The organism is Rhodoplanes tepidamans (assembly GCF_030813915.1).
GTDB classification, from domain to species: Bacteria; Pseudomonadota; Alphaproteobacteria; order Rhizobiales; family Xanthobacteraceae; genus Rhodoplanes; species Rhodoplanes tepidamans.
In genome coordinates this window covers 395,849-510,712 of record NZ_JAUSUJ010000001.1, presented here as the reverse complement: position 1 = coordinate 510,712, position 114,864 = coordinate 395,849, and the positions used below count along the sequence as shown (strand labels likewise).

The following is a 114,864-nucleotide window of genomic DNA, read 5'->3' as shown; positions in this document are numbered from 1 at the left end:
CGGTCGGTCTCGGTGGCGACGGCGCGGACGATGTCGCGCACCGGAATGGCGGGGCGCGCCGTGCGGTCGTCGCTGGCGGCGCCGCGCGTCACGGTGCCGCCGCCCGCCGTGCCGGCGTTCAGGCCGAGCAGCGGCAGCGCGCTCCAGTGCAGGACCAGGAGGCCGGCGATCAGGCACGCGCGCAGGCCGGCGCGCATCGGCGCACCGCCCGTCCCGTGCCGTGTGTCCCGCCGCCTCGTCACTCCGCCTCCGCTCGCGTCACCGCCGCGCGCAACCGATCCGCGCACCCTGATCCAGGCCCTGATCCGAGCACCTGATCCAGACACTGATCGGTCCGGTGCCGGCCCACCGCGCGCGCGATCGGTCGCATCCGTCACGTGCCGGATCGCTTGCCCGATCGTCTTCTAGCCCATCATAATGGCCGAAATCCATCATCCAGATTGCGTTCCGCCCGCGGGACCGCGAGAGGCCTCGTACTGCATGCCGCACGACACCCCGCTGATCGCCACCATCGTCGCCGGCCTCGGCCTCGCCTTCGTGTTCGGCGCGCTCGCGCACCGGCTGAGGATTCCGCCGCTGGTCGGCTATCTGGTCGCCGGCGTGCTGGTCGGTCCGCACACGCCGGGCTTCATCGCCGACCAGGCGCTCGCCCCCGAGCTCGCCGAGATGGGCGTGATCCTGCTGATGTTCGGCGTCGGCCTGCACTTCTCGCTCGACGACCTGCTGTCGGTGCGGGCGATCGCGGTGCCGGGCGCGATCGTGCAGATCGCGGTCGCGACCGCGATGGGCGCCGGCCTCGCCTGGGCCCTCGGCTGGCCGCTGCCGGCCGGGCTCGTGTTCGGGCTGGCGCTGTCGGTCGCCTCCACGGTGGTGCTGCTGCGTGCCCTGCAGGAGCGGCGTCTGGTCGAGACCGAGCGCGGCAAGATCGCGGTCGGCTGGCTGATCGTCGAGGACCTCGCGATGGTGCTGGCGCTGGTGCTGCTGCCGGCGCTCGCCGGCGTGCTCGGCGGCGGCGGCCCCGGCCCGGGCGCCTCGGCGGCGGCGGCCGATGCGCGCGCCGTCGGCGGGCTGTTCGGCTTCGCGATCGAGCTCGGCATCTGGGGCGTCCTCGCCGTCACGGTGGTCAAGGTCGCCGGCTTCGTGCTGTTCATGCTGGTGGTCGGCCGCCGGGTGATCCCGTGGACGCTGCACTGGGTGGCGCACACCGGCTCGCGCGAATTGTTCCGTCTCGCCGTGCTGGCGATCGCGCTCGGCGTCGCCTTCGGGGCGGCGAAGCTGTTCGGCGTGTCGTTCGCGCTCGGCGCCTTCTTCGCCGGCATGATCCTCTCCGAGTCCGAGCTGAGCCACCGCGCCGCCGAGGAGTCGCTGCCGCTGCGCGACGCCTTCGCGGTGCTGTTCTTCGTCTCGGTCGGCATGCTGTTCGATCCGACGAGCCTGTGGCGCGAGCCGTGGGCCGTGCTCGGCACGCTGTTCATCGTCGTCATCGGAAAGTCGGCCGCCGCCTTCCTGATCGTGCGCGCCTTCGGCCACCCGACCGGCACGGCGCTGACCATCGCGGCGAGCCTCGCGCAGATCGGCGAGTTCTCCTTCATCCTGGCCGAGCTCGGCGTCGGCATGGCGCTGCTGCCCGAGGCCGCACGCGACCTGATCCTGGCCGGCGCCATCCTGTCGATCCTGATCAACCCGCTCGCCTTCGCCGGCGTCGCCGCGCTCAAGCGCCGGCTCGCCGCGCGCGCCCCCGAGGCGGCGCCGGGCGTCGCCCCGGCGCCCGCCCCGGCCGCTCCGGCCGCGACCAAGCCGCCGAAGAAGCCCGAGGCCGAGCCGCTGGTGGCGACCGCCCTCACCGGCCACACCGTGCTGGTCGGCCACGGCCGGGTCGGCAGCCTGGTGGCCGAGGCGCTCGCCGCGCAGGGCCTGCCCTTCCTGGTGATCGAGGACGCCGACGCGCCGGTGGCGGTGCTGCACGCGCGCGGCACCGAGACGCTGGTCGGCAACGCCGCCGATCCCGAGGTGCTGGCCGCCGCCAACCTGCCGGCCGCCCGCCGCCTGGTGCTGGCGATCCCCAATGCCTTCGAGGCCGGCCAGGTGGTGTCGCAGGCCAGGGCCGCCAATCCGGCGATCGAGATCGTCGCCCGCGCCCATTCCGACGCCGAGGTCGAGCATCTCGAATCGCTCGGCGCCGCCATCGTGATCATGGGCGAGCGCGAGATCGCCCGCGGCATCGTCGAGCGCATCGTCGCGGCGACCGACGCGCCGACCGCGGCGCCGGCTGCGGCGCCGGCTGCGGCGCCGGCCCGCCAGAGCCTCACGACCGAGACCGCGTGATACTTTTTCCGGGTGATCAGCTCGCCGTCGTTCCGGGGCGCGGCGCAGCCGCGAACCCGGAATCCAGCGGCGAATACCGTGCCTGTGGCTGGAGTCCGGGTCCGGCGCTGCGCGCCGTCCCGGAATGACCCATTGAGCACAGCTCTCTCGCCGGCGCGAACGACGACCGTCGAGAGGCTGCGTTCGCCGGACCGGCTACGCGTGTCCGCCGCCGACCGAGGCGTGGCTGCGGCCGCTCGTGTCGTCGTCGACCGCCGGGGCGATCGCGTGGGACGCGACGCCGGCGGGCAGCGGGGCGTCGATGGTGCAGACCACCCCCCGCGGCGCATAGTCGAGATCGACGGCGGCGTTCAGGCCTTCCGCCAGCACCTGCGTCACCAGCCGGGTGCCGAAGCCCCGGCGGGCGGGCCGCTCGACCGGCGGCCCTCCCTCCTCCTCCCAGCGCAGCCACAGCCGCGGCGTCCCCTGGCCGTCGGCCTGCCGGACCGTCCAGCCGATGCGCACGCGCCCGGCCGTCGCCGACAGGGCGCCGTATTTGAGCGCGTTGGTGCAGAGCTCGTGCAGCCCCATCGACACCAGCACCGAGGCGTCGGGCGGCAGCCGCACGCCGGGGCCGTCCAGACGGAACCGCTCGGGCTCCGCGCCGACATGCAGGGCGACGATGCCGGACACGATGTCCTGCAGGTCGGCGCCGCCCCAGTTCTCGCCGGTCAGGATGTCGTTGGCGCTGGAGAGCGCCGCGAGCCGCGCATTGAAGGTCCGGATCGCCTCGGCGCTGAGCTGCCCGTCGCGGAACGTCTGATGGGCGATCGCCTGGACGGTCGCGAGCAGGTTCTTGATGCGATGGCTCAGCTCCCTGTTGAGGATGTGCTGGCGATCCTGCGCCTGCCGGCGCTCGGTGATGTCGCGCACCGTCTTGGCCGCGCCGACGATGGTCCCGGAGGCGTCCCGGATCGGCGAGATCGACAGCGCGACGTGCACGGGCTCGCCGGACTTCTTCAGGCGGACGGTCTCGTGCTGGTCGATGCGCTCGCCGGCCGCGATGCGCTCCATGATCCACGCCGCCTCGGACCGGCGATCGGGCGGGATCAGGACCGAGACCGGCCGGCCGACGATCTCGGCGGCCTCGTACCCGAACACCCGCTCGGCGGCGGCGTTCCAGGTCCGGATCACCCCGTCCAGATCCTTGCTGACGATCGGATCGTGCGAGGAGCCGACGATCGCCGCCAGCCGCGCGTCGGCCTCGCGCGATCGGCCCTCGGCGTCACGGATGCGCAGCAGCGAGCGGACCGTGGCGACCAGGACGCGCGGATCGGCCGGCTCGACGAGATATCCGTCGGCGCCCGAGTCCAGGCCCCTCACCCGGCCGGCGGCATCGGTGAAGAACGCCGACGTCAGCAGCACGAGCGTGTCGGGGCACTGCGCCTTGATGCGTTCGCACGCCTCGGTTCCCGATCCGTCCGGGAGCCTCACGTCGAGCACGACCAGATCGAACCCTCCGGACGCCCCCTGCGCGATCGCGTCGGACACCGACGCGCCCTCGGACACGGTCCACCCCGCCGCCCGCAACGCGCGGGCCTTGGCGTAGCGGGAGTGCTCGTCGTCGTCGACGACGAGCAACCGGATCTCGGCTGTCACATCCGACATCCCTGTGACACCATACGGCGACCGATGCTCCGTCATGAACCGAACATCGCTCGCCAACGACCGCATTGCCGCGCCGGCGACGTGATCTCGCCGGCTCCATGGCAGCTGGCCGACATGCTGATCGGATGAATCACAGGCTCGTCGGCGCCTCGTTCGACCGGGTCGTGCCGGATCATCCGCGCTCTGCGCGCACGCTGCGTCCGACCACGCGCATCCTGCGCGCCACCGCTCGGAACGTGGTCGCAATCTTTGCGGCCTGGTCAATAATTGTCAATCGCGCACGCGCCGCTCGCCCGTGCACCGCCCGTCGCAGTCCGCCGCGCCAGGGGATTATCATATGGTCGAATTTTCGCGCTCGTCACCCGCGAGCACGCAGACGTGAGACCGGAGCCGTTCGCATGACCCGTTTCCGCCGGATACGCCTCGCGTTCGACGAGCCGCCTCCGCCGGAGACGCTGCGGATGGCGCGCCGCTGGCGTGGGCTCGCCGCGGACCACGTGCGAATGAACAGCGGCCAGGCATTCGAGTTCCGCTGGACCGGCCGTCAGCACTACGTGGCGCTGCACGACGTCACACGGCGCGACGCGGAGACCTCGATAGAGGGTCTGCCGACGGTCAAGCAACGCGACATCCGCGACACCCTCACCTTCGTGCCGGGCGGGCGGCGGGTCTCCGGCTGGGCGGTGCCGAGCCGGCGCAGCAACGCGTTCACGGCGGTCTATCTCGATCCGGCCGAGCTGGCCCGCGCGCTGCCCGACCTCGCCGTCGCGGAACCGCCCGATCCCCGGCTCTACTTCAGGGACGAGGCGATCCGGTCGACCATTCTGAAGATCGAGCGGCTGCTGCGCACGCCGCCCGGCGGAGACGATCTCTATGCCGAGCAGCTCGCGCTCGTCCTGTGGATCGAGCTGCATCGCGCGCGCGGCCCGCACCCGGCCGACGATCGCAGCCCGGTCACGCTCTCGAAGGCGCACGAGACCCTGATCCGCGAGTTCGTCGCCGCGAACCTGGCGTCCCCGATCTCGCTGGCCGACCTCGCGGCCCTGACCGGCCTCGACCAGTTCAGGCTGGTGCGCGCGTTCCGCCGGGCCACCGGAACCACGCCCTATCAGTACGTGCTGTCGCGGCGGATCGAGCGCGCCAGGGAGCTGATCGGCGGGACCACGCTGCCGCTCGGCGAGATCGCGCGCGCGGTCGGCTTCGGCGATGCGACCCAGCTCACGCGCGCGTTCCGCAATCGCCTCGGCATCGCGCCGAGCCACCTGCGTCGAAGGCCCGGCGCCGGGCGCGATCCCGAAGACGGCTGACGCGGCGCGGCCGGTCCGGCGACGGTCCTGATCGTCAGGCGGTCCCGGCGTGGCGGCGACGAACGCCGGCGGCGCCTCCGGTCACAGGAAGATCAGCACGACCGAGCCGGCGTAGAGAACGAGCACGAGCGTGCTCTCGAACCCGATGTTGCCGAAGCCGGACTTCTCGCGGCGGACCATGCCGAGCAGCAGCACGGCGGTCATCAGCATCGCGATCAGGCCGGTCGTCCGGTGCTCCGCCGTCATCGCCTGGTAGATCGAGCCGTCGTGGACCATGTCGGCAGCGCTCAGGAACATGACCTCGAACGCATTGCCGCCGATCACGTCGCCGACCGCCAGGCTGACTGCGCCGATGCGCACCGCGGCGATCGCGGTGACCAGCTCCGGCAGCGAGTTCGCGACGGCGGAGAAGACGGTGCCGACGGCGGATTCCGACAGCGGCGTCTTGTCGACGATGCCGAGGCTCGCCTCGCCGATCGCCCAGCCGGCGGCGGCCGTGATGCCGGCATGGAGCAGGAACCGCAGCCAGAGAGACCGGTCGGAGGCGGCGCCGTCGCCGGTGTCCGGTGCCGAGAGCGCCTCGCGGGTCTCGTCGGTCTGCACCGGCTCCCACATCGGCTCCGCGCGGATCTGCGACAGCAGCCTCAGTCCGAAGCCGTAGGCGACCGGGATCAGGATCGAGACCGGGTGGATGCCCCAGATCGTCACCGGCGGCTGGGCGGCGGCGATCAGCGGCATCGACAGCAGCGCCACGAGGAGGATGCCCTGGGCGAGGCCGGACGCGCTCGCCGCGGCGTGCTCGAGGTTGGCGCGGCGGTAGAACAGATCGGCGACCGCGACGAACGCCGTCTGCGCCGTCAGTCCGCCGAGCGCGTTGCCGATCGCGAGCTGCGGGGCTCCCTGGGCCGCGGTCGTCACCGAGGTGATGGCGCCGGGCAGCGAGGTCGCGGCACCGACGAACAGCGCACCGGCCATCACCTCCCCCATGCCGGTGCGGTCGGCGAGCTTGTCGGCGACGCCGGAGAGCCGTGCGCCGGCGAACGCGATCGCCGCCGCGCTGGCGACGAACACGCCGATCGTCGCGGCGAGGGAGAGATCGGCGATGCCCGGCATGCTGACGCCCGGTCCGACGGTTGCTGGGGCCCGGTGCGGTGCCGGACGTGACGACCCGTCGACGGCGTGCTGCCGCCCGCGATGCCGCCGCGCCTCCACGGGCCGGTCACGCGGCAGGGGGGCGGCCCCGAGGCTTCCTCGTCGTCGGATGCCGGGTGAACGCCGGCCCGCAGGCGGCGTTCCGGCCGCCGGTCCGGTGGCGTGCCGAAACGATCCGCCGCGCGACGGATGCGTCCGGCCTTCGCGTCCGCTCCCGTCCCCGCCGGCGCGAACGGCGCGACGGGCGCTCGCGTTCAGGGTTGATGGTCTAGCCCGAATCTCATAACCTGAACACCGGGGCGTGGTGCGTCACCGTGCGGCGCACGTCTCCTGTCACGGCAGCTTTCTGATGATCAGGACCGATTCGTCGTCGGCGATGTCGCGAGGTCCGGGCGGAAGCTCACGCGGGCCGTCGCGCCGCGGTGGCGGCGCGCCGAACGGCCGCGGCTCGTCGAGCGCAGCCCTGTGGTCCTCGGCGTCGGCGTCGTCGTGCCATCCCGCCCGCTCGTATGGCGAGGCGATCGGTCGTCCCGGCCCGTTCGTCGCCTTCGGCGCGACGACCGCCGGTGCCACGCTGGCAGGTGCCACGCTGGCAGGTGCCACGCCGGCCGGCGCCGCGACGGTCGGCGCCACGACGACCGGCGTCGCCGCGGCCGGTGCCATGACGGCCGACCTCACGCCGGCCGCGCCGCCGGCGGGCCGCGCCCGCGTCATCCACCCTTCGGTCTCCAGCGCCCGCACCAGCGCGTCGGTCGCCAGCCGCACGTCGATGGTCGAGCCGGTGTCGGAGGCGATCAGCAGCAGGCGTGCCACCGCGGCCCAGTGCGGCCGCAGCCGGCAGCCGAACGGCAGGTCGTCGAGCAACGCCCGGTTCACGTCCACGAGCGTCCGCATCGGGCGCATCGGGCCGGACTTCGGCGTCACGAAGTATGCGAGCTCGGTGTTCCAAGTCATCGACTATGCCGGCGCCGGCGGCGCACGAGTCACGAAATCTGAGAAACGAAACGATTCAATACCGCATTCCGCGGAACCGCCGCGGTATTTGCCGCACCGCTCGACCGAAGCGGCACCACCGTGTCCCGACGGCCACGCGGCCGGCGGCGCGTGCAGACGCGAGGCCGATCGCCGCGAGTCGCCGCGTCGTCACGTGGCCGGATCGTCGACCACCCAGCCGACTTTGTCGAGCGGCGCCTCCATCCGGTACTTCAGGCCCTGCGGCGCGTACTCGATCTGATGCTTGCCGATCCGCCGCATCGTGTCCTCGATGATCTTGCGGCCGTAGCCGCTGCGGGTCGGCGGCGCGACGGCGGGGCCGCCGTCCTCCTGCCAGGACAGCACGAAGGACATCGGCCGCAGATCGCGCTCGACGCTCCAGCGCACCGCGATCGAACCCTCGGGCGCGGACAGCGCACCGTACTTCACGGCGTTGGTGGTGAGCTCGTGCAGCAGCAGCGCGAAGCTCTGCGCGGCGTTCTGCTTCACCATCACCTCGACGCCGTCGAGCGTCACCCGGTCGGCGAAGGCGGAGGTCTCGGAGGCGAGGATCTGGCGCAGCGGCGCGCCGCGCCACTCCTGCTCGGTCATCAGCGTGTAGGCGCGGCCGAGCGACTGCAGGCGGTCGATGAACACGTCGCGCGCCTCGCGCAGCGAGCGCTCGCCCGACAGGCTCGACAGCGCCACCGACTGGATGACGGCGAACAGGTTCTGGATGCGGTGGTTGAGCTCGCCGATCAGCAGGCGCTGGCGGTCCTCGGTGCGCTTGCGCTCGGTGATGTCGACCAGCACGGCGAGGACGTAGACCTGGCCGTCGATGGTCATCGGCTTGAGCGCGATCTCGACCGGGAACTCGGCGCCGTCCCGCCGGCGGGCCATCAGGTCGCGGCCGACCCCCATCGGCCGCTCGCGCGGTGCGAGATCGAAGACGCGGCGCAGCTCGGGATGGCCGTCGCGGAACCGGTCCGGCACCAGCATGTCGATCGGCTGGCCGAGCAGCTCGCCCGACGCGTAGCCGAGCATCTCCTCCGCGTGCTCGTTGGCGAAGACGATGCGCGCGCCGCCGTCCACCAGAATCAGACCGCTCGGCCCCGACTCGAGGATCATGTGAACGATGTCGCGTGGATCCCGCATTTCAACCCATCGTGCCGGTCAGGCTATGGCAGGACGCGAAATCCGGCAACCGGACGCGTTGTCCGTGTCGTCCGCCACCGGACCCGATCCGTTTCGGAGCACCGGCACCGTGCGACGGCCGCAGCCGCCACACTGTGAGGCGCGTCACGCAGGCGCGTGAACGCGCGCCGGACCCTGGACTCACGCGGGGGCCGGGTCGCGCGCGACCCGGGGGCGCGCGGCAGGACCGCGCGGAACCCGGACTCGCGCAGGCGCGTGCCCCCGCGCGGTCCTGCAGCCTGCGCGATCGCGATGCGTTGACGAACGTCAATCGGCCGGGACTCCCGCCTGCCGGCGGCGTCCCGTCGCCACGTCTCCTCCGGCCGCGCCCCATCCGCCGGTCTCCGGTGTGCCACGCACCATTCAGGGCGATCGGCGGCCGCGATGCAACTGTGGAAATCAGGGTGGACCGCGACAACCCAGGCGAGCATCATCGACGGTGCTGACGCACCGGCGCGGGGGCGCGCGGGCGGGCCCGCCGGGCCCGCCGGGCCGGGCGGACACGGCGACGACGAGGCGGACACGACGAGGGCGACGAGGGACGACGGCGGGACGACGAGACGAGGACGAGGACGAGGGTGGTGAGGGTGAGGGTGAGGGTGAGGTGAGGCGGCGGGCGCGGATCGACTCCGCGCCCGGCCGCCCGGGATTCGTCAGTCGACGAACTCGGCGCAGCGCTGGACGGCCGTGTCGTTCTGGCCCCACGGCATGATCGGCACCGTCGAGGTCGAGTTCTTCGGCGATCCTTCGATGATCCTGTCCGAATAGACCATGTAGACGAGGACGTTGCGTTTGGTGTCGCAGCCCCGCACGATCTGCATCTTCTTGAAGAACAGCGAGCGGCGCTGCCGGAACACGTCCTCGCCCTGCTCGAACTTCTTCTTGAACCTGATCGGACCGATCTGGCGGCAGGCCAGCGAGATGTCGGAGACCTCCTCGGCCAGACCGAGCCAGCCCTTGAAGCCGCCCTTCTCGGGCACCGTGAAGTGGCAGGCGACCCCCTCCACCTCCGGGTCGTCGAGCCCGTAGGTCGCGAGCTTGTCGTTTGGACTCAACCACTTGAACACGGTCGACCGGCGGAAGATGAGGTCCGGCTCCTCGGCCGCGGGGGCCGGGCCGGCGGCCGTGAGGCCGATCGCCAGGGCGACCGCGGCCAGCACCGCACGCCCCGGTCCGCGCCGGTGCGACCCGTTGAAAATTCGCAGCATGGGAAAGCTCCATTGAAAATCGGCCGCGGCGATCCGCTCGGATCGGCCGCGCCGGTGATGAGATGGGGGGTGAGCGGGTGAGCGAAAGTCCCGGATCGGAATTAGTTTCCGGGTCGACGGAGTCGCGCGGGCCGGCCGCTCGGATCAGTACGGGAAGAAGCCGCCGGACCGCTGGCCCTGGCGCCAGCCCTGCTGGCCCTGGCGCCAACCCTGCTGGCCCCAGCCCTGCTGGCCCCAGCCCGGCTGGCTCCAGCCGGAGCGCGCATAGGGGTCGCGCCGCGGTTCGCCCCACCCGGAGGCCGGGGCCGCCGTCTCGGTCCGCGGCTTTCGGCGTACCTTCTTCTTCGGCTTGGGTTTTTCGGTGACGGCCGGGGTCTCGTCGTCGGCCGCCACGATGGCCGTCCGGGGCGGCGCGGCGGGATCGGGCGTCGCCTCGTCGCGCCCCGCGGCCGGCGCCGGGGCGGCCGCCTTCGGCGACGGCAACTCCTTGGATTCGCTCGCGGTCTTGGTCGGCTCCGGGATCACGGGCGGACGGCCGTCGGGAACCCGGCGGCCGTCGGTCGGGCTCGCCGGTGCCGTCGCCCCGATCGGCGCCAGGCCGGTCGGCGAGGTCGCGGCGCGGCTGCGCGGGCGCGGATTTTCCGTTGTGGCGACGGCTTTTGCGGGCACCGGCGGAGCCACCGCCGCAGCCCCGGCCGGGGCCAGCCCGACCGTGCCGGCCGCGACCGCACCGGTCGCCGCATAGTCGTCCCAGCTCCGCCCGACCGGCGCCTGCAGGTCCGGCACCCGGGTCATCTCCGACACCACCGCATAGCCGGCGACCAGGCACACCATCCCGACCGCCGCCCCTCCGGCGATGCGCGACAGCGCGAAGCGCCGGCGGATCGGCCGGGCCCGTTCGGGCCACAGGGAGAAGTCGTTGCGATAGCGGGAAGTCATCGATCGATCCTGAGACGCGTACACGGCCGTCTCTCGATAACGCCGCAGCAACCTGGAAGTTCCCCCCGCCCCGGTCGGGACTCGCATTCTCCTGAGGGGGCCCGACCGTCCGGACGGGCCGCCGCGGCGCCTCGATCGGCTCGCGCTATCGCATTTCTCAGATGGTGACGCTCTTGCCCTTCTCCGGCACGATCACCCGGGTCGCGTGCCCCTTCATCTCGGCGACGAACCGGTCGGCGGTCGGGTCGACGATCGGGAACGAGCCGTAGTGGCAGGGGATCACGGCGTCGAGCTGGAAGAAGCGCTTCACCGCGAAGGCCGCGCTGCGCGCCCCCATCGTGAAGCGGTCGCCGATCGGCACCATGGCGATCTTCGGCGCGTGCAGCTCGGCGATCAGCCCCATGTCGGAGAAAACATCCGTGTCGCCCATGTGATAGACGGTCGGCTCGCCCGCCGCCTTGACGATCACGCCGTTGGGATTGCCGAGATAGATCGGCGTGCCGTCGACGATGTCGCCGGAGGAGTGGTCGGCCCGCACCAGCGTCACCGTGAAGGCGCCGAGGTCGGTGGTGCCGCCCGTGTTCATCGGGTTGAGGCTCTTCAGCCCCTTCGACACCAGCCACATGCCGAGATCGTAGTTGGTCGTCACCGTCGCGCCGGTCTCGGCGGCGATCGCCAGCGTGTCGCCGACATGGTCGCCGTGGCCGTGGGTGAGCAGGATGTGGCTGACGCCGCGGATCGCCGCCGCGCGGTCGCTGACGAAGGCCGGATTGCCGGTGAAGAACGGGTCGATCAGCACGGCCGTGCCGTTGATGTCGAGGCGGAAGGCGGAATGGCCGAACCAGGTGATCTGCATGACGAAACTCCCTCGCGAGCGGCGCCGGCGCGGAGCGCGCCGCGCACCGAAAGCCGCGGCAGGATAAGCCGCAGCGGAGCGGGAGCGTCAATCGCGCCGGACTCGCCCCGCCGTTGCCCGCGTGCTAGGCGGGCGCATGCCCTCACCCGTCCTTCCCCTCGCCGACCTCGGCCCGCTCCTGCCGGAGCGCGGCGCCCTTCTCGGCCTCGATCTCGGCGACAAGACGATCGGGGTCGCGGTCAGCGATCCCGACCGCCGGCTCGCCACCGGGGTCGAGACGATCGCCCGCAAACGGTTCACCGACGACGCGAATCGGCTCCTGGCGCTGGCCGCCGAGCGGCGCGTCGCCGGCTTGGTGCTCGGCCTGCCGCTCAACATGAACGGCAGCGAGGGCCCGCGCGCCCAGTCGACCCGCGCCTTCGCCCGCAACCTCGCCCGGATCACCGACATGCCGATCGGCCTGTGGGACGAGCGGCTGTCGACTGCCGCGGTCGAGCGCGAGCTGATCGCCGCCGACGCGAGCCGCAGGAGCCGCAAGGCCGTGATCGACCAGCACGCCGCCATCTTCATCCTGCAGGGCGCCCTCGACCGACTGCTGCGCGGACCGGCCTGACCCCGACGCGAAAAGGGCGGGTCCGAAGACCCGCCCTCCTCCACGCGGACGATCAGGCCGGACGGATCGCCGTCAGGCGGTCGCGTCGGACGATCGGCGATCGGTACGGCGATCAGTACAGCGGGTACGGCAGGACCGTGCCCTGGGTGCCCGGCTGGCCGGAGATCGACGCCACGCCGAAGTCGGCCCGGCGCGTGCCGCACGGCCCGTAGTAGCCGTAGCCGCGGTTGAGGTCGGTCGAGATCCAGCAGCCGCCGCCGCCCGGCGCCGCGGCGACCGGACCGGCCGACGCGTAGCCCTCGTAGCCCGGCTGCCAGCCGGCGTTGTAGCCGCCGGTGAGCGGGCTCAGCGCCGCCCCGGCGATGCCGGTCGCGAGGCCGACGCCGGCCCCGACCGCACCCGCCGCGAGGCCGACGCCGGTGCGGGCCGCCTCGCCGGCGACGCCGACACCCGCCGCGACCGGATTGCCGTAGTAGCCCGGCGCATAGGTCTGGGTGGCGACGCGATCCTGATGACGCATCTGCGCCCGGCGCGACTGCGCGTCGCTCGGGGTCACGGTCGCGAGGGCGAGCGCACCGGCGAGACCGGCCGCCACGGCATAATGAACCATCGTCTTCATCGTGTTCTGCTCCTTCTGGGACGAACCCGCCCCGACGACGCGATCACGCCGCGCAGGGCGCGAGGTCGCCACCCCGGTCGTTCGGGCCATGACGCTTCGGTGACGGGCTCTCGGTCCGTCAACCGGACGCCCGGCGATCGGTTCCGTTGCACTGCAACAAAGCCAACTGCTTGATCTGCCGGGACATCCGACCGGGATACGGCACCGAGGCACCGTCTGCCGCGATGTCACCTCGGGATCGCCACGAAACCGTCACGCGGCGCCATGGATCCCGTTCGGGGACGTCGGGCGGCCGCTTCGCCTCGCCGCTGCGGCCGCTGGCCTCACCCCGGCATCGCCCGCCCGAGCAGACGATCCATCTCGGCGGCCGAGAGGCCGCTGGTGCCGGCCGTCAGGCCGGTGCCGCCGACCAGGCGGACGCGCGCGAAGGTCTCGGCGACCGGCGAGCCGCAGGCCCTCAGGGCGGCGGCCGCCGCGAGCAGCGCCAGCTTCTCCACGGCGATGCGGGCGAGCCCTTCCGGGCTCGGGTCGTCGAAGGCGCTCTTCACGGCCGCCACCGTGGCCGCGGCGCCCGGCAGATCGCTGGCCTCCCGGGCGAGATCGCCGATCACGGCCCACACGGCGTCGCGCCGGCGGCCGAGGATACGCAGAACGTCGAGGCAGACGACGTTGCCGGCCCCCTCCCAGATCGCGTTGACGGGGGCCTCGCGATACAGGCGCGGCAGCGGCCCGTCCTCGACATAGCCGTTGCCGCCGAGGCACTCCATCGCCTCGGCGAGCAGCCCCGGCGCCGCCTTGCCGACCCGGTACTTCGCCGCCGGGGTGAGCAGCCGGGCGCGCATGTGCTCGGCCGGATCGGCACCGGCGAGATCGAAGGAGCGCGCGAGCCGGAACACCAGCGCGACCGCCGCCTCGGATTCGAGCGCGAGGTCGGCCAGCACGGCCCGCATCAGCGGCTGCTCCCACAGCCGGCGGCCGAACACGCCCCGGTGGCGGGCGTGGTGCACGGCATGGGAGAGCGCCGCACGCATCAGCCCGGCCGAGGAGACGGCACAGTCGGCGCGGGTGAGCTGCACCATGTCCATGACGGTGCGCACCCCCGCCCCCTCCTCGCCGAGCAGCCAGCCGAAGGCGTCGCGGAACTCGACCTCGGCAGTGGCGCCGGAGCGGCCGCCGAGCGTGTTCTTCAGCCGCTGGAACTCGATGGCGTTGATGCTGCCGTCCGGCCGGAAGCGCGGCACCAGCACGGCGGACGGCCCGCCCGGCGCCTGGGCCAGCACCACGAAGGCGTCGCTCATCGGGGCCGACATGAACCACTTGCGGCCCGTCACCGCGTAGCCGTCCGGCAGCGGGGCGGCCCGGGTGGCGACGCCGCGCACGTCGGTCCCGCCCTGCCGCTCGGTCACCCCCATGCCGAGCGTGAGGCCGAACTTCTCCTCCCATGGCCGGAAGCCCGGGTCGTAGTGGCGGTTGACCACCTTCCTGATGATCTCGGCGGCGAGCGGAGGCCCTGCCCCGAGGGGCGCCACCGCGGCCCGGGTGGTGATCATCGGGGCGAGGTGCCCGTTCTCCACCTGGGCGACCATGTAGAAGCGGGCCGCCCGCGCCACCTCGGCCGGCGCGTCGGCACGCGCCCCGTCCGGCGTCCAGGTCGAGCAGTGCAGGCTGGCGCCGATGCTCTCCTTCAGGAGGTGGTGATAGGACGGGTGGAACTCGACCGTGTCGCGGCGGTCGCCGCGCGCGTCGAAGGCCTGGAGCCGCGGCACGTTCTCGTTGGCGAGGCGGGCGTGCTCGGCCATCTCGGCCGCGCCCCAGCGCCGTCCGAAGGCGCCGAGGAGGCGGGCCTCGTCGACCGCGCCGTTGGCGGCCACGGCGTCCTTGAGGGCGCGATCGGTCTCGTAGAGATCGACGTCGGCGAAGGACGGAGACTGGTTGTTGCTCTCCTGCTCGGCCATCGTGCCCTTTCCCGCCCGCTGCTCGTCGTGTGGTCCGGCCGTGCCCGGATCATCCCCGGTCCGCTCCGCGGAACTGTCGGCTGGGGACAAGTCCGAAGCATAGCACGCCGTGCTTGCTGCCATCCTCGAACGGGCATATACGGCTGGCTTTGATGAATATCGCACCCAAACCTGCCTTCGTGCTCCGCCAGCGACATTTGTTGGGGATCGAGGGCCTTTCGCGCGAGGAGATCGTCGGTCTCCTCGACCTCGCCGAAGAATTCGTCGATCTCAACCGCCGCGTCGAGAAGAAGACCACCTCGCTGCGCGGGCGGACCCAGATCAACCTCTTCTTCGAAGCCTCAACCCGGACCCAGGCGTCCTTCGAGCTCGCCGGCAAGCGACTCGGTGCCGACGTGATGAACATGTCCGTCGCGTCCTCGTCCATCCGCAAGGGCGAGACGCTGATGGACACGGCCATCACGCTCAACGCGATGCACCCCGACATCCTGGTGGTGCGCCACAACGCGTCGGGCGCCGTCAAGCTGCTCGCCGACAAGGTCGACTGCTCGGTCGTCAACGCCGGCGACGGCGCTCACGAGCACCCGACCCAGGCGCTGCTCGACGCGCTGACGATCCGCCGCAACAAGGGCCGCCTCGAGGGGCTGACGGTGGCGATCTGCGGCGACATCCTGCATTCGCGGGTGGCGCGGTCCAACTTCATCCTGCTCAACGCGATGGATGCGCGGGTGCGGGTGATCGCGCCGTCGACCCTGCTGCCGCCCGGCATCGAGCGGTTCGGCGTCGAGGTCTATCGCGACATGCGCGAGGGCCTGAAGGACGCCGACATCGTGATGATGCTGCGCCTGCAGCGCGAGCGCATGAACGGCTCCTTCATCCCGTCCTCCACCGAGTACTTCGCCTATTACGGCCTCGACGAGCGGAAGCTCGGCTACGCCAAGCCGGACGCCCTGGTGATGCATCCGGGCCCGATGAACCGTGGCGTCGAGATCAACTCGACGGTCGCGGACGGCGCCCGCTCGCTGATCCGCGAGCAGGTCGAGATGGGCGTCGCGGTCCGCATGGCGATCCTCGAGGCGCTGTCGCGGAACCTGCCGAATGCGTGAGCCGGCTCTTCGCGTCGGCCGCGTCGTCTCTTTCTGTCATGGCCGGGCTCGTCCCGGCCATCCACGTGTGAACCACCGCGGGACGTCCAGAGCGTGGATGCCCGCGACAAGCGCGGGCATGACGGGCCGAACTCTCCGGCGACCGCGCCATTGCTCGCGCACGCCCGCTGCATTCCTGGTGTGATCATGCTCTCCGAACGCCGCCCCATCCTGCTCGCCAACGCCCGCGTCGTCGACCCGTCGCGCGATCTCGACCTCGTCGCCGACGTCCTGATCGCCGACGGCCTGGTGCGCGACATCAAGCGCGGCATCGGTGCCGCCGGCGTGCCCGAGGGCACCGAGGTGGTCGACTGCGCCGGCAAGGTGGTCGCGCCGGGCCTCGTCGACATGCGCGCCTTCATCGGCGAGCCGGGCGCCGAGTACCGCGAGACCTTCGCCTCGGCGAGCCAGGCGGCCGCCGCCGGGGGCGTGACGACGATCGTGTGCCAGCCCGATACCCACCCGCCGATCGACGATCCCGCCACCGTCGACTTCGTGATGCGCCGCGCCCGCGACACCGCCATCGTCAAGGTGGTGCCCATGGCGGCCCTCACCAAGGGCCTCAAGGGCGAGGAGATGACCGAGTTCGGTCTCCTGAAGGCCGCCGGCGCCGTCGCCTTCACGGACGGGGCGCGCAGCGTCACCAACGCCAAGGTGATGCGCCGGGCGCTGACCTATGCGCGCGACTTCGATGCGCTCATCGTGCACCACACCGAGGATCCGAACCTCTCCTCCGACGGCGTGATGAACGAGGGCGAGTACGCCGCACGGCTCGGCCTGCTCGGCATTCCGAAGACCGCCGAGACCATCATGCTGGAACGCGACGTCCGCCTGGTCGGGCTCGCCGGCTCGCGCTACCACGCCGCCTCGCTCACCTGCGCCGACTCGCTCGACGTGCTCAAGCGCGCCAAGGACGCCGGCCTGCGCATCACCGCGTCGGCGTCGATCAACCACATCACCCTCAACGAGCTCGACGTCGGCTCCTATCGCACCTTCTGCAAGGTGACGCCGCCGCTGCGGCCGGAAAGCGACCGCGTCGCGCTCGTCGAGGCGCTGTGCAGCGGCCTCGTCGACGTGATCATGTCGGATCACGACCCGCAGGACGTCGAGACCAAGCGCCTGCCCTTCGCCGAGGCGGCGCCGGGGGCCATCGGGGTCGAGACCATGCTGGTCGCCGGCCTGCGCCTCGTCCATTCCGGCGACGTGCCGCTGCCGACCCTGATCCGCGCCATGTCGACCCGGCCGGCCGAGCTGCTCGGCCTCTCCGGCGGCACGCTGAAGCCCGGCGCGCCCGCCGACGTGATCGTCGTCGACCTCGACACGCCCTGGGTGCTCGACCGCGAGGACCTCAAGTCGAAATGCAAGAACTCGCCCTTCGACGAGGCGCGGCTGCAGGGCCGGGTGGTCCGCACCATCGTGGCCGGACGCACCGTCTACGAGTTCGTGTGAGGCTACGCACGTCCAAGAGACGCCGACCTGACCACCGAAGTGGTGAGAGGCGGTAATCCGAAGCTTCGGTCGTCCCGGCGCGCGGCCCCCGGCCGCGAGCCCGGGACCCATGATCCTGGTCTGTGAGCATGGAGTCCGGGCTCGCCGCTGCGCGGGGCCGATCAGCAAACTGATCAGACGGATCTCGTCTGAGGCCGAGTTTCTTCGCGGCCGCGAGCCGCGCATCCAGCCACAGCCTCTCCCGGCCCCATGCTGAGGAGCGCCCGAAGGATGCGTCTCGAAGCACGAGGCCGCCCCCCTTCGAGACGCGGCCTGCCGCCGCTCCTCAGGACGAGGCGGAGAGAGCGAGCGGCGACCATGGCGACACCGAACCGGGACGGTGGTCGGCGCTCGGATCGTTCGTTCCTCGAACCTACAGAATGATGCAGGGCGTGGTCGCGAGCTGCGCCGCGGCGACCCAGGCGCGCGGCACGCCGAGCCGCGCGGGCCCGGTCGCCCATGCCTGCCGCACGGCCTGACGCCGGCCGATCATCCAGTTGCCGGCCCAGCGCAGCACCGACGAGGTCGCCCAGTCCCATTCGCCGAGGAAATCCACGCGGGCGGCACCGGTCGTGCGCTTGAACTCGTAGACGCCGGGATTGGCGGCCGGGTCGATGCCGCCGAGATCGTAGCGAGCGATCCCGGTGTCGCGGCAGTGGCCGAGCATCTCCCACAGCAGCAGGTAGGCGGCGCGTCGGCGGCGGCCCTCCGGATTGGCGGCGGCCAGATAGTCGCAGGCGCGGTCGCCGACCCGCAGCGCGCAGCGGAACGCGATCAGGGCGCCGTCGGCGGTCCGGCACGAGACGGTGTCGAGGGCCGGCCGGGCCGCCCCGAACAGGGCGGCGAGCTTGTCGCGCGACGCCAGCTCGGGCAGGCCCTTGGCCTGCTCCATTTCGGCGAACAGCGCGCGCAGCTCGTCCAGGTCGACGGCGGCGTTGCGGCCGACCACCACGTCCTCCTTGCGGGCGAGACGGAGATTCCGCCGCCACTTGCCGTTCATGCCGGCGAGCAGCGCGTCGGCGCCACCCGACAGGTCGAGTTCCATGCTGACGCTCGATCCCATCTTGACGCCGACCGGCGCCCAGTCGGCATCGGCGACCAGCCGCGCCTCGGCCTCGTCGTGCCGGCGGTCGCAGCGGAACCGGACATAGAGATGCCGAAGGCCGAGCGAGGCGCGGATCACCCGCGGCAAGCCGTCGAGGGCGGCGAGGTCGCCGGATGGACCGCCGACGCACCACACGAAGCCGACCCCGCCGGGGAAACGGCGCAGCAGCGCCAGGCACATGGCGCGCGGCGCACCGCCCCGTCCGCGGCAGACGAAGTGCAGCGGCTCCCAGCCGAGATGGGCGTGATAGCGGCCCCATTCGAACGACTGGAACGGCGAGTACTCCTCGAGCGAGGCAAGGCCGGCGTTCCAGCTGTCGCGCGCCTCCTCGGCGGAGATCAGCGCCCAGCCGCCGGAGAGACCGACTCCGGCCTGCGCCACCCTGCCGCGCGGACCGAAGCGGAGCGGAGCGAACCGGGCGGTCTGCCGCACCGCGGGAGTGTCCCGCTGCCCGATCTGGTCCGGCGCGCCTTCGCGGAATTGCGTATCCAACTGCACTGGCGTCTCCACCCGAACTGACTAGCCGTCTGTGGTCCAGATGGTTGCCAAAACGTAACCACAGAAACAATGCGACAAGATCGATCGGGACCGCCTAACCCGATTCATAGTAAATCGGCAGCACGGTTCAGTGTTGTCTCACTTCCCCGAGATGAACCGGCCGGCCGGGTTCTCCGCGCCGGACCCGCGATCTGCCTGTGATCCCGGCCTCCGGATCAATTGCCGAGCGACCGCCCCGCCGATAGGGTCCGCCGCGAACGCCGGCCGAGAGCGACCCGGCCCCGGCCCCCCCCGGAGCGAGAGAGATGCTGTCCGGATCCTGGTTCATCGCGCTGCCCGTCTATGCGGCCGCCCTGGCGCTGGGCTATCTCCTCGGCGCCATCCCGTTCGGCCTGCTGCTGACCCGGCTCGCCGGCGAGGGTGACATCCGCAGCATCGGGTCCGGCAATATCGGCGCCACCAACGTGCTCCGCACCGGCCGCAAGGGGCTCGCGGCCGCGACCCTGCTGCTCGACGCCCTCAAGGGCACGGCCGCTGTGCTGGCGGCCCCCCTGATCGCGACGAACGCGGCGCCGGCCGGCGACCTCGCGGTGCTGGCCGGCCTCGGAGCATTTCTCGGGCATCTCTTCCCGGTGTGGCTGCGCTTTCGCGGCGGCAAGGGGGTCGCCACCTTCATCGGCGTGCTGATCGCCTTCTCGCCGCTGGTCGCCGTCGGATTCGGCGCGGTGTGGCTCGCCGCCGCCTTCACGACCCGCTACTCGTCGGTCGGGGGGCTCTCCGCCAGCGCCGCGACGCCGCTGCTCCTGTGGCTCGCCGACCAGCCGAAGGCCGCGACCCTGTTCGCCGTCATGGCGGTGATCACCTGGATCAAGCACGCTCCCAACCTGAAGCGCCTCGCCGCCGGCACCGAGTCGAAGATCGGCCGCCGGTCGGTAGGATCGCCCCCGGTCGACGACGCGTCCTGAGCGCCGAAGGCGGCGGCCCCCTCGGAGCGTCGTGGTACGGGCGCAACAGTGTTGCCCCCGCTCCCCAAATCGAACCAGCGGTTCTTTACACCGCGCGGCCCGATGCCTTATCGCCACCTGTGGTGCAGCGACGCCGGCCGATTCCGGCAGGCGTGCGGGCCTTCGGCGTCTCGCGGGGCGCGGCGGCCCGGTCGCGGAGCCGGAATGCGCCGGGGGGCGCGCCGTTCGGGGGGACGCACGTGGCAATCCAGTGGGCCGACTACGATCTCGACTTCATCCGCCGCCGTTACGACCGCATCGCCAGCCTGATCATTCCCTTCGAGTGGCTGCTGTTCATGCCGACGGCGTTTCGCCGCACGGCGGTCGAGCGGATCGGCCTGACGCCCGGCGAGCGGGTCCTGGAGATCGGCTGCGGCACCGGCCGCAACCTGCCCTTTCTGCGCGACGCCGTCGGGCCGACCGGCCGGGTCTACGGCGTCGACTTCTCGCCCGGCATGCTGACGCGGGCCCGCGGCGTAGTCGCTCGCAACGGCTGGACCAATATCCAGCTCACCGAGTCGGACGCCGCCGACTACCGCGCGCCGGAGCCGCTCGACGCCGTCATGTTCGGCCTCTCCTACAACACCATGCCGCATCACCGCGCCGTGCTGGCGCGGGCCCTCGACCTGCTGCGGCCGGGCGGGCGCATCGTCATCATGGACGCCAAGCTGCCGCCCGGCATCGGCGGCAGGCTGGTGCTGCCGTTCAGCATCTGGCTGATGAAGCACACCGTCCTGGGCAATCCGCACATCCGCCCCTGGGAGCATCTCGCACCGCTGGTCGACGACTTCGCGATGGAGGAGTTCCTGTTCGGCTCCTACTACGTCTGCCGCGGCGTGAAGCGCGGCTGACCGCGAAGCTCCGGCCCGGCGTCGGTTGCCGCTGGCGCAACCGGCACTCGCGCAGAGCGCGAATCACCCCTCGCGCGTGACGCGATCCCGTGCCACGATACCGCCCTGAAGCGAGCGCCGGCCCCGCCGGCGTCCGACAGGGGGAAGAGCCGCGTGGCGCCCGGCGTGCGTCTCACCGATGAACAGCGGCTGGACTGGCTGCGGCTGATCCGCAGCGAGAATGTCGGCCCGCGTACCTTCCGGGCCCTCCTCAACCGGTTCGGCGGTGCCCGGGCGGCGCTCGCCGCCCTGCCCGAACTCGCCCGCCGCGGCGGCGCCACCCGGCCCGTGCACGTGACCTCGGTGACGGAGGCCGAGCGCGAGCTGGCGACAGCCCGCAGGCACGGCGTCGTCTTCGTCGCGCTCGGGGAGCCAGACTACCCGGCAGCCCTGCAGGCCATCGACGACGCGCCGCCCCTGATCGGCGTGCGCGGGCGCCTCGACCTCCTGCAGCAGCCGGCGGTCGGGATCGTCGGCGCCCGCAACGCCTCGGCGGCCGGGCTGATGTTCGCCGAGAAGATCGCCCGCGAGCTCGGGGACGCCGGTTTCGCCGTCGTGTCGGGCCTCGCCCGCGGGATCGACGGCGCCGCCCACCAGGGCAGCCTCGCCCGCGGCACCGTCGCGGTGCTGGCCGGCGGCCAGGACCGGCCCTATCCGCCGGAGCACCTCGACCTCCTGGAGGCGGTCGCCGCGCACGGCGCCGTGGTCTCCGAGATGCCGATGGGCTGGGTTCCGCGCGGCCGCGATTTTCCGCGCCGCAATCGCATCATCTCGGGGCTCGTGCTGGGTGTCGTCGTGGTCGAGGCGGCGCGCCGCTCCGGCTCGCTGATCACGGCCCGCCGGGCGCTCGAGCACGGCCGCGAGGTGTTCGCCGTGCCGGGCTCGCCGCTCGATCCGCGGGCCGAGGGGACCAACGACCTCCTGAAGCAGGGGGCCACCCTGGTGACCGCGGCGGCCGATGTCGTCGCGGCGCTGGAGCCGATGGTCGGCAGGAGCTTCGAGCGACCACTCGACGAGCCGGCCCCGATCGCGCTGCCGCTGCCTCTCGAGATGCCCGAGGACAGCCGCACCCACGACGGCGTCACGGCCCTGCTCGGCCCGACCCCGGTGGCGGTCGACGACCTGATCCGCTGGTCGGGCGCCGCCCCCGCCACCGTGCACATGACCCTTCTGGAGCTGGAGCTCGCTGGGCGCCTCGATCGCCAGCGCGGCGGCCGGGTGGCGCTGGTCTGCTGATGTCGATCATTCCGGGCGGCGCCATCGGGTCGGCCTCCGGCCGGCCCGGCGACAGGCTCCGCACCGAACCTGAAATCCAACCGATGACGCGGAGCGAACCTCGGGAATCCGGCGCCGGCGGCTGCCGCGCCCGTGTTCCGGAACGGCAGCGAAAGGAATCGGTCCTTCCCGCGCAGACGCAGCGTCCCGCCCTCACCGCGGCGGCACGCCGTTCGTCCGCGGCTGAGTGCGGGCGCCGCCGGAGCTGGCCTCCGCCTCGACGCGGGCCATGTCGAGGATGTAGCCGAGCGTCGGCAGGCCGTGCCGTCGCGCCATCCGGGCGAGGTCGCCGGTGAGATCGGCGATATAGGCGGCCGCGGCCTGCGGCGTCGGCCGCTCGTCGGCGGGCGTGAGGTCGGACATGAAACTCCCCGGCGCGGCGTCGTTCGGGGGGCCCCCTGGCGGCGCCATGGTCGCATGGTCTCGGGTGTCGTTTCCGACAGGAATTCTATCTCAAATCGCACGCATAAATAAACACAACTTTTGATATGTAATCGGGTGTGCAGGGCGCGCGCCGCAGCCCCGATTTGACACCTGCCCCCCGCTTAACCATTTTCCGGGCCGCGGCGGTCCGGAACCGGGCCCCCGGGGCACCACGTCCACTGCAAGGCTTTTCATGAACGTCGTCGTTGTCGAATCTCCGGCCAAGGCGAAGACCATCAACAAGTATCTCGGCCGTGGCTACGAGGTGCTGGCCTCCTTCGGGCATGTCCGCGACCTGCCGCCCAAGGACGGGTCCGTCAATCCGGACGCCGACTTCCAGATGATCTGGGAGGTCGACGGCAAGGCGCAGAAGCGGATCGCCGACATCGCCCGCGCCCTCAAGGGCGCCGACAAGCTGATCCTCGCCACCGACCCGGATCGCGAGGGCGAGGCGATCTCCTGGCACCTGCTGGAGGCGCTGCGCGAGAAGCGCGCGCTCTCGGCCGGTCAGCCGATCGAGCGGGTGGTGTTCAACGCCATCACCAAGCAGGCCGTCACCGAGGCGATGAAGCATCCGCGGGCGATCGACCAGGCGCTGGTCGATGCGTATCTCGCGCGGCGCGCCCTCGACTACCTGGTCGGGTTCACGCTGTCGCCGGTGCTGTGGCGCAAGCTGCCGGGCGCCCGCTCGGCCGGCCGGGTGCAGTCGGTGGCGCTGCGCCTCGTCTGCGACCGCGAGCTGGAGATCGAGAAGTTCGTCAGCCAGGAGTACTGGTCGCTGATCGCGACGCTGGCGACGCCGCGCAGCGAGACGTTCCAGGCGCGCCTCGTCGGGGCGGACGGCAAGAAGATCACCCGGCTCGACATCGGCTCCGGTGCCGAGGCGGAGGCGTTCAAGCAGGCCCTCGAAGCGGCCCGCTACACGGTCGCCGCCGTCGACGCGCGGCCGACCAAGCGCAACCCGCAGCCGCCCTTCACCACCTCCACGCTGCAGCAGGAGGCGAGCCGCAAGCTCGGCTTCGCGCCCGCCCACACCATGCGGGTGGCGCAGCGCCTCTACGAGGGCGTCGACATCGACGGCGAGACGGTCGGCCTGATCACCTACATGCGAACCGACGGCGTCCAGATGGCGCCGGAGGCGATCGCGGCGGTGCGCGACGTCGTCAAGGAGGACTACGGCGCTCGCTACCTCCCCGACAGCCCGCGCCAGTACCAGACCAAGGCCAAGAACGCCCAGGAGGCGCACGAGGCGATCCGGCCGACCGACATGACGCGCCGGCCACGCGACATCAAGCGCGGCCTCGAGCCCGACCAGGCGCGGCTCTACGAGCTGATCTACATGCGGGCGGTCTCCAGCCAGATGGAATCGGCCGAGCTCGAGCGCACCACCGTGGACATCACGGCGAATGCCGGCGGGCGGACGCTGGAGCTGCGCGCCACCGGCAGCGTGATCACGTTCGACGGCTTCCTGGCCGTCTACCAGGAGGGCCGCGACGAGGATCCGGAGGACGAGGAGAGCCGCCGCCTGCCCGCGATGAGCGCGGGAGAGCTGCTCGCCAAGCAGGCGCTCGACGTCACCCAGCACTTCACCGAGCCGCCGCCGCGCTACTCCGAGGCGTCGCTGGTCAAGCGCATGGAGGAGCTCGGCATCGGCCGCCCGTCGACCTACGCCTCGATCCTGCAGGTGCTGAAGGACCGCAGCTACGTGCGGCTCGACAAGCGCCGGCTGGTGCCGGAGGACCGCGGCCGCATCGTCGTGGCGTTCCTGGAGAGCTTCTTCTCGCGCTACGTCGAATACGACTTCACGGCCGATCTCGAGGAGCAGCTCGACCGCGTCTCCAACGCGGAGATCGAGTGGCACCAGCTGCTGCGCCGGTTCTGGACCGACTTCACCGGCGCCGTGGACGGGATCAAGGATCTCAAGATCAGCGAGGTGATCGACGCGCTCGACGCGATGCTCGCCCCGCACATCTTCCCGGCCCGCGAGGACGGCACCGACCCGCGCGTGTGCACCACCTGCGGCACCGGGCGGCTGTCGCTCAAGCTCGGCCGGTTCGGCGCCTTCATCGGCTGCTCGAACTATCCGGACTGCCGCTACACGCGGCCGTTCTCGGTCGGCGGCGGCGAGAACGGCGAGGCCGAGAACAAGGTTCTGGGCCAGGACCCGGAGACCGGCCTCGACGTGTCGCTGCGCAGCGGCCGCTTCGGCCCCTACATCCAGCTCGGCGAGGCGAACGGCGGCGACAAGCCGAAGCGCGCCGGCCTGCCCAAGGGCACGGAGCCGGCGAGCGTCGACCTCGAGATGGCGCTCCGCCTGCTCTCGCTGCCGCGCGAGATCGGGAAGCATCCCGACGACGGCGAGCCGATCCTGGCCGGCATCGGCCGCTTCGGTTCCTATGTCCAGCACGGCAAGACCTACGCCAACCTGGAGCCGGGCGACGACGTGCTCACCATCGGGCTCAACCGCGCCGTGACGCTGATCGCCGAGAAGCGCGAGAAGGGCGGCAAGGGCCGGCGGTTCGGCGGCGATCCCGGCCGCAGCCTCGGCGACCACCCCGATCAGGGCGGCCCGATCGTCGTCAAGGCCGGCCGCTACGGGCCCTATGTCAGCCACAACGGCATCAACGCGACCCTCCCGAAGGACAAGACGCCGGAGACCATCACGCTCGCGGAGGCGGTCGATCTGATCGCGGCCCGGGCCGAGAAGACCGGCGGCGTGCCGAAGCGAAAGGCGCCGGCCAGGAAGGCGGCCGCGCCGAAGGCCGCCAAGGCGAAGGACGACGGCGAGGCGAAGCCGGCCGCCAAGGCCAAGGCGGGCGCCAAGAAGGCGCCGCCGAAGAAGGCCCCGGCCAAGAAGGCGGCCGCCAAGGGCGCCGCCAAGAAACCGGCGGCGAAGGCGAAGAGGACGCCGGAGCCGGCCGGGAGCGAGTGAGGGCAAGGGTCGAACTCGGCTTCTCCCTTCACCGCAGCCTGCTCTCTCCCCCGTTGTGGGGGAGGGACCGCAGGAGCCGACACGCCTGATCACGGCTCCAACGATGACGAGCTCTATGGGCCGTCCTCTCTATGCCGGCTGGCGGAATCCCGCTTCGCCCCTTACGTTGGGGGCATGAGAAACCCCCTCGGCGCACGGACCTCGCGGTGACGACGAAAAAAGCCGGTCCGGTCTTCCCCACCAAGGACGAGATCCTCGCCTTCATCGCGCAGCACGACGGCAATGCCGGCACGCGTGAGATCGCCCGCGCCTGGGGGCTGAAGAACGCCGACCGGGCCACCCTCAAGACGGTGCTGCGCGAGCTCGCCGACGAGGGCCGCATCGAGAAGTACCGCAAGAAGATGCGCCGCACCGGCGGGCTGCCGCCCGTGGTGCTGGCCGAGGTGACGGGCCGCGACGCCGACGGCGAGCTGATCGCCGTGCCGGCCGAATGGGACGAGGAGGAGTCGGGTCCCGCGCCGCGGATCCGCATCCACGTGCCGCGCCGCGCCCGTCCGGCCGAGATCCCGGGCGTCGGCGACCGCGCCCTGGTCCGCACCGAGGAGGTCGACGAGGAGGACGGCATCCGCCACCGCGGCCGCACCATCAAGGTGCTGGATCGCAACAGGCACCGGGCGCTCGGCGTGTTCAGGGTGCTGCCGGACGGCGGCGGACGGCTGGTGCCGGTCGACAAGAAGAGCCTCGGACGCGAGCTGACCATCCGGCCCGGCGACACGCTCGACGCCCGCGAGGGCGATCTCGTCGCCGTGGACGTGCAGAAGCACGGGCGGTTCGGCACCACGGTCGCCAAGGTGAAGGAGCGGCTCGGGTCGCTCGCCAGCGAGCGCGCCGTCAGCCTGATCGCCATCCACGCCCACGGCATCCCGCACACCTTCTCCAAGGACGTGCTGGCCGAGGCCGAGGACGCCCGGCCGGCGACGCTCGCCGGCCGCGAGGACTGGCGCGAGGTGCCGTTCGTCACCATCGACCCGATCGACGCCAAGGACCACGACGACGCGGTGTTCGCCCGCACCGACAGCGCGCCGGACAATCCCGGCGGCTTCGTCCTCGACGTCGCCATCGCCGACGTCGCCGCCTATGTGCGGCCCGGCACCGCGATGGACCGCGAGGCGCTCGCCCGCGGCAATTCCGTGTACTTCCCGGACCGCGTCGTGCCGATGCTGCCGGAGCGCATCTCCAACGACCTGTGCTCGCTGCGGCCGGCCGAGGACCGCCCGGCCCTGGTCGCCCGGATGGTGATCGGCGCCGACGGCAAGAAGCGCAGCCACACCTTCCACCGCGTCCTGATGCGCTCGATCGCCCGGCTCCACTACGGCCAGGCGCAGGCGGCGATCGACGGCCATCCCGACGAGACGACCAAGCCGCTGCTGCCGCTCGTCCTGCAGCCGCTCTACGACGCCTATGCGGCGCTCAAGCGCGCCCGCGAGGAGCGCAGCCCGCTCGACCTCGAGCTGCCCGAGCGCAAGATCCTGCTCAAGCCGGACTTCACGGTCGATCGCGTCGTCGTGCCGCCGCGGCTCGACGCGCACCGGCTGATCGAGGAGTTCATGATCCTCGCCAACGTGGCGGCCGCCGAGACGCTGGAGAAGGCGAAGACGCCGCTCGTCTACCGGGTGCACGACGAGCCCAGCATCGACAAGATGACCGGGCTGCGCGACTTCCTCGCCACCCTCGACATCACGGTGCCGAAGGCGGGCGCGCTGCGGCCGGCCCAGTTCAACAAGATCCTCGCCCGGGTGAAGGGACGCGACAACGAGGCCCTGGTCAACGAGGTGGTGCTGCGCAGCCAGGCCCAGGCCGAGTACGCCGCCGAGAACTACGGCCATTTCGGGCTGAACCTGCGCCGCTACGCGCACTTCACCTCGCCGATCCGCCGCTATGCCGACCTGATCGTCCACCGCGCCCTGATCCGGGCCCGGAAGCTCGGGCACGACGGGCTCGCCGAGAGCGTCGACACGGCGGCGCTCGCCGAGGTCGCGGCGAAGATCTCGGCGGCCGAGCGGCGCGCCATGGCGGCCGAGCGCGAGACCGTCGACCGCCTGATCGCCCATCATCTGGCCGACCGGGTCGGCGCCACCTTCTCGGGCCGGGTCGGCGGGGTGACGCGCTCCGGCCTGTTCGTGCGGCTCGACGAGACCGGCGCCGACGGCTTCGTGCCGGCCGCGACGCTCGGGCGCGACTACTACCGCTACGAGGAGGCGCACCACGCCATGGTGGGCGACGCGACCGGCGAGAGCTGGCGGCTCGGCGACCCGGTCACGGTGAAGCTCGTCGAGGCGGCGCCGGTCGCCGGCGCGCTGCGCTTCGAGATCGTCTCCGAGGGGCGCCGGGTCGAGACGCACGGCCGCCGTGGCAGCCCGCGCGGGCGCGCGCGGACGCCCCGGGAGACGGCCTCGCGGACGAAGCCGAAGCGCACCGCCGCCGCGCGCGGGCGCAAGAAGCGGTAGACCACGACGTGACGGACGAGCCCACCAGAGCGGACGGTGAGACCGGCTTCGGGCCGGCGACGCTGCGCGCCGAGAGTCCCCCCGAGCAGGGCCTGGCGAGCGCCGCCCCGGCCACCCTGGCCGAGCGGCTGACCCGCTGGTTGAACCGCGCCGAGCGGGACATGACGTCGCCCAACCTGAAGCCGCGCGACGCCGCCACCCTGATCGTGATCGACCGCAGCGGCGCGAGCCCGAAGGCGCTGATGGGCCGGCGCCATGCCGGCCTGAAGTTCATGCCGGGAAAGTTCGTGTTCCCGGGCGGCCGGGTGGAGCCGGCCGACCGCGGCGTGCCGGCGGCGAGCGAACTCGATCCGCGCATGGCCGAGCGGCTGATGCTGGCGACGCAGCGGCCGAGCCTCGTCAAGGCGCGCGCCTTCGCCATCGCCGCGGTGCGCGAGACGTTCGAGGAGACGGGGCTCCTGCTCGGACGGGCCGAGGGGGCGTGGCCGGTGGCCGTGCGGGGCGACGCGGCGCTGTGGGCGCAGTTCGCAGCGGCCCGCGTGCTGCCGGACCTGTCGGGGCTGCAGTTCATCGCCCGCGCCGTCACGCCGCCGCGGCGGCCGCGCCGCTTCGACACCCGCTTCTTCGCCGTCGACGCCGCTGCCGTCGCCGGCCGGGTCGACGGCGTGGTCGGTCCCGACGCCGAGCTCGTCGAGCTCGTCTGGATGCCGCTCGAGGACGCCGAGACTCTCGATCTCGCGCCGATCACCAAGGCGGTGCTGGCCGAGCTCGGCCACCGCATCGCCAGCGGCTTCACGCCCGACCTGCCGGTGCCCTTCTATCGCTGGCTGCGCGGCCGGTTCTCGCGGGTGGAGCTGTAGAGCGGCCGGCGGGAACGCCGTCGTGCCGACCGTGGTGAAGCGCGCCGTGACGGCCGCAAAACCGGCGAAGGCCACGGCGCGGGCTGCGAAGAGAGCTTCACGCCCGCGCCATCGAGGGGCGCGGTGACGGCCCTCGCCCCTCAGCGCGCCGGATCCATCACCCGCACGTCGATCAGGTGCGGCAGCGTGCCGGTGTCGACGACCTCCGGCTTCGACACGTCGACCGGGCGATCCCAGCCGCCGCCGAGCGCCTTGGCCAGCGCGATCCAGTCGGTCGTGATGGCGACCCGGCTCTGCAGCAGCGAGTCCTCGGCCGAATAGGCGGAGCGCTCGGCGTCGAGCACGTCGAGGAAGCTCGACGTGCCGGTCTGGTAGAGCGAGCGCGACAGCCGCGCCGCCTCGCCGTAGTTCTTGGCCGACTCGGCGAGCTTGCGCTCGCGCTTGCGCTCCTCCGACAGCGACACCAGGGCGTTCTCGACATCCTCCAGCGCGGTCAGCACGGTCGAGCGGAACGTCAGCAGATACTGGTCGCGCTGCGCCTCGGCCGCCTCGACGGCGGCGAGCAGGCTGCCGGCGTTGAAGATCGGCACCGTGGCCGACGGCCCCCAGGACCAGCCGATGGTCGAGCCCTTGCCGAGATCGCCGGCCTTCTGGGCGGAGGTCGAGATGCTGCCGGTGAGCGACACGCTCGGATACAGCGCCGCCTCGGCGACGCCGATCTTCGCCGTGTACTGGGCGAGCTGGCGCTCGGCCCTGCGCACGTCGGGCCGCCGGAACAGCACGTCGGCCGGGATGCCGGCTTTCAACGGCAGGCGCGGCGCCGGGATCGGCGCGGCGCGGTCCATCCGTGCCGAGAGCGCCGTCGGCTCGCGCCCGAGCAGGATGCCGAGCCGGTGCACGGCCTCGGCATAGGCGGCGGTGAGCTGCGGGATGTTGGCCTCGGTCGAGGCCGCCTGCGCCACCGCCTTGGCGACGTCGACGGCCGACGCCGAGCCGGCGTCGAACTTGCTCTTCGTCAGCGCCGCGGTCTCGCGCTGCGAGGCCGCGGTGCGCTTGGCGAGCGCGATGCGCGCCTGGTAGCCGCGCGCCTCGGTGTAATAGGACGCGACGTCACCGAGCAGCGTCAGCAGCGTTGAATCGAGGTCGTCGAAGCTCGCCTCCAGGGCCCGCGTGGAGGCCTCGAGGCTGCGCTTGTTGGCGCCGAAGATGTCGAGCTCGAAGCTGGCGTCGAAGCCGGCCTGATAGAGTGTGTAGGGCGAGCCCGACACCGGCGCCGTGTCGGACGGCGCCGAGTTGCCGGTGCGGTTGCGGGTCAGCGAGCCCGAGCCGTCGAGGGTCGGGAACAGCGCCGCGATCGACTGCTTGCGGTTCGCCCGCGCCTCGCGGATGCGGGCCTTGGCGTTGGCGACGTCGAGGTTGCCGGCGACCGCCTCGTCCATCAGGGAATCGAGCGTGCGGTCGCGCAGGCCCTGCCACCAGCGGACCAGATCCCGCGGCGCCGCCGGCTTCTGCTTCGGTGCGTTCGCCCAGTGCAGCGGCAGGGCGAGCTCGGGCGCCCGGTAGTCGGGGCCGACGGCGCACCCGGCGAGCATGGCGGCGGCGAGCGTGCACGACACGACGGTGGCGGCCCGACCGGGGCGCCGGCGCGGCAGTCTGGAGGTCATGGTCTGGTCATTCCCGTGAAGGCTGCGGCACGACGCCGTGAAGAAAGATACGGAAGGCGGCCGTCGCGTGGGCGCGTCGCTCGTCCGGCGCGGGAAGGCGCGGGCCGTTGTCGTCGAAGCCGATCGGCGCGAACACCATGTGCATCAGCAGTCCCGCAGCCTGCGCGGGATCGCCGATCGCGATGCGACCACGCGCCGCCTGGGCGGCGAGCCACCGCGCCAGGCTGGCCCGCGACTCCTCCGGCCCGTGACGGAACACCACCCGGGCAAGCGCCGGGCGCAACGGCATCTCCAGCATGATCAGCCGGAGCAGCGCGGAGCGGTCGCGCTCGGATTCGGCGTCGAGGTCGAGCCGGAAGATCGACGCCAGCGCCTCCTTCCAGCGGGCGGTCGTCGTCGTCTGCCGGGACCACCAGCATGAGCTGGCGATGCGCCACGATGATCGCGGCGAACACCGCGTCCTTGCTCTCGAAGAGCTGATAGACGGTCTTCTTCGACACGCCGGCGCGGTGCGCCACCGCATCCATGGTGGTGGCGTCGTAGCCGCCGGCGAGGAAGACCTCGCGCGCCGCCGCGACGATGCGGGCCCGCTGGGTGGCGTCGTCGACGACCTTCGGCCGGCCGCGTCCGCGGGCCGGGGCCTCGTCGACCGTGACTTTCCTCGGCTTCGTCAAGGTTTCGTCGACCGTCATTCTCGACCAGAGGGCTCCAGGGTGAACGCCGCAACCGGCCGCCGGTTGACGGGCCGGGTCGCGCGAATATATAAACTCACCAGTTTCCTAATTCAAGCCGCGCCGGAGATCCACTGCCGGCGGCTGGAAAAAGCAGACGGATGCACGTCATGGTCTTCACCCCCCACAAAAAATCCGCGGCACCCGCTCTCGCCGCCGCCCTCCTCGCGGCGTCCCTGCTGGCCGCCTGCGGCCAGGAGAACGGCAAGGGCGGCGCCATGGGCGCGCCCGGGCCGGGCGGCGCGATGCCGGCTCCGGAAGTCGGCGTCTTGGTGCTGCACCCCAAGTCTGTCGCCGTGACGACCGAGCTGCCGGGCCGCACGACGGCGTTCCTCACCGCCGAGGTGCGGCCGCAGGTCAACGGCATCATCAAGCAACGGCTGTTCGTCGAAGGGTCCGAGATCGCCGCCGGCGCGCTGCTCTACCAGATCGATCCGGCGACCTATCAGGCCTCCTACGACAGCGCCGTCGCCGCCCTGCAGAAGGCGGAGGCCGCGGTGCCGAGCGCCCAGGCCAAGGTCGAGCGCTACAAGGGCCTGAGCAAGGAGAAGGCGGTCAGCCAGCAGGACCTCGACGACGCCGTCGCGACGCTGGCGCAGAACAAGGCGGCCGTCGCCTCGGGGAAGGCCGATCTCGACACGGCGCGGATCAATCTCGCCTACACGGAGATCAAGGCGCCGATCGCCGGCCGCATCGGCAAGTCGTCGATCACGGTGGGGGCCCTGGTGACGGCCAACCAGACCGACGCGCTCGCCACGATCCGCCAGATCGACCCGATCTATGTCGACCTCACCCAGTCGAGCCTCAATTTCCTCAAGTTCCGCCGGGCCCTCGCCGAAGGGCGGCTCGCCAACCGCGGCGACGCCGTGCCGGTGCGACTGATCCTCGAGGACGGCCGCCCCTATCCTCACCCCGGGAAGCTCGGCTTCGCCGAGATCAAGGTCGACGAGAGCACCGGCACGTTCACGCTGCGCGCCGAATTCCCCAATCCGGAGCGGCTGCTGCTGCCCGGCATGTATGTCCGGGCCGTGCTGGAGGAGGGCATCGCGCCGGGCAGCTTCCTGGTGCCGCAGCGCGCCGTCTCCCGCAACGTCAAGGGCGAGGCGGTCGCCCTGTTCGTCGGCCAGAACGACACGGTCGAGCAGCGCGTCCTGCAGATTCGCCGCGGCATCGGCTCGAACTGGCTGGTCGATTCCGGGCTCGCCGACGGCGACCGCATCGTCATCGAGGGCTCGCAGAAGGCGCGCGCCGGCCAGCCGGTGCGGCCGGTCGCCGTGACGCTCGACGAATCGACCGGCGAGGTGAAACGCGCCGATGCGGCCCCGGCGGGCGCCCCGAACGGCGCCGGTCCGGCCGGGCGGCGAGCCGACAGCGGCGCCGCACCGAACCGGACCGAGTGAGCCCGGGCGGAGCGAAACCATGGCACAGTTCTTCATCAATCGGCCGATCTTCGCCTGGGTGATCGCCATCGGCATCATGCTGGGCGGATTGCTCGCCGTCTTCACCCTGCCTATCGCCCAGTATCCGCAGATCGCACCGACCTCGGTGCGCCTCTCCGCGACCTACACGGGCGCCGACGCGCAGACGATCGAGAACTCGGTCACCAAGGTGATCGAGCAGGGCATGACCGGCATCGACCACCTCGACTACATGACGTCCTCGTCGAGCTCGTCCGGCACCGTGTCGATCACCCTGACCTTCACCAACGCGGCCGATCCCGACATCGCCCAGATGCAGGTGCAGAACAAGCTGCAGCTCGTCACGGCGCAACTCCCGTCGGTGGTGCAGAGCACCGGCATCTCGGTGTCGAAGGCCTCCGACAGCTTCTTCATGGTGATCGCCTTCGTGTCGCGTGACGGCTCGCTGAGCGACGTCGACATCTCCGACTGGGTCAACAGCACCCTCAACGACACCATCAAGCGGCTCGACGGCGTCGGCTCGACGCAGCTTCTCGGCTCCGGCTACGCCATGCGGGTCTGGGTCGATCCCGACAAGCTCGCCCAGTTCTCGCTGATGCCGACCGACGTGTCGGCGGCGATCGAGGCCCAGAACGTCGAGATCGCCGCCGGCCAGCTCGGCGGCCGTCCGGCTCTCCAGGGACAGCAGCTCAACGCCGCCGTGCGGGCACGCTCGCGCATGCAGACGCCCGAGCAGTTCCGCAACATCATCCTCAAGAGCGCCGCCGACGGCTCGATCGTCCGCATCGGCGACGTCGCGACCGTCGAGCTCGGCGCCGACAACTATCGCTCGTCGAGCCGCTACAATGGCAAGCCGGCCGCTGCCCTCGCCATCATGCTGGCCAACGGCGCCAACGCCATCGGCACCGCGGACCGGGTGAAGAACGCGATCGCCGACTCGGCGGCGACCATGCCGGAGGGCGTCGAGGTCCACTATCCGTACGAGACGACGCCGTTCGTCCGCCTGTCGATCGAGGAAGTGGTCAAGACGCTCGCCGAGGCGATCGTGCTGGTCTTCCTGGTGATGCTGATCTTCCTCCAGAATCTCCGGGCGACCCTGATTCCGACGCTCGCCGTACCGGTGGTGCTGCTCGGAACCTTCGGGGTGCTGTCGATCGCCGGCTACTCGATCAACATGCTGACCATGTTCGCCATGGTGCTGGCGATCGGCCTCCTCGTCGACGACGCCATCGTGGTGGTCGAGAACGTCGAGCGCGTGATGGAAGAGGACGGCCTGCCGCCCAAGGAGGCCACCCAGAAGTCCATGCGGGAGATCACCGGCGCACTGGTCGGCATCGCCACGGTGCTGTCGGCCGTGTTCGTGCCGATGGCGTTCTTCGGCGGCTCGGTCGGCGTCATCTACCGGCAGTTCTCGGTGACGATCGTCTCGGCCATGATCCTGTCCGTGATCGTCGCGATGGTGCTCACGCCGGCGCTGTGCGCCACCATCCTGCGGCCGCGCCGCGAACACTCCGGCACGCGCGGTCTCGCAGGCTGGTTCAATCGCAACTTCGACCGGACGACCGAGGGTTACCGTCGCAGTGCCGGTGGCGTAGTCGGCCGCCCGCGCTGGTTCCTGGCGGGATTCGTGATCGTCGTCCTGGCTGCCGCGGCGCTGTTCACCCGGCTGCCGAGCTCGTTCCTGCCCGACGAGGACCAGGGCATCCTGATGACGATGGCGCAGCTTCCGGTCGGCGCCACCCAGGATCGCACCGATCGTGTCCTGGCCGACGTGACGCGCTACTATCTCGACCAGGAGAAGGAGGCCGTCGACGGCATCCTGACGGTGAGCGGCTTCAGCTTCGCCGGCGAGGGCCAGAATACCGGCATGGCGTTCGTCAAGCTCAAGCCGTTCGACGAGCGAAAGTCCCCGGCCCTGGCAGCACAGGCGATCGTCGGCCGCGCCATGGGCACGTTCGCACGGATAAGCGACGCCATGGTGTTCGCCCTGACGCCGCCGACCGTACCGGGGCTCGGCAACTCGTCGGGCTTCGACGTCTACCTCCAGGACGTCGGCGGGGCCGGGCACGAGACCCTGATGGAGATGCGCAACCGCGTGCTCGGCGCCGCGTCGCAGAGCCGCAAGCTGATGGCGACGCGTCCCAACGGCCAGGACGACACGCCGCAATTCACGGTCGACGTCGACCAGGAGAAGGCCAGCGCCTTCAGCCTGTCGCTCGCCAACGTGGACGACACGCTCGCAACCGCCTGGGGCGGCACCTACGTCAACGACTTCATCCATCGCGGCCGCGTCAAGTACGTGTACGTGCAGTCGGACGCCAAGCACCGGATGACGCCCGAGAACCTGGAGTCCTGGTACGTCCGCAACACCTCCGGCTCGATGGTGCCGTTCTCGGCGTTCACCTCGACCCGCTGGACCTTCGGCTCGCCCAAGCTCGAGCGATTCAACGGTGCGTCGGCGGTCGAGATCGTCGGTCAAGGCGCACCGGGTGTCAGCTCGGGTGACGCCATGAACGAGATCGCCGGGATCATCGAGTCGCTGCCAACCGGCTTCCGCCCCGGCTGGGCCGGCCTCTCCAGACAGGAGAAGCTCGCCGGCAGCCAGGCGGCGGCCCTCTACGTCATCTCGCTTCTGGTGGTGTTCCTGGCGCTCGCCGCGCTTTACGAGAGCTGGTCGACGCCGATCGCCGTGCTGCTGTCGGTGCCTGTCGGCATCTTGGGGGCGGTCGTGGCTGCGACCTTGACGGGGCAGACGAACGACGTCTACTTCAAGGTCGGGTTGCTGACCACCATCGGGTTGTCGGCGAAGAATGCGATCCTGATCGTCGAGTTCGCGCTGGCGCGTCTGAAGGCCGGCGAGGATCTTGCTTCGGCTGCCCTTGATGCAGCGCGCCAGCGGTTCCGGCCGATCCTGATGACGTCGCTCGCCTTCATCCTGGGCGTCGTGCCGCTGGCGACGGCAACGGGAGCGGGTTCCGGGAGCCAGAATGCCATCGGCATCGGCGTGCTGGGTGGGATGATCGCGGCGACGGTCCTCGGGGTGTTCTTCATCCCGCTGCTGTTCGTCACGGTACGACGCGTGACGGGCTGGTTCGCCGCGCGCAGAGCGGCCCGGCCGACGCAAACGGCCGCTTCGACGGATCCGGCGTGAGTCCCGCCGCGACCGTCGAAGCGTGAGGTTCGCCGCGGCCGGCGGCGACGATGAGGTGGAAGAACGTGGAGGTCTCGGACGACGACCTCATCCGGCGGATCGCGGCCGACGACGAAGCCGCGTTCCGGATGCTGGTGGGCCGCCATGTCGATCAGGCCTACGCTCTCGCGCTGCGCATTCTGCGCAACGCGGCCGATGCCGAAGACGTCGTTCAAGACACTTTTCTGAAAATTTGGACGAGTCGGCACCGCTTCGAACCGGGGCGCGCCAAGTTCTCCACCTTCCTGTGCCGGGTGGTGATCAACCGCTGCATCGACTTCCACCGTCGCCAGCGCACCGAGCCGCTCGACGGGATCGCCGAGCCGGCCGATCCGCGCCCGGACGTGATCACGACGCTGCAGCGCGCCGAGGTGAACGAGATGCTCGAGGAGGCGGTCGCCGCGCTGCCGGAACGGCAGCGGGTCGCGATCCTGCTGTCCTATCACGAGGGGCTCGGCAACGAGGAGATCGCCACCGTGATGGAGACTACCGTGTTCGCGATCGAATCGCTGCTCAAGCGGGCTCGCGAGCGGCTGCGTGCCGTGCTGCGCCACCAGGAGCAGGACATCCGCCTGTCGCTGCCGACCGACTGATCGCCACGGCGCGCCACCGCGCTGCCGCTGCCCGCAACACTCCGGCATCCGGCCGACACACTCCGCAATGCCCGGCCCCTCTCCCGCCGCGTCCGGCGGCGACGATGACGGCGGCTCCGAACCGAAGGTCGGGACGGCCGGTCCAGCAGACCGGATGCTCCCACCGCCCTCCCGGAGCCACGGCGTCGACGGTCCCCCGTCGATGGTCCCGCCCGACAGTCCGTCCGCCCAGGCTCGTCCCCGCCTCGGATGGCTGCCGGGCGGGGTGCCGGCGCCGACGGTCCCGTCCGCCGGATCGCGGCCGCCGGCGCGGCCGCGCTCGGATACGGGTCGGCCGTCGCGGCGCGGCCGATTCGCCGGCGTTCCGCCGCGGCCCGCGCCGGCGCTCGCGACGACGATCCCGGTGCGGCGGCCGTAGAGGGCGTCCCCGTTACAAATCGGCGTCGGATCGAAACACGCCGCAACCTCCCTGCCCCGTTCCCGCCGGGTCCGCCTGCGATGGTCGCGACGGCTCGGGGGGGGGGCGCGGCGTGCGTAGCGCTCCGCCGGTCCCGGAATCACCACGGTCCGCCGGACCGGCGGGCCCGAGCCACGAAATCGGCGTTTCCCCGACGTCGATGCCCCCGTCCGGCAGCCCCGTCCGCTTCGGCAACGCCCGTCGCCGTCGCGGATACCTGCCGGGCGGGGTGCTTTCTTGACTTTTCGGGCCCTGTCACTAGGTTGCCCGCAACTCACCGCATCGTTCGAACGATTTCGAGGGCGCCCCATGGCGAAGGCAACCACCATCAAGGTCAAGCTCGTGTCGAGCGCCGACACCGGCTATTTCTACGTGGCCAAGAAGAACTCGCGCACCCAGACCGAGAAGCTCGTCAAGAAGAAGTACGATCCGGTCGCCAAGAAGCACGTCGAGTTCCGCGAAGCCAAGATCAAGTAAGGGCGCCGCCGTTCCGGCGGGTCCACCCCGGCGGGCACGCCTGTCCCGAGCGGTGCTGTCCGGGCGTTCCTGTCCCGGGCGTTCCTGTTCTCAGCTCCCCTCGTCCGATCGTCCCTGCTGGCCGGGCTCGCCCCGGCCTTTCGGCGTCGGTAGCGGCGGCGGGGACCTTCCCGTCCGGATCGCCCCGGCATGCGTCGAAACGCGACGCCCGGCTCTCGCGAGCCGGGCGGGCCACTGGGGTGCGCGTCGAACGATGTAGGCCGAAGAACGGAGCGGCTGCGGTCCGGATGGCCCGGAGCCGTCCACACGGCCCTGGCGCCGGTGTCCGGCGAGGCCGCCACGAATAAGCCGCCACGAATAAAAGTGGCCGGCCGGGAGCGGTGTTATGAGGAGGCCACTCTCACCGCTCACCGGCCGGCCGAACCCCACGGACCCAGGAGATGCGGCGGACCTGAGCACTCCGTAGGGTTAGTCGTGCTCGCCGATTGGGAGAGGCCGCTGGCCGGCCTCAATCCCCCGTTCGAGCAATTTCAATCAAAATCTATCGCAAGTTCCGCGGAAATCAACCTCCGTCCGCCGGCCCGGCCCGGCCGAGTCGCGGCAATCTAAACGATTAAGGTTTACAGATCAGGCGCTTGGCGAAACAAATCGTGCGGATTGTCACGCTGCGGCGGCGACGACCCGGTTGCGACCGTCCCGCTTAGCCCGATACAGCGCCTCGTCGGCCCGCTTGAGGACCTTTGTCGGGCTATCATCCGGACCGGCTAGCCCGGAAATCCCGATCGAGATCGTCACCTCCACGGTGCGGCCGGTGGCATGGATCAGGAAGGGCTCGGAGGCGATCCGGCGGCGCAGCCGCTCGGCCACCTTGGCGGCGATCCCCAGATCGGTGTCCGGCATCACCACGACGAACTCCTCGCCGCCGAACCGGCAGGCGAGATCGATGCCGCGGATCGACTTGCGCAGCCGCGTCGCGAACTCGCGCAGCACGTCGTCGCCGCCGTCGTGGCCGTGGGTGTCGTTGATCGCCTTGAAGTAGTCGATGTCGAGCACCAGCACGGCGAGCGGCTTGCCGCGGGCGATCGCCTGCTCCACCAGGGTCGCCACATGGGTCTCCATGTAGCGGCGATTGTGCAGCCCGGTGAGCGCGTCGGTGATCGCCATCTCGATGGAGAGCTGGACGTTGTCGCGCAGCCGCTCGGTGAAGCGCTTCTTGCGCACCTGGGTGCGGGCGCGGGCCAGCAGTTCGTTGCGGTCGACCGGCCGGAAGACGTAGTCGTTGATGCCGATCTCGAGGCCGCGGTTGAGCCGGCTGCTCTCCTCCTCCGGATCGGCGATCGCCACGATCGGCACGTTGCGGGTGCGGTCGAGCGAGCGGAGCTGGCTGCACAGGCGCAGGCCGTCGAAGCTCTCCAGCGCCAGCGAGATGACGATCAGGTCGTAGCCGCCGTCGGCGGCCCGGAACAGCGCCTCGGCGGCGTCGCTCTCGACGTCGACCGTGTGCTCGGCCGACAGCATGCCGGAGATCCGCTCGAACGACGACCGGCGGTCGTCGATGAGCAGCACGCGGCCGCTGCGACCGGTGTCGGCTATCGCTTCCATAACCGGGTTCTCGATGCCGATCTCGCGCGACGTGTGCGCCCGCATGCGCAGCTCGTCGGTCATCAGCTTGAGGCGGGTGAGCGAGCGCACCCGCGCGACCAGCGCGATGTCGGACACCGGCTTGGTGAGGAAGTCGTCGGCACCGGCCTCGAGGCCGCGCACCCGGTCGGCGGCCTGGTCGAGCGCCGTCACCATGACGACCGGAATATGGTGGGTCTTGGGGTTGGCTTTGAGGCGGCGGCACACCTCGAAGCCGTCCATGTCCGGCATCATCACGTCGAGCAGCACGATATCGCACTGCGCCCGCTCGCAGATCGCCAGCGCCTCGGCGCCCGACAGCGCCGTGATGACGTCGAAATACTCCGCCGAGAGCCGCGCCTCGAGCAGCTTCACGTTCGCCAGGACGTCGTCGACGACGAGGATGCGGGCAGTCATCGAACGATCACCTCACGGCTGGCCGAGGAAGTGGCGGACCGTCTCGATGAACTTGCCGACCGAGATCGGTTTCGACAGATACGCTTCGCAGCCGCCCTCGCGGATGCGCTCCTCGTCGCCCTTCATGGCGAAGGCCGTCACGGCCACGACCGGAATCGCCTTGAGCTCGGGGTCGTCCTTCAGCCACCGCGTCACCTCGAGGCCCGAGACCTCCGGCAGCTGGATGTCCATCAGGATCAGGTCGGGCCGATGGCGCCGGGCGAGGTCGAGGGCCTCGACCCCGTTCCGGGTACCGACCGTGTTGTACCCGTGCGCCTCCAAAAGATCGTGGAAGAGCTTCATGTTGAGCTCGTTGTCCTCCACGATGAGGACGGTCTTCGCCATCGAAGCCCTCCGCGGTTCGCGACCGCTCCGGCGATTCCGGCGGTTCGCCGCCGCACGCGACATGATCCCTACTAGTTCACCCTACAGGCTATTCCTTTCACAATCGCAAACAAATGCGACTCCTAAAGGATTTGTTAAGTATAGTGAATACGGAGGCCTCCGGCACCCCCGGACGACTGCGGCACCGCCGAGCGCGTTACCGTCGCCGGTCCGGCCGCCGCCTTGATCGACTCATGACCAGGGCCGACACTCGCCGGAACGACACGCGCAGAAGCGCCCCCTGCCGAAACGAGACCACGAGGCGCCCGATGGCGGCCTTTTGCCGCGACTGCCTGAGCGAGGCACCGGAGGCGGCCACGCGCTGCCCCCGCTGCGGCTCGCCGCGGCTGGTCCGCCACCCGGAGCTCCACCGCTTACATATCGCCCATGTCGACTGCGATGCCTTCTACGCCGCGGTGGAGAAGCGCGACCGGCCAGAGCTGCGCGACCTGCCGGTGATCATCGGCGGCGGCAAGCGCGGCGTCGTCGCCACCGCCTGCTACGTCGCGCGCACCTGCGGTGTGCGCTCGGCGATGCCGATGTTCGAGGCGCGGCGCCTCTGCCCCGACGCCGTGGTGATCAAGCCCGACATGGCGAAATACGCCAAGGCGGGCCGCGCCGTGCGGGCCATGATGCTGGAGCTCACCCCGCTGGTCGAGCCGCTGTCCATCGACGAGGCGTTCCTCGATCTCGGCGGCACCGAACGGCTGCACGGTGCCGCACCGGCCGTGACGCTCGCCCGCTTCGCCCGCCGGGTCGAGCGCGAGATCGGCATCACCGTGTCGGTCGGCCTGTCGGAGAACAAGTTCCTGGCCAAGCTCGCCTCCGATCTGGAGAAGCCGCGCGGCTTCTCGGTGCTGACGCAGGCCGACGCCGCGCGCTTCCTGGCGCCGAAGCCGGTCACCGCCATCTTCGGAGTGGGCAAGGCGACGGCGGCGTCGCTCGGCAAGGCGGGCTTCCGCACCGTCGCCGACCTGCAGCGCGCCGACGAGACGACGCTGATGCGCGCCTTCGGGGCCGAGGGGCTGCGGCTCGCCCGCCTCGCCTGCGGCATCGACGCCCGCACCGTCACCCCCGACCGGCCGGCCAAGAGCATCTCGGCCGAGACGACCCTCGACGCCGACCTCGCCGACCGCCGCCGGCTGGAGAAGATCCTGTGGCCGCTGTGCGAAAAGGTGTCGGCCCGCCTGAAGGCGGCCGGCCTCGCCGGCAGCACCGTGACGCTCAAGCTCAAGCGCGCCGACCACCGGCTGCGCACCCGCTCGCACAGCCTGCCCGCCCCGACCGCGCTCGCCGCGACCATCTTCACGGTCGGCCGCGAGCTGCTGGCGCCGGAGATCGACGGCACCCGGTTCCGGCTGATCGGCATCGGGGTCGGCACCCTCGCCTCGGGCGACGACGCCGATCCGCCCGACCTGATCGACGTCCGGGCGACCCGCACCGCGGCGGCCGAGCACGCCGTCGACAGGCTGCGCGAAAAGTTCGGCAAGGCCGCCGTGATCCGCGGCCTGATGCTGGACGACGCCGACAAGACGCCGAAGACACCGAAATCCTGAGCGTCCAAGTCCTGAGCGTCGGTCCGGTGGCGCGAGCCTGCAGCCCACCGGATCGGCCTGGTCCGTCCGCCGCGACGATCCGCGTCAGCTCACGGGCAGGTGCGCTCGGCGGCCTTGTCGACTGCCTTGATGTCGAGCTGCGACATCTCGCCGGCGACGACGAAGTCGCCGTAGTCGAGGCGGAGCGCCCGCGAGACGCCGTTCTCGTAGAGCTGGAAGCCGATCGCATAGACCGGCGTCTGCTCGCCCTGCCCGGCGGTGGCGCGGTCGAAATAGCTGATCGTCACGGGCCAGCGGCGAAGGCCGTCGAGGGCCGACTGGCCGACCGTCGCGTCGCCTTCGGCGCGGCTTTCCGGGCCGATCGGCTGGCCGATGATGGTGAGCGTGTTGAAGGCCTTCTGGCCGTTCTCGGATCCGTCGTAGACGGGCAGCTCGAGCAGCGTCCTGCCTTCGCGCGCCGCCTCCAGCACCCGCCGCATGTGCTCGGTCGGGAACACCATTCCAGCGTCGAGATCGAACGACGTGTCCTTCGGCTTCACCAGTGCGACCGCGACCTTGCCGTCGCGCCGCTCGGCCTTGCCGTCGACCATGTCGCCCGGCCGGTCGTTGACGTAGTTCTGCGAGTTGAAGCGGAAGCTCCTGGCGTTCCCCTCTTCCCAGGTGGAGGCCCGCAGGTCGCTGACCGCCACCCGGCCCTCGCCATTGTCGAGCTCGGAGACCTGGCGGAACTGCAGGACCCAGCCGTCACACGCATTGCCGGAGAAGTCGTACAGGATGCGGCCGCGCACCGACTGCAGCGGGCGCTTGCCCTGGGAGCGGACGAGCTTGAGGTCGTAGACGGCGCGATGCGAGGCGAGGCCGGGCGCGGCGCCGGCCGACGGTGCCGGCGTGGCGGTCATGCTCGCGGCGACCAGCGCCACCACGAAGGCGAGACGCGCCCGCGGATGTCCGAGAGTGCCGAGGTCCATCGCTCGAAGGGTCTCCAGTGGGTCGCCGGGCCGTCCGGTGCGCCGTCGGCGAACATAGGGGCCGGCCAGAGTCGCCGCAACCGCGGCCCGGTCCGACCCGCGACCGCAGCACGGCCATGCCCTCGCCCGTCGCCGCCGCACGAGCCTTGGCGGCGCCCCATTGCGCTCGGATACGCGATCGGGGACAAGAACCTGCGTCACCAAAACGGGCCGGGGAGGCTTGAAATGACTGGTAGTGCCGAAAAGAAACTCGCGGAACTCGGAATTGTGCTGCCGACGCCGGCGGCGCCGATCGCCAACTATGTCGGCTTCGTCCGCTCGGGCCGGCTGCTGTTCGTCTCCGGGCAGCTCTGCCTGGTCGACGGCAAGGCCGTCGCGGTCGGCAAGCTCGGCGGCGAGGTGTCGATCGACCAGGGCCGCGAGGCGGCCCGCATCTGCGCCATCAACCTGCTGGCGCAGGTGAAGGCGGCGCTGGGCGACCTCGACAAGGTGGTGCGGGTGGTCCGGCTCGGCGGCTTCGTCGCCTCGACCCCGGGCTTCCTCGACGGCCCGAAGGTCCTCAACGGCGCCTCCGACCTGATGGTCGACGTGTTCGGCGAGAAGGGCCGGCATGCCCGCACGACGATCGGCGTCGCGGTGCTGCCCGGAGACGCCGCCGTCGAGGTCGAAGGCACCTTCGAGGTCGCCTGACCAGGGATCGCGCCATGGGCACGTTCGGGTCATGAGCGAGCTCGCCTGGCTCACGGCGCGCCCGATCGCCCACCGGGGCCTCCACGACGCCGCCACGGGCGTCGTGGAGAACACCGCGACCGCCGTGTCGGCCGCCGTGGCGGCCGGCTACGGGATCGAGGTGGACCTGCAGCGGAGCCGCGACGGCGAGGCCATGGTCCACCACGACGACGCCCTCGGCCGGCTGATCGAGGGCCGGGAGACCCTGCGCAGCCTCGACGCCGCCACCCTGAAGGCCCGCCCGTTCCTGGCGACCGCCGACCGCATGCTGACGCTCGGCGAGCTCGTCGACCTCGTCGGCGGCCGGGCGCCGCTGCTGATCGAGCTGAAGAGCCGCTTCGACGGCGACGACACCCTCGCCCGTCGCACCGCCGCGGTGCTGGCCGGTACGACCGGGCCGATCGCCCTGATGTCGTTCGATCCCGCCCTGATGATCGCCGTGAAGGCACTGGCGCCGGGGCTCGTCCGCGGTCTCGTCGGCGAGCGCCGCTTCGCCGGCCCCGGCCCGCTCGGCCGCCGGATCGGGATGGTGGTCGACACGCTGCGGGCCGATCCGGCCTTCCTGGCATGGCGCCTGCACGATCTCGGGACATGGCCGCCGCGGATCGCCAAGACCCTCGGCCGCCCCCTGCTCTCCTGGACCATCCGGTCCGAGGCGGAACGGCAGGAGGCGCTGCGCCGGGGCGCCGATCAGGTGATCTTCGAGGGGTTTCGGGCGTAGACTTGAAGGATCGTCGAGACGGAGAGCTCCCGCTGACCTCCACCCCCGCCACCCCCGACCGACCGGCGGTCCCTGCCGGGCTGCGCATCACCGTGGTGTCGGCAATCGCCGAGATCCCCGCCGAGGTGTGGGACGGCTGCGCCAACCCGACCACCACGGCAGCGTCGGGTTCGCCGGCCGCGACCTGCGGCGCCATCTCAGAACTCGCCTACAACCCCTTCGTTTCGCACGCCTTCCTGTCGGCGCTCGAAGCCTCGCGCTCGGCCTGGAGGCGAACCGGCTGGGAGCCACGGCACCTGTTCCTGGAGGATGCCGACGGCACCGCGCTCGGGGTCGTGCCGTGCTGGCTGAAATCGCATTCGCGCGGCGAGTACGTGTTCGACCATGGCTGGGCCGACGCCTACGAGCGCGCCGGCGGCCAGTACTACCCGAAGCTCCAGGTCGCGGTGCCGTTCACGCCGGCGACCGGCCGCCGCCTGCTGGTAGCGCCGGGCCCGCATGCCGACATCGCCCGCGCCGTGCTGCTCGACGGCCTGAAGACCCTGTGCGGGCGGGACGGCGCCTCCTCGGCGCACGTTACCTTCATGACCGAGGCCGAGTGGCGGCTCGCCGGGGCACACGGCTGGCTGCAGCGCACCGACCAGCAGTTCCACTGGGACAATCCCGGCTACGCGACCTTCGACGATTTCCTGGCCGCGCTGGCGGCACGCAAACGCAAGGCGATCAAGCGCGAGCGCCGCGAGGCGGTGGAGAACGGCATCGAGATCGTCCGCCTCAGCGGAACCGCCATCGACGAGGAGGCCTGGGACGCCTTCTTCGCGTTCTACATGGACACCGGGTCCCGCAAATGGGGCCGCCCCTATCTCACCCGCGACTTCTTCTCGCGGGTCGGCGCGACCATGGCCGACCGGATCCTGCTGGTGATGGCGAAGCGGGCCGGCCGGTATGTCGCCGGCGCGCTGAACTTCATCGGCGGCGACACGCTGTTCGGCCGCCACTGGGGCGCCGTCGAGCACCACCCGTTCCTGCATTTCGAGCTGTGCTACTATCAGGCGATCGAGTTCGCCATCGAGCGCCGCCTCGCTCGCGTCGAGGCGGGCGCCCAGGGCGAGCACAAGCTCGCCCGCGGCTATCTCCCCAACACCACCTGGTCGGCGCACTACATCGCCGATCCGGCGCTGCGCCGGGCCATCGCCGACTACCTGAAGCGCGAGCGCGCCTATGTCGATGCCGCCGCCCGCGAGCTCGCCGCGGCGAGCCCGTTCCGCAAGGACGGATTCGACATCCGCCCGCCGGCCGAGGAGGAGATGGAGACGGACTGACCCGAGGCGCCCGGTCCGGGGCGCGGGCGGAAGGCGCCGCTCAGAACTGGATGCCGATCTTGCGGCCCTTCTCCCACACCAGCCGGCTGCTCTTCCTGACGCTGCCGTGCAGGAAGGTGAAGCGCTTGGGGATCGGCGCGCTGCCCTGGACGTAGAGGCAGGCCCCGCTGGCGCTCACGTCGATGACCTGGCATTCGATGGCAGGGCTTTTCGGATCGACGTAGATCTTGCCGATCTTCGGCACGAGGCCGCTCGGGCGCACCCGCATGTGTCGCCGCTTTTCCGTCATGGCAGCCCCGCAAATACGATGCTCGCACTGCCCATGATCCACAACCGGCGTTAAAGCGTCGTTAAACAACGTGGCATCGCGGGCTAGTCGGTCCGGGCGCCGCAGGGGCGGCGCCGCGTGCTTGACGCCGGGCCCCCCGGTTGCCATCCATGCTCGACCGATCGGTATCGTCGCGGACGGCCGCGATCGGCGCGGCCGCGCGTCCCGGCGAAGGGAATGAGGCAGCCATGGCGAGCTACGACACTTCGAACGTGTTCGCGAAGATTCTCCGCGGGGAGCTTCCCTGTCACAAGGTGTACGAAGACGAGCGTGCCTTCGCGTTCCTCGACATCATGCCGCGCTGCCCCGGCCACACCCTGGTGATTCCCAAGGCGGCGGCCCGCAACATCTACGACATCGCGCCCGAGGACCTCGCCCACGTCCATGTCGTGGCTCAGACGATCGCCAAGGCGGCGACCGCGGTGTTCAAGGCCGACGGCGTCACGATCCAGCAGTTCAACGAGCCGGCGGGCGGCCAGGTGGTGTTCCACCTGCACGTCCACGTGCTGCCGCGCAAGGACGGCGTGCCGCTCAAGCCGGCCGCGACCTTCAAGGAGGATACGGCGGTGCTGGCCGACCACGCCGCGAAGCTCTCGGCCGCGCTGAAGGGGTGAGGCCGACCGTCATTCCGGGGCGCGGGCCGTCAGGTCCGCGCCCCGGAATCATACGCCCGGTGCCCGTGGCTCACGAGAGACAGGGCTTAGGGGTTCCGGGGCGCCGACGCGCCGCCCCGGACCGACTGGACAAACCGTGGAACGGCCCGTCTGTCGTGTGACCCTCACCCCTTGAGCGCGTCGGCGAGCGCCTTGGTGTTGGCGCGCATCATGTCGACATAGGTCGGCGCCGGGCCGGACGGCTCGGAGAGCGCGTCGGAGTACAGCGTGCCGCCGACCTTGGCGTCGGTCTCCTGGGCGATGCGGTCGAGCAGCCGCCGGTTGGAGATGTTCTCGACGAACAGGGCCCGCACCTTCTCCTTCTTGATCAGCTTGATCAGATCGGCGATCTCGCGCGCCGACGGCTCCGACTCCTCGCTCACGCCCTTGGCGCCGCGGAAGTCGATGCCGTAGGCGGCGCCGTAGTAGCGGAACGCCTGGTGCGCCGTGATCACCCGCCGCTTGTCCTTCGGAATGCCGTCGAAGGCCGCCTTGATGTCGCGGTCGAGTGCGTCGAGCGTCTTCAGATAGGCCTCGGCGTTCGCCGCATAGGTGGCCTTGTTGGCCGGGTCGGCGGCGGCGAGCCCGTCGCGGATGTTGGCGACGTAGAGCTTCACGCTCGCGACCGACTGCCAGGCGTGCGGATCGTCGCGCCCGTGGTCGTGTCCGTGCCCGTGATCATGGCCGTGCCCGCCCGCCGGCTTGGCCAGCGGCTTGAGCCCCTTCGCCGCGATCACGACCGGACCCGTGTAGCCGGACGCCTTGATCATCCGCTCGGCCCAGCCTTCGAGGCCGAGGCCGTTCATCACCACCAGCTTCGCGCCGGCGAGCTTTCGCGAATCCGCCGGCGACGGCTGGAAGGCGTGCATGTCGCCGTTCGGGCCGACCAGCAGGTCGACCGTGACCAGCGGGCCGCCGACCTGCTTCACCAGATCCCCGAGGATCGAGAAGCTGGCGACCACGCGGGCCGGCTCGGCCGGGGCCGCGGCCGGCGCCGCCGGCTTGTCGGTCTCGGCGGACTGGGCGAAGGCGAACGGCGCCGCCAGGACGGCGGCCAGGGCCGCCGCGGCCACGCCGGCCGTCGCCAGCCCGCCTCGGAGCAGGCCCCGACGCGACGTCCGCGCGATGCGATACCGAGCGTTCATATTCAATCCTCCAACGTAATAACATAACAGTGTGGAGGAGGTTCTAGCGCGTCGGAGGCCGCGATTCAACGGCCGTCCGGCCGCCGGCGCCAGCGGCTGCGGGTTACGGCGTCGCGCCGTCCCCCGGGAGCGGCGCGGCGCGCACCTCAGAATGACGGGTCGGGGTCCGCCGCCGTGATCAGTGCGTCCACAGCCCGCGGCGCGTGTAGGCGAAGTTGTCGGCGTAGGCGATGGTGCGGCGGCTCGGCGCCTTGGGCTCGAGCACCTGGTAGGCGATGCCATGCTGCTCGCAGAAGGCGATCGCCTCCTCCTTCGTGTCGAACTGCATGCGCACCTGCTGGCGGGTGTCGCCCGAGCTGGTCCAGCCCATCAGCGGCTCGACATGGCGCGGCTCGTCCGGCTCGTAGTCGAGGACCCAGTGCCGGGTCTTGGCGGTGCCCGACTGCATGGCGTTCCGGGCCGGCTTGTAGATGCGTGCGATCATGGAGAGCCTCGGCGTCGAATCCGCTGTCCCGCCCCGGCCGGCGCGCCGGCCCGGGGACGGAAAAGTCCTACGCGGTCTTTTGCGAAACGCAAGCGCCGGCGGATCGGGCCGGTCCGCCCTGCCCGCGCGGCACCCCGCCGCAGCCGGTGGTGCGGCCCGGCCGCGACTCCGCCGGACCGGTCTGGCAGGACTCGCGACCATCCAGCAAGGAGTCCCCCGTGAAGATCGCCGTGTTCAGCACCAAGCCCTACGACCGCCAGTTCCTCGCCGCCGCCGATGCCGACGGCCGCCACCGCCTGGTGTGGTTCGACGCGCGGCTGTCGGCCGAGACGGCGCCGCTCGCCGCCGGCTGCGGTGCCGTCTGCGCTTTCGTCAACGACGTCGTCGACCGGCCCGTGCTGGAGACGCTGGCCGGCCTCGGCGTCCGGCTCGTCGCGCTGCGCAGCGCCGGCTTCAACAATGTCGACCTCGCCGCCGCGGCGGCGCTCGGGGTCGCGGTGTGCCGCGTGCCGGCCTACTCGCCGCAGGCCGTGGCAGAGCACACGGTCGCCCTGATCCTCGCCCTGAACCGCAAGATCCACCGCGCCTACAACCGCGTCCGCGAGGGCAACTTCGCGCTCGACGGGCTGCTCGGCTTCGACCTCGCGGGCAAGACCGTGGGCGTCGTCGGCACCGGCAAGATCGGCGAGACCGTCGCCCGCATCCTCGCCGGCTTCGGCTGCCGGCTGCTCGCCCACGACATCGCCGAGAACCCGGCCTGCACGGCGCTCGGCGCCCGCTACGTGCCGCGCGACGCGCTGTTCGCCGAGAGCGACGTGGTCACCCTGCACTGCCCGCTCACGCCGGACACCCGCCACTTCGTCGACGGCGCGCTGCTCGGCCGCGCCAGGCGCGGGCTGATGCTGGTCAACACCAGCCGCGGCGCCGTCATCGACACCCGCGCCGTCATCCGCGCCCTCAAGGACGGCACCCTCGGCAGCCTCGCGCTCGACGTCTACGAGGAGGAGGCCGACCTGTTCTTCGAGAACCTCTCCGACCAGGTGATCCGCGACGACGTGTTCGCCCGCCTGCTCACCTTCCCCAACGTGCTGATCACCGGCCACCAGGCGTTCTTCACCCGCGAGGCGCTGACCGAGATCGCCGAGACGACGCTCGCCAACGTCACCGCCTTCGAGGACACCGGCCGGCCGCTGCACCCGGTGTCGAGCAGCCAGGTGGTGGCCGGCGCGGCACGCTGACGGCCCGGCGCGGCGCTCGGTCAGGCGTCCGCGAGGCCACACCACAGCGCGTCCGCCGCCCGGTTGCGGCAGTCGGGCGACCGGAACAGCCGGATCTCGATCGCGATGTCGAACGCCTCGGCACCGGCACGGACGAGCCGGCCCTGCGCGATGTCGTCCTGCGCCAGGGTTCGCGGCAGCCAGGCGACGCCGTGGCCCTCCCGCGCCATCGTCAGCAGGGTCGCGGCGAGGTGCGACGTGAAGCCGGTCTCCATGTGCGCGGCCGCGTCCCGCGTGAGCGGACAACCCGCGACGATCCGGCCGAGCCCCGAGGCCGGACTGTAGGCGAGCAACCGGCTCGGCCGCCCGGCGGCGCCGGGCAGCGGCCATGCCGGCCGGCCGTCGCCGCCGGGCGCGCTGAGCGGAACCAGGAGATCGTCGCCCACCCGGGCGCTCTCGACACGGTCGGGCTCCAGGCGGGTCGGCGCATCCGCATGGTGATGGCAGAGAAGGAAGTGCACCTCGCCGCCGAGCATCGCCTGCTCGCACGCCTCCATGCTGTCGGACAGAAGGTTGAGGGTGCCGAGATCGTCGAACCGCACGTGGCGCCGGATCCAGCCCGGAAAGAATGTGAACGACAGCGCGTGGGTCGCGGCGATCGACAGCGTCGCCATCTCGCGCTCGCCGAAATCGCGCGTCTCGCGGCGCGCCCTGTCGAGGTCGCGCAGCACGCCTTCGACCAGCGGTCTCAGATGACGGCCGGCCGGCGTGACCGTCACGCCGCTCGGCCCGCGCGCGAACAGCGGCGTGCCGACCCAGTCCTCCAGCGCGCGGATTCGCCGGCTGAACGCCGGCTGCGAGACGTGCCGCGCGTCCGCCGCGCGCGAGAAATTGCGATGCTCCGCCAGTTCGAGGAAGTCGCGCAGCCAGTCGAGATCCATGATGCAGCTCGCGCATGGGGCGATCCGATCTTGGCATTGGCCAGGAACGGCGTTCAAGCCTATCCGCACTCCGGTCTCGCCCCGCCGGCGCGGCGGCCGCCGGTCTCGCGCCCGCGGCCGGCCGCAGGCCGGTCGGCGCTCGACCCGAGGAGAACAGCCATGCGCATCGTCGACGTGTGCGAGGTCACCAAACCGATCTCGTCGCCCATCCGGAACGCCTACATCGACTTCTCGCGGATGACCGCGAGTCTCGTCGCGGTCGTGACCGACGTGGTGCGCGACGGCCGCCGCGTGGTCGGCTACGGCTTCAACTCGAACGGCCGCTACGGCCAGGGCGGGCTGATCCGCGAACGCTTCCGCGAGCGTCTGCTCGAGGCCGATCCCGCGAGCGTGCGCGACGACGCCGGCGACAATCTCGACCCGCACAAGCTGTGGGCCGTGATGATGAGGAACGAGAAGCCCGGCGGCCACGGCGAGCGGTCGGTGGCGGTCGGCACGCTCGACATGGCGATCTGGGACGCCACCGCGAAGATCGCCGGAAAGCCGCTGTTCCGCCTGCTGGCGGAGCGGAAGGGCCGCGAGGCCGATCCCCGCGTGTTCGTCTACGCCGCCGGCGGCTACTATTATCCGGGCAAGGACGACACGGCGCTGCGGGCCGAGATGCGCAGCTATCTCGATCGCGGCTACACGGTCGTGAAGATGAAGATCGGCGGCGCGCCGATCGACGAGGACCGGCGCCGCATCGAGGCGGTGCTGGCCGAGATCGACGGGCGGGCCCGGCTCGCCGTCGACGCCAACGGCCGCTTCGACCTGGAGACCGGCATCGCCTACGCCAAGATGCTGCGCCAGTATCCGCTGTTCTGGTACGAGGAGGTCGGCGACCCGCTCGACTACGCCCTGCAGGCGGCCCTCTCGGAGTTCTATCCCGGCCCGATGGCGACGGGCGAGAACCTGTTCTCGCATCAGGACGCCCGCAATCTCCTGCGCTACGGCGGGATGCGTCCGGACCGCGACTGGCTCCAGTTCGACTGCGCCCTCTCCTACGGCCTCGTCGAGTATCTGCGCACGCTCGACGTGCTGCACCAGTTCGGCTGGTCGCCGTCGCGCTGCATCCCGCACGGCGGCCATCAGATGTCGCTGAACATCGCGGCCGGCCTGGGCCTGGGCGGCAACGAGAGCTACCCGGATCTGTTCCAGCCCTATGGCGGGTTCCCGGACGAGGTGACGGTGGAGGACGGCCACATCGTCATGCCGGAGCTGCCCGGCATCGGCTTCGAGGGAAAGTCCGAGCTGATCGCGGTCATGCGCGCACTGGCCGAGTAGGCGGCGCGACCGCGGCGGCCCGATGCGGAGGACGCCCTGCGGAAAACTGGTCGGGGCAGCAGGATTTGAACCTGCGACCTGGAGTACCCAAAACTCCCGCGCTACCAGGCTGCGCTATACCCCGCCAGGCAGGATGTCCCGCGCTGTGCCGCCCCGCGACGGCGCGAAACCGGGCCGCGGGCGGACCCGGATTAGATGCCAACTGCCGGGACGGGTGTCACGCGGTTTTTCGCCGGGCGGGCGGGCCGGGACCGCGCCGCCCCGGCAACAGGCGCCCCCGCGCGGCGGCCCTGGAGACGCTTCAGCGTCCGGAGAAGATCGGGTGGCCGATGCGGTCGCCGGGCTGGATGCCGAGCTTCCGGGCGGTGCCGCCCACCACCTCCAGCACGGCCCGAACTGGGCCTTGGGACTGGATGATCGTCTCCGACATCGGCGTCGTCCGCTCGGCGATGCGGTGGATGCGGCCGTCGGCCGTGATGAACAGCATGTCGAGCGACACGTAGGTGTTCTTCATCCACATCGCGACCGGCTCGTCGCGCTTGAAGTCGAACAGCATCCCGGTCCCTTCCGGGAGCTCCTTACGGTACATCAGCCCCTGGGCGCGTTCGGCGTCCGTGGTGGCGAGCTCGACCGAGAAGACGTGCACGCCGCTGCGGGTGGCGATCTCCAGGGTCTGGCGTTCGAAGGCGAGCGCCGGCGCGGCGGCGAACGGCACGGCGAGGAGCGACGTGGCGACGGCGGCGAACAGGGCGGCGAGAAGAACGGAACGGCGGGTCATGCGGAACCTTGCGGCGTTGCACCGCACGGTCACCCGGCGGCGCGCCACCCTAGCCGATCCGACGCGGTTTTGAAGGTCCTCCCGGCACCGCCGCGATGCGCCGGGGGCCGCCCGACGACGCCCGTCAGGCGTCGCACTCCACCGTTCGGCCACGCTCCAGTGCCGCACGAACCGAAGCCCGGACGGCATTCACGACAGGACCGTGACAGACAGGCCCGCGACAGAAGGACGACGTCAGTGCGAGGCGAGCGCGTGGGTGCCACCGTCCGGCCGTACCTCGGCGGCCATCAGGCCCTTCGGGCCGGGGCCGAAGCGAACCAGCACGGTCTGCCCCGGGCGCAGCTCGGTGAGACCGTAGCGCCGCAGCGTCTCCATGTGGACGAAGATGTCGGGCGTGCCGTCGCCGCGGGTGAGAAAGCCGAAGCCGCGCAGCCGGTTGAACCACTTCACCACGGCCCGTTCCAGGCCGCTGGTCGGGACCACGGTGACATGGGTGCGGGGCGGCGGCATCTGGGCCGGATGCACGGCCGTGGTCTCGTCCATGGAGACGATTCGGAAGGCCTGGAAGCCCTTCGGCCGGGCGAGCGCCTCGCACACCACCCGGGCGCCCTCGTAGGCGGTCTGGAAGCCGTCGCGGCGCAGGCAGGTGACGTGCAGCAGCACGTCGGGCATTCCGTTGTCCGGAACGATGAAGCCGTATCCCTTGGCGACGTCGAACCATTTGATGACGCCGCTGATCTCGACGACCGCCGTCGCTGCGTCCTCGGCGAAATCGCCGATCGGATCCGTCACGCCGTAGCTCGCGCTAGGCCCCTTCCCGAAATCGTCCGTGGCCATGAGGACGTACGCCGCCGCTTTTGGCGCCTCTTGTGGAGCGCTTCAACGAATCTCTTACCGAAAAGATATCCAGGCGATCCGGGATGGGAAACAGGAAAATGAGATCGGCGCAATCAACGCGCTAAATCTGTGCACGACCGTGGCGTTCGTGCACGGAACGCGAGTCAAATCAATGTGAAACGAAGGCGGCTAGAACGCTTCCTATGTCGGCGTGGACGACCAGGTCGGCGGCCTCGTCGAACTCGGTCGGCTCGCGATTGAGGATGACGAGGCGCGCGCCGTTGCGCTTGGCGAGCAGCGGGAACCCGGCCGCCGGCCACACCACCAGCGACGAGCCGATGGCGAGGAACAGGTCGCAGCGCAGCGCCAGCGCCTCGGCGCGGCGCATCGCCTCCTCGGGCATCGCCTGGCCGAACGACACCGTCGCGGTCTTGATGTGGCCGCCGCAGCCGCAGTCCGGCGCGTGGCCGGTCGCCCCGAAGCGCTCCTTCACCCAGGCGAGCTCGTAGCGCGCCCCGCAGGAGAGGCAGAGCGCGTAGGTGGTATTGCCGTGCAGCTCCACCACGTCCTCGGCGGCGACGCCGGAGGCCTGGTGCAGATTGTCGATGTTCTGGGTGACGACGGCGGGCGCCTTGCCGGCACGCCACAGGCTCGCCAGGGCGCGGTGGCCGCGGCCCGGCTGCGCGGCACCGAACTCCTCCTCCATGGCGAAGCGGCGCCGCCACGCCTCGTCGCGCGCCCTCCGGCTCGCCACGAACTCGTCGAACGGGATCGGCGCGTTGCGGGTCCAGACACCCCCGGGCGAGCGAAAGTCCGGGATCCCGCATTCGGTTGAAATGCCGGCCCCGGTGAAGGGCAGCACCACGCTCGCGCCCTCGATCAGTGCGGCGAGGCGCCGCCGACCTGTCTCCACGTCCGACGTGATCATATATTCACCCGCGGGCGGCGCGGCACGGTCGCGGCCGCCGACCTTCCAAGAGGACTCCATGCGATATCTGCACACGATGCTCCGCGTCCGCAACCTCGACGCCGCGCTCGATTTCTGGTGCGGCAAGCTCGGCCTGGTCGAGACGCACCGGCACGAGAGCGACAAGGGCCGCTACACGCTCGTCTTCCTGGCGGCGCCCGAGGATTCGGCGGAGGTCGCGGCGAGCCGCGCCAAGGGCCGCCCGGCGCCGCTGGTCGAGCTCACTTACAACTGGGACGGCGACGAGGACTACGCCGAGGCGCGCTATTTCGGCCACCTCGCCTTCGAGGTCGACGACATCTACGCGACCTGCGCCCGCCTGCAGGCGGCCGGCGTCACCATCCTGCGGCCGCCGCGCGACGGCCAGATGGCGTTCGTCCGCTCGCCCGACCGCCAGTCGGTCGAGCTGCTGCAGAAGGGCGCCGCCAGGCCGCCGCAGGAGCCGTGGGCGTCGATGCCCAACACCGGTCACTGGTGAGGCCGGCGGCCGCGCCCCGGGGCGGCCCGGCGGGTGGTCGCCCGACCCGTGACGCGTGATCGCCCGGCGCCCGGCCGTCCCGGCTCCACGGCCCGGCCGCGCTCCGGCCCGAAGGGCGGGTCGGCCCTGCGCCCCACCCGCCCGCCCGCCGGGGCGCGGGGGGCGCCGGAGCCCCGGCCGGGTGCCGCCGCCGGGCCGCCGCGCCCTCGCTTGCCGCCCGGCGGAAACGCCTCTATACGTCTCGCCGCGCCGGCGCCCCGTGCCGGCCGTGCGCCCATCGTCTAGCGGTCCAGGACGTCGCCCTTTCACGGCGAAAACAGGGGTTCGATTCCCCTTGGGCGCGCCACGGAGACTTCGGGAGCCCGATCCCCTTCCCCCCGAGCGTGTGGCGTAGCAGGACGGCGGTGTCGCCGCGGCGAGCGGCATCAGCTCAACGGCTACCGGATCGCGACGGACAGGCCCCGGGCCCGTACGGCCAGCGACACGTCTCCCGTGGCGCGAGGTCGGCCGCTCCGCGGCGTCCCGGCGCCATGGCGGATGACCGAGAAGGCCTCGCGGCGGCGGCCCCGGAGGTCTGCGTCCAGGGCGAGTGACCCGCTCGGTCGACGATCGCGTCAGGGCGATGCGGATGAGCGGCATTTCCAGAACCGGTCCTCGCACCGGTGCGAGGAGATCGACGAGCGGAGTGAAGGCCGCCCTGGGCCGCCCGATCGAGGGCGACTGGCTCTCGCGGTGATCGACGCCACAGCGTGACGGTGTGTCAGGCCTGCCGCGTCCTCTCGGTCGCCGTCGTCGCCGCAGTCGGGGTCGACGACGAAGGCCGACGCGAGGTGCCCGGCATGGACATCGGTCCGTCCGAGACCGAGGCGTTCTGGACCGCCTTCCTGCGCGGGCCCGCCCGCGGCGGCCGACGCGGCGTCAGGCCGATGATCTCCGATGCGCGCGAGGTGATCGGGGCGGCGGCGGACCGCCCCCCTCACTGCCGTCCTCGGCCCACGCTTCGCTCGAAGCAGCGCACAGAGACTTTCGTCATGGACGACGTCCTTCACGGACGACTTCTTGGCACCACCAGGATCGTGTCGCGCCTGCCCACGTCCCCGGGATGCGCGGTGATCCGGTCGTTCGGCTGTGCCGCCGGTGCGTCCGCCCGGCGGCACGAGCGACCGCGCCGCGGCGAGACGACGGCGATCCGAACCCTCGGGTCCTCGTGTTTCATCGAGCGGACGCACTTCGCCCGCGGTCGTGATCAGTTCCGCCGCACCGGTTTCGCATGTCGCTCGCGTGACGGAGCGAGTGGAAACAACCGTCGTCGGCGTCCACCAGCAGTCCGCTGGTCGGCTCGGCGTATCGTCGCGTCCGGTGCCGTACCGACCAGGACCTTCGACGCGCTCGAAACTGCGTGCCTCTCCGGCCCCGACGCCGCGCGTGATCACATCGTTCCGGCCCGGCCCTATCCTCGGGTCCACCACTTCCCGAACGATGGTTTGTCGGAGGCGCGACGTAAAAGGGGGCCGCGCCGAGAAACAATGCCGTATTTTTGTTCAACGCCAATTTTACCCTGCAGTTCGTCCGACCGGATTCGACCGTAACCAGCTATCTCCTTACCTCTGACCTGCGGCTCACAGGATCGTGAGCCACCGCGCGAGACTAGTGCAGAGCAGAACCTCCGGGCGAAATCACTTGGGCGTGGCAATGAACCCTGCTGCACTGCGCCAAAAACTTAAGAGAAAATACGTACGTGACAGAATACAATCACGATCCAATACAGCGTCCTGCTCGCGAATTCCAATCACTAACTCCGCACCTCCCATGTCTAGATACGCTAGTTCACAAATACGTCACGAATTTTTTTCTTTCGAATGAAATTTTATTACAAATTCACATAAGATTTGCCTATTTTTTTCGCGTATTTCGTGCAGACTTTTGCTGTAAAGTACAGCCTCGATCCGATTGACACGCGGGAGGCGAATTCATTATCCGTCACTACCGAACGGATTTGCGAGACGACCTCGCCTCCGGAAGCCCACCTCCGGATACCGTCACTCGATCGAGGAGACCACACTTGTCGGACAATCCCTCCCTCGCAGCAGTGAACAGGTCCGAAACTCCGACACGCTATCTCGAAACCTCATGTCAATTAGGGGGTATAAGCAAGCGGTCGCTCGATATCGCTATTTCCATTGGTGGCCTGCTGTTTCTCGCCCCCTTGTTCCTGCTGACTGCGATTCTGGTCAAATGGGCGGACGGAGGCCCGGTTTTCTTCGCCCACCAGCGGCTCGGCTACGGCGGGCGTCCGTTCAGGTGCTGGAAGTTCCGCACCATGGTCCCGAACGGCGACGAGGTCCTGCGGGCCCATCTGAGCAAATGCCCCGAGGCCGCTCGCGAATGGAGCGAGACCCGAAAGATCAAGAACGACCCCCGCGTGACCGCCATCGGGGCGGTGCTCAGGCAGCTCAGCATCGACGAGCTGCCGCAACTGATCAACGTGCTGCGCGGCGAGATGAGCATCGTCGGCCCACGTCCCATCGTGGGCAGCGAAGTGAGCATGTACGGCCAAACCGCCGGACTGTACTTCCAGACCCGACCGGGTCTGACCGGTGCATGGCAGATCAGCGGGCGTAACGACGTCTCCTATCAGCAGCGAGTCGAACTCGACCGACACTACATCGAGAACTGGTCCTTCACGCTCGACCTGCTGATCATCGTCAAGACCATTCCGGTCGTTCTCCTCGCGAAGGGCAGCTACTGACCGGCGGGCCGCAGCTCGAAACAACCGCGCTTCACGAACGGGGCTCCGATGCGAACGGCGATCGTCCACTATTGGCTCGTAGGCATGCGAGGCGGCGAGAAGGTCCTCGAGGCCCTGTGCGAGATGTTCCCGGACGCCGACATATTCACCCACGTCGTCGTTCCGGAGGCGATATCGCCGACGATCCTGTCGCATCGGATCAAGACGTCGTTCATCGCCCGTCTGCCGCGCGCCCGCTCGTGGTACAAGCGCTATCTGCCGCTGATGCCGCTGGCGCTGGAGCATCTCGACCTGCGCGACTACGACCTCGTGATCAGCAGCGAGTCCGGCCCGGCCAAGGGGGTCGTTCCGAATCCTCGCGCCGTGCATGTCTGCTACTGCCACTCGCCGATGCGGTACATCTGGAACATGTACCACGACTATCGGCAGTCGGCGGGTCTCGCCTCGCGGCTCGCCATGCCGGTGATGTCCCACTATCTGCGAAACTGGGACCAGCTGTCGGCGGCCCGGGTGGACGGCTTCGTCTCCAATTCCCGCAACGTCGCCGACCGTATCCGGCGCTACTACGGGCGCGAGGCGGACGTCATCCCGCCGCCCGTCAAGGTCGACGACTTCGAGATCGTGCCCGAGCACGAGATCGGCGACGTCTACCTGATGGTCGGCGAGCTGGTCCGCTACAAGCGCCCCGACATCGCCGTGAAGGCGTTTAACGCCACCGGCGAGAAGCTCGTCGTCATCGGCGGCGGCGAGATGCTGGAGGAGCTCAGGCGCGAGGCGAGGCCGAACGTCGCCCTGATCGGCCCGCAGCCGTTCGAGGTGCTGCGATGGCACTACGCACGGTGCCGAGCCTTGATCTTCCCGGCCGAGGAGGATTTCGGGATCGTGCCGGTGGAAGCCATGGCGAGCGGCCGGCCCGTGGTCGCCTTCGGCCGTGGCGGCGCCACCGAGACCGTCCTCGACGGCGAGACCGGCGTGCTGTTCGACGAGCAGTCGGTCGACAGCCTGGTGGATGCGGTCGAGCGGGCGGGCACGATGGCGTTCGATCCGCTGGTGGCGGCCGCTCACGCCCGCTTCTTCGGTCACGACCGGTTCGTGAGCCGGATGCGGACCTACCTGGACGAGATCCTGGCCCGGAACGGCCGTGCGGCGAAGCCGAGCCTCCCGCCGACCGTCGACGCAAGGCCCGCCGCGGCAGCGAGCGTCTCCTATGGCTGACCGCGCCTCCGTCGCGACGAGACCCGCCCCGGACGGCGCCGGCCCGACCGCGGCGACGGACGGGGCCGTCAAGGTGGTCATGTTCAACGTCGCCTACAGCCCCAATCTCGGCGACGGCGTGATCGCGGACTGCCTGAGTCACGCGCTCCGGACGAGCTTCGCGGGCGCGATCGTGACCAGCGTCGATCTCGCGGGGCGGACCGAACGCGGCGCTGCCGGGCCGGCCGCGAGGCGGCTCGCCCAGCTGGCGCTGCTGCAGCGGATGCCTCGACCGGTCAAGGACCTCGTCGTCGCCCTGTCGCTCGGTCCCCGTGTCGTGCGGACGCTTCGCCCGGCATGGCGGCGCGCGCTCGACGGAGCCGATGTCGCGATCATCGGCGGCGGCCAGCTTTTCCAGGACGGGGATCTCAACTTCCCGCTCAAGCTGACGGGCGCCGCCGCCGAGTGCCGCCGGCTCGGGGTCCCGATCGCCGTCTTCGGGGTGGGCGCCGCTCCGAGCCGCTCACCGGTGGGACGCGCGTTGTTTCGGCGTCTGCTCCGGATGCCGGAGATCGTCCACATCGCGGCGCGCGATCCGCAGTCGCAGGCCGAGCTCGGCCGGCTCGGAGGCGAGAACGTGCAGCTGTGTCGCGACCCTGCACTGCTCGCCGCGGAGGTGTGGCCCGCGCCGCCGCGCCGGCCGCGGACCCGGCCGCGGGTCGGCGTCGGGGTGACCCACGGTGCGCTGCTGCGCCACCATTCCGACGGCGGCACCGTCTCGCCCGAGGAGACGACGGATCGTTACGCGCGCGTCGTGGCGAGCCTGGTGGAGCACGGATTCGACGTCGTCTGCTTCTCGAACGGCGCGGCGGAGGACGCCGAGGCTCTGGCCGCCGTCGGCGAAGCCATCTGCCGTTCGGACGCCGCCGAACATGCCGTGACGGCACCGCGCCGCGAGACGCCCGGCGAGCTCGCCACCTTGATCTCCGGCCTCGACGCCGTGGTATCGCACCGCCTGCACGCCTGCATCCTGGCCTACGCGTACCGGATTCCGCATATCGGCTTCGCCTGGGACCCGAAGGTGCGGCACTTTTTCGATCTGGTCGAACGGCCCGCGTACTGCGTGCCGTTCGACCGGGACGCACCGAAGACCATCGCCCCCCGCGTCGTCGCCGCCCTCACCGAAGGCATCGCCGCCGACGCGCATGCCCGCGTCCTGGCGGAGACCCGGACCGGACTGCGCGCCCTGCGGCGGGCTATCTCGGATGCGATGGAGGCCGGATCCCGGCGGCGCATGGCGGCGATCGGCGAGACCGAGGGGGCCTCCCTGTGTCCCTAGAGCCGATCGGAGCCGTCACGCTCGCAGCCGGCCTGATCGCCTTCGCGTTCGGGCCCGAGGTGGCGCTGTTCGTGCTCGCGGTCGCCGCGCTGCTCGGTGCGGCCGCCGCCGTCCAGCTTCCCGCGCTCGGCGGCTCGAGCATCCCCCCGGCCCCGGTCGTGCTCGGCTTCGTGCTGATCGCCGTCTTCCGGTTCGAGCGGCTGCGCGCCGCAGCGTTCCGCAGCCTGGTGTTTCCGAAGCCGGGATTCTGGCTGCTCGTCGCCGTCCTCTATGCGGTCGTCACGGCTTGGTTCATGCCCCGCATCTTCGCCGGCATGACGAACGTCTACTCGATGGCGCGCAACGACGTGGGCATCGGCATCGTGATGCTGCCGCTCGGCCCGCGCGCCAGCAACATCACCCAGTCGGTCTATCTGCTCGCCGGCCTGCTCTGCTTCACGGCGATCGCCGCGCTGGCGACGGCCGGCAAGGCCCGAACGATCGCAGCTGCGATCCTGGTCGCCGCCGGCCTCAATCTCGTCTTTGCCGCGATCGACCTCGCGGGTCATTGGGCCGGACAACTGGACCTGCTCGCGCCGATCCGCAACGCCAACTACCGCATGCTGGAGAGCGGAGAGATCCAGGGCTTCAAGCGCATCGTCGGCTCGTTCTCCGAGGCCGGCGCCTACAGCTACGCGTCCATCGGCTTCTACGCCTTCGCGGCGAGCCTGTGGCTCGACCGGTACGGCGCGCCGTTGCTCGGCACCATCGCCGGCCTGTCGCTGCTCACGCTGGTCCTCTCAACCTCGTCGACCGCCTACGCCGCCCTCGCGCTGTTCTCGACCGTCCTCTACGTCGGCTCGATTCGGCGCCTCGTGGACACCCGCGCCTCCGATCGGCACTTCGCCCATGTGTGGCTCGGCCCCGTCGTGTTCGCCGCGGTGGTCGCCGGCGCCATGCTGGTCCCGCAGGTATGGTCGTCGGTGTCCGCCCTCTACGACTCGGCCGTCACTAACAAGCTGTCGAGCCAATCGGGCATCGAGCGGATGCAATGGAACGCCCGCGCCCTCGAGTCCTTCTTCGACACCTACGGATTTGGAGCTGGTCTCGGCAGCGTGAGAGCCTCGAGCTTCGTGGTCGCGCTGCTGGCGAATTGTGGCGTGGTCGGCCTTCTGCTGTTCTGCGTCTTCCTGGCGACGATCGTGCTCCGGCCCCGCCGGCGCGGCGCGGCCGAGGCGGCCGCGACGATCGGCCGGGCTGCGGCCATGGCGTGCGTCGCCAAGCTGTTCGCTGCGACCGTGTCGGCCGGCAGCGTCGACCTGGGGCTCGACTTCAGCATTTTCGCGGGCCTCGCGGCGGCGACCTCGGTACTTCCGCGCGCCCCGGCGCGACGGAGCGGATTCGTGCCGCTTGTCGGCGAGCCGCAGGCCACCGGCGGGGCCGTCGTCCAGAGCGGGCCCGGCCCCGCGACGGAGCCCGTCGCGTCCGACGCGGCCGGCACTCCCGGCCGACCAGCCGGGCCGTCGCGCGGACGCCACTCGACCGAGCACGCCGGACGGATCCCGGCGGATCAGGCCGCCGGCCGATAGACCTGCAGAGGCTCCCGATGCACTCGCCCTACATCCTGACGAAGGCACCGACCTCGTTCGCGGCCCAGCCGGACGGCGCCTACGGCACCGGCGTCGGTCTGCGGGACCTGACCGCCTATCTGAGATCGTCGTGGCGGCTGATCGCCGGATGTGCCGTCATGTTCGGGGCTGCCGCTCTCGCCTACTCGCTGGTGACGCCGCCGGTCTTCACCGCCTCGGCCCAGCTCATCCTCGACCCGGGCAAGGCGCAGGTCGTCTTCGGCGACGCCCGGGAGCCGGATCGGCTGCCCGACCAGGCGCGGGTCGAGAGCCAGGTCGAGGTGATCAAGTCGGAATCGATCGCCCTCGCGGTGGTCCGCAGGCTCCGGCTCGTGGACGATCCGGAATTCGTGGACGACACGCCGCCGAGCGCCTGGAATCCGCTCGCCTGGTTCACCTCCGCGGCCGAGGACCAGGACCCGGTGCAGGTTCGCGAACGGCAGGCGATCTCGGCGTATCAGAACCGTCTCACGGTGCGTCGGGTCGGCCAGTCGCTCGTCATCGAGGTGGCCTTCAGCTCGAACCGGCCCGCGAAGTCGGCGGAGATCGCCAATGCCATCGCGGACGTCTACATCCGGCAGGACATCGCCAACAAGTCGGAGGCCGCCCGCCGCGGCGTCGACTGGCTGTCCGAGCGGCTCGCCGAACTGCGCCAGCAGACCTACGACGCGTTGCGCACCTACGAGCGCTTCAAGCTGGTGGGAGACAAGGATTCGGGCGACGAGCCGCAGGTCAAGCTGGCAGAGCTCGAGAGCATCTCGCAGAGCTACCGCCGGGTCTACGACGTGTTCCTGCAGCAGTTCACCGAGACGCTGCAGAAGGTATCCTATCCGGAGTCGGACGCCCGGGTGATCTCGGCGGCCACGCCTCCCCGGGGCAAGAGCCATCCGAAGACCAAGCTCATCGTCGCCTTCGGGACGCTGTTCGGGTTGATGGCCGGCACCACGCTGTCGTGGGCGCGCTACTCGGTCGACCGCACCGTGACGCCGCAGCGCGTCACCTCGGAGCTGAACCTGAACTGGCTCGGCACCGTCCGACGGTTCACGCCCGCCCCGCCCTCCGCGGGCTGGTGGTCGGGCTTGTTCCCGTCCGGCCGCGCGGCGCGATCCGCCGGAACCCCGATGCTGAACGCGTTCGAAGACACCCCCTCGGCCCCGGCGGCGCAGGATCTCCGGAGATTGCGCAACGCCGTCAACTGCACCCTGCTCGGCCGGACGTCCCGGGCGATCGGTGTGCTGGCGGCCAGCTCCGGCGAGGGCGCCACGACGATCGCAGCGAACTACGCGATCGCCTGCGCGCGGGCCGGAACCCGCACCCTGCTGGTCGACGCCTGTCACGACGAGCCGAGGCTGAGCCGGGAACTCGCGGGAGCGGAGCAGCAGACGGGCCTAACCGAGATCGTCGCCGACTCCGCCCTGTCCGCCCGCACCATCGCCCAGCTCGCGAAGCAGCGCTTCGCCGTGCTGCCGATGGGCGCCGCGACGGACGGTCCCAATCCGGTCGATCGCATCGGTTCCGACGCGGCCGCATTGCAGATCTCCGATCTCACCGGCGCCTTCGACCTCGTGGTCTTCGACCTGCCCGCCCTCGACGCGTCGCCGGACGCCCTCGCCCTGATCCCCTTCCTCGACGGGATCGTCGTGGTGGCGGACGCCACGAGCACGTCGCTCGACCGCCTGTCGGGGGCGCGGGACGCGATCCTGGCGGCGAGCGGGACCGTACTGGGCGTGGTGCTGAACAAGGTGCCCTCTCCGGCCGCGGCGCGATGACCGTGCCGGTGCTTTTCGTGAAACGCGACAAGGGGACCGTGACATGAGTGTTACGAGCTGCACGTCCGGCGACAGCGGAGCGCTGGTCGCCCTGGTGCGCAGGTATCCGCGGCTGAAGCCGGTGCTGAAGAGGATGCTCGACGGCATCGGCTACGACACCGCCGACTGGATGCGCGTGGTGATGTACCGGCGGGCCTTCGAGGAGATCGAGGGCATGGGGCCCGAGACGCTCGACGTGCTGGAGATCTCCGCCGGCCCTCAATGGCGAAGGCGTTTCCGGTTCCGCTCCTACACCGAGATGAACTATCCGGACTGGGACATCTGCAGCGACCGCCGTCCGGGCTCGTTCGACCTGATCATCGCCGACCAGGTCTTCGAGCACTTGAAATGGCCGGCGCGCGCGGCTCGCAACGTCCATGCGATGCTGAGACCGGGCGGCGTCTTCTTCGTCGCTACGCCGTTTTTGGTCCGGGTCCATGCCTCGCCGATCGACTGCAGCCGCTGGACTCCGACGGGGCTATCCTGCCTGCTGCAGGAAGCGGGCTTCCCGGAGTCCGGCGTCACGACGGACTCCTGGGGAAACCGCGCCTGCCTCAAGGCGAACCTCACCCGCTGGCGAAAGCGCGGCCTGTTCGGATCGCTCGAGAACGAGCCCGATTTCCCCGTGATGGTCTGGGCGTTCGCCCGCAAGCCGGACGGCGCCGAAACGCCGGCCGTGATCGCGGAGGCCGATCCGTCATGAGCCCGGCCGCGCACGCCATGGCGACTGTCGTCCGCATCGCCCGCAACCTCGACAGGCGACGCCTGCGCGTCGCCGTCGGGATCGCCACGGCCGGCCGGCCCGCGACCCTCGCGCAGGTCGTCGCCGAGCTCGGGGCCCAGAGCCTCCGTCCCGAAGCCGTCGTGGTCTGCGCGCCGTGCGCCGCCGACACGGCGGGACTGTCCGGGCACCCGGCGCTGCACATCCTGACCGGTCCGCACGGACTCACGCGTCAGCGCAACGCCATCCTGGATCACCTGGACGGCTTCGACGTGGTGTTCTTCTTCGACGACGACTTCGTGCCCCATCCGCGCTACATTGAGGAGTGCGAGCGCCTCTTCGCCGGCCGGCCCGACGTGGTGATGACCACCGGGAGGGTCGCGTCCGACGGCATCCTCGGGCCGGGCCTCACCTTCACGGAGGCGCATGCCGCGATCGCCCGCGCCGACCCGCTCGCCGGATCTCGCCCCCCCGAGACCGTCTACAACGCCTACGGCTGCAACATGGGCGTGCGGCTCGCGCCGGTGCGGGCCAACCAGATCCGGTTCGACGAGACCCTGCCGCTGTACGGCTGGCTCGAGGACGTCGACTTCAGCCGCGCCGTCGCCCGCCACGGGACCATTCTCAAGGTGCCGACCGCCGTCGGGGTCCATCTCGGGATCAAGTCCGGGCGCCAGTCCGGCGTGAGGCTCGGATACTCGCAGATCGCCAACCCGTTGTATCTGGTCGGAAAAGGAACCTGCTCCTGGCGGAAGGCGGCGCATCTGATGAGCCGCAACGTGGCGGCGAACGTCGTGAAGTCGGTCCGCCCCGAACCTTGGGTCGATCGGATCGGCCGGGTCCGCGGCAACGGCCGCGCGCTGATCGACCTCGTCGCCGGACGGATCAGCCCGATGCGGGTGCTGGGACTGTGAGGGCCGGGATGTCCATGGCGCTCGCCACGACGGAGCGGCCGGTTCACGCGCCGGCCCTGGAGGCGGTCGGGCCTCCGGAGCGGGCGCCGTCTCCCGACCGCGTGGTCGTGATCAACGACGTGTCGGTCGCGCGGGGGGGCGCCACACGGGTCGCGCTCGGTTCGATCGATCTGCTCGAAGCGGCCGGCGTCCCGACCACCTTCGTGGCCGGCGACGGCGGCGGTCCGGCGAGCGGCCATCCATCCGGCGACACCCTCGCCCTCGGAGGACGCCATCTCCTCGACGGCAGCCTCCTGCGGAACGCCGCGTCGGGCCTCTACAACGCCCGGGCCGCGGCGAAGCTCGCGGCATGGATCGCCGAGAACGACACGCCGCGCACCGTCTACCATCTTCACGGCTGGTCGAAGGTGCTCTCGCCGGCCGTGTTCCACGCCCTGCGCCCCGTCCAGCGCCGTCTCGTTCTGTCGGCGCACGACTACTTCCTCGTCTGCCCGAACGGCGCCTACTACGACTATCGGGGCAGCAGCGTCTGCCACAGGACGCCGCTCGGCATCGCCTGTCTCACGACCGGGTGCGATCGTCGCAGCCAGCTCCACAAGCTGTGGCGTTCGTCCCGCCAGGCGATCCTGCGTCGCGTGGCCGATCTGCGACGGGTCGGGGCCGTTCTCGCCGTCCACGACGGCATGATCCCCGACCTGATCCGCGGGGGCGTCCCGGCCGAACGAATAAGGGCGCTCCGCAACCCGGTGGTTCCGTGGTCCGCGAGCCGCGTCGAGGCGGAGAGAAACAGTCTGTTCCTCTATGTCGGCCGCGTCGAGGAGGAGAAGGGCGTCGACCTCCTGGCCGCTGCGGCCCGTGATGCCGGTGTCCGGCTCGCCGTCGTCGGGCGCGGCGCGCTTCAGCCGCGCCTCGCGCATGAGTACCCCGAGGTGCGACAGCTCGGATGGAAGACGCCGGAGGAGCTCGCCGTTCTGATCCACAGCGCCCGCGCTGTCGTGATGCCGAGCCGATACCCCGAGCCGTTCGGACTGGTCGCCGTGGAAGCCGCGGCGAGCGGCCTTCCACTCGTCGTCTCGGCGACCGCGGCGATCGCCGACGAGATCGCCGGATCCGGCCTCGGCCTCGCTGCCGATCCGCGCGACCGCGCGGGCTTCGCGGCCGTGCTGACCGGTCTCGCGGCCGACGACGCCCTCGTCGCGACGATGAGCCGCCGCGGCCATGCAGAGGCCATGCGCCTCGCCCACACGCCGGCGAGCTGGGTGACCGAGCTGCTCACGATCTACGGATCGGTGCTGGAACGGAGCCGTCCGCCGTGACCCCTGCCCCGCACAGGCCGGCGGCCCCGGCGATCCGCTCGATTCTTCCCCTCGCGCGCCAGCACGGCTGGCCCACACGGAGGACCATGCGATGCGTCACGAGACCTGGACTACGATCGAGGCTTCTCCCCTGGCGATGCGGCTGTTCCGTGGCTACCACGGACTGCCCGACCCTGTCCGGGCGGTGCTGCGCTGGATCGCGATGCCGCGCTGGCAGGCAGCGGCGGCCTACGTACATGTCAGGTCGGGCGGACGCGTCCTGAGCGGGCCGTTCGAGGGAACGCAGCTCGGGCTGTCCCCGATCTCGAAGCGGAAGCTGATCGGCTACGTTCTCGGCACCCAGGAATGCGAGCTGCACGACCTGGTCGAGAGTCTCGTCGCGCGCCGCTACGAGCGCATCGTCAATGTCGGCGCAGCCGACGGCTATTACTCCATCGGCTTCGCGCGGCGACTGTCGGAAGCGACCGTGGTCGCCTTCGAGATGCTCCACGAACATCACGCCGGCATGCTCCGGGCCGCGGAGGAGAACGGCGTCGCCGACCGGTTCAGGGTCGAAGGTCGCTGCGATGCCGAAGCGCTGCGCCGCGAACTCGACGCCTCGCCGACGCGGACACTCCTCGTCGTCGACATCGAGGGCGGCGAACGGGAGCTGCTCGATCCCGAGGTCGTTCCTGGGCTCCGCCGCGCGGACCTCCTCGTCGAGACCCACGACGCCCTGGTGCCGGGATGCACCAGGGCGCTGATCGACCGGTTCGAGGCCACTCACGACATCGAGCGCGTCGCCGCCCGACCGAGAACGCTCGCGAACTTCCCCCGCGACGCGCTGCCGCTCCTCCCGAGATACCTGCCCGGCACCGCCGTGGAGCTGATGAACGAGCGCCGCACCGGCGTGCAGGAGTGGCTCCAGCTCACGGCGCGGGCCACGGCGTGAAGCGCGCACCGCTCGACGGCGGCCCCGACGCGTTCGGCCGGCCGGACTCCGGTCCGCGAGATGGGCCGATGCATCGCCGGGACGTCGTTCGATGGGTTCCTTCTCGAGGAAGGAGTGGTGAATGAACAGGCTGGCATCTATTCAGGTCCTGCGCGGCGTGGCCGCCGTCCTGGTGGTGGTGGACCATGCGCTGGCCTGGTCGGCGCCCTGGGCCGGCTATTCCGATCGGATCGTCGCCACGGCCGAGCATGTCGGCCTCGTCGGAGTCTGGGTCTTCTTCGTGATCAGCGGCTACATCATGGTTCGGACGACGGACGGCGAGTTCGGACGTCCGGGCGCCCGGGTCCGGTTCCTGCTGAAACGGATCGTTCGCATCGTTCCGCTCTATTGGATCGCCACCTTCGTCGAGATCGCCTTGCGGGCACGGACCGGCAGGGCACCGCCGCTCGACGAGATCGCCGCGTCGCTCCTGTTCCTGCCGTATGTCGATCCGGTTCCGGCCGCCAGCATCCGGCCGGTTCTCGGCGTCGGCTGGACGCTGATCTACGAGATGTTCTTTTATGTCATGTTCGCCCTCGTGATGGTCTGGCGGCGGCAGCGCGGCTTGTCGATCCTCGCGCTGATCATGCTGGCCATCGTGGCGGCCGGGACCCTCCTGAAGCCGCTGAGCGACACGTCGTCGCCGACGACGGTGGCGACCTACATCTCGGATCCGATCATCCTCCTGTTCACCCTCGGCGTCCTGGTCGGGCGCTGCAGCGAAGCGGGCGTCCAGGCGCCCTGGGCCACCACGCTCGCCTTGATCAAGGCCGGTGTCGCGCTCGCGCTGGCGATCGCGATGTTCGTGGCCTTCGTCGCACCGGCGCAATCGCCTCTCGCGTGGCGGTCGGCGTTCTGGCTGCTCTGTGTCGCGGCCGTCGCGGTCTGTGCATTCGCCGGGCAGGATCGCGAGACCGCCTGGCAGCGACCGCTCGTCTGGCTCGGCGACGCGTCCTACAGCATCTACCTGTTCCACTTCTTCTGGATCATCGGATTCAACAAGCTGTGGCTCGCGCTGGTCGGCGAGCGGGCCCCCCTCGCCTTCGTGATCCTGGCCGTGCCCGGGGCCATAGCGGTCGGTTGCATCGTCCATGTCGTGCTGGAGCGCCCGTTGACGGCCTGGCTCGGCAGGCGGCTGTCCCGACGCCCTGCTTCGGCGGACGAGCGTCCGGTCCGCGGTGCACGGGTTCTTCAGGACCCGTCCGTGCCATGAGCAAGCGACCCGACCGGGCTTACGCCGCCTCGTCCGCATCGGGATCCCCGATCTCGCGGCGCAGCGGTCCCTCCGTGGCGCGACGGTGGGTGCTCCTGCCCGTGCTGATGCTCGCGGTGCTGCTCGGCGCCTCCGCCCGAAGCAGCGAGGATGCCGCGGACACCGGCGAGGCCGGGAGCGAGATCGACCTCGATCGCTACGTGATGACATTCGACGAGCCCTTCGACTCGCTCGACGTGTCGGCCTGGGGCCCGGGCACGCGGTGGATCGCGCATACGCCGTGGAACGGCGACTTCGGCGACGCGAAGTTCGCCGATCCGAAACCCGGCTTCCCGTTCACGGTCGACGGGGGGCTGCTGCGCATCGAGGCGCGGAAGAGCGCCGGCGGGCGCTGGTCCTCGGGATTGCTCGCCTCCGTCGATCGAAACGGCAACGGCTTCGCGCAGCAGTACGGCTACTTCGAGATGCGGGCCAGGTTCCCGCCGGGAAAGGGACTGTGGCCGGCATTCTGGCTGATCGGTCTCGACCGCACCACCCACACGTCGGAGATCGACGTGGTCGAGCATTACGGCCATGCACCGGAGCGCTACACCGCGTCCGTGCACGTGTGGAACCGGCGCGTTCCGAAGGAGAGCCGCAGCGAGCACCGACGCATCCCGGTCGCCGCGGGCTCGCTCTACGACGACTTCCACACCTACGGCGCCGGCATCGATCCCGACTGGATCCGCATCTATTTCGACCGGCGCGAGGTGTGGCGGACGCCGACTCCGAAGGAGCACCGTCAGCCCATGTATCTGCTGCTCGACCTCGGCCTCGGCGGAGGATGGCCGATCGACGCGGCACCGAGCCCGTCATTCATGGTGGTGGACTATGTCCGGGCCTGGAAGCCGAAATAGCCGCGGCGATTGCGGCCGGCGGACGGCCCGCGTCGCGGGGCGGACATGCGATCCGGAACGGGATGCGTCTCCCGGGCTTCCGGCGACACGACGTCGAGGAACGGAACGCCGATGAAGATCCTGTTCGCCAGCGGAACGCCTCATCTCCCTCAGGTGCTCGGCGGTCTCGAGACCAACACGCACGAGATGGCGGGCGAGCTCATCCGGCGCGGGCACGACGTCGCGGTGCTGGCTAAGCTCTCCTGCCGGGACGTCGACGGTGCCACGAGGGCGCTCACGAGCAGGCTTTGCGGCCGCTCCTTCGTCGCCGACGATGCGCTCGGCTACCGTGTGTACCGGGCGCGCGCTCCGGCCCGGGCGATCGCCGACATCGACCGCCCCGACGTCGCCGTGATCCAGAACGGGCATCCCCTGGCGATGATCGAGGCGCTGGCGCGGCGCGACGTCCCGATCGTCGTCTATCATCACGGCCTCGGCTTCGAGCGATGGACCGAGGTCGATCCCCGCTGCGATCCGCGCGTTCTCCCGGTGGCGCGATACGTCTCGAACTCCCGCTTCACGGCGCGCCGATTCGAGGCGCGCTACGGCCTCGCCTCCGACGTGATTCCGCCTGTCTTCCGCGCGAGCCGATACCGGACCGAGCGACGGAGTACCTTCGTCACCTTCATCAACCCGGTTCCCGAGAAGGGCGTCGATCTTGCGCTGGCGGTCGTCGACCGGCTCCCCGCGGTCCGGTTCTGCTTCGTCAAGGGCTGGCCGCTGTCGGTGCGGGCCGAGATCGCTCTCCGGCGCGCCGTGGCGCGACGCCCCAATCTGACGCTGCGCGGGCGATCGGATCCGAAGGCCATCTTCGCCGACACCCGGCTGCTGATGGTCCCCAGCCAGTGGGAGGCGGAGACATGGGGGCGCGTCGTCTCGGAAGCACAGTTCAGCGGCATTCCGGTGGTGGCGACCGACCGGGGCGGACTGCCGGAGTCGGTCGGGCCGGGCGGAACCATCTTCGCGATGGACGCCGACGTCGCACGCTGGAGCGCCGAGGTCGATCGCCTGTGGCACGATCACACCTACTATGCCGAAAAATCGGCGGCGGCGCTCGCCCACGCGGCGCGCCCGGAGCTCGACATCGAGCGACAGCTCTCACGTTTCGAAGCGATCCTGGAAGATTGCCGACCGGCCGTGTCCCGAGACACCGGTCCCGGCGGACAGCACCAGGCCGAGAGCCTTCGCCGGCCGCTCGCGGCCGGCCTGGTCTCGGCGAGATGAGGTGACGATCCACCGTGCCGTCGAACCTCGCGAGAAACTCGGTCCTCGGCGCACTGGCGGGCAGCGCGACCACGCTCGGCAGCTTCCTGAGCGGCGTCGTGGTCGCGCGCGCCCTCGGGGCGGAGGGATCCGGGGTCGTCTCGTACGCGGTGTGGCTCGTGCTGATGGCCGTCCCCGTCGTCGATCTCGGCACCTCGTCGGCCGTCGTCCGGTACGTCTCGGAGCTGCGCGGCCGCGGCGAGGCCGACCAGGCCCGCCGCATCTCGCAGCACCTGCTCCGGGTTCTGACCGCCTCCGTCGCCGCCGTCGCGGTGATCGCGCTGGCGACCGGCCTTCTGTTGCGCGGGACCCCGACCACGTGGATCGTTGGCACGGCCACCGGCCCGGCGACCGCGATGCTCGGACCGCTGATCGTCGCCTTCGTCGCGGCGCAGGCGTTCGGAGCGTTCAACCTCGCCTATCTGCGAGGTCTCCAGGACTTCGGCACGATCGCCCGCCTGTCGCTCGCGTCCTTCGTCCTCCAGATCGTCGGCGTCACCGCCGGGAGCCTGCTGTTCGGCGTGGTCGGAGCGGTGGCGGGCTATGCCGCCGGCCAGGTCCTCTCGGCCGCTGCGGCGGCACGCCGGCTGTCCGGATCAGGAGGGCCGCCGGACGACATGGTGCGCGATCGCGTCCGCCGATTCTCCCGCTACGCCTGGGCCGCCAACATCACCAATGCGCTGGTGTGGTCACGCGCGGAGTTCTTCTTCCTCGAGCGGGCCTGGGGCCACGAGGCGGTCGCCATGTTCGCCGTCGCGCTCGCCCTCACGGCGCTCGCGTCGCAGGGGCCGCTCCTGCTCACCACGGGCGTCCTGTCCTTCTTCGCGGAGCAGCACGGCCGCCGCGAAGAAACCGCGCTGATGAACGCCATGGCGACCGGCACGCGCCTGCTCGCCGCGCTCGCGTTTCCGGCCTGCCTCGGCATGGCGGCCGTGATGCCGCTGCTCCTGCCGCTCGTCTATGGCGACGCGTTCACGCCCGCCGTACCGGCCGCCATCATCCTCGCCTGCGCGGCCGCCGTCGGGGTGACGAGCGTGATGGCCACCAACCTGGTGCAGGCGGTCGAGCGCAACGACTTCGTGTTCTTCAGCTCGCTGTTCGGCGCGGCGCTCGCCCTGGCCGCCGGACTGCTGCTGGTGCCCGCCTTCGGGGTGATCGGTGCCGCCGTATCGCGCACCGTGATCCAGCTCGCCATGGTGACGGTCGGCCTGTGGTTCGTGGTGACCCGCCTGAAGTGCCCGGTTCCGTTCGGCGCGCTGGGCCGCCTGGCGATCGCGGCGGCCGTGGCCGCCCTCGTCGCCCTCGCGGTGGTGGCGGCGGCCCGGCACGCGGCGGCGCTTCCGGTGGCCGTGGCGGCGGCCGTGGGCGCCTACATCGTCGCGCTGAGAGCCACCCGTGCCCTGCCGGAGGCCGACATCGCCCTGCTGCTCGGGCTCGCCGGAAGGCTGCCGGTCCCGCTCCGCGCGACGGCCGGCCGGGTGCTGGCCTTCGTGCGCGGTTGAGGGCCGGAGCGGACGACCACGGTCGGCGTCCTTTGCCGGGCGACGATCGAGAACCAGATCGATGGAGCTGTGGATGACCAACCAGATCGAAGGACGAGCGAGCGGAGTGCAAACGGCGGTCCGCCATCGCCTCGTCGACCGGCTCGACCGCCGCACCAGCCGGTTCGTCTCGGCCCTCCTGGCCGCCGCGGTCGCGCTGTGGCCGCCGACGGCGCCGGCCGAGCCCTACAGGCTCGGCCCGCAGGACAAGCTCCGCCTGAAGGTCATCGAATGGCGTGCCGGCAAGGGCGAGTATCAGGAGTGGCTTCCCCTCAATGCCGAATACGTCGTCAACATGGCCGGCAATCTCGCGATTCCGCTGATCGGCGAGGTCCCCGCGGCCGGCCGGACCACCGGTGACGTCGCGACCGCCATCTCCGACGCGCTCCAGCGCCGGGCGGGCCTCGCCAGCCGGCCGGACGCCGCCGTCGAGATCGTGCAGTACAGGCCCGTCTATGTCGTGGGCGAGGTCGAGCGGCCCGGCGAGTACGCCTATCGTCCGGATCTCACGCCGTTGCAGCTGCTCGGGCTCGCGGGCGGCATGCAACGCGTCTCGGAGGCGGGACTCATCCGGCTGGAGCGCGACAGAATCGTCGCCGCCGGCAGCTTGGAGAGCGCCCGCCTCGAACTTCGACGCAATCTCGCCCGCCGCGCCCGCCTCGAGGCGGAGCTCGAGGACAAGCCGTCACTCCGCCACCCGTCCGAGCTGCCGCAGGACGAGGAATCGACGCGACTGATCGCCGACGAGACCACCCTCCTGCGGTCCCGACGCGACGCGCTGCAGTCGCAGCTCACGGCGCTCTCCGAGCTCGAGATGCTGTACGCCAAGGAGGTCACGTCGCTCACCAACAAGATCGCCAGCCAGCAGAAGCAGATCGCCCTGGCCCACCGCGAGCTGAAGAACGTCGGGTCGCTGGTCGAGAAGGGACTGGCCGTGAACGCGCGGGAGTTCTCGATGCAGCGCACCGTGGCGGAGCTCGAAAGCAAGCTGCTCGACTTCGAGACGGCGTCCCTGCGCGCCCAGCAGGAAGGCCGCAAGGCCGCGCGCGACGCCACCGACCTGCGCAAGGAGAGGCGCGCCAAGATCGTCGCGGAGCTGCAGGAGACCCGCGGCGCGATCGAGCAGCTCGGTGCCAGGCTGAACACCGCGAACGCGCTGATCGACGAGGCGACCGTGACGGCGCCGCGGCTCACGCTCGAGCGCGCCGCCTCGGCCGTCCGGGTTCCGGTGTTCTCCGTCGTCCGTACGACCGGATCGACGCGCGCGGAGATCGCCGCCGACGAGAACACTCCGCTCGCGCCCGGCGACGTGCTCCGGGTCGAGAAGGAGACCCGGCCCCCCACGTCGACGGTCGGCGCGCTGCGCCCGGCCGAACCGAGGTGACGTGCACGTCGGTCTCCGAACAGCGTGCCCCGGCGTTCACGGCATGGGGGGAGCCGCGACGCGGGCACATCGCCGACGCGTCCGGCAGGCCCGCCACGAAGTCGAAACATCCTTCACGAAGTCGTAAGAACTCCGAAGCTTGCCGCCTACGGTAAGGCGGTAGCGCAAGACGTACCGATTCGTTCCACAATGAGCCGATTGTCCGGAATTCGGACGCCGGGACTGTATCGCGGTGCGTTGAACAACCGCTATTGGCCTCACCTTAAGGAGAAATCCTCTTTCGGACGATTCGTCGACTCGGCATACTGACCTCGTGTCCCGATCGGCTGGCGCGAAGAACGGCCTCGATCCCCGCGCGGGATGCGCCGCACGAACACGCGTCGCGGACCGACGCGTTGCACGAGGACGCGATGACAAGCCTCGCCGTCTTTTTTCTTTTCGGCTGCCTCCTCGGGCTCTTTCTCGCCGTGCCCGGCCTCGTCCTGGCCTCGGTCGCGGCGCTCGCTCTGTACGCGGGGGGCATCGCGTGGCTCGGGCTGCCGCTCTCGGAGATCCTCGTTTCGATGGTGGTCGCCGCGGTCGCGATTCAGGTCGGATACTTCGCTGTCGTTCTTTTCCGCTTGGCGACGGGCCGTCGGTTCGGCGCGCCGAGATCCGCACGCGAGCCGGGCGCCCGGGACCAGCGCGCGGATCTGCACGGAAGTCTCACGGAGCTTCAGAACAAGAACCACTCGTGATCGACCCGGACGGTCGCTGCCGCGGAGTCCGGTCGGCCTCGACGGCGGTCATGAGTGCGACGCAAGGCGCCGTCATCCCGCACGTGCGGGCGTTATCGCGTCGGCGATCGGCTTCGCCGCCGCCCAGGCGAGATGCTCGGCGAGCCTGACCGCGAGCACGACGGCCGAGAACGTCGGATTGGCGTGACCGCTCGTGGGGAATACGGACGGCCCCGCGACATAGAGGTTGGAGGTGCCGTGAACACGGCACTGCTCGTCCACGACGCCCGACCGCGCATCCCGCGACATTCGGGTGGTTCCGATCTGATGAAAGCCGTCCCACGCCTGGTCCGACACGCTCTGTTCGAGCTCGTCTTCCGGCGACACGAACTCGAATCGTCCGAGGCGGGTTCGACCGAACCATCGCGCGACGATGCGATGCGCCTCCACCACCGACGCGAAGTCCCGCGGCGCGAAGCGCAGATCCACCTTGGCACGGCGCACGCCGTAGCGGTCCCGCGCCTCCGACAGAGTGACGGTGCTTTCCGCCAGCGGCGTCTGCTCGCTCGAGAACCGAAGCGAATAACGATCGTCCGGGGTTCTGTGGAAGAAGTGGGGACCGCGTGTGATACCCGGCAGGACCGAGGCCGCCAGCCTGGCGAGGCCCGTCGCGGCATCCGGCAGGTGTGAAGCGACGTTGGCTGCGTGGTCGATGCGCCGGCTGGCCGAAAGGCGCCGCACCATCGCCGGAGCCGGTCCGGCCGAGAGATCGTCGACACCGCCTCGCAGAAGATGAATCGCCGAGAGCATGCCGCTGCGATGCCACGGATCGCCGAGGGGACGATTGTCGAGCCACATCGAGATGTTGCGCAGCCCGAGCGAGTCCTGGAGCCCGGCAGCGACGGTGAGCCGACGGCGCACGAACACGCCGTCGGGATCGCGTCGAAACTGGACGGAGTCTGCGAAGGACCGGTCGGTGATCTCGACGCGGGCGATCGATCCCGCGAGATGCCCCATGTAGTAGCGCCCCAGCGCAGGCCCTCCGAAGCGCTCGCCCGCATGAATTCGCGTGTTGAGGAGAAGGCGGGTCGTCTCGACTCCACCCGCCGCCAGGACGAAACGGCCGGCGCGAACGTGGTGCTCGTGATCGCCGCTCCGCACGACGAGCGCTTCCGCGTCGCCGTTCTCGGCCCGAACGATGCGGACGACCGTGCAGCCGAGATAGACGCGCAGTCGTTCGGAGCGTTTCAGACAGCGGCCGTGAACGATCCGAAGCCGCCGCTGTCGGCTCCATCGCTCGACGTTCGAGACGAGGATCTCGTGGGGGCTGCCTGGAAGATCGAGACGTGACCGGAACTCGGCCTTGCCGCAGTCGAGAAACCGGGCGGCCCGCTCGAAGTGCCGGCCGAACTCCGCGTATCCGATCGGCCATCCAGTGTCGCGGATGGCGGGCCGCGGCGAGAAATCGATGTCTTCGAGAGGCACGCAGCGGCCGCCCCACCGCTCGGACGTTCCGCCGAGCCCGCGCCAGACGGTCCTGGCCGCAGGCGCATGCCTGCGTTCGTCGACGATATCCAGCGCGGCTAGCGCCTGCGCTTCCGAGCAGTTCCTCTGCAGACCGGATTCGAGGAGCACGACCCGAAGCCCGCGCGCTTCGCATTCGAGGCTCACGGCGAGGCCGACGGGGCCGGCACCGACAACACAAACATCCGCGAATGGGATCGAGGACGATGCCGTTTCGGTGGCGATCATACGGCCCGCCATGCTCCGTTCGATCACGTCGCTGTCGGCGACGCATCTGAAGTCGTCATGTCCTCCGCAAGGGTGAGCCGACCGGCAACACCGGTCAAGCAGAACGATTGTGCATTTTTTTGGAGCACATCCTCGACGACATCGGCGAGACCTCGAGTCCCACTGTTCGGTCGGCGGTGCAGTGCTTTGCGAGAACGTCGATCACGAGCAGCGAGCCCGATCGAGCCAGGTCTCTGAAACTCGGCATTTTCCTCCAAGAATGGGTAATCCCCTTGGGCGTGCCAGTGAACCGCCCGTGTCCGAACGCATTTTCGAACGCCTTCGATACCGCACCGACTGGCCCCGTCGCGGCGCCGGGCCGCCGGTCCCGACTGTGATACCGCCGATGCCGGATGGGCGAAGCAGCCGGATCGCCACCCGTCAGGGGGCCGCCGGCGGCCGTGTGCCCGCCTCGGCGAGCAGCGCCAGGGTGCGCTCGGCCTCGGCGGCGTCGATCTTCGCCAGCGCGTAGCCGACATGCAGCACCACGTAGTCGCCCGGCGCGACGCCCTCGACCAGCGCCACCGAGATCACCTTGCTCACCCCGTCGAGGCTCACCTTCGCCATCCCATCGGGCAGCAGCGCCGTCACCCGGGCCGGTATCGCGAGGCACATGGAAGGCTCCTTCACATCGCTCGGCGGACTGCGGCGCGGGCCGGCACGGCCCGCCGCATCTCAGCCCCCGGTCACGCTCATGTGGCGGGCGAGCGCCGGGCGCGACCCCGCGTCCGCACGCCCCGCGAAGTCGTGGCCCTTCGGCTTTCTCAGGACCGCGGCGCGGATCGCCGCGTCGAGCGCGGCGTCGCTCTCGCGGCCACGCAACAGCGGCGCGAGCTCGACGGCGTTCTCGCGGCCGAGGCAGAGATAGAGGCGCCCCGTGCAGGTGAGGCGCACGCGGTTGCAGGTCCGGCAGAAGTCGTGGACGCGGGGCGCGATGAAGCCGAGCCGGCCGCCTGTCTCGGCGACCCGCACCCAGCGGGCCGGCCCGCCGGTGCTGAACGGGATGTCGACGAGCGTGTAGCGAGCCGCGAGCCGCGCCCGCACCAGGCCGAGCGGCACGAGGCGGTCGCCGCCCCAGCGGTCGACCTCGCCGAGCGGCATCACCTCGATCAGCACCAGATCCATCCCCTGCCCGTGCGCCCAGGCGAGGACGTCGCCGATCTCGTCGTCGTTGATGCCGGCCAGCACCACGGTATTGATCTTCACGGTGAGGCCGGCCCGCCGCGCCGCCGCGATGCCGCCGAGCACGTCGGCGAGCTCGCCGCGCCGCGTGACCTCGCGGAACACGTCGGGGCGCAGCGTGTCGAGCGACACGTTGACCCGGCGGATTCCGCGCGCGGCGAGCGCCGCGGCGTGGCGCGCCAGCTGGGCACCGTTGGTGGTCAGCGTCAGCTCGTCGAGGGCGCCCTCGGCGAGATGGCGGGCGAGCGAGCCGATCAGGTCGACGACGCCGCGGCGGACCAGCGGCTCGCCGCCGGTGAGCCGCAGCTTGCGCACGCCGAGCCGCACGAAGGCGGAGCACAGGCGGTCGAGCTCCTCCAGGCCGAGCACGTCGGCCTTCGGCGCGAAGCGCATGTGCTCGGCCATGCAGTAGCGGCAGCGGAAGTCGCAGCGGTCGGTCACCGAGACGCGCAGATACGTGATGGCGCGGCCGCAGGCGTCTAGCATCGCAGCGTCTCCGGAACGGCGCCGGCCGACATGGCGGACGGCTTGGCGGACGGCACCGCCGGCTGCGCCGGCGCGAGGGCCGCTGCAGGCGCCGACAGCGCGTCGAGCAGCCGGACCACCGGCCCCTGCCGGCCGATCTCGATCAGGGTGACGCCGCCCGGCGTCTGGGCGAGGCGGAACAGGTTGGCGAGCGGCAGGCCGAGCACGTCGCACAGGATCACCCGGTTGACGCCGGCGTGCCCGGCGATCGCCACCGCGTCCTCGGGCCCGGCCAGGATGGTGCGCCAGCAGGGCAGCACCCGGGCGGCGAGGTCGGCGAAGCTCTCGCCGCCGGGCGGCCGGAAGCCGGCGAGGTCGCGGCCGCGCGCCGCGTAGGCGCCCGGCTGCTGTGCCGCCACGGCGCGGCGGGACAGCCCCTCCCAGTCGCCCATGTCGATCTCGGCGAGCGCGGACGCGACCCGCACCGGGATGCCGCGGCCGGCGGCGAGCAGCGCGGCGGTGCGGCGCGAGCGCGCGAGGCCGCTACACCAGATCGCGTCGAGCGGCCGGCCGGCGAGCCCCGCCGCGAGCGTCACGATGCGGGCCTCGCCGGCGGCGCTCATCGGCAGGTCGGTCCGCCCGACGAAGCGCTCGGCCCCGTCGCCCTCGACCTCGCCGTGACGGACCAGCAGGACGGAGCGCGTCATGCCGCCCTCCCCAGCAGCCGCCGCTTGCCGTCGTGACGGACGGCACCGACCAGCGCGACCCGCACCGTCACGGCGCCGCGAGCGATCGCGGCGCGCAGCGGCGGCGCGCCGTCGACGGCGAGCCGCACGGCGGCGAAGGTCCGCGGCGTGCACAGACGCGCCGGGATCGCCACCGCGAGGTCGAGCGCCAGCGGATCGCCGCCGTCGACCCGGGCCGTGAAGTCCGCCACGGCCGGCACGGCGAACAGCGCGTCGTCGAGCCCCTCCAGCGTGAGGGCGCCGCCGCCCGGCAGCGGCACCGCCGCGCCGATGCGGCCGGAGAAGTCGGCGAGCCGGCGCAGCACCGAGCCGCAGGCGCACGGCGCCTCGATCAGCCGGGCGAGGTCGCCGGTGCGGTATCGCACCAGCGGCACGGCGCGCGGCTGCAGCGTGGTGACGACCACCTCGCCGAGGGCGCCCGGCGGCCGCGGCGCGCCCGTGTCGGGATCGACGATCTCGACGAACAGATCGGCCTCGCGCAAATGGCATCCGGCATGCCGCGCGCAGTCGACGGCACCGCCGTAGCCGGTCTCGGTCATGCCCCAGTGGTCGTGCACGCCGCAGCCCCAGGTCTGCGCGAGCGCCCGCGCCACCGCGGGCGACAGGCGCTCGGAGCTGGCGAGCGCCGCGCGCAGCCGCACCGGCGCGCCGCCGTCGATGGCGTGCTCACGGGCGATGGCGAGCAGGCGGACCGGCGGGCCGGCGACGACCATCGGCCGTGCCGCCCGGATCATCGCGGCGGCCTCGGCGGCCGTCGCGGTCGCGGGGATCGGCATCGGCACCGCTCCGAGCCGCCGCAGCGCCGTCGACAGGGCGTCGCCGACGCTGCCGGGCCGCTCGCCCGCGAACAGGATGGCGACGCGGTCGCCGGCGCGGGTGAACAGGCCCATGCCCTGGCCGAAGAAATCGAGCGTCGCCTCGAGCTCGTCCGCCGTGAAGTGCAACCGCTTGGGAACGCCGCTGGTGCCCGAGCTCGGCAGCGTGACGATGCGGGCGACCTCGCTCTGGGACAGCGCGACCAGCGGCGGATCGTTGCGCAGCAGATCGGACGGCCGGGTGAAGGGCAGCCGCGCGACGTCCTCGCGCGAGGCGATCGACAGGTCGGGCCAGTCCGGCCGCGTGCGGTAGAACGGGCTCGTCGCGCGTGCGGCCGCGACCCGCTCGGCGAGGCGGGCGACCTGCCACGCCTCGACCGCCTCGCGCGTGAGCGGCAGGGCGAGGCCCATGCGGCGCGCCGTCCACGCGTCGAGCGTCGCCGCGCCCATCTCAGGCCCCCGCGAGGACGCGCGCCGCCACGACGGCGGCCCGCGCCGGCCGCGCCGGAGCGGCGGGCCGGTAGAGCGAGCGCCCGCTGAGGTCGGTGAGATTGTAGGCGCAGAACGGCACGATCCGCCGGTCCGGCGCGACGACGTGGATGTGGCACTGGCGGACCCGGTCGAGGTCGAGCGTCCAGGCGTCCTGGAACGCCATGCCGGACAGGCCGAGCGTGCGCGAGCGCGCGGCCAGCACGGTGTCGAACGCATCGAGGCCGGCGGCGTCGCTGCGCTCGGGCGCCCGCCACTGCCCGGCGACGTAGCGCCGTGCCCGCGCGACGTCGGCGCTCGGGCGCGCCGGACTGCAGCACGAGCCGGCCTCGCCCGCCGGCGGCCCGGGCTCCGCCGCGACGCCACAGCAGGAGCGCGGGGCGTCGCGCTCGGCCCGCAGCCGGCCGGAGCCGTCGACCCGGAAGCGGCCGCTGAACGAGCAGTACGGGTTCTCCACCGAGCCGGGCCGGAAGTCGTCGAACCGGAGGGTGCCGCACCCGTGCGCCACCAGCCGGTCGACGATCTCGGGCAGGGTGATGCGGGTGGCGGCCGACGGCTCCGGACAGCGGCCGAAATAGCTGATCGGCTGGAAGTGCACGGCCCGCACCTCGGGCAAACGCGCCACCGCGAAATCGACGATGGCGCCGATCTCGCGGTCGTTGACGCCCGGCACCACGGTCGGCACCAGCACGACGCCGATGCCGACATTGCCGCAGCGCGCCACCGCGAGCTCCTTCAGGGCGGCGAGCCGCGCACCCCGGATCCGCCGGTGCACGGCGTCGCTCACGCCGTCGAACTGAAGGAACACGCAGTCGAGCCCGGCCGCGGCGAGCGCGTCGACATAGTCGGGATCCTGCGCGAGCCGCACGCCGTTGGTGTTGAGCTGGACGAAGTCGAAGCCGCGCGCCCGGACCCGCCGCACGATCTCGGGCAGGTCGTCGCGCACGGTCGGCTCGCCGCCGGAGATCTGGACATGGACGCGGGCCCCGGTGGCTTCGGCGAGCGCGTCGAGCCAGCCGTCGATCTCGGCCAGGCTCGCGTCGCGGCCGTGCCGGCTGGCCGAGGCGAAGCACACCGGACAGGCGAGATCGCAGCGCGACGTCACCTCGAGCAGCACGCAGCAGCTCTGCTGGCGATGATCCGGGCAGAGGCCGCAATCGTGCGGGCAGCCCTTGTCCACCGGCGTGGCGCAGACCGGCGGCCGCGCCAGGGCGCGCGCCCCCTCGCCCCATCGCACGTAGCTCGCCAGGCCGCGCCACACCGGCACCGAGAAGGTGCCGTGCGACCGGCAGGTCTTGACGAGGTGGACGGCGTCACCGACGGCGCGACGCACCGCCGGGATGGTGGCGAGACAGACCGGGCAGACGCTCTCGGTCGGCTCGTCGGGAAACGTGCAGCAGGCGGACGTCATGGCGCGGCCCTCCCGGTGGCGCGCCGTGCCGCGACGGCAGGCGGACGCATCGCGGCCGCCGAGCCACGGCGGCCGCCGAGCCGCAGCACGACGGCGTCGAGGATCGCCTCGGCGGTGGCGAGCCGGCGCCGCGCGCCGGCGATGGCGGCCGGGTCGTCGCGGAAGCGCGCGAGCCCGGGGGCGAAGCGCTCGGCGAGCGTGACGCGGCGCTCGCCGGCGACCAGCTTGTCGGCGAGATGGACGATCACGGCCTCGTCGAGGGTCTCGCCATCGAACGCGATCTCCATATGGCGGGCGACGATGCGGGCGACCTCGGGGAAGCCGAAGGCGCGCAGCATCGCGGCCCCGGTCTCGGCGTGGTGGTCGCGGCCCTTGGCGATGTCGTGCACCAGCGCGCCGGCCCGGACCAGGTCGACGTCGAGGCGCAGGCCGGCGGCGACGAGCCGTTCGGCCAGCGTCACGGCGAGCGCCGCCACGGCGCGGCCATGGGCCCGCACCGACGCGCCGGTGGCGGCGGCGTCGAGCATCGCCTCGCACTCTTCCGGGTCGGGCGCGCGATCGTGCGCCAGCGCCGCGACGAGGCACCGATAGTCGGCCGGATGGTCCATGTCGCGCAGGCTGCCGCGATCGAACACCACGAGCTCGCGCACCGCCGAGGGACGGGCCGCTTCGTGAGCCTCCAGCACGCCGCGCAGGCTGCCGCCGGGATCGGCCCGGCCGATCGTGTCGAACAGCGCGGCGGCGATGAAGGGGGGATGCCCGCGCACGCCCCGGAAGGCCGGATGGAGAATGGCGGCGCCGGTCTCCACCGCGGCGGCGGCGATGCGGGCCAGGGTCGTGGCGCGCAGCAGCGGGATGTCGACCGGCAGCAGCAGGCATCCGGCGACGCCGATTGGCAGCGAGCCGATGCCGACCTGCACGCTCGAGAACATGCCGCGGTCGACATCGGGGTTGCGCACCGCGACGGCGCCCAGCCGCGCCGCGGCCTTGGTCGTCTCGTCCGCCTTGTGGCCGACCACCACGTGGATGCGGTCGATGCCGGCGGCGCGCAGGCGGCCGACGACGTGATCGAGCACGGTCGCGGCGCCGCCGAACGGCAGCAGCGGCTTGAACGCCCCCATGCGGGTCGAGCGGCCGGCGGCGAGCACGACGGCGGCGACTTCGGGGCGGAGCGGAACGGCGCGCGGGCGGCAGGACATCGGCCCCTCCTCACGCCGTCGGAGGCGCCGCATCGGCGTCGCCGACCGGCCGCGGCCGGTCGAGATCGAAACCCTGCGCGGCGAGGATCTCGGTCGCCTTGGTCCAGGTGTCGAGGATCAGGCCCGGACAGCGCTCCGCCTTGAGGGCCGGATCGAACTTCATGATGTCGGCGCAGTCGATGCCGCCGTACCGCTCCTTCGCCATGGCGTGGAACCAGCCCGACAGCGCGTCGAGCGCGTCGGCGAAGCGCGGGTCCTCGGCGGCGTCGGCCGGCCCGCGGCCGGCATAGAGGCCGATCACGCAGCAGCCGGCGGAGAGCGCCCCGCAGTTGAAGCCCTGCCCCATGCCGACCGCGAGGCCCGACATGGCGCGGACCAGGTCGGGATCGGCGCGGCCCTGCGCCTCCAGCGCCAGCAGGACGAGGATGTGGCTGCACTTGAAGCCGTCGAGCAGCAGCTCGGCGATGCGGAAGGACGCGTCCGTGCTCATCGTGCTCTCCCCTGGCGGCGGCGGACCGCCTTGCTCGCGACCATCACGTAGTAGCCGAGGGCGGGTCGCCGCCCGCCGTCGCGGCCGCGGCCGCGGTCGCATGCGTCGCCCCACAGCGGATCGAGGGAGCCGTAGGCGAAGATGAAGCGCGCCACCCACTCCCTCAGGACCTCGGAGCGATCCTCGAAATGCAGGATGGTGAAGCCAGCGCCGCAGACCTCGCGGGCGAGCGTCTGCCAGCTCGCGATGCCGGCGGGGCGGTCGTTCTCGTCGCCGGCCGCGGCGCGGCGGTAGACGTCGCTGATCGCGATGCGCGCCCCGGGACGCAGCACGCGGCGCCATTCGGCGAGCGCGCGCCGGCGCTCGCCGACGACCGACAGGCAGCATTCGGCCAGCACGCCGTCGACGCTGCGCGGCCGCAGCGGCAGCAGCACCCCGGAGGCGGCGGCGAAGCGCGCGCCCGCCGCGTGCCGCCGCGCCGCGCGCAGCGCCGGCACCGACAGGTCGATGCCGATCGCCCGCAGGTCGCGCGCCGCCAGGCACGCGGTGCCGGCCCCCTGGCCGCAGCCGACGTCGAGCACGGTGGCGCCGGCGGCGAAGCGGGCGTGACGGAGCATCAGCTCGGTGAGCAGCAGGCCGCCGGGACGCAGCGGCGTTCCGTCCGCCTCGTGGACGAGACCGCTGCCGAACAGCCCCCGGCAGAGCGACGCGTCGGACATCACTTGTCCTCCAGCGCCTGCTCGACCTTCAGCATCTTGCCGGAGGCGAGCTCTTCCGAGACGTAGACGAAGCCGCAGACCGGGCAGCGCGGCAGGTCGACCGGAAAGGTCTGCCCCATGTACGACGCGACCACGCGGCCGATCTCCAGCGGACGGTCGCAGGCCGCGCAGACGAGATCGACGGTGGCCGCGTCCGGGGTCACGACGACGACTCCACGGTCATGCGGTGGCCGTAGGCGCGGTGGACGACGACGCCGACCGGCCCGACCTCGTACTCGACCCAGCAGGTCAGGCTCCCGAGCCGGGCTGACGCGATGCTGCGGCCGGTGCGTGGATCCTTCAGCTTCTGCCCCGTCGTCTCGGCGTGCAGCACGACCCGATCGACGTCCTCGACCAGGATCAGCTTGCGCTCCATGTCGGCCCGCACCGCCGGATCGATGATCAGCCGTCGCTCCCGCGACGGATCGGCCGGCTCGCTCACGTCGTCCCCCCAGAGGTCACGCGCCAGCCGGACCTTCAGCCGGCGCCGGTTGTCGCGCCGCCCGGAGAAGCCGGGATCCGGCCGCTCCGCCGGATCGCCGCCGTCCGCCGCCGGGAACGCGAGGTCGAGCAGATGGGCGGCGCGCTTGCCGCGACGCGCGAAGCTGTCGCGGCACATGGCGCACCAGACCAGGTAGTCGTCGTCGCTCTCGCCGATGCGGCGGTCGACGATGGCGTCGGCGACTTCCGGGTTGGCGAAGGTGACGAGCCCGCCGAAGCCGCAGCAGGTGGTGCGCGCCGCGCCGCCGAGCTCGTGCACCGTCGCGCCGAGCCCGGCGGCGAGCTTCCGCACCGCGTCCTGCGACGCGGCGTCGTGACGCGCGGCACAGGGATCGTGGATGGCGAGCGGCCCGGCGATCGCGGCACGCGCGCCCTCCGGCCAGCCGACCTCGGCGAGCAGCGGCCACAGCGAGCGCACCTCGATATCGGGATGGAGATCGTCCATGTGCCGGAGGCAGCTCGCACAGGCCGTGATCAGCGTCGGCCGGCCGAGCCGCTCCCAGGTCGCGACGAGCCCGGTCCTCACCTCGGCGTGGAGCGTCTCGCGGCCGGACCAGTGCGAGGGCGCGCCGCAGCAATCCAGCACCAAGCCGACCCCGCCGGACAGGCGGCCGCACAGATGCGCGTAGAGCCGCGCGACATGATCGGGCGACGAGCCGGCGAGCGCACAGCCCGGGAAGAACGCGACCGCGCTGGCGTCGTGCCCGGGCTGATGGCGCGCCAGCGTCACCTCGTCGGAGCGCGCGAAGGCCATGTCGCGCAGCGCGAAGTCGTGATGCGAGGGCGGCATCTTGCCCCGCCGCACCATGCTGCGCCGCGCCTCCAGGCAGACCTCGCCCATGGCGAGATCGTTCGGGCACAGCTCCGCACACAGGCCGCACAGGGTGCAGGAGTCGATCATGCGGTTGGCCTTGCGGTTGCCCATCACGATCGAGTCGTTGTTGTAGATCTCGCGCACGTAGCGCTTCGGATAGGCGCCGTAACGGGCGAGGTACGCGCAGGCGTTCACGCATTCGAGGCAGCGGCACGGGAAGCAGCGCGCCGCCTCCGCCATCGCCTCGGCGTGCGTGTAGGCACCGCCCGGCTGCGCCGCGGCGACCGGCGGCTGCGGCGCGTGGGCGGTGACGTTCACGTAGAGGCAGGTGCCGGTCTCCTCGTCGCGGCCGGCGGTCAGCGAGGCGCCCTGCAGGAAGCGGTCGATCGAGGCGGCGGCGCGGCGGCCGTCGGTGATCGAGCGGAGCGGCGACCACGCCGTGCCCAGCCGTTCGTGCAGGCCGGTGGCGAAGACGCCGGGCCGGCTGGTGGTGCGCGTCTCCGGATCGACCGCGATGCGGCCGCTGTCGTTGAGGCGGAGCGCCTCGGCGAAGGCGGAGGCCGGGCGCGCCCCGAGCGCCAGCAGCACCGCGTCGTTGCCGGCGACCAGCGTGTCGAGCCCGAGCGGCCCGTCGCCCGCCGTGACGCGGGCCCGGCAGTTCACCGTCACGCCGAGCTTGGCGAGCCCGCCGATCTCCACCTCGATCGCCGAGGCCGGGAGGATGGTCTCGTCATAGGCGTGGCGCAGCGTCTCGAGCGCGTGCGCATCCGCCTCGATGACCGTGACGGCATGGCCCTTCATGGCGAGGTCGAACGCCGACGTGAGGCCGGCGAGGCCGGCGCCGACGACGGCGATGCGCTTCGGCTTGCGGGCCTTCTGGATCACCCGCCGCGCCGTGCCGTAGGCCTCCTCGACGCAGGCCTGCTCGAGCGCCCGGATGCGCAGCGCCCCGCCCGCCTCGGCTCGCCGGCACGCCGCCTCGCAGGGGTGGTCGCAGACATGGCTGAGGATCGCCGGGAACGGCACGACCGTGGCGTAGACGGCATAGGCGCCGACGAAGTCGCCGGCCTTCATCTTCTCGGCCATGGCGCGCACGTCGACCCGCAGCGGGCACGCGGCGCGACACGCCGGCGGCTGCTCCTCGGTGCAGCGGGCTTCCCAGGCCTTGACCTGCGCGGGATCCATGGCGGCTGTCTCGTCCGTCCGCGCGGGTCCTCCGGCGCGGCGAGAGATGGGGGATCGACACGAGAGGGACGCTCGATCCCCCGGACTTGCGCCCCCCGCCCGCGGCCGGGCGGACGGGGGACGCGGTGGAACCGGGCGACGTCAGGCCGGTTCCAGGTTCTTGCGCGACGTCTCGCCGGCGAGCGCGTCGAGGCCCGCCTTGATGGCGTCGGGCAGCGCCGGGACGCGGAAGATCCGCACCCCGCAGGCGTTGTAGACGGCGTTGAGGATCGCCGGATGCGGCGCCGTCAGCGGCGCCTCGCCGACGCCGGCCGCACCGAACGGGCCGTCCGGCCGCTTCGTCTCGAGATAGAGGATCTCGATGTCGTCGGGGACGTCCTTCGGATACGGGATGCCGCAGTCGCGCAGCGTGGTGTGCAGCTCCAGATCCTCGAAGTCCTCGGTCAGCGCGAGGCCGATGCCCTGGGCGAGGCCGCCGTAGATCTGGCCGTCCACCGTGGCCTTGTTGATGATCGTGCCGACGTCGACCGACGTCGTGAACTTCACCACCTTGGCCTCGCCGGTCTCGAGATCGACCTCGACCTCGGGCAGGAACACCTCGTACATGTAGATGGGGAACGGATTGCCCTGCGCCGTGTCGGCCGAGCAGTCCGTGCACGCCGCCGCGACCCACTTGCCGTCGTAGGCGAGCGGGATGTTCTCGGCCACCATCTCCTTGTAGGTCCTGTAGGTCCCGTCCGGCTTGGTCATCGCCTTCAGCATCATCTCGGCGGAGACCCGGATGGCGTTGCCGCAGAAGACGTTGGAGCGGCTGCCGCCGGCCGGGCCGCCGTTCGGGCCGAAGGTGTCGGCCATCACCAGCTTGACGTCCTCCGGCCTGACGCCGGTGACGCGCAGCACCTCGTGCGCCATGGTCTGGGCGGAGAGATCGGCGCCCTGGCCGTGATCCTCCCAGCCGGAGTGGACGACGAAGCCGGTCGGCGTCATCTCGACCCGGGCCTCCGAGCTGTCCGGCCCGTCGAGGCCGCAGCCGTAGATGCCGAGCGACACGCCGACGCCGCGCTTCTTCTCGGTGTTGGCGGCGTTGAACTCGGCGCAGCGCCGCTTCGCCTCGTAGTATTTCGGCCGGATCATGTCGAAGAGCTGGGGCAGCACCAGCACCTCGGGCTTCTGGCCGGTCGGGGTGGTCGAGGTCTCGTTGTAGAGGTTCTTGTAGCGGAACTCGAACGGATCCTCGCCCATCTTCTCGGCCAGGATGTCGATGGCGATCTCCGAGGCGAGGAAGGACTGGGGCGAGCCGTAGGCGCGGAACGCCGAGCCCCAGGCGTGATTGGTGGCGACGGTGCGTCCGCGGCCGCGGATGTTCTCGAGATGATAGCCGGCACCGGTGAACTGCGCCTGACGCAGGGTGACGAGGTCGCCGAACTCGGAGTACGGACCGTGGTCGAGCCACCAGTCGGTCTCCATCGCGGTGAGCTTGCCGTCGTGGTCGCAGGCGAGCCGGATGTTGATGTTCGCCGGCGAGCGCTTACCCGTGTAGGTGATGTTCTGGTACTGGTCGTAGACCAGCGACACCGGCTTGCCGGTGGCGAGCGCGGCGACGCCGAGCAGCGCCTCCATGGTCGGCGAGAACTTGTAGCCGAAGGTCCCGCCGGTCGGGTTCTGGATCAGACGCAGCTTCTCGGGCGGGAGACCGAGGCCCGGGCAGATCATCGCGTGGTGCAGGTGCACGCCGATCGACTTCGATAGGATGGTGAGGACCCCGTCGTCGTCGACGAACGCCTCGCCGCAGTCCGGCTCGAGATGCAGGTGCGGCTGACGGCTGCAATAGGTGGTGATGTCGACGCTGGCCGCGGCGCTGTCGAAGAACGGCCTGGTGTCCTGTCCCTTGACGACGCCCTGCTCGTAATAGGCGTTGGGAACGCCCGGATGTATCTCGATGGCGTCGGGCGCGAGCGCTGCGAAGCCCGACATGTAGGCCGGCAGCACCTCGAGGTCCACCTTCACCTTGTCGGCCGCGGCGCGGGCGTGCTCGACCGTGTCGGCGGCCACGATGGCGATCGCGTCGCCGAACTGGAACACCTTCTCCTTGCAGAGGATCGGGCGGTCCCAGCCGTCGCCCTTGTTGGTCGGGAAGGTGATCAGGCCGGTTATGGCGTTCTTGCCGGCGACGTCCTTCCAGGTGATGACCTTCTCGACGCCCGGCATCGTCTCGGCTTCCGACGTATCGATGCCCTTGATGAGCGCGTGCGACACCTTGGCCTGGACGAGCGCCAGGCGCAGCGTGCCCTCCGGCATGCGCAGCGCCAGATCGGCGCCGAAGTCCCAGGTGCCGGTGACCTTGGCGACCGCCGACGGGCGGATGTACCGGGTGCCGAGGATCGAGCCGTCCTCCTTCGGCTTGTCGAGCACGTCCTCGGCGCGCTTCTCGCCGCGCATGATCGCGGCGGCGTCCATGACGGCGTCGATCAGCGGCTTGTACCCGGTGCAGCGACACAGGTTGCGGTTGCGATTGAACCACGCCCGCACCTGCTCGCGGGTCGGGCTCGTGTTGGTGTCGAGCAGCACCTTGGCCGACATGATGAAGCCGGGCGTGCAGACGCCGCACTGGGCGCCGCCGTGCGCCATCCAGGCGATCTGCAGGGGATGCAGGTTCTCGGGCGTGCCGATGCCCTCGATGGTGGTGATCCGCGCGCTCGGCGACACCTTGTGCATCGGCGTCGTGCAGGCGCGGATCGGCTTGCCGTCGATGACGACCGTGCAGGCGCCGCACTGTCCGTCCTCGCAGCAGACCTTGCAGCCTGTGAGAAGCATCTTTTCGCGCAGGACGTCGGCCAGCGTGGCGTCGTCGTCGACGACGAGCCAGCGTTCGACGCCGTTCACGTTCAGCGTTCGTCTCTTCACGTCTCCACTCCTGTCGAGATCGGCAGCATCTCTGCCTTTCCTGGGACGATGGTGCGCACGGAGCCTCCTCAGGCAGCCGTGCGGTCTTTCCCGGACCCGCTCGCCGGCGTCTTGCGGACGACCCGGTCGACGGGCCCGGTCATGTTGCGCATCAGCGGGCGGGCGGCCGCCGCGCCCCTGATGTGCGCTACCATCTCGGCGACGACCGAGATGGCGATCTCCTCCGGGGTGTCGGCGCCGATATCGAGCCCGACCGGCGCGTGGACCCGCTCGAGCTGCTCGGGCGGGAGGCCCTCGGCGACCAGCCTCTCGAACACCGTCGCCACCTTGCGCCTGGAGCCGATCATGCCGACATACTCGGCCGGGGTCGCGACGGCCCAGCGCAGCACCCGGCCGTCGATCTCGTGACAGCGCGTCGCGATGAAGATCAGCGACCGGCGGTTCGGCGACAGGCGGGCCATCACCGCCTCGAACTCGCCGACATGGATCGCCTGCGCATTGGGGAACCGCTCGGCGCTCGCGAACTCGGTGCGGTCGTCGACGACCACCACCTCGAGCCCGGCGAGGCGTGCCGCCCGTGCCGTCACGACGCCGACATGGCCGGCACCGAACAGATAGAGAATCGGCGCCGGCCGGATCGCCTCGACGAACACGTCGAGGCTGCCGCCGCACACCATCCCGCTGTCCATCTCGGGATTGTCGTGCAGCCTGAACGACAGCATCTGCGGGCGGCCGGTCGCGATCACCTCGCGGGCCGCCACGATCACCTCGGCCTCGGCCGGGCCGCCGCCGACGGTGCCGACGATCGTTCCGTTCTCGCGGACGAGCATCTTGGCCGACGCGTAGGACGGAATCGACCCGACCACGTTGACGATCGTGGCCAGGGCGCACGGCCGCCCCTCCTCGCGCTCCCGGATCAGCTCCTCGTAGATGTCCACGGCCTGCTCCTTTCGCCGAGGTTGTCCCGCCGGATGCCGTCCGGCCGCGGGTCGCGCCCACGGAGGGCGCGACGGCACGGCCGGTCAGGCGGCGACCGGGACGCAGGAGCCGGACTGGCAGACGTCGACGCACTGCGGCGCGTCGAAGGAGCCGACGCAGTCCTTGCACTTCTTCGGATTGATGGTGAACACCTTGCCCTTGTGGCTGATCGCCTTGTTGGGGCAGACGTCCTCGCAGCTTCCGCAGGCCGTGCAGGTGTCGGTGATGATCATGTGGGCCATGTCTGGTCTCCTTCTGTACGAGCCCGGCGCCGCCCGACGTGGCGGCGGCGGCGACGGGGTCTTCAGCGCTCCGTGCAGGACACGCAGGGATCGATGCTGTTCACGATGATGGCGATGTCGGCGATCTTGGCGTCGGCCAGCATGAAGCGCAGCGCGTCCCAGTTCATGAAGGTCGGCACGCGCCACTTGACCCGCTCGGGCTGCGGGTTGTCGTTGGTCTTGAGGTAGTAGATGAGCTCGCCGCGCGGCGCCTCGCTCTTGGCGATAGCCCGGCCGGGCGGGATGTCGGGGGTCTCGGCGAGGCGCGTCGGCCCGTCCGGCAGGTCGCGCAGGCAGGCGCGGATCAGGTCGATCGCGGTCAACGCCTCGGCGAGCCGGATCATGGCGCGCGACCAGACGTCGCCGTCGGTCAGCACGTGGACCTCGAGCGGCAGCCGGTCGTAGGCCGCGTAAGGCGCGACCGCGCGCACGTCGTAGGCGATGCCCGAGGCGCGGGCGACCGGGCCGACGACACCGCAGGCCAGCCCCTGCTCGCGGGTGAGCACGCCGACGTCGCGGGTGCGGCCGAGAATCGAGCCGTTGGTCCGGTAGGTGGCGACGATCGCCTCGATCTCGGGAACCAGCCGGTCGAGCGCGGCGACCAGGAAGCCGGTCGTCTCCTCGTCGAGGTCGTAACGCACGCCGCCGATGCAGATGGCGCCGAGATCCATGCGGTTGCCGAACACCGTCTCCTTGATGTCCTGGGCGATCTCGCGCACCTGCATGACGTGCATGAACAGCGTCTCGTAGCCGACCAGATGGGCGAGCAGCGCGACGTTGAAGAGGTTGGAGGCGATCCGCTTCACCTCGGCGGCGACGACGCGCAGCATCGCGGCACGCTCGGGGATCGCGATGCCGGCGATCTGCTCGGCCGCCATCGCGAAGGTCTCCGGATGGCTGTTGGAGCACAGCGAGCAGATTCGCTCGGTGAGCACTACGTTCTGCAGCATCGTCCGTTTGGTAGTCAGGTACTCGATGCCGCGATGGACGTGCCCCGCGTTGATGTCGACATGCGTGACGGTCTCGCCGTGCACGTCGATCCGGAAGTACATCGGCTCCTCGAGCGCGACGTGCAGGGGCCCGACGGGAATCGTGTAGGTCTCGGGAACGGTGCTCATGCGGCACCCGCGTGTCCGGTCATGATCTTCTCCCACAGCCCCTTGGTCGAGGCGGCGTTGACCAGCGTCGAGAACGGGATCAGCCGCTCCAGCACGGCGGGGTCGATCGACGCGTCGAGAAACAGGCGGCGCGGATCCGGGTGGTTGCGCACCGTGACGGCGTAGCACTCCATCAGCTCGCGCTCGTTCCAGTCGGCGGTGCGGAACAGCGGCGTCAGCGAGGCGACCGAGCCGCCGGCCGGCAGGTAGGCGACCACGGTGAGGGTGTCGCCGCCGAGGTCGAAGTGATAGGCGAGCTCGTAGGAGGTGCCGTCGAGCGGCGTGCCGCCGAAGCTCACCGGCGCGGGCGCCTCCTCCGCGGCCGCCTCGGCCCCCTCCTCCGCCTCCCCGTCGTCGTCCTCCTCCTCGTCCTCGGGGGCCGGCGGCTGCGAGGCCGAGATCATCGACAGGCGGGCGCCGAGTCCGTGCAGGAGTTGGGCGACCGACAGCAGTTCCTCGCGGTCGGCCAGCCCGGCCCAGGCGACGGTGACGCCATGCGGATCGGTGCTCGACGCGTAGTCGACGCCGCGCGGCGCCGCCTCGCGCAGCCGGGTCTCGATGTCGTCGGGAATGCGGCTCACGGCTTCGCCCTCCGAGCCTTGAGGAACCTGGCGCGGCACTTCGGGCACAGCGACTTGAGCGTCACGGCCTCCTCGGCGGACAGCGGCGGCGCGATGCCGCGCAGCGACGGCGCGGTGGCGAGCGCCGTGGCACCGCACTCGCTGCAGGTCTGGTTGGGGATCAGCCCGAACTCGACCATCGCGTATTTGCGGGCCTGCTCGTGGGCGAGATGCCAGTCGGTGGTCTGGTGGACCGAGCCGGTCGGACAGTGGAACTCGCAGTTGCCGCAGAAGACGCAGCTGTTGTGCCACACCGCGAAGGCGAGTCCGTCCTTGGCCTTGCTGAACCTGATGGCGCCCGCCGGGCAGACGCGCTCGCAGATCTTGCAGCCCTCGCAGGTCGCCGCATCGAAGGTGACGCGGCCGCGGAAGCGCTTGGCGGTCGGCGCCGGGCCGAACGGGAACGGCTCCGTGTACGGGCCCTGGGTCAGGTTGCGGCCGAGAAGCGACAGGACGTTCATGGGTTTCTCCTCACAGCCGCGCGCGCCAGATCTCGATCGCCTTGGCGACGCCTTCGATGATCGCCTGCGGCCGCGGCGGGCAGCCCGGCACGTTGACGTCGACCGGCAGGTACTGGTCGACCGGGGCGCAGACGGCGTAGCTCTCGCGGAAGATGCCTCCGGAGATCGGGCAGACGCCGACCGCCACCGTCACCTTCGGCTCCGGGATCTCCTCCCACAGGCGCAGCACCGCGTCCTTCACGTGGCGGTTCAACGGACCGGTGATCAGCACGATGTCGGCGTGGCGCGGCGAGCCGCAGTACTGGCAGCCGAGCCGCTCGACGTCGTAGCGGGGGATGCACGCCGTGGTGGCGAGCTCGACGTCGCAGCCGTTGCACGAGCCGCTGTTGATCCGGTAGAGCCAGGGCGACCGCGCGGCGATGCGCTTGAGGTTCCGGGCGAGCAGCATCTCCGCCTCCGTCACACCACCACGACGACCGTGAGGCTCGCGGCGGCGAGCAGCAGCGGCCACTTCAGGAAGAACGAGAAGGCCTGGTCGATGCGCATGCGGCCGATCGAGACACGCACCGCGCTGATCCCGACCACCAGCAGGCCGAGCATCATCGCGAGCCAGACGGCGAAGCCGGCGATCCCGTCCGGCGCCACCGGACAGAACAGCGCGATGCCGAGCGACAGCACCACCACGGTCTTGAGCGCCGACATCACCTTGAACAGCGCCAGCGCCGGGCCCGAGTACTCGAGCAGCGGGCCTTCCAGGATCTCGGTCTCGGCCTCCGGGATGTCGAACGGCACGATCCCAAGATTAGCCGGATAGAAGAACAGGAAAGCGGCGACCGCCGGCCACATCACCGGATCGAGCAGATAGGCGCCGTGCTCCTGCTGGTGACGGACGATCTCGGCGAGCGAGAAGGTGACGACCTGCCCCTCGGCGTGGCCGGTGCGCAGCCCGACCGCGGCGACCACCAGCACGATGGTCGCCTCGTAGGCGAGCATCAGCGCCATCTCGCGCGAAAAGCCGACGGCGCCGAACGGCGAGCCCGAGGCCGAGCCGGCGATCATCAGGGCGATGCCCGGCACCGACAGCAGATAGAGCAGCACCAGCAGGTTGCCGAGCCGCGGGTCGGGCATATAGACCCCGGCGATCGGCACCAGCGCGACGGCGAGCGCCATCGCCACGACCCCGATCAGCGGCGCCGCCAGGAACACGCCCGGTACTGCCGTGTCCGGCACCATGGTACGCTTGAACCCGAGCTTGACCAGGTCGAAGGCCGGCTGCAGCAGCGGCGGCCCGACGCGGCCCTGCAACCGCGCCGCGACGCGGCGATCGACGCCCTTGAGCGCCAGGCCAAGCGCGAAGGCGAACAGTCCTCCGGGAAACACCAGGACGGAGACGAGGACGACGAGTTCGGTCGGCATGGCGGGCTCCTCAGGCGCGGTCGCCGCCGCGGGTCCGGCGCGGCGCGAACAGTGCTCTCACCGCCGCGTCCGGCGTCTCGAACAGGCTGGCGGCGCCGACCCGCGTCGCCTCCGGCAGGAGGTCGCCGACGCCGCATTCGTGCACGTGGGTGCGCACCACCCCGGCGCGATGGCCGAGCCGCAGCCAGGGCAGCAGCACGGCGGCCAGGATCAGCACCAGCACCGAGACGAGCCCGGGGCTCCACGCCTCCGCGCCCGGCAGCGGCCCGACCAGGCTGGCGGCGATCGGCACCATGCCGAGCTCGGCCTGGATGGCGGCGATCGGCACCAGCAGCAGGCCGGGAACGACGCCGACCACCAGGCTGGCGCCGGTGAGCACCGCTATCGGGATCAGCATCGCGAGCGGCGCCTCGCGGGCCTCCAGCGCCTTGGCGGTCGGCGCCCCCATGAAGGCGGCATGCGCGAACTTCAGCACGGCGGCGAGCGTGAACAGGCTCGACACCATGGCGGCCGACCCGAGCAGCCAGTGGCCCGACTGGAAGCACGCCTGGAAGATCACCCACTTCGACGAGAAGCCGGCGAGCGGCGGGATGCCGGCGAGCGACAGCCCGGCGACCAGGAACATGCCGAAGGTGAACGGCATGCGCCGGCCCAGCCCGCCGAGCTCGTCCAGCATGGTGGCGTGGCTCGCCACCATCACGGCCCCGGCGACCAGGAACAGCGTGTCCTTGAGCAGCATGTGGTTGACGAAGTGCATCAGCCCGCCGGCGACGCCGAGCGGCGTGCCGAGCGCGACCCCGAGCAGAACGTAGCCGAGCTGGCAGACGGTCGAGTAGATCAGCAGCAGCTTGATGCCGTTCTGCACCATCGCCATGGCGCCGGCATACACGATGGTGAGGCCGGCGATCACGGCGATCGCCTGCATGATCACCGGCTGCCCGTGGACAGTGCCGCCGATGCGGCCGAGCATCGCGGCGCCGCCGAACAGAACGGTCAGCTTGAGCACGCCCCACGGGCCGCTCTTGAGCAGCACGGCCGAGATGTAGCCGCTGACCGGGGTCGGCGCGAGCGCCGGATGCATCTGCCAGTCGATCCGCAACGGCAGCTGCGCCGCCTTCATCACCATGCCGAGCAGGATCAGCACCACGGCGGGTCCGAAGGCGGCGACCGGCAGGCCGGGCAGCGCGGCGCCGATGCCGGCGAGGTCGAAGCTGCCGGTACGGGCCGTGAGCAGGGCGAAGCCCAGGAACATGAAGCTCGCCCCGACCGTGTTGAACAGCACGTACTTGAAGCCCTCGCGGCGCGCCGCCGGAGCCTCCTCGTGGATGATCGCGGCCCACAGGGCCCAGCTGCTCATCAGCTCCCAGAAGGCGAAGAAGCCGTACACGTCCGTGGCCGCCGTCATGCCGATCAGACCGGCGATCATCACCAGGACCGCGGCGTAGAAGCGCGGCTGGGCATGGCCGTGCGCCATGTAGGCGGTGGCGTGCAGCATGTTGAGGGCACCGACGCCGGCGATCAGCAGGGCGAAGCAGAACGACAGCAGATCGTAGCGGCCGGGCTCGGCGGCGACGCCCACCGCGGCGGCGACCAGGACGGCGACCGCGAGCCCGCCCGCCCAGGCGACCGAGCGGCGGCCGACCAGCCACACGGCCCCTGCCCCGACCATCGCGATCACGGCGCCGGCCGGCCAGGCGATGACCAGATCGGGCAGCACGGCGGGGGCGAGACCGTTGCGGGCGGCGAGCTCGGCGCCGACCTCGGCGACCAGCGCGAGCTGGACGCCGGGCACCAGACCGCCGAGCACGATGGCTACGGCCAGCACGCCGATGGCGACCAGCATGCTGGCCGGCGCCTCGCGTACCGCGGCGTCGCCCGTGTAGGGCTCGAAGAACAGAACCCGGACGACCCGCAGGTAGTAGACGAGGCCGACCACGCCGCCGAGCAGCATGAGCGCGGCGATCTCGATCCGGCCGGCGCTCGCCGCCGCGTAGACCATCAGGAACTTGGAGGTGAAGCCGGAGAACGGCGGCAGGCCGATGATGGCGAAGGAGGCGAGCGCATACGCCCCGGCCGTGAACGGCATGCGGCGGCCGAGCCCGGCGAGATCCTCGATCCGGCGCAGGCCGGTGCGCAGCAGGAACGCGCCGGCGGCGTAGAACAGCAGGGTCTTCATCACCGCGTGATTGGTGACGTGGAGCAGTGCGGCGTCGGCGGCGAGGGTGGTGCCGATGCCGAGCACGGCGGCGATCTCGCCGATCTGCGCCAGGGTCGACCAGGCGAGCATGCGCTTGAGCTCGCCCTCGAGCAGCGCGCGGATTTCGCCGTAGGCGAGCGTCGCGGCGCCGAGCACCATCAGCACCACGTCGAACCCGACCGGGCTGACCCGCGAGATCGCCGTCGCCCCGAACACCAGCCAAAGCACCTTCAGCATGCCGAACAGGCCGGCCTTGGTGAGGATGCCGGACAGCGGCCCGGAGACCGACGACGGCGCCTGGGGGTGGGCGAGCGGTAGCCACGCATGCAGCGGCACGAGGCCGGTCTTCACCGCGAAGGCGACGAAGAAGCAGGCCGCCGCCGCCTGCCCCGCCGCCGGGGCGAGCGAGCCGGCCCGCGCGACGAGATCCGCGAAGGCGAAGGAGCCGATCTGCGCATGCACCAGCAGGATGCCGAAGTGCATCACATAGGCGCCGGACGCGCACATCAGGAAGTAGACGAGGCCGGCGCGCAGCGCCTTCGGGGTCTGCTCGTGGACGACCAGGAAGTACGACGTCCAGGTCATCAGCTCCCAGAACAGGTAGAAGTTGCCGAACTCGTGCGACGTGGCGACGCCGATCAGCGAGCCGGTCATCAGCAGGGCGAAGAAGTAGTAGCGGTTGCTCCATTCGGAGCGCGCCATGTAGTCGACCGAGTAGACCACCATCAGGAAGGCGATGCCGGCGAACAGCAGCGCGAACAGCCGCGAGGCCGGGTCGAGGTCGGCGTCGACCGCCACCAGCACCACGGTCGCGGCCGCGATGACCACCGCCGCCGCGTCGCGCGCCCGGGTCGAGAGGCGCCCGAGTCCCCACACCACGAAGCCGCCCACATAGGGCACCAGCACCAGCACCGACCACGGGCTCTCGAACACCGGCACGGCGGCGCCGTCGCCGATATGGGCGAGGGCCTCGGCGGCGTGCAGGACCGGCTCCGGCCACAGGCTGATCGCGACGGTCGCGACCGTCAGAAGCGCGGCGAGGGGAACGGCGATCCGCGGCGCGGCGGCGAGCGTCACCTGCCGGACCGGTCGCTCGAGGCAGACGCGCTGCACGACGAGCATGTAGTAGGTCGCCGCCACCATGGTGGCGAGCGTGCCGACCGCCGCGAGCATCCAGTGGCCCTGCTCGATCGCGGCATAGAGGATCAGGAACTTGGAGAACGAGCCCTTGAACGGCGACAGGCCCATCACCGAGAAGATGCCGAAGGCGAACACGGTCGCCATCGCCGGCATGCGGTGGCCGGTGCCGCGCAGATCGTCGAGGCAGGACGAGCGCGTGCGACGGATCAGATACCAGCCGACCACCACGACGAGGCCGCGCATCACGATCTGGTTGCCGATGTGCATCCAGGCGCCCGCCTCGCCGGCCGGCCCGCCGAGCCCGAGGCCGATCAGCACGTAGCCGATCTCGGCCACGGTCGAGACCAGGATCGTGCGGGTCAGGCGCGGCAGGCTCACCAGCGCACCGACCTCGCCGAAGAACAGGAAGATCGCGCCGATCCACGCGACCGCCAGCGGATCGATCGTCGTCTGGGAGAGCATCGCGCCAATCCTCCGGAACATCGCGTCGGTCGATCGGCACGCTAGGCCGGCGGAGCCCACCTGTATGTCGGCTGGCCGACAGGTAAGCATTCGACCGAAGTCGTTCTGATCATTTGCCGTTCCGGGCGGCGCCCGACGTCGCATATCGCGACACCCGAAGCGCCCCGGTGCGACGATCGCGCGACACTCCGGCACGGCTGCGGTGCAAATCGCGCAGCTCGCCGGGCGCCGAGGACCGGCGTATGATGGTACATGCTGCGGTCGCGCGCCGGCGCCGCGCCGCGACTCGGGAGACCCGCATGCACGAGGCGGCGGTCGTCGACGGCCTGATTCGAATCCTGGTCGATCGCGCCGCCGGCGCCGGCATCGCGCGCATCGTCTCGGTGAAGGTCGTGATCGGCCGGCTGCGCGGGCTCGACCCACGCCAGATCCGCGGCTGTTTCGAGATCCTCGCCGAGGGCACGGTCGCGGAAGGCGCGCGCCTCGACGTCGTCGCGGTCGAGACGGCGGCGCGCTGCCGGACCTGCGGGCGCGACTACGCGGTGCCGCGCTTCCGGTTCGTCTGCCCGGCCTGCGGCGGCAGCGACGCCGACGTGACTCACGGCCGCGAGCTGCATGTCGAGTCGTTCGAAGGTATCGGGGCCGCAGCCGACATCGGCACGCACGACGACGCCCGCGGTCACGCGGCTCCGTGACGCCCGCGGCCGACGATCTCCGCCGAAGACCTTCGCAAAGACGAAACGGCCCGGCTCGAGACCGTCGAGCCGGGCCGCCCCCTCGTCGTCTCGGCGGGGATGCCGACGACGAAGCCGTCATCTAGGCCGCGCGCAGCGCCGCCCGGTGGGCGGCGAGCTCCGCCGTCAGCCACGCCGTCCACGCGTCGATCCCGCGACCGGTGCGCGCCGAGATCTCGGCGATCGGTCCGTTGCCGCGCACCCGGCCGACCGCGGCATGCGCGCGGTCGACGTCGAAGTCGTCGATGTGCGGCAGCAGGTCGGTCTTCGTGAGGACCACGAGGTCGGCGTTGCGGAAGATCACGGGATACTTGTCGGGCTTGTCGTCGCCTTCCGTCACCGAGAGCAGTACGACGTTGCGGTGCTGGCCGATGGCGAAGTCGGCGGGGCAGACCAGGTTGCCGACGTTCTCGATGAACAGGATGTCGACCTCGCGCAGCGACAATCCGTCCAGGGCGTCGTGCACCATGCCGGCGTCGAGATGGCAGACCACCCCGGTCGAGATCTGCACGGCCGGCACGCCGTGGCGGCGAATACGTTCGGCGTCGTTCTCGGTCTCCAGGTCGCCCTCGATGACGGCGACCCGGATGCCGGGCGGCAGCGCCGCGATGGTGGCTTCGAGCAGGCTCGTCTTGCCGGAACCGGGCGACGACATCAGGTTCACGGCCAGGATGCCGTGGCGGTCGAGATGCGCCCGCACGTGCGCAGCCATGTGGTCGTTCGCGGAGAGGAGCCCGGCACCGACGGCGACGACCTCGCCGCCGCCGTGCCCGTGATCGTGCGTGTGATCATGGCCGTGACCATGATCGTGCTCGTGGACGTGCCGGGATCCGCATCCGCAGGCGTCGCACATTCGGATCGTCCTTCTCGATGGGGCCGCCGCGCGTCACCGCTCGGTGGCGAGTTGCTCCCGCAGCCGCCCGAGATCCGAGATCACCAGGGAGCCGGCGCCGAATCGACGCAGCAGGCCGCTGCGTCCGAGCTCGGCGATGACGGTGGACACCGACTGCCGGGTCGCGCCGATCTGCATGGCGAAGTCCTCGGCGCGCGGAGGCGCGTCGAGGACGACCCCGTGGGCGACCGGCCGGCCGTCCCGGTCCGCCGCCTCGCACAGCGCCCGGATCAGCCGGTGCTTGACCCCGTGGAAGGCCATGTCCTCGATCATGCGGATCGACTTCTGCAGCAGACGGTCGATCAGCGGCGCCACCGCGAGGGCGAGATCGGAATCGGTGCGCGCCAGCGTCCTCAGGGTCGTGGTGACGATGACGACGACCTCTGCGTCCTTCTTGACCTCGAGTGCCGAGCCCGCGTGCAGGTAGACGGCGTCGCCGGGCTCGAGCATGAACAGCGTCAGCTCCTTGCCCTCGAACGAGACGAAGTGGCGCAGCCGCCCGCGGCGGACGACCATCAGGCTGCCCTCGCCGGCGTCCTCCTCCTCGACCGCACCGTCGACGAGCTGGCCGGCGGCGAGATGGCGCACGGCGAGATGACGGCCCATCGGTCCGCTCAGCATGCGCTCGACGATTCCGCTCAGGCTCCGGTCAGGCAGCATCGCGCACCTCGTGGCGCTGCGGGGCGGTCCGCCCGGGCGCGACATCCACCGGCCACGTCGTCGTGATCACGACAGGATCGGCGCCGTGGCCCGGCCCGTGTCGAGACGGCACTGCGGCCGATCGTTCTCGCGTCGCCCCGATGATCATCGCGCCGGCCCGACCGTCGTCTGCGTTCGATGCCGTGAATTATAAGAATCGTTCCACGTCGAGACATATCCTCGAGTACGTAGAGAGCAATCGAAAACAGACTTCGCCGTCGCGACATCTGTCGCGAATTGCGACACCTGCAGCAGACTGCGACAGGCCCGTCCCGACGACCTGCCGCCCGCCCGGCGCTGCATCGCTCGGACGGGCGTCTCGGGACGAAAAAGGGGCGGCGCCTCCGAAAGAGACCGCCGCCCAGATGCGGGAGGTTCAGAGCCGCCGACGGTCTCTCGTCACTTCATCAGCGAGAAGACCGTGGTCGCCGCCGACAGCTTGGCGGTGAAGCGCGCGCCGCACCAGTTCGATTCGATCGTCCCGCCGGCCAGCAGGGTCGCGTGGGGATCGCCGGTCAGCGTGAAGCAGTCGGCCTTCGAGAGGTCGGTGTCGGTGTAGCGCAGATCGAGCGTGAACGCCTTCCAGGTGAAGCCGACGCCGACGTTCCAGGTGTTCCAGTCCGGCAGATCGGCGCCGCCGTCGGTCGTTCCGAGATACTGGTGACCGAACTCGCCGGACAGATAGGCGCCGATGCCGGAGGGCAGCACGGTGGCCGGCGCCGTGATCTTGGCGAGGCCGGCGACATAGGTGCCCTCGGCCGTGGTGGCGAGGAAGTCCGGGCTGTAGTTGACGTTGGCGCCGACCGCGAGCCACGGCGCGACCGTCCAGGTGAACTTGCCGTAGGCTTCGACGAAGTTGCCGGGAACGCCGCCGGCCGCCACGATGCCGGGGTAAGGCGCCGCCCAGTCGGCGACGTAGAAGTCCTCCTTGCCCGGGTAGTTGTAGCTCCAGCCGCCGACGTCGAAGGCGACCGGGCCGAAGCTGGCGCGGATGCCGCCCCAGACGTCGACCTCGGCCGCCGGCGAGTTGCGCAGCTTGACGCTCTCGGTGCTGAAGCCGACGTAGAACTGGAGGTTCTGGTTCACGTTGTACATCGGCGAGAAGAACACCGATGCGGACGGATCGTGGGCCGACTGCGTCAGGCCGCGGAACAGATAGTCCGAGACGATCGATCCGCCGAAGGCGATGTCCCACGGGCTCGGCGGCTCGACCGCCGCGAGCCTGGGTGCCTTGTATGCGAGGTCGGCGCCGAACGCCGTGGTGGCGAGACACGTGGTCGCCACCGTGATCAGGGTTGTGACTTTCATGGTTCTCTCCCCTTCCCCAGTCCGGGGCGCCGTGACGGGCGCCGTCCGAACCCCCACGCGGAACGCCGCCGAACGGCGGCACAGCCCGACCGTTCCCGGCCACCGACGTGGCCGGGCGGTCCGATCTGCTTCTCCGCGACACCGGCGCCCGCGATCCCGACGAGCGGAGCGGAGCACCGACGGAACCGTAACATCGGGGTTTCTCGACGAGGTATACATCACATTACGTATCGGGCGCCCGTTCGACTTTGTTTTTCACGCCGATACTGTCGCAGGCTGCGACACCTGGAGCAGGATGCGACAACGCCGTAGCGCGACGTCGTCGGGGACGCCGGATCCTCCGACGCGCCGCGCGGACATATCGGACTGACGGGACGAAGCCGGCGCTCCGGGCGTGGCGTGGCGATTCGATCCCTCACGCGGACCTGATCAGGTTCCGTCGCGCGTCACGAGCTGATCACGACGCGCGAGCGCCGGATCGTGAACGCCGCGGCCTGTCCGGCCGACCGCGTCACCCGGCGGGGTTCTGGTCGCCGTCCGGGGCCGCCGTGTGGCGGCCCGGTCCGAACAGCCGGCGATACAGCGTGGAGCGGTGAATGCCGAGGCGGCGCGCCGCCCGCGAGATGTTGCCCTGCTCGGCGGCGAGCGCCGCCCGCATCGCGGTGAGGGTGATCGAGTCGAGGCCGGCCGCCTGCTCGGGCCACGGCGGCGTCTCCGGCCGCGGCTCGGCGCGCGCCTCGCGCATCTCCTGCGGCAGCGTCGCCACCTCGATCACCTCGCCGGCCGCCGCCAGCACGGCGAGCGCCCGCAGCGTGCCGACGAGCTGGCGGTGGTTGCCGGGCCACTGATAGGCCGTGAGCGCCGCGAGGATCTCCGGCGTCAGCCGATGCGTCTCGCCCGGCGAGGCGATCTGCTCCCAGGCCTCGGCGATCAGCGCCGCGCGGCCGGGATCGTCGCGCAGCGACGGCAGGTCGACCGTGTAGCCGGCCAGGAGCGCGAAGAGATCCTGCCGGAATGCGCCGGCGGACACGAGGTCGCCGAGGCGGCGGCGGGTCGCCGACACCAAAGCGAGATCGAAAGGCGCCTCGACGTTGGGATCGCGCCCGGCCCCGCGATGCCGCAGCAGCCGCACCAGCCGCTCCTGCAGGCCGACCGGCATCGCGTCGATCTCGTCGAGCAGCAGGACACCGCCTTCGGCGCGCCGGAGCGCCCCGTCCGCCGCGACGCGGTCGGGATCCTCGGCGTCGCCGAACAGCGCCGCGGCGAGCGCGGTGCCGTCCGTCACGGCGCAGTCGGCGACCACGAAGGGGCCTTCGCGGCGCCGGCTGGCGGCGTGCAGGCGGCGAGCGAACATCTCCTTTCCGGTACCGGTCTCGCCCTGCACCAGGATCGACAGCCCGGCGTCGGCGAGACGGGTGGCACGTCCGAGACTCTTGAGCGTCGCCTCGTCGAACACCGGCATCGCCTGGGCGAGCAGCAGCTCGCGGTCGGACGAGACGCGCAGCGTCAGCTTCGGTCGGCGTTGCGGATGCAGGCGGCCGAAGAGGGTGCGGCCTTCCGTCGTCGCGAAGCGGGTCCCCTCCGGCGAGCGCGCCCGCATGATGTGCCCGCGCGCTACGTCGAACAGGTCGCCGAACCGCTTGGCGCCGAGATCGGACCAGTCGAGACCGAGCAGCCGCAGCGCCCGGCGGTTCGCACCGACCACGCGGTCGTCCTCGAAGGCGAGACGTCCCTCGTGCAGCGTGCCCATCAGGCCCGGATCGCAGTGGAAGTGCACCTGCTCGTGATCCCGGAAGCGGTCGTTGAACAGATGCGACTCGATCTGCTCGGCGGCACGCCGGACCAGCGCGAGCGTGTGGGTCTGCGGAATCTCCGAGGCGTTGGTGAGATCGAGAACGCCGACGATGTCGCCGGTCGGCCCGAAGATGGGAACGGCCGAGCAGCTCAGCACCCGGTGGACGTCGAAGAAGTGCTCGGCGCCGACCACCCGGACCTCCTGACGCTCGGCGATCGCGGTGCCGATGGCGTTGGTCCCGACGTTCTCCTCGCTCCACGGAATGCCGGGCCGGAGCGCGACGCGCGACGCGAGCTCGGCGAACTCGACATTGCCGGTGCGCGACAGCACGATGCCGGTCGGGTCGGTGAGGATGACGATCGCTCCGGTCATGCGGGCGTCGTCGTCGAGCGCGTCCATCTCCACCCGGGCCGCGCGGACCAGCTCGTCGTTGCGGCTGTGGACGTCGCGGAACTCGCGGTAGGAGAGCGGCTCGAAGCGCGGCAGGAAGTCCATCTTCAGGCCGAGCGCGGCGCAACGCACCCACGACCGCCCGATCGATCCGGGGATCCCGCGGGCCGGGACGACGCCTTCCACGAGAAAGCGCTGCCGCGCCTTCAGCACGGTCTGCGGATCTCGCGCGGATCTGCCCGTCACCATAGGCGCACCCATCGCAGGAGCTACGGTCGGACTTGCGGACGGGCGGATCACACCGATCCGTCCGGGAAGCAGGAGGCGCGACGTGGGCGGAGCAACCGGGCTCCGGGCCGACCTCCCTCGGGGACGAGCCGCAGAGACTTGATTAGCGCGATGGTACTGCAGGGTTCCGGCCCTGGAATTGACCTAAACAATGAGAGCGATGCGTTTTCCGAGAACCTCCCCCTCCTCGGGCGCATGGGAGGCGCACCGCCTCGTCGGGGCCACGGTCCGGTGCCCCGGCACGGCACGGCGTCCGGCATCGCGGCGGCACAGGCCTGCCGCGACAGGAGAAACCGTCGCGAGCGACCGGCCGGGGCCGGGGCGCGTCCGGGCCGGCGAGACGCCCGCCCAGACGTTCAATGAACTCTGTCCCAGTTTCTAGGATTTCCTCCCGACCATTCCGCCTGTCGCAGAATGCGACACGGCCCGGTCGCGTGGCGGCTCGCGTCGGGCCCGTCGCGCCGCGGGCAACGCTGGACGGCCGAGCCTGCTGCGGCGCTCCGGGCCTGGGACCGGCCCATGCGCGGGCGGCGCTGCGACCGCCCTGGCGGTGCGGACGGACCCCGTAGTTGCCTCATCAGTAATCATTCTGATGATTTTTTCGCCTTTTGACACGAGATCTCCAGCGTCTGGTCAGAATCTTCGTGCAGGCTCCGCTGCATCTCGGGAGGACGAGATGACCGATTGCAACTACCGCGGCTACCGTATCATCACTAAACGCGACGAGACCTGGAAGGCCGAGATCTATGCGCCCGGCACCTACGGCGTCGTCGAAACCATCACCACCCCCCAGCAGGACGAGCGAAGCGTGATCCTGATGGCGCAGGCCCGGATCGACCAGGACTGCCCCCGCCACTGCTGACGACCTCCCCCGCCTGACGGCCCGGCCGCGCGTCATCCCCGATCGCGCGGCAGGCTCCACGGATACATCGCCGCCCGCTCCGCCGCGAAGGCGCGGACGGCCTCCGTGTGGCTCAGCGTCAGGTCGATGTCGTCCCAGCCGTTCAACAGCTTGGTCCGCCACACGTCGTCGACGGCGAACGGGATGGTCTCGCCGTCGCAGCCGATGGTGCGCTCCGCGAGGTCGATCGACACGCGGTGTCCCGCCGCGGTGCGGCCGAGCAGGCGCTCCGCCGCCGCGTCGTCGACCCGTGCCGGCAGCAGGCCGTTGTTGACCGCGTTGGAGGCGAAGATGTCGCCGAAGCTCGGCGCGATCACGCAGCGGAATCCGAAGTCGACCAGCGCGTAGACGGCCGCCTCGCGCGACGAGCCGGAGCCGAAGTTGCGCCGCGCCACCAACACGCGTGCGCCCGCGAACGCCGGATCGTCGAGGGCGAGCCCACGCGACGTGCCGTCGGTGTCGAAGCGCAGGTCGTGCAGAAGGAAGCCGCCGTAGCCGGCAGCCCGCGGCTGCTTCATAAAGCGCGCCGGGATGAGCTGGTCGGTGTCGACATTGGCGAGCGGCAGCGGGCAGGCGACGACGGCGTCGAGGCGGCGGAACGGCTCCATCAGATCCTCCCGGCGAGCAGCGGCCGCACGTCGGCGAGCCGTCCGGCGACGGCGGCGGCCGCCACCATGGCGGGCGACATCAGGTGGGTGCGGGCGCCGAGCCCCTGGCGGTTCTTGAAGTTGCGGTTGGTCGTGGAGGCGCAGCGCTCGCCCGACGGCACCTGGTCGCCGTTCATGCCGACGCACATCGAGCAGCCGGAGTCGCGCCACTCCAGGCCGGCCGCGACGAAAACGCGGTCGAGCCCCTCCTGCTCGGCCTGCTGCTTGACCAGCGACGACCCGGGCGAGACGAGGCCCGGCACCCGCGCGCTACGGCCGGCCAGCACGGCGGCGGCGGCGCGCAGATCCTCGATGCGCGAATTGGTGCAGGAGCCGATGAACACCCGGTCGATCGCCACCTCGGCGAGCGGCCGGCCCGGCACCAGATCCATGTAGGCGAGCGCGTCGCGCACGTGGCTCGCGCGGGCCGGATCGGCGATGCGGTCCGGGTCCGGCACGGCGGCGTCGATCGGCAGCGCGTCCTGCGGGCTGGTGCCCCAGGTGACGACCGGCACGATCTCCTCGCCCGCGAACGACACCTCGGTGTCGAAGGCGGCGTCGGCGTCGCTCGCCAGTGCCAGCCAGTCGGCGGCGGCGCGATCGAACGCGGCGCCCTCCGGCGCGAACGGGCGCCCCCGCAGGAACGCGATGGTGGTCGCGTCGGGCGCCACCATGCCGCAGCGGCCGCCCCCCTCGATCGACAGGTTGCACAGCGTCAGCCGCCCCTCCATCGACAGGCCGGTGACGGCCGAGCCCGCATACTCGATCGCGTGCCCCTGCGCTCCGTCGGCCCCGAGCCGGGCGATCCAGGTCAGCGCCATGTCCTTGGCGCCGACGCCCGGCGCCGGCGTGCCGTCGATCCGGATGCGCATGCGCTTCGGCCGGCGCTGCCAGATCGTCTGGGTGATCAGCACGTGCGCCACCTCGGACGCGCCGATGCCGAACGCGAAGGTGCCGAAGGCGCCGTGCGTCGAGGTGTGGCTGTCGCCGCACACCGTCACCAGGCCGGGCAGCGTCAGCCCCTGCTCCGGGCCGACCACGTGGACGATGCCCTGACGCGGGTCGTCGAGGCCGAACAGCCGGATGCCGTGGACCGCCGTGTTGCCGGCGAGCCGGTCGACCATCGCGCGGACGCTGTCGTCGGCGATCGCCGGACGGCCGCGGGTCGGCACGTAGTGGTCGGCGACCGCGAAGGTGAGGTCGGGCCGTGCCACGGCGGCGCCCCGCGCCGCCAGCTGCGCGAAGGCGTGGTGCGAGCCCTCGTGCAGGAAATGCCGGTCGACGAACAGGAGCGTCTGGCCGTCCTCGCGGGTGACGACGGCATGGCTGTCCCACAGCTTGTCGAACAGGGTGCGGGGCGGCGGAGTGGTGGATCGTGTCGTCGTGGATCGGGTCATGGCGTGATCAGCCGGCCCGGCCGGCAGCGTCGGGGTCCGTGCAGGTGGCCGGGCTTCGCTGCGCCGCATCGTCGGCAGCGGGGTCCGCGGCCGCGAGCCCGGCGGCGGCGAGGCCGGCGACGCGGCCCAGGCCGACCGCCGCGAGCAGGCCGTTGCCCGACAGATAGCCACTCGCCTGCGATCCCGAAACACCGCAGGCGGCGCCGCCGGCCGCGAACAGGTTCGGCAGTGCCGTGCCGTCCGGCCGCAGCACCCGCGCGTCGGTGTCGACGACGAGGCCGCCCTGGGTGTGCAGCAGCGCGCCGGTGACCTTGACGGCCCGGTAGGGCGGCGCCAGCGGCGGCGTGCGCGCGACGTCGCGGCCGAAGGCGTCGGGCACGCCGGCGGCGCGGGCCGCCTCCACGGCCGCCAGCGTCGCGGCGAGCGCCGTGGCCGGCGCGCCGATCCGGTCCGCCAGCTCGGGGATCGTCGCCGCGCTCAGCACGGCCCCGGCCCGCTCGGCCTGGCGGAAGTCCTCGAAGCCGCGGGCGGTCGCGGCGATGCGCTCGTCGAAGATCGTGAAGGCGATGCCGTCCGGCTGCGCCACCACGGCGGCGGCCTGCTCGGAATAGCCCACTGCCTCGTCGGCGAAGCGGCGGCCGTCGCGGTTCACCTGAATGCCGCCCTGGGTGATCGTCGCCCAGGTGATCTGGATGCCGTGCGGATGCGCGATCGCCCCGTGGCCCTGGTGCCCGGAGAGATGGCGCGTCGCGGCGCCGAGCGCCTCGCCCCACACGAGCGCATCGCCCTGGTTGCCGGCATGGCCGAAAAACGTCGCCCCGGCGAGCGCCGGGATGTGGCGCTCGACCAGCGCCCTGTTGCCGCCGTAGCCGCTGCAGGCCAGCACCAGCGCGCCGCAGCCGACCGCGTCCGTCGTCCCGTCCGGCCGCACGATGCCGACGCCGCGCACGCGCCCGTCCGGATCGGCATGGAGCGTCGCCACCCGCGCCTGCGTGAGGATCTCGACGCCGGCCGCCTCGGCCGCGGCGGCGAGCCGCTCGATCAGCTCGGTGCCCGAGCGGCTCGGCAGGCCGTGCATCCGGAACGTGGAGTGGCCCGGATAGAGGAACTCGGTGATCACGTCGAACGGCAGGCCGTGGGCGTCGGCGAGCCATTCGAGCGTCGGCCCGATCGTCTCGGCGAGATGCGTCACCAGGGCCGGATCGGGCTCGCGCTGCGCCTTCGCCAGGATGTCGGCGGCGAACAGCTCGACCGTGTCGACGATGCCGGCCTTCGCCTGCCAGCGCGTCGCCGGCGCCGGGATCAGCCCGGCCGACATGGCGGTGGAGCCGCGCGGCACCGGGTCGCGCTCCAGCACCAGCACGTCGGCGCCCTCCGCCCGGGCCGACAGCGCGGCGACGAGGCCGGCGGCGCCGGCCCCGATCACCACCACCGGCATCTCGACCTCGAAACGCGTGCTGGACGCCGGCCGGACGCTCATGGCCCGGCCTCGGAGCGGATCTCCTCGAGCACCTGCGCGACGGTGGCGATGCGGGCGACGGGCCGCAGCGCCTCGACGGCGGTCCGGTGCACGGCGGGCGAGAAGGCGGCGCAGCCATCCTCCAGCACGGCGAGCTCGAAGTCCCGGACATGGGCGTCGCGCACCGTCGAGGCGACGCCGCCATTGGTGACGATGCCGCAGACGATCAGCCGCTCGATGCCGACCTTGCGCAGCACCCATTCGAGCCGGGTCATGTAGAAGGCCGAATAGGCGATCTTCTCGACCGAGAAGTCGGCCGGCTGCAGCTCGTCGACCAGCCGGTGGCCCCACGCGCCGGGCAGGAAGTCGCCCTTCGCCAGGAACGGCCGCAGCTGGCGCAGATGCGGCGAGATCAGAGGCTCGCCGGCGCGGCCCGGCACCAGGGTGAACTGGGTCGAGACGACGAGGCCGCCGGCGGCCCGCAGCGCCGCGGCGAGCGGCCGGATGCGGGCCGGCAGCGCGGCGATCTCCGGCACCCCCTGCCCGGCCCGGCCATAGGCGCCGTCCGGATGCAGGAAGTCGTTCTGCAGGTCGACGATCAGCAGCGCGGTCCTCTCGACCGGCACGGCGGCGACGCTCACGGCTGCCCCTCCTTGCGCTCGACGATCACGTTGCCGAGCCGGTCGACACGGGCGACCAGATCGGGATCGATCACGGTCGTGGCGTCGGGCTGCTCCAGCACGGCCGGGCCCGGCACCACGGTGCCGACCGGCAGATCGAGCCGCGCGTAGATCGCGGTCTCGTGCCAGCCGCCGGCGAACCACACCGGCCGGGTGCCCTGCCGGGCCCGTTCGACAGACGCCTCCGGCCCGGGCGCCAGCGCGGCGAGATCGAAGCGCGGCCGCCGGCCGATCGCGGCGGTGCGCAGGTTGACGATCTTCACCGGCACGTCCGGCAGCAGCCGGCTGAACGAGGCCTGATAGGCGCGGTCGAACGCGTCGCGGATCAGCCCGGCCGAGACGCCCGTGGTGCCGTCCGCGACCGCCACCGGCAGCGGCACCGCCACCGTGTGGGTCTGGCCGAGATAGTGCATGTCGAGCTCGAAGACGAGGTCGATGCGCTCCATGGCGAGCCCGGCGTCCTCGACCACGGCCCGCGCCGCGGCCGCCTCGGCGACCATGCGGCGGTCGAGGGCCGCGGCGTCGAGACCGGCCAGCATCAGGTTGACGGTCTGCACCTGGTCGTGGCGGATGTCGGCGATGACGCAGCCGAGCGCCGAGGTGACGCCCGGATAGCGTGGGACCAGTGCGCCCTTGAGGCCGACGTCCTTGATCAGGGCGCCGACGTGCAGGGCGCCGCCGCCGCCGAACGGCACCGCGACGAACCGGCCCGGATCGTGGCCGCGCTCGATCGAGACGAGGCGGATGGCGCCCGCCATCTTGGCGTCGGCGACCCGCACGATCGCCTCCGCGGCCGCGTGAGCGTCGAGGCCGAGCGGGATACCGACGTCGCGGAGGATCGCCGCCTTCGCCGCCTCGACATCGAGCGAGGCGAGCTTGCCGCCGATCGGCCGCGCCGCGTTGATGCGGCCGAGCACGACGTTGGCGTCGGTGAGGGTCGGCCGGTCCCCGCCCTGGCCGTAGCACACCGGCCCGGGCCGCGAGCCGGCGCTGTGCGGGCCGACCTGCAGGAGCCCGCCGGCGTCGACATGGGCGATCGAGCCGCCGCCGGCGCCGATCGTGGTGATCTCGATCATCGGCGTGCGCACGACGAGACCGAAGTCGATGGTGGTCTGCGGGGCGAGCGCGGTCTCGCCGCCGACCACCAGCGACACGTCGAACGAGGTGCCGCCGAGATCGCCCGTGATCACGTCCGGAAAGCCGGCGGCGCGGGCGATCGCCGCGGCGGCGATGACGCCGGCGGCCGGACCGGACAGCGCGGTGCGCACCGGCAGGCGGCGCGCCGTCGCCGTCGACATGATGCCGCCGTTCGACTGCACGATGTGGAAGCGCCCGGCGAATCCGCCGGCCTGCAGGGCGCCGTCGAGCTTCTCCAGATAGCTGCCGACAACCGGCTGCAGATAGGCGTTGAGGGCGGTCGTCGAGGTGCGCTCGAACTCGCGGATCTCGGGCAGGATCTGGCTCGAGCAGGCGATGTTGGCGTTCGGCCATGCCGCGGCGGCCGCGGCGAGTGCCGCCTGCTCGTTGGCCGGATTGGCGTAGGCGTTGATGAACACGATGGCGAGCGCCTGTGCGCCCTTGGCGGCGAGCGCCTGCGCGGCCGCCATCACCTCCTCGGGATCGATCGCCGTCACCACGGTGCCGTCGGCATGGGTGCGCTCGGCCACCTCGAGCCTGAGATCGCGATCGACCACCGGCTCGAAGTCTCCCCACAGGCCCCAGGTGTGGCGGCGGTCGCGCCGCCGCATCTCCAGCACGTCGCGGAAGCCGCGCGACGTGATCAGGCCGATGCGGGCGCCCTTGCGCTCCAGGAGCGCGTTGGTGCCGACCGTGGTGCCATGGACGATCGAGGAAAGCTCCGACACCGGTCCGAAGGTCGTGAGGCCGCCCATGAACCCGACCGCCTCGTCGCCGCGGTTCGACGGCACCTTGGCGGTGCGGAAGCGACGCTCCGCCTCGTCGTAGAAGAACAGATCCGTGAAGGTGCCGCCCACGTCGACGCCGACGGTCCGGCCGAGAGCCTCGATCACGCCGCTTCTCCTTCGCGTTGGTCACGACCCGCCGGGCCGCCCGGCAGCCCACCCGCCGCGATCCGCCCGTCGGCGTCGACGACGACGCCGTACTGCGCCAAGGCGGCCGCCGGTGCGAGCAGGCCGAACCGCACGTCGCGGGCGACGCGGTCCGGGTCGCGGGCCGCCGGATCGCCCCACCCTCCTCCACCGGGCGTCTCCAGCCGCACGCGCTGGCCGGCCCGGATCGTCACGTCGGTGACCTTGGAGACCATCGGGGGCGAGCGCTCGCCGTCGTCGGTCTGCCAGTGGAACAGGTTCAGCGCCGCCGGGCCGCCGCCGACGACGCCGAACGGCGCGACCTTACCGCGCTCGCCGAGCAGCGACACCTGGGCGTCCGAGAGCACCTCGATCTCGTAGACGGCACCGAAGCCGCCGCGATGGGCGCCGGGCCCGGCGCTGTCGGGCCGCAGCGCCCACTGGGTGAACTTCACCGGATAGGCGGCCTCCAGGATCTCGAGCGGCGGGATCGTCGCGGTCGAGATCGGGTTGTTGGCGTGGTTGAGCCCGTCGCTCTGCGGGTTGCCGCCGAGGCCGCCGCCGAAGAACGAGAACATCACCCAGCGGCTGCCGTCCGCACGGTGACCGGCGATCGACAGCGCGTTGATGGTGCCGAACGGGCCGGCCGTGGCGCGCGCCGGGTCGGCCTGCGCGAGCGCGCCGAAAACCACGCCGATCAGGCGCAGGATCGTCTCGGTGTAGCCGGCGACCGGCTTCGGCGCCTTGGCGCCGAGCAGCGTCGTGTCGGGAATCACGAAGTCGATCGGCCGCAGACAGCCGGCATTGGCCGGCACCTCGACGAAGACGTGCTTGAGCGCCACGTAGCAGGCCGCCACCGTGGTGGCGCGCGAGATGTTGATCGGGCCCTGCGGCGGCGGTGACGAGCGCGAGAAGTCGAGCACCATGGTGCCGTCGCGGATCGTCAGGTCGAGCGCGATGACGAGCCGCTCGTCCTTGATCCCGTCATTGTCCAAGAAGTCCTCGAACGTGTAGGTGCCGTCCGGCAGCGAGCGCAGGGCGGCCCGCATCAGCGCCTCGGCGCGGTCCGAGAAGGCGTCGAAGGCGGCCGTCACGGTCGCGTCGCCGTACTCGTCGAGCAGCGCATGGAAGCGTCGTTCGCCCAGATCGAGGGCGTTGAGCTGGCCATTGAGGTCGCCCCAGTTGGACAGCGGCACCCGCGTGTTGGCGGCCAGGATGTCGAGGACGTCCTGGTTCATGGCGCCGGCCGTGATCAGCTTGACGGGCGGGAAGCGGACGCCCTCCTGGAAGCACTCGGTCGCCTTCGGATTGTAGCCGCCCGGCACGTTGCCGCCGATGTCGAGCCAGTGGCCGACCGAGGCGAGCCAGCAGAACAGTCTTCCTCCCCGGAACACCGGCCGCACCAGGCGGAAATCGTTCAGGTGGGTGCCGCCGTCATAGGGATCGTTGAACAGGAAGGTGTCGCCGGGCGCGAGGCCGCCGCGCTTCGCCACGAGATCGATCACCGACTTCACGGCGAACGCCATGGCGCCGACGAAGATGGGCAGGCCCTTGGTGCCCTGCACCAGCGTGTCGCCGGTCTCGGCGTGATAGAGGCCGTGGCAGGCGTCGCGCGCCTCGGCGATGATCGGGTTGAAGGCCGAGCGGTAGAGCGTCGCGTCCATCTCGTCGGCGATCTGCTCCAGCCGGCCGCCGAGCACCGCGAGGGTGACGGGATCGATGGCGGTCACGCAGCGGTCTCCTCGGTGGTGCCGGACGGGTCTCGGCGGAAGCGGTCGTAGCCGGCGCCGAGCGCCAGCATCTCGGGCGTGCCGATCAGCGCGTTGAGCTCGCCGAAGTCGAACATGCGGTCGCGGAACGGCGCGTTGGAGCCGGCGGCGGCGAGCGAGCCGTAATAGGCCTGGGCGGTGCGGGCGATGGCCCGCACGATGCCCCCCGGGAAGATGACGATGCGGAAGCCGAGCGCGCCGAGCTCGGCGGCCGGCATCAGCGGCGTGTCGCCACCCTCCACCATGTTGGCGAGCAGCGGCCGGACGCCGCCGAGCACCCCGACCAGCCGCTCGAGCTGGTCGCGCGACCGTGGCGCCTCGACGAACAGCACGTCGGCGCCGGCCTCGGCGTAGAGCCGCGCCCGCTCGACCGCACGCTCGAAGCCTTCGACGGCGACGGCGTCGGTGCGGGCGACGATCAGCGTGTCGGCGCTCGACCGCGCGTCGACGGCCGCCTTCACCTTGCCGGCCATCTCGGCCGCGGAGATCAGCGTCTTGTCGCGCAGATGGCCGCAGCGCTTGGGGAACGCCTGGTCCTCGAGCTGGATCGCGGCGGCGCCGGCCCGCTCGAACGACCGCACCGTGCGCTGCACGTTGAGGGCGTTGCCGTACCCGTTGTCGGCGTCGACGATCAGCGGCGTCGGCACCCGGTCGCGCACCAGCGCGATCACCTCGGCGACCTCCGGCATGCCGACCAGCCCGATGTCGGGCCGGCCGAGCCGGGTGTAGGCGATCGCCGCGCCGGAGAGGTACAGCGCCTCGAAGCCGGCCGCGGCGGCCAGCGAGGCGGTGAGCGCGTCGTAGACGCCGGGCGCGACGACCGCCGCGCCGATGTCGAGCCGCTGCTTCAGGGTCATGGTTTCTGTCCTGCTTGTTCGGCCCCGGCGACTCTTGCGGTCCCTCCCCCCTCGTGGGGGAGAGACAGGGAGGGGGGTGAGCCCCACCCGCAGGCGCCAACGGCCACTCGCCTCCCCACCCCTCCCCCACAAGGGGGGAGGGAGCAGGCCGGGGATCTCGGCTGAGTCTTCGTCCACACGGTCTGGTCCTCACAACCCCAGATAGATGCGGCGGAGATCCGGATCGGCGGCGACCTCCCGGGCGGCGCCCGAGAGGGCGACGACGCCGTTCTCGATCACATAGGCGCGCGCCGCGATCTCCAGCGACTGCACCACGTTCTGTTCGACCAGCATGATGGCGAGGCCCTCCCGGTTGAGGCGCTTGATCAGCTCGAACATCTCCTCGACCAGGAGCGGCGACAGGCCGAGCGACGGCTCGTCGAGAATCAGCAGCCGCGGCTCGCCCATCAGCCCACGGCCGATGGCGAGCATCTGCTGCTCGCCGCCCGACAGCGTGCCGGCGAGCTGGGACGCCCGCTCGCGCAGGCGCGGGAACGTCGTGAACACCCGCTCGAGATTGGCGGCCCGGTTCGCCCGGCCGCGGCGGTAGCAGCCGAGCTCGAGGTTCTCGATCACGCTCATGTTCGGGAAGATCCGTCGCCCCTCCGGGACATGGATCAGGCCGGCCTCGACGATCCGCCTGTCGGCGAGACGATCGATGCGGACGCCGTCGAAGCGGATCTCGCCGCCGCGCGCCGGCAGCACGCCGGACAGCACGGTGTTGAGCGTCGTCTTGCCGACGCCGTTGGCGCCGAGCACGGCGACGATCTCGCCCTCGTCGACCCGCAGGTCTATGCCGCGCAGCACCGTGGTGCCGCCGTAGCCGGCCTCCAGGCCCTCAACCTCGAGCATGGACGCCTCCGGCGGCGATGCGGGCGGCGGCGCCGTGCCCCAGATAGGCCTCGATCACCTGCGGCTCGGCACATACGTGCTGCGGCGTGCCGGCGGCGACGAGCCTGCCTTGCGCGATCACGTAGACGGTCTCGCAGAGGTTCATCACCGCCTGCATGATGTGCTCGATCATGAAGATCGTCACGCCGTCGTCGCGGATCGCGCGCAGCACCGGGATCATGTCGCGCACCTCGGACGGGTTGAGGCCGGCCAAGACCTCGTCGAGCAGCAGGAGGCGCGGCTCGGTCGCGAGCGCGCGCGCCACCTCGAGCCGCTTGCGGCCAGCGACGGTCAGGGCCGCGGCCGGCTTGTCGAGCTCGTGCGAGAGGCCGACACGCTCGGCAACGGCGGCGGCGCGGTCCATCGCGTCGGCGCGACGGGCGTGGCGCAGATAGGCGCCGACCGCGATGTTCTCGTGCACCGAGAGCCCGGCGAAGGGCTGGGTGATCTGGAAGGTGCGGGCGATGCCGCGCCGCGCGCGCCGGTAGGGCGGCTCGTCGGTCAGGTCGGCGCCGTCGAGCAGGACGCGCCCGCCGGTCGGGTGCAAGAAGCCGGCCAGCATGGCGAAGACCGTGGTCTTGCCGGCG

The 114,864-nt window shown here is 71.3% G+C and carries 98 protein-coding genes, 2 tRNA genes and 1 pseudogene (2 of these 101 only partly in view); 42 read left to right on the top strand and 59 right to left on the bottom strand.

What is annotated here, in order from left to right:
- A protein-coding gene (locus J2S22_RS02315) for a hypothetical protein (protein WP_272776135.1) crosses the window boundary here: on the bottom strand, window positions 1–197 show its 5' portion. It extends 184 nt beyond the left edge of the window; only the first 197 of its 381 coding nucleotides appear in the window; the start codon lies at window positions 195–197; the stop codon falls past the left edge of the window.
- 283 nt (window positions 198–480) lie between these two features.
- Between J2S22_RS02315 and J2S22_RS02310 the strand changes: the two genes are divergently transcribed.
- A complete protein-coding gene (locus tag J2S22_RS02310) occupies window positions 481–2,325 on the top strand; it encodes a cation:proton antiporter domain-containing protein (protein WP_272776134.1) in 1,845 nt (614 codons plus the stop codon).
- 195 nt (window positions 2,326–2,520) lie between these two features.
- On the opposite strand, the gene J2S22_RS02305 is transcribed toward J2S22_RS02310, so the two are convergent.
- Window positions 2,521–3,972 carry a PAS domain S-box protein gene (locus tag J2S22_RS02305; protein WP_272776133.1) on the bottom strand — a complete coding sequence of 484 codons (1,452 nt, stop codon included), beginning with the start codon at window positions 3,970–3,972 and terminating at the stop codon, window positions 2,521–2,523.
- Window positions 3,973–4,097: 125 nt separating this feature from the next.
- On the opposite strand from J2S22_RS02305, the gene J2S22_RS02300 reads away from it, so the two are divergent.
- The gene (locus J2S22_RS02300; RefSeq protein ID WP_272776132.1) at window positions 4,098–5,279 is read left to right on the top strand and encodes a helix-turn-helix domain-containing protein; all 1,182 of its coding nucleotides are present in this window, start codon (window positions 4,098–4,100) and stop codon (window positions 5,277–5,279) included.
- 81 nt (window positions 5,280–5,360) lie between these two features.
- Here the strand turns inward: J2S22_RS02300 and J2S22_RS02295 are convergent, their stop codons facing one another.
- The 6 genes from J2S22_RS02295 to J2S22_RS02270 form a co-directional block, all read right to left on the bottom strand.
- Window positions 5,361–6,392: a sodium:calcium antiporter gene (locus J2S22_RS02295; RefSeq protein ID WP_272776131.1), complete on the bottom strand. Its 1,032-nt coding sequence runs from the start codon at window positions 6,390–6,392 to the stop codon at window positions 5,361–5,363.
- Window positions 6,393–6,764: 372 nt separating this feature from the next.
- Complete coding sequence (locus J2S22_RS02290) at window positions 6,765–7,385, bottom strand: hypothetical protein (protein WP_272776130.1); 621 nt, start codon at window positions 7,383–7,385, stop codon at window positions 6,765–6,767.
- Window positions 7,386–7,574: 189 nt separating this feature from the next.
- Window positions 7,575–8,531: a PAS domain S-box protein gene (locus tag J2S22_RS02285; RefSeq protein WP_272776129.1), complete on the bottom strand. Its 957-nt coding sequence runs from the start codon at window positions 8,529–8,531 to the stop codon at window positions 7,575–7,577.
- A gap of 719 nt (window positions 8,532–9,250) precedes the next feature.
- The gene (locus tag J2S22_RS02280; RefSeq protein WP_272776128.1) at window positions 9,251–9,805 is read right to left on the bottom strand and encodes a CreA family protein; all 555 of its coding nucleotides are present in this window, start codon (window positions 9,803–9,805) and stop codon (window positions 9,251–9,253) included.
- Window positions 9,806–9,949: 144 nt separating this feature from the next.
- A complete protein-coding gene (locus J2S22_RS02275) occupies window positions 9,950–10,744 on the bottom strand; it encodes a hypothetical protein (RefSeq protein WP_272776127.1) in 795 nt (264 codons plus the stop codon).
- A gap of 157 nt (window positions 10,745–10,901) precedes the next feature.
- Window positions 10,902–11,600, bottom strand: a complete 699-nt coding sequence (locus J2S22_RS02270) for a metal-dependent hydrolase (protein WP_272776126.1) — start codon at window positions 11,598–11,600, stop codon at window positions 10,902–10,904.
- A 136-nt stretch (window positions 11,601–11,736) separates the two neighbouring features.
- Between J2S22_RS02270 and ruvX the strand changes: the two genes are divergently transcribed.
- The gene (ruvX, locus tag J2S22_RS02265) at window positions 11,737–12,213 is read left to right on the top strand and encodes a Holliday junction resolvase RuvX (RefSeq protein WP_272776125.1); all 477 of its coding nucleotides are present in this window, start codon (window positions 11,737–11,739) and stop codon (window positions 12,211–12,213) included.
- Between the two features lie 112 nt (window positions 12,214–12,325).
- On the opposite strand, the gene J2S22_RS02260 is transcribed toward ruvX, so the two are convergent.
- The gene (locus J2S22_RS02260; RefSeq protein WP_272776124.1) at window positions 12,326–12,832 is read right to left on the bottom strand and encodes a hypothetical protein; all 507 of its coding nucleotides are present in this window, start codon (window positions 12,830–12,832) and stop codon (window positions 12,326–12,328) included.
- 323 nt (window positions 12,833–13,155) lie between these two features.
- On the bottom strand, window positions 13,156–14,787 hold the full coding sequence (locus J2S22_RS02255; protein WP_272776123.1) for an acyl-CoA dehydrogenase family protein: 1,632 nt from the start codon (window positions 14,785–14,787) through the stop codon (window positions 13,156–13,158).
- 152 nt (window positions 14,788–14,939) lie between these two features.
- On the opposite strand from J2S22_RS02255, the gene J2S22_RS02250 reads away from it, so the two are divergent.
- Both J2S22_RS02250 and J2S22_RS02245 read left to right on the top strand, forming a co-directional pair.
- Window positions 14,940–15,893, top strand: coding sequence for an aspartate carbamoyltransferase catalytic subunit (locus J2S22_RS02250; protein ID WP_272776122.1), 954 nt, complete (start codon window positions 14,940–14,942; stop codon window positions 15,891–15,893).
- Between the two features lie 186 nt (window positions 15,894–16,079).
- The gene (locus J2S22_RS02245) at window positions 16,080–17,381 is read left to right on the top strand and encodes a dihydroorotase (protein ID WP_272776121.1); all 1,302 of its coding nucleotides are present in this window, start codon (window positions 16,080–16,082) and stop codon (window positions 17,379–17,381) included.
- 412 nt (window positions 17,382–17,793) lie between these two features.
- Here the strand turns inward: J2S22_RS02245 and J2S22_RS02240 are convergent, their stop codons facing one another.
- Entirely contained in the window at window positions 17,794–18,957 is a 1,164-nt protein-coding gene (locus tag J2S22_RS02240) for a lipid II:glycine glycyltransferase FemX (RefSeq protein WP_272776120.1), read from the bottom strand.
- A 371-nt stretch (window positions 18,958–19,328) separates the two neighbouring features.
- Between J2S22_RS02240 and plsY the strand changes: the two genes are divergently transcribed.
- The 3 genes from plsY to dprA all read left to right on the top strand — a co-directional run bounded on the left by plsY (window position 19,329) and on the right by dprA (window position 22,153).
- A complete protein-coding gene (gene plsY, locus J2S22_RS02235) occupies window positions 19,329–19,988 on the top strand; it encodes a glycerol-3-phosphate 1-O-acyltransferase PlsY (protein WP_272776119.1) in 660 nt (219 codons plus the stop codon).
- A 239-nt stretch (window positions 19,989–20,227) separates the two neighbouring features.
- Window positions 20,228–20,878 carry a class I SAM-dependent methyltransferase gene (locus tag J2S22_RS02230; protein ID WP_272776118.1) on the top strand — a complete coding sequence of 217 codons (651 nt, stop codon included), beginning with the start codon at window positions 20,228–20,230 and terminating at the stop codon, window positions 20,876–20,878.
- A 165-nt stretch (window positions 20,879–21,043) separates the two neighbouring features.
- Window positions 21,044–22,153, top strand: coding sequence for a DNA-processing protein DprA (dprA, locus tag J2S22_RS02225; protein WP_272776117.1), 1,110 nt, complete (start codon window positions 21,044–21,046; stop codon window positions 22,151–22,153).
- Between the two features lie 192 nt (window positions 22,154–22,345).
- Here the strand turns inward: dprA and J2S22_RS02220 are convergent, their stop codons facing one another.
- The gene (locus J2S22_RS02220; RefSeq protein WP_272776116.1) at window positions 22,346–22,555 is read right to left on the bottom strand and encodes a hypothetical protein; all 210 of its coding nucleotides are present in this window, start codon (window positions 22,553–22,555) and stop codon (window positions 22,346–22,348) included.
- 253 nt (window positions 22,556–22,808) lie between these two features.
- On the opposite strand from J2S22_RS02220, the gene topA reads away from it, so the two are divergent.
- The 3 genes from topA to J2S22_RS02205 all read left to right on the top strand — a co-directional run bounded on the left by topA (window position 22,809) and on the right by J2S22_RS02205 (window position 28,914).
- The gene (gene topA / locus J2S22_RS02215; RefSeq protein WP_272776115.1) at window positions 22,809–25,547 is read left to right on the top strand and encodes a type I DNA topoisomerase; all 2,739 of its coding nucleotides are present in this window, start codon (window positions 22,809–22,811) and stop codon (window positions 25,545–25,547) included.
- 131 nt (window positions 25,548–25,678) lie between these two features.
- Window positions 25,679–28,054, top strand: a complete 2,376-nt coding sequence (rnr, locus tag J2S22_RS02210) for a ribonuclease R (RefSeq protein ID WP_370878162.1) — start codon at window positions 25,679–25,681, stop codon at window positions 28,052–28,054.
- 8 nt (window positions 28,055–28,062) lie between these two features.
- Window positions 28,063–28,914 (top strand): NUDIX hydrolase, encoded by an 852-nt coding sequence (locus tag J2S22_RS02205; RefSeq protein WP_272776113.1) that lies wholly within the window; start codon window positions 28,063–28,065, stop codon window positions 28,912–28,914.
- Between the two features lie 140 nt (window positions 28,915–29,054).
- Here J2S22_RS02205 and J2S22_RS02200 read toward each other — a convergent pair whose 3' ends face one another.
- The 3 genes and pseudogenes from J2S22_RS02200 to J2S22_RS30870 all read right to left on the bottom strand — a co-directional run.
- Window positions 29,055–30,578, bottom strand: a complete 1,524-nt coding sequence (locus J2S22_RS02200; RefSeq protein WP_272776112.1) for an efflux transporter outer membrane subunit — start codon at window positions 30,576–30,578, stop codon at window positions 29,055–29,057.
- Between the two features lie 7 nt (window positions 30,579–30,585).
- Complete coding sequence (locus J2S22_RS02195; protein WP_272776111.1) at window positions 30,586–31,101, bottom strand: TetR/AcrR family transcriptional regulator C-terminal domain-containing protein; 516 nt, start codon at window positions 31,099–31,101, stop codon at window positions 30,586–30,588.
- A pseudogene (locus J2S22_RS30870) lies at window positions 31,079–31,270 on the bottom strand (TetR family transcriptional regulator); the annotation flags it as partial. The pseudogene J2S22_RS30870 and the gene J2S22_RS02195, both read right to left, overlap by 23 nt.
- Before the next feature lie 149 nt (window positions 31,271–31,419).
- Between J2S22_RS30870 and J2S22_RS02190 the strand changes: the two are divergent.
- From J2S22_RS02190 to rpmG, 4 genes are all read left to right on the top strand, one after another.
- Window positions 31,420–32,709 (top strand): efflux RND transporter periplasmic adaptor subunit, encoded by a 1,290-nt coding sequence (locus J2S22_RS02190; protein ID WP_272776110.1) that lies wholly within the window; start codon window positions 31,420–31,422, stop codon window positions 32,707–32,709.
- A 19-nt stretch (window positions 32,710–32,728) separates the two neighbouring features.
- Window positions 32,729–35,878 (top strand): efflux RND transporter permease subunit, encoded by a 3,150-nt coding sequence (locus tag J2S22_RS02185; RefSeq protein ID WP_272776109.1) that lies wholly within the window; start codon window positions 32,729–32,731, stop codon window positions 35,876–35,878.
- A 50-nt stretch (window positions 35,879–35,928) separates the two neighbouring features.
- Window positions 35,929–36,510 (top strand): sigma-70 family RNA polymerase sigma factor, encoded by a 582-nt coding sequence (locus tag J2S22_RS02180; RefSeq protein ID WP_272776108.1) that lies wholly within the window; start codon window positions 35,929–35,931, stop codon window positions 36,508–36,510.
- Between the two features lie 766 nt (window positions 36,511–37,276).
- A complete protein-coding gene (gene rpmG, locus J2S22_RS02175) occupies window positions 37,277–37,444 on the top strand; it encodes a 50S ribosomal protein L33 (RefSeq protein ID WP_111385023.1) in 168 nt (55 codons plus the stop codon).
- Between the two features lie 660 nt (window positions 37,445–38,104).
- Here the strand turns inward: rpmG and J2S22_RS02170 are convergent.
- Entirely contained in the window at window positions 38,105–39,481 is a 1,377-nt protein-coding gene (locus tag J2S22_RS02170) for a PleD family two-component system response regulator (protein WP_272776107.1), read from the bottom strand.
- Window positions 39,482–39,493: 12 nt separating this feature from the next.
- Window positions 39,494–39,865, bottom strand: coding sequence for a response regulator (locus J2S22_RS02165; protein ID WP_272776106.1), 372 nt, complete (start codon window positions 39,863–39,865; stop codon window positions 39,494–39,496).
- Between the two features lie 308 nt (window positions 39,866–40,173).
- On the opposite strand from J2S22_RS02165, the gene J2S22_RS02160 reads away from it, so the two are divergent.
- Entirely contained in the window at window positions 40,174–41,460 is a 1,287-nt protein-coding gene (locus tag J2S22_RS02160) for a DNA polymerase IV (protein WP_272776105.1), read from the top strand.
- Between the two features lie 89 nt (window positions 41,461–41,549).
- On the opposite strand, the gene J2S22_RS02155 is transcribed toward J2S22_RS02160, so the two are convergent.
- Window positions 41,550–42,428 carry a cell envelope integrity EipB family protein gene (locus J2S22_RS02155; protein ID WP_272776104.1) on the bottom strand — a complete coding sequence of 293 codons (879 nt, stop codon included), beginning with the start codon at window positions 42,426–42,428 and terminating at the stop codon, window positions 41,550–41,552.
- A 225-nt stretch (window positions 42,429–42,653) separates the two neighbouring features.
- On the opposite strand from J2S22_RS02155, the gene J2S22_RS02150 reads away from it, so the two are divergent.
- The 3 genes from J2S22_RS02150 to J2S22_RS02140 all read left to right on the top strand — a co-directional run bounded on the left by J2S22_RS02150 (window position 42,654) and on the right by J2S22_RS02140 (window position 45,200).
- On the top strand, window positions 42,654–43,118 hold the full coding sequence (locus J2S22_RS02150) for a RidA family protein (protein ID WP_272776103.1): 465 nt from the start codon (window positions 42,654–42,656) through the stop codon (window positions 43,116–43,118).
- A 31-nt stretch (window positions 43,119–43,149) separates the two neighbouring features.
- Window positions 43,150–43,878, top strand: coding sequence for a glycerophosphodiester phosphodiesterase family protein (locus tag J2S22_RS02145; protein ID WP_272776102.1), 729 nt, complete (start codon window positions 43,150–43,152; stop codon window positions 43,876–43,878).
- 80 nt (window positions 43,879–43,958) lie between these two features.
- On the top strand, window positions 43,959–45,200 hold the full coding sequence (locus tag J2S22_RS02140; protein ID WP_272776164.1) for a GNAT family N-acetyltransferase: 1,242 nt from the start codon (window positions 43,959–43,961) through the stop codon (window positions 45,198–45,200).
- A 40-nt stretch (window positions 45,201–45,240) separates the two neighbouring features.
- On the opposite strand, the gene J2S22_RS02135 is transcribed toward J2S22_RS02140, so the two are convergent.
- Window positions 45,241–45,468, bottom strand: a complete 228-nt coding sequence (locus J2S22_RS02135) for a PilZ domain-containing protein (RefSeq protein ID WP_272776101.1) — start codon at window positions 45,466–45,468, stop codon at window positions 45,241–45,243.
- A gap of 248 nt (window positions 45,469–45,716) precedes the next feature.
- On the opposite strand from J2S22_RS02135, the gene J2S22_RS02130 reads away from it, so the two are divergent.
- Window positions 45,717–46,142, top strand: coding sequence for an HIT family protein (locus J2S22_RS02130; protein ID WP_272776100.1), 426 nt, complete (start codon window positions 45,717–45,719; stop codon window positions 46,140–46,142).
- 164 nt (window positions 46,143–46,306) lie between these two features.
- Here the strand turns inward: J2S22_RS02130 and J2S22_RS02125 are convergent, their stop codons facing one another.
- Together J2S22_RS02125 and J2S22_RS02120 are read right to left on the bottom strand one after the other, a co-directional pair.
- Window positions 46,307–47,326 (bottom strand): metal ABC transporter solute-binding protein, Zn/Mn family, encoded by a 1,020-nt coding sequence (locus J2S22_RS02125; protein ID WP_272776099.1) that lies wholly within the window; start codon window positions 47,324–47,326, stop codon window positions 46,307–46,309.
- 178 nt (window positions 47,327–47,504) lie between these two features.
- On the bottom strand, window positions 47,505–47,810 hold the full coding sequence (locus J2S22_RS02120) for an ETC complex I subunit (protein ID WP_272776098.1): 306 nt from the start codon (window positions 47,808–47,810) through the stop codon (window positions 47,505–47,507).
- A gap of 218 nt (window positions 47,811–48,028) precedes the next feature.
- On the opposite strand from J2S22_RS02120, the gene J2S22_RS02115 reads away from it, so the two are divergent.
- Window positions 48,029–49,048, top strand: coding sequence for a 2-hydroxyacid dehydrogenase (locus tag J2S22_RS02115; RefSeq protein ID WP_272776097.1), 1,020 nt, complete (start codon window positions 48,029–48,031; stop codon window positions 49,046–49,048).
- Window positions 49,049–49,068: 20 nt separating this feature from the next.
- Here the strand turns inward: J2S22_RS02115 and J2S22_RS02110 are convergent, their stop codons facing one another.
- Window positions 49,069–49,968 carry a LysR family transcriptional regulator gene (locus J2S22_RS02110; protein ID WP_272776096.1) on the bottom strand — a complete coding sequence of 300 codons (900 nt, stop codon included), beginning with the start codon at window positions 49,966–49,968 and terminating at the stop codon, window positions 49,069–49,071.
- 159 nt (window positions 49,969–50,127) lie between these two features.
- On the opposite strand from J2S22_RS02110, the gene J2S22_RS02105 reads away from it, so the two are divergent.
- Complete coding sequence (locus tag J2S22_RS02105; protein WP_272776095.1) at window positions 50,128–51,291, top strand: mandelate racemase/muconate lactonizing enzyme family protein; 1,164 nt, start codon at window positions 50,128–50,130, stop codon at window positions 51,289–51,291.
- Window positions 51,292–51,338: 47 nt separating this feature from the next.
- Here J2S22_RS02105 and J2S22_RS02100 read toward each other — a convergent pair.
- The 4 genes from J2S22_RS02100 to J2S22_RS02085 form a co-directional block, all read right to left on the bottom strand.
- Window positions 51,339–51,415 (bottom strand) — tRNA-Pro (locus J2S22_RS02100).
- Between the two features lie 177 nt (window positions 51,416–51,592).
- Window positions 51,593–52,069 (bottom strand): DUF192 domain-containing protein, encoded by a 477-nt coding sequence (locus J2S22_RS02095; protein ID WP_272776094.1) that lies wholly within the window; start codon window positions 52,067–52,069, stop codon window positions 51,593–51,595.
- 234 nt (window positions 52,070–52,303) lie between these two features.
- Window positions 52,304–52,906 carry a cold-shock protein gene (locus tag J2S22_RS02090; protein WP_370878161.1) on the bottom strand — a complete coding sequence of 201 codons (603 nt, stop codon included), beginning with the start codon at window positions 52,904–52,906 and terminating at the stop codon, window positions 52,304–52,306.
- Between the two features lie 169 nt (window positions 52,907–53,075).
- Complete coding sequence (locus J2S22_RS02085; protein ID WP_272776092.1) at window positions 53,076–53,834, bottom strand: SIR2 family NAD-dependent protein deacylase; 759 nt, start codon at window positions 53,832–53,834, stop codon at window positions 53,076–53,078.
- A 58-nt stretch (window positions 53,835–53,892) separates the two neighbouring features.
- Between J2S22_RS02085 and J2S22_RS02080 the strand changes: the two genes are divergently transcribed.
- The 18 genes from J2S22_RS02080 (at window position 53,893) to J2S22_RS02000 (ending at window position 74,042) form a co-directional block, all read left to right on the top strand.
- Window positions 53,893–54,351 (top strand): VOC family protein, encoded by a 459-nt coding sequence (locus tag J2S22_RS02080; RefSeq protein WP_272776091.1) that lies wholly within the window; start codon window positions 53,893–53,895, stop codon window positions 54,349–54,351.
- A gap of 270 nt (window positions 54,352–54,621) precedes the next feature.
- Window positions 54,622–54,697, top strand: a tRNA-Glu gene (locus J2S22_RS02075).
- A gap of 403 nt (window positions 54,698–55,100) precedes the next feature.
- Window positions 55,101–55,940: a transposase gene (locus J2S22_RS30865; protein WP_367618320.1), complete on the top strand. Its 840-nt coding sequence runs from the start codon at window positions 55,101–55,103 to the stop codon at window positions 55,938–55,940.
- Between the two features lie 500 nt (window positions 55,941–56,440).
- Window positions 56,441–57,100: a sugar transferase gene (locus tag J2S22_RS02070; RefSeq protein ID WP_272776163.1), complete on the top strand. Its 660-nt coding sequence runs from the start codon at window positions 56,441–56,443 to the stop codon at window positions 57,098–57,100.
- Window positions 57,101–57,148: 48 nt separating this feature from the next.
- The gene (locus J2S22_RS02065; RefSeq protein WP_272776090.1) at window positions 57,149–58,315 is read left to right on the top strand and encodes a glycosyltransferase; all 1,167 of its coding nucleotides are present in this window, start codon (window positions 57,149–57,151) and stop codon (window positions 58,313–58,315) included.
- A 79-nt stretch (window positions 58,316–58,394) separates the two neighbouring features.
- Window positions 58,395–59,633, top strand: a complete 1,239-nt coding sequence (locus tag J2S22_RS02060; protein ID WP_272776089.1) for a polysaccharide pyruvyl transferase family protein — start codon at window positions 58,395–58,397, stop codon at window positions 59,631–59,633.
- Window positions 59,624–61,201: a hypothetical protein gene (locus tag J2S22_RS02055; RefSeq protein WP_272776088.1), complete on the top strand. Its 1,578-nt coding sequence runs from the start codon at window positions 59,624–59,626 to the stop codon at window positions 61,199–61,201. The genes J2S22_RS02060 and J2S22_RS02055 overlap by 10 nt, the downstream gene beginning before the upstream one ends.
- Window positions 61,202–61,218: 17 nt before the next feature.
- Complete coding sequence (locus J2S22_RS02050; RefSeq protein ID WP_272776087.1) at window positions 61,219–63,009, top strand: GumC family protein; 1,791 nt, start codon at window positions 61,219–61,221, stop codon at window positions 63,007–63,009.
- Between the two features lie 43 nt (window positions 63,010–63,052).
- Complete coding sequence (locus tag J2S22_RS02045; protein ID WP_272776086.1) at window positions 63,053–63,751, top strand: class I SAM-dependent methyltransferase; 699 nt, start codon at window positions 63,053–63,055, stop codon at window positions 63,749–63,751.
- Entirely contained in the window at window positions 63,748–64,683 is a 936-nt protein-coding gene (locus tag J2S22_RS02040) for a glycosyltransferase family 2 protein (protein WP_272776085.1), read from the top strand. Before J2S22_RS02045 ends, J2S22_RS02040 begins: the two co-directional genes overlap by 4 nt.
- A gap of 14 nt (window positions 64,684–64,697) precedes the next feature.
- Window positions 64,698–65,999 carry a glycosyltransferase family 4 protein gene (locus J2S22_RS02035; RefSeq protein WP_272776084.1) on the top strand — a complete coding sequence of 434 codons (1,302 nt, stop codon included), beginning with the start codon at window positions 64,698–64,700 and terminating at the stop codon, window positions 65,997–65,999.
- 91 nt (window positions 66,000–66,090) lie between these two features.
- Window positions 66,091–66,930, top strand: coding sequence for a class I SAM-dependent methyltransferase (locus J2S22_RS02030; RefSeq protein ID WP_272776083.1), 840 nt, complete (start codon window positions 66,091–66,093; stop codon window positions 66,928–66,930).
- 121 nt (window positions 66,931–67,051) lie between these two features.
- Window positions 67,052–68,182, top strand: coding sequence for an acyltransferase family protein (locus tag J2S22_RS02025; protein ID WP_272776082.1), 1,131 nt, complete (start codon window positions 67,052–67,054; stop codon window positions 68,180–68,182).
- 107 nt (window positions 68,183–68,289) lie between these two features.
- Entirely contained in the window at window positions 68,290–69,078 is a 789-nt protein-coding gene (locus tag J2S22_RS02020) for a glycoside hydrolase family 16 protein (RefSeq protein ID WP_370878167.1), read from the top strand.
- Between the two features lie 111 nt (window positions 69,079–69,189).
- Window positions 69,190–70,341, top strand: a complete 1,152-nt coding sequence (locus J2S22_RS02015) for a glycosyltransferase (RefSeq protein WP_272776080.1) — start codon at window positions 69,190–69,192, stop codon at window positions 70,339–70,341.
- 14 nt (window positions 70,342–70,355) lie between these two features.
- Entirely contained in the window at window positions 70,356–71,882 is a 1,527-nt protein-coding gene (locus J2S22_RS02010) for a lipopolysaccharide biosynthesis protein (RefSeq protein WP_272776079.1), read from the top strand.
- A gap of 73 nt (window positions 71,883–71,955) precedes the next feature.
- Window positions 71,956–73,305 carry a polysaccharide biosynthesis/export family protein gene (locus tag J2S22_RS02005; protein ID WP_272776078.1) on the top strand — a complete coding sequence of 450 codons (1,350 nt, stop codon included), beginning with the start codon at window positions 71,956–71,958 and terminating at the stop codon, window positions 73,303–73,305.
- Between the two features lie 410 nt (window positions 73,306–73,715).
- Complete coding sequence (locus tag J2S22_RS02000) at window positions 73,716–74,042, top strand: hypothetical protein (protein ID WP_272776077.1); 327 nt, start codon at window positions 73,716–73,718, stop codon at window positions 74,040–74,042.
- 72 nt (window positions 74,043–74,114) lie between these two features.
- Here J2S22_RS02000 and J2S22_RS01995 read toward each other — a convergent pair whose 3' ends face one another.
- From J2S22_RS01995 to J2S22_RS01900, 20 genes are all read right to left on the bottom strand, one after another.
- Entirely contained in the window at window positions 74,115–75,800 is a 1,686-nt protein-coding gene (locus J2S22_RS01995) for a GMC oxidoreductase (RefSeq protein WP_272776076.1), read from the bottom strand.
- 393 nt (window positions 75,801–76,193) lie between these two features.
- Complete coding sequence (locus tag J2S22_RS01990) at window positions 76,194–76,427, bottom strand: HypC/HybG/HupF family hydrogenase formation chaperone (RefSeq protein WP_272776075.1); 234 nt, start codon at window positions 76,425–76,427, stop codon at window positions 76,194–76,196.
- 60 nt (window positions 76,428–76,487) lie between these two features.
- Entirely contained in the window at window positions 76,488–77,480 is a 993-nt protein-coding gene (gene moaA / locus J2S22_RS01985; RefSeq protein WP_272776074.1) for a GTP 3',8-cyclase MoaA, read from the bottom strand.
- On the bottom strand, window positions 77,474–78,166 hold the full coding sequence (locus J2S22_RS01980; protein WP_272776073.1) for a histidine phosphatase family protein: 693 nt from the start codon (window positions 78,164–78,166) through the stop codon (window positions 77,474–77,476). Before J2S22_RS01980 ends, moaA begins: the two co-directional genes overlap by 7 nt.
- Window positions 78,163–79,470, bottom strand: coding sequence for a DVU_1553 family AMP-dependent CoA ligase (locus J2S22_RS01975; protein ID WP_272776072.1), 1,308 nt, complete (start codon window positions 79,468–79,470; stop codon window positions 78,163–78,165). The genes J2S22_RS01980 and J2S22_RS01975 overlap by 4 nt, the downstream gene beginning before the upstream one ends.
- Before the next feature lies 1 nt (window position 79,471).
- Window positions 79,472–80,920: a radical SAM (seleno)protein TrsS gene (trsS, locus tag J2S22_RS01970; protein WP_272776071.1), complete on the bottom strand. Its 1,449-nt coding sequence runs from the start codon at window positions 80,918–80,920 to the stop codon at window positions 79,472–79,474.
- Window positions 80,917–82,119: a DVU_1551 family NTP transferase gene (locus J2S22_RS01965; protein WP_272776070.1), complete on the bottom strand. Its 1,203-nt coding sequence runs from the start codon at window positions 82,117–82,119 to the stop codon at window positions 80,917–80,919. The genes trsS and J2S22_RS01965 overlap by 4 nt, the downstream gene beginning before the upstream one ends.
- A 10-nt stretch (window positions 82,120–82,129) precedes the next feature.
- On the bottom strand, window positions 82,130–82,609 hold the full coding sequence (locus J2S22_RS01960; protein ID WP_272776069.1) for a DVU_1555 family C-GCAxxG-C-C protein: 480 nt from the start codon (window positions 82,607–82,609) through the stop codon (window positions 82,130–82,132).
- Window positions 82,606–83,328: a DVU_1556 family methyltransferase gene (gene trsM / locus J2S22_RS01955; protein WP_272776068.1), complete on the bottom strand. Its 723-nt coding sequence runs from the start codon at window positions 83,326–83,328 to the stop codon at window positions 82,606–82,608. The genes J2S22_RS01960 and trsM overlap by 4 nt, the downstream gene beginning before the upstream one ends.
- Window positions 83,328–83,531, bottom strand: coding sequence for a DVU_1557 family redox protein (locus J2S22_RS01950; RefSeq protein ID WP_272776067.1), 204 nt, complete (start codon window positions 83,529–83,531; stop codon window positions 83,328–83,330). The genes trsM and J2S22_RS01950 overlap by 1 nt, the downstream gene beginning before the upstream one ends.
- Entirely contained in the window at window positions 83,528–85,867 is a 2,340-nt protein-coding gene (locus J2S22_RS01945; RefSeq protein WP_272776066.1) for a pyridine nucleotide-disulfide oxidoreductase/dicluster-binding protein, read from the bottom strand. The genes J2S22_RS01950 and J2S22_RS01945 overlap by 4 nt, the downstream gene beginning before the upstream one ends.
- Window positions 85,868–86,008: 141 nt before the next feature.
- On the bottom strand, window positions 86,009–88,771 hold the full coding sequence (locus J2S22_RS01940) for a molybdopterin-dependent aldehyde oxidoreductase (protein ID WP_272776065.1): 2,763 nt from the start codon (window positions 88,769–88,771) through the stop codon (window positions 86,009–86,011).
- 68 nt (window positions 88,772–88,839) lie between these two features.
- Window positions 88,840–89,709, bottom strand: a complete 870-nt coding sequence (locus J2S22_RS01935; protein WP_272776064.1) for an XdhC family protein — start codon at window positions 89,707–89,709, stop codon at window positions 88,840–88,842.
- 84 nt (window positions 89,710–89,793) lie between these two features.
- Window positions 89,794–89,991 (bottom strand): 4Fe-4S binding protein, encoded by a 198-nt coding sequence (locus J2S22_RS01930; RefSeq protein WP_272776063.1) that lies wholly within the window; start codon window positions 89,989–89,991, stop codon window positions 89,794–89,796.
- Between the two features lie 62 nt (window positions 89,992–90,053).
- A complete protein-coding gene (locus J2S22_RS01925) occupies window positions 90,054–91,148 on the bottom strand; it encodes a hydrogenase large subunit (protein ID WP_272776062.1) in 1,095 nt (364 codons plus the stop codon).
- On the bottom strand, window positions 91,145–91,768 hold the full coding sequence (locus tag J2S22_RS01920; protein ID WP_272776061.1) for an NADH-quinone oxidoreductase subunit C: 624 nt from the start codon (window positions 91,766–91,768) through the stop codon (window positions 91,145–91,147). Before J2S22_RS01920 ends, J2S22_RS01925 begins: the two co-directional genes overlap by 4 nt.
- The gene (locus tag J2S22_RS01915; protein ID WP_272776060.1) at window positions 91,765–92,268 is read right to left on the bottom strand and encodes a 4Fe-4S dicluster domain-containing protein; all 504 of its coding nucleotides are present in this window, start codon (window positions 92,266–92,268) and stop codon (window positions 91,765–91,767) included. The genes J2S22_RS01920 and J2S22_RS01915 overlap by 4 nt, the downstream gene beginning before the upstream one ends.
- Window positions 92,269–92,278: 10 nt before the next feature.
- Complete coding sequence (locus J2S22_RS01910; protein ID WP_272776059.1) at window positions 92,279–92,716, bottom strand: NADH-quinone oxidoreductase subunit B family protein; 438 nt, start codon at window positions 92,714–92,716, stop codon at window positions 92,279–92,281.
- Window positions 92,717–92,727: 11 nt separating this feature from the next.
- The gene (locus J2S22_RS01905) at window positions 92,728–93,684 is read right to left on the bottom strand and encodes a respiratory chain complex I subunit 1 family protein (RefSeq protein WP_272776058.1); all 957 of its coding nucleotides are present in this window, start codon (window positions 93,682–93,684) and stop codon (window positions 92,728–92,730) included.
- 10 nt (window positions 93,685–93,694) lie between these two features.
- Window positions 93,695–97,504, bottom strand: a complete 3,810-nt coding sequence (locus tag J2S22_RS01900; protein ID WP_272776057.1) for a proton-conducting transporter transmembrane domain-containing protein — start codon at window positions 97,502–97,504, stop codon at window positions 93,695–93,697.
- Between the two features lie 278 nt (window positions 97,505–97,782).
- Between J2S22_RS01900 and hypA the strand changes: the two genes are divergently transcribed.
- Window positions 97,783–98,178, top strand: coding sequence for a hydrogenase maturation nickel metallochaperone HypA (hypA, locus tag J2S22_RS01895; RefSeq protein ID WP_272776056.1), 396 nt, complete (start codon window positions 97,783–97,785; stop codon window positions 98,176–98,178).
- A gap of 121 nt (window positions 98,179–98,299) precedes the next feature.
- Here hypA and hypB read toward each other — a convergent pair whose 3' ends face one another.
- From hypB to J2S22_RS01875, 4 genes are all read right to left on the bottom strand, one after another.
- A complete protein-coding gene (gene hypB / locus J2S22_RS01890) occupies window positions 98,300–99,070 on the bottom strand; it encodes a hydrogenase nickel incorporation protein HypB (RefSeq protein ID WP_272776055.1) in 771 nt (256 codons plus the stop codon).
- A 33-nt stretch (window positions 99,071–99,103) separates the two neighbouring features.
- On the bottom strand, window positions 99,104–99,769 hold the full coding sequence (locus J2S22_RS01885; protein ID WP_272776054.1) for a Crp/Fnr family transcriptional regulator: 666 nt from the start codon (window positions 99,767–99,769) through the stop codon (window positions 99,104–99,106).
- A gap of 438 nt (window positions 99,770–100,207) precedes the next feature.
- Window positions 100,208–101,116, bottom strand: a complete 909-nt coding sequence (locus J2S22_RS01880) for a TorF family putative porin (protein WP_272776053.1) — start codon at window positions 101,114–101,116, stop codon at window positions 100,208–100,210.
- A gap of 511 nt (window positions 101,117–101,627) precedes the next feature.
- Window positions 101,628–103,547, bottom strand: coding sequence for a sigma-54-dependent Fis family transcriptional regulator (locus J2S22_RS01875; protein WP_307155783.1), 1,920 nt, complete (start codon window positions 103,545–103,547; stop codon window positions 101,628–101,630).
- A 718-nt stretch (window positions 103,548–104,265) separates the two neighbouring features.
- Between J2S22_RS01875 and J2S22_RS01870 the strand changes: the two genes are divergently transcribed.
- A complete protein-coding gene (locus J2S22_RS01870; protein ID WP_111355151.1) occupies window positions 104,266–104,451 on the top strand; it encodes a hypothetical protein in 186 nt (61 codons plus the stop codon).
- A 32-nt stretch (window positions 104,452–104,483) separates the two neighbouring features.
- Here the strand turns inward: J2S22_RS01870 and leuD are convergent, their stop codons facing one another.
- The 9 genes from leuD to J2S22_RS01825 all read right to left on the bottom strand — a co-directional run.
- Window positions 104,484–105,098: a 3-isopropylmalate dehydratase small subunit gene (leuD, locus tag J2S22_RS01865; protein ID WP_272776051.1), complete on the bottom strand. Its 615-nt coding sequence runs from the start codon at window positions 105,096–105,098 to the stop codon at window positions 104,484–104,486.
- Entirely contained in the window at window positions 105,098–106,534 is a 1,437-nt protein-coding gene (gene leuC, locus J2S22_RS01860) for a 3-isopropylmalate dehydratase large subunit (RefSeq protein WP_272776050.1), read from the bottom strand. The genes leuD and leuC overlap by 1 nt, the downstream gene beginning before the upstream one ends.
- Window positions 106,535–106,541: 7 nt before the next feature.
- Window positions 106,542–108,014, bottom strand: a complete 1,473-nt coding sequence (locus tag J2S22_RS01855; protein ID WP_272776049.1) for an FAD-dependent oxidoreductase — start codon at window positions 108,012–108,014, stop codon at window positions 106,542–106,544.
- Window positions 108,011–108,634, bottom strand: a complete 624-nt coding sequence (locus J2S22_RS01850; protein WP_272776048.1) for a cysteine hydrolase family protein — start codon at window positions 108,632–108,634, stop codon at window positions 108,011–108,013. Before J2S22_RS01850 ends, J2S22_RS01855 begins: the two co-directional genes overlap by 4 nt.
- Entirely contained in the window at window positions 108,631–110,700 is a 2,070-nt protein-coding gene (locus J2S22_RS01845) for a hydantoinase/oxoprolinase family protein (RefSeq protein WP_272776162.1), read from the bottom strand. The genes J2S22_RS01850 and J2S22_RS01845 overlap by 4 nt, the downstream gene beginning before the upstream one ends.
- Window positions 110,700–112,451 (bottom strand): hydantoinase B/oxoprolinase family protein, encoded by a 1,752-nt coding sequence (locus J2S22_RS01840; RefSeq protein WP_272776047.1) that lies wholly within the window; start codon window positions 112,449–112,451, stop codon window positions 110,700–110,702. The genes J2S22_RS01845 and J2S22_RS01840 overlap by 1 nt, the downstream gene beginning before the upstream one ends.
- Window positions 112,448–113,347, bottom strand: a complete 900-nt coding sequence (locus J2S22_RS01835; RefSeq protein ID WP_272776046.1) for an isocitrate lyase/PEP mutase family protein — start codon at window positions 113,345–113,347, stop codon at window positions 112,448–112,450. The genes J2S22_RS01840 and J2S22_RS01835 overlap by 4 nt, the downstream gene beginning before the upstream one ends.
- Before the next feature lie 189 nt (window positions 113,348–113,536).
- Window positions 113,537–114,238, bottom strand: coding sequence for an ABC transporter ATP-binding protein (locus tag J2S22_RS01830; RefSeq protein WP_272776045.1), 702 nt, complete (start codon window positions 114,236–114,238; stop codon window positions 113,537–113,539).
- On the bottom strand, window positions 114,225–114,864 hold the 3' portion of the coding sequence (locus J2S22_RS01825) for an ABC transporter ATP-binding protein (RefSeq protein ID WP_272776044.1). It continues 110 nt past the right edge of the window; only the last 640 of its 750 coding nucleotides appear in the window; its start codon lies beyond the right edge, outside the window; its stop codon occupies window positions 114,225–114,227. The genes J2S22_RS01830 and J2S22_RS01825 overlap by 14 nt, the downstream gene beginning before the upstream one ends.

Bases quoted from the DNA above. Each gene is read 5' to 3' on its own strand.
- J2S22_RS02310 (WP_272776134.1), top strand. From the start codon at position 481: ATGCCGCACGACACCCCGCTGATCGCCACCATCGTCGCCGGCCTCGGC.
- J2S22_RS02305 (WP_272776133.1), bottom strand. From the start codon at position 3,972: ATGTCGGATGTGACAGCCGAGATCCGGTTGCTCGTCGTCGACGACGAC.
- J2S22_RS02300 (WP_272776132.1), top strand. From the start codon at position 4,098: ATGAATCACAGGCTCGTCGGCGCCTCGTTCGACCGGGTCGTGCCGGAT.
- J2S22_RS02295 (WP_272776131.1), bottom strand. From the start codon at position 6,392: ATGCCGGGCATCGCCGATCTCTCCCTCGCCGCGACGATCGGCGTGTTC.
- J2S22_RS02290 (WP_272776130.1), bottom strand. From the start codon at position 7,385: ATGACTTGGAACACCGAGCTCGCATACTTCGTGACGCCGAAGTCCGGC.
- J2S22_RS02285 (WP_272776129.1), bottom strand. From the start codon at position 8,531: ATGATCCTCGAGTCGGGGCCGAGCGGTCTGATTCTGGTGGACGGCGGC.
- J2S22_RS02280 (WP_272776128.1), bottom strand. From the start codon at position 9,805: ATGCTGCGAATTTTCAACGGGTCGCACCGGCGCGGACCGGGGCGTGCG.
- J2S22_RS02275 (WP_272776127.1), bottom strand. From the start codon at position 10,744: ATGACTTCCCGCTATCGCAACGACTTCTCCCTGTGGCCCGAACGGGCC.
- J2S22_RS02270 (WP_272776126.1), bottom strand. From the start codon at position 11,600: ATGCAGATCACCTGGTTCGGCCATTCCGCCTTCCGCCTCGACATCAAC.
- ruvX (WP_272776125.1), top strand. From the start codon at position 11,737: ATGCCCTCACCCGTCCTTCCCCTCGCCGACCTCGGCCCGCTCCTGCCG.
- J2S22_RS02260 (WP_272776124.1), bottom strand. From the start codon at position 12,832: ATGAAGACGATGGTTCATTATGCCGTGGCGGCCGGTCTCGCCGGTGCG.
- J2S22_RS02255 (WP_272776123.1), bottom strand. From the start codon at position 14,787: ATGGCCGAGCAGGAGAGCAACAACCAGTCTCCGTCCTTCGCCGACGTC.
- J2S22_RS02250 (WP_272776122.1), top strand. From the start codon at position 14,940: ATGAATATCGCACCCAAACCTGCCTTCGTGCTCCGCCAGCGACATTTG.
- J2S22_RS02245 (WP_272776121.1), top strand. From the start codon at position 16,080: ATGCTCTCCGAACGCCGCCCCATCCTGCTCGCCAACGCCCGCGTCGTC.
- plsY (WP_272776119.1), top strand. From the start codon at position 19,329: ATGCTGTCCGGATCCTGGTTCATCGCGCTGCCCGTCTATGCGGCCGCC.
- J2S22_RS02220 (WP_272776116.1), bottom strand. From the start codon at position 22,555: ATGTCCGACCTCACGCCCGCCGACGAGCGGCCGACGCCGCAGGCCGCG.
- topA (WP_272776115.1), top strand. From the start codon at position 22,809: ATGAACGTCGTCGTTGTCGAATCTCCGGCCAAGGCGAAGACCATCAAC.
- rnr (WP_370878162.1), top strand. From the start codon at position 25,679: ATGCCGGCTGGCGGAATCCCGCTTCGCCCCTTACGTTGGGGGCATGAG.
- J2S22_RS02200 (WP_272776112.1), bottom strand. From the start codon at position 30,578: ATGACCTCCAGACTGCCGCGCCGGCGCCCCGGTCGGGCCGCCACCGTC.
- J2S22_RS02195 (WP_272776111.1), bottom strand. From the start codon at position 31,101: ATGCGGTGGCGCACCGCGCCGGCGTGTCGAAGAAGACCGTCTATCAGC.
- J2S22_RS02190 (WP_272776110.1), top strand. From the start codon at position 31,420: ATGGTCTTCACCCCCCACAAAAAATCCGCGGCACCCGCTCTCGCCGCC.
- J2S22_RS02185 (WP_272776109.1), top strand. From the start codon at position 32,729: ATGGCACAGTTCTTCATCAATCGGCCGATCTTCGCCTGGGTGATCGCC.
- J2S22_RS02180 (WP_272776108.1), top strand. From the start codon at position 35,929: ATGAGGTGGAAGAACGTGGAGGTCTCGGACGACGACCTCATCCGGCGG.
- rpmG (WP_111385023.1), top strand. From the start codon at position 37,277: ATGGCGAAGGCAACCACCATCAAGGTCAAGCTCGTGTCGAGCGCCGAC.
- J2S22_RS02170 (WP_272776107.1), bottom strand. From the start codon at position 39,481: ATGACTGCCCGCATCCTCGTCGTCGACGACGTCCTGGCGAACGTGAAG.
- J2S22_RS02165 (WP_272776106.1), bottom strand. From the start codon at position 39,865: ATGGCGAAGACCGTCCTCATCGTGGAGGACAACGAGCTCAACATGAAG.
- J2S22_RS02160 (WP_272776105.1), top strand. From the start codon at position 40,174: ATGGCGGCCTTTTGCCGCGACTGCCTGAGCGAGGCACCGGAGGCGGCC.
- J2S22_RS02155 (WP_272776104.1), bottom strand. From the start codon at position 42,428: ATGGACCTCGGCACTCTCGGACATCCGCGGGCGCGTCTCGCCTTCGTG.
- J2S22_RS02150 (WP_272776103.1), top strand. From the start codon at position 42,654: ATGACTGGTAGTGCCGAAAAGAAACTCGCGGAACTCGGAATTGTGCTG.
- J2S22_RS02145 (WP_272776102.1), top strand. From the start codon at position 43,150: ATGAGCGAGCTCGCCTGGCTCACGGCGCGCCCGATCGCCCACCGGGGC.
- J2S22_RS02135 (WP_272776101.1), bottom strand. From the start codon at position 45,468: ATGCGGGTGCGCCCGAGCGGCCTCGTGCCGAAGATCGGCAAGATCTAC.
- J2S22_RS02130 (WP_272776100.1), top strand. From the start codon at position 45,717: ATGGCGAGCTACGACACTTCGAACGTGTTCGCGAAGATTCTCCGCGGG.
- J2S22_RS02125 (WP_272776099.1), bottom strand. From the start codon at position 47,326: ATGAACGCTCGGTATCGCATCGCGCGGACGTCGCGTCGGGGCCTGCTC.
- J2S22_RS02120 (WP_272776098.1), bottom strand. From the start codon at position 47,810: ATGATCGCACGCATCTACAAGCCGGCCCGGAACGCCATGCAGTCGGGC.
- J2S22_RS02110 (WP_272776096.1), bottom strand. From the start codon at position 49,968: ATGGATCTCGACTGGCTGCGCGACTTCCTCGAACTGGCGGAGCATCGC.
- J2S22_RS02105 (WP_272776095.1), top strand. From the start codon at position 50,128: ATGCGCATCGTCGACGTGTGCGAGGTCACCAAACCGATCTCGTCGCCC.
- J2S22_RS02095 (WP_272776094.1), bottom strand. From the start codon at position 52,069: ATGACCCGCCGTTCCGTTCTTCTCGCCGCCCTGTTCGCCGCCGTCGCC.
- J2S22_RS02090 (WP_370878161.1), bottom strand. From the start codon at position 52,906: ATGGCCACGGACGATTTCGGGAAGGGGCCTAGCGCGAGCTACGGCGTG.
- J2S22_RS02085 (WP_272776092.1), bottom strand. From the start codon at position 53,834: ATGATCACGTCGGACGTGGAGACAGGTCGGCGGCGCCTCGCCGCACTG.
- J2S22_RS02080 (WP_272776091.1), top strand. From the start codon at position 53,893: ATGCGATATCTGCACACGATGCTCCGCGTCCGCAACCTCGACGCCGCG.
- J2S22_RS02065 (WP_272776090.1), top strand. From the start codon at position 57,149: ATGCGAACGGCGATCGTCCACTATTGGCTCGTAGGCATGCGAGGCGGC.
- J2S22_RS02060 (WP_272776089.1), top strand. From the start codon at position 58,395: ATGTTCAACGTCGCCTACAGCCCCAATCTCGGCGACGGCGTGATCGCG.
- J2S22_RS02050 (WP_272776087.1), top strand. From the start codon at position 61,219: ATGCACTCGCCCTACATCCTGACGAAGGCACCGACCTCGTTCGCGGCC.
- J2S22_RS02045 (WP_272776086.1), top strand. From the start codon at position 63,053: ATGAGTGTTACGAGCTGCACGTCCGGCGACAGCGGAGCGCTGGTCGCC.
- J2S22_RS02040 (WP_272776085.1), top strand. From the start codon at position 63,748: ATGAGCCCGGCCGCGCACGCCATGGCGACTGTCGTCCGCATCGCCCGC.
- J2S22_RS02035 (WP_272776084.1), top strand. From the start codon at position 64,698: ATGGCGCTCGCCACGACGGAGCGGCCGGTTCACGCGCCGGCCCTGGAG.
- J2S22_RS02030 (WP_272776083.1), top strand. From the start codon at position 66,091: ATGCGTCACGAGACCTGGACTACGATCGAGGCTTCTCCCCTGGCGATG.
- J2S22_RS02025 (WP_272776082.1), top strand. From the start codon at position 67,052: ATGAACAGGCTGGCATCTATTCAGGTCCTGCGCGGCGTGGCCGCCGTC.
- J2S22_RS02020 (WP_370878167.1), top strand. From the start codon at position 68,290: ATGCTCGCGGTGCTGCTCGGCGCCTCCGCCCGAAGCAGCGAGGATGCC.
- J2S22_RS02015 (WP_272776080.1), top strand. From the start codon at position 69,190: ATGAAGATCCTGTTCGCCAGCGGAACGCCTCATCTCCCTCAGGTGCTC.
- J2S22_RS02005 (WP_272776078.1), top strand. From the start codon at position 71,956: ATGACCAACCAGATCGAAGGACGAGCGAGCGGAGTGCAAACGGCGGTC.
- J2S22_RS02000 (WP_272776077.1), top strand. From the start codon at position 73,716: ATGACAAGCCTCGCCGTCTTTTTTCTTTTCGGCTGCCTCCTCGGGCTC.
- J2S22_RS01990 (WP_272776075.1), bottom strand. From the start codon at position 76,427: ATGTGCCTCGCGATACCGGCCCGGGTGACGGCGCTGCTGCCCGATGGG.
- moaA (WP_272776074.1), bottom strand. From the start codon at position 77,480: ATGCTAGACGCCTGCGGCCGCGCCATCACGTATCTGCGCGTCTCGGTG.
- J2S22_RS01980 (WP_272776073.1), bottom strand. From the start codon at position 78,166: ATGACGCGCTCCGTCCTGCTGGTCCGTCACGGCGAGGTCGAGGGCGAC.
- J2S22_RS01975 (WP_272776072.1), bottom strand. From the start codon at position 79,470: ATGGGCGCGGCGACGCTCGACGCGTGGACGGCGCGCCGCATGGGCCTC.
- trsS (WP_272776071.1), bottom strand. From the start codon at position 80,920: ATGACGTCCGCCTGCTGCACGTTTCCCGACGAGCCGACCGAGAGCGTC.
- J2S22_RS01965 (WP_272776070.1), bottom strand. From the start codon at position 82,119: ATGTCCTGCCGCCCGCGCGCCGTTCCGCTCCGCCCCGAAGTCGCCGCC.
- J2S22_RS01960 (WP_272776069.1), bottom strand. From the start codon at position 82,609: ATGAGCACGGACGCGTCCTTCCGCATCGCCGAGCTGCTGCTCGACGGC.
- trsM (WP_272776068.1), bottom strand. From the start codon at position 83,328: ATGTCCGACGCGTCGCTCTGCCGGGGGCTGTTCGGCAGCGGTCTCGTC.
- J2S22_RS01945 (WP_272776066.1), bottom strand. From the start codon at position 85,867: ATGGATCCCGCGCAGGTCAAGGCCTGGGAAGCCCGCTGCACCGAGGAG.
- J2S22_RS01930 (WP_272776063.1), bottom strand. From the start codon at position 89,991: ATGGCCCACATGATCATCACCGACACCTGCACGGCCTGCGGAAGCTGC.
- J2S22_RS01925 (WP_272776062.1), bottom strand. From the start codon at position 91,148: ATGAGCACCGTTCCCGAGACCTACACGATTCCCGTCGGGCCCCTGCAC.
- J2S22_RS01915 (WP_272776060.1), bottom strand. From the start codon at position 92,268: ATGAACGTCCTGTCGCTTCTCGGCCGCAACCTGACCCAGGGCCCGTAC.
- J2S22_RS01910 (WP_272776059.1), bottom strand. From the start codon at position 92,716: ATGCTGCTCGCCCGGAACCTCAAGCGCATCGCCGCGCGGTCGCCCTGG.
- J2S22_RS01905 (WP_272776058.1), bottom strand. From the start codon at position 93,684: ATGCCGACCGAACTCGTCGTCCTCGTCTCCGTCCTGGTGTTTCCCGGA.
- J2S22_RS01900 (WP_272776057.1), bottom strand. From the start codon at position 97,504: ATGTTCCGGAGGATTGGCGCGATGCTCTCCCAGACGACGATCGATCCG.
- hypA (WP_272776056.1), top strand. From the start codon at position 97,783: ATGCACGAGGCGGCGGTCGTCGACGGCCTGATTCGAATCCTGGTCGAT.
- hypB (WP_272776055.1), bottom strand. From the start codon at position 99,070: ATGTGCGACGCCTGCGGATGCGGATCCCGGCACGTCCACGAGCACGAT.
- J2S22_RS01885 (WP_272776054.1), bottom strand. From the start codon at position 99,769: ATGCTGCCTGACCGGAGCCTGAGCGGAATCGTCGAGCGCATGCTGAGC.
- J2S22_RS01880 (WP_272776053.1), bottom strand. From the start codon at position 101,116: ATGAAAGTCACAACCCTGATCACGGTGGCGACCACGTGTCTCGCCACC.
- J2S22_RS01870 (WP_111355151.1), top strand. From the start codon at position 104,266: ATGACCGATTGCAACTACCGCGGCTACCGTATCATCACTAAACGCGAC.
- leuD (WP_272776051.1), bottom strand. From the start codon at position 105,098: ATGGAGCCGTTCCGCCGCCTCGACGCCGTCGTCGCCTGCCCGCTGCCG.
- leuC (WP_272776050.1), bottom strand. From the start codon at position 106,534: ATGACCCGATCCACGACGACACGATCCACCACTCCGCCGCCCCGCACC.
- J2S22_RS01855 (WP_272776049.1), bottom strand. From the start codon at position 108,014: ATGAGCGTCCGGCCGGCGTCCAGCACGCGTTTCGAGGTCGAGATGCCG.
- J2S22_RS01835 (WP_272776046.1), bottom strand. From the start codon at position 113,347: ATGACCCTGAAGCAGCGGCTCGACATCGGCGCGGCGGTCGTCGCGCCC.
- J2S22_RS01830 (WP_272776045.1), bottom strand. From the start codon at position 114,238: ATGCTCGAGGTTGAGGGCCTGGAGGCCGGCTACGGCGGCACCACGGTG.